Consider the following 113,186-nt stretch of genomic DNA (forward strand, 5'->3'; position numbering starts at 1 on the left):
ATCCTTATAAAATCAAGGTAAAAGGAAGGAAATACCTTTCAGAGGCCTAAATAGGCATTTTACGGCAAATAACCATTATATTACCTGTGGGAATATTATAAAATTATAGTGGAATAATGGATGAGCACCGTGATTCATGCTTGCATTCAAGTTTTAAAGTATTTATAATAAACGTAACAAACGATAACTTTACTGAAATGTCAATCTATTACAATTGTATGGCCGTTGCCGGGGAGCAAAAAAGCCGGTTTATAACTTTTGGAGATTTATGAATCTTAAAAGCTATAAAGTTGCTTTTTTTATTTGTTTTAATTTGATAAGGTTTCCGATGAATTATCAGACTATTAAAACATTACCTACAGGACATACAAATGTAACAGCGTAGAAGGACAAGGGTTATCTGTTTGCCGACAATTACCATAAGGGGGTAAGACCGTGAAGAAAAGATTTTCAATCTTTTTTAGCATGCTTATTGTAATGAGCATGTTCCTTGCAGCTTGCAGCGGCGGCAATAATGCCAACGGTGACAAGAAGGACGACAAGAAAAAAGACGTACCGCAGGAAATGAAAGTAAATATCAACTCTGAACCATTCTCCCTGCACCCTGGGTTGGCTAACGACGCTACATCAGGCGGCGTGTTGCTTCAGACATTCGAAGGCTTGACCCGTATCGACAAGGACGGAAAGCCGCAGCCTGCGATGGCCGAGGATATCGAGGTTTCAGACGACCTGACACAGTACACTTTTAAGATTAGAGATGCAAAGTGGACAAATGGCGATCCTGTAACAGCCAATGATTTCGTTTATGCCTGGAGATGGGCAGTTGACCCAGCAAACCAGTCACAGTATGCATACCAGCTTTATTATGTTAAAGGCGGCCAAGCAATCAACGAAGGCAAAGCTAAGCCTGAAACTCTTGGCGTTGAAGCCAAGGATGATAAGACCCTAGTTGTTACACTTGAGAACGCGACTCCATATTTCCTGGAGCTGACTGCGTTCTACACATATTTCCCTGTTAATGAAAAAGTAGCTTCAGCAAATCCTGAGTGGTATACAGATGCAGGCGATAACTATGTATCCAATGGTCCTTTCAAAATGACTTCATGGGACCACCAGAACGAAATCGTTATTGAAAAGAACGATGACTACTGGGATGCAGATGCTGTAAGCCTGAAAAAAGTTGAAATGTACATGATTAACGATCCTGGTACTGAGTTGTCAATGTTTGAAAACGGAGAGCTTGACTGGGCTGGATCTCCTTTCGGTACACTTCCAACTGATGCACTTAAGAATCTGAAAGACCAGGGCATCCTAAATATTAAGCCGATTGCGGGTACTTACTGGTACAAGTTCCAGACTGAACAACCACCTTTGAACAATAAGAATATCCGTAAGGCGCTTGCATATGCCATCGACCGCAAGGCAGTGGTAGAAAATATTACACAGGGCGGCCAGGTACCTGCAATGGCAATCGTACCGCCTTCCATGATTAAAGAAAATGATAAAGGCTATTTCAAAGACCATGATGTCGATAAAGCAAAGGAATTCCTTGCTGAAGGACTGAAAGAACTTGGGTTGAAGGATGCTTCCGAGCTTCCAAAAATCACACTTTCCTATAACACTTCCGAAGCACACCAAAAGATTGCCCAGGCAATCCAGGATATGTGGAAGAAGGACCTTGGAATTGAAGTTACCCTTGACAATTCCGAGTGGGCAGTTTACATCGACAAGATGCATAAGGGAGACTACATGGTCGGCCGTATGGGCTGGCTAGGCGACTTTAACGACCCGATCAACTTCCTTGAAATTTACCGTGACAAACTTGGCGGCAACAACGATACTTTCTGGGAAAATGCAGAATATAAGCAGCTTCTAATCGATTCTCAAAAAGAAGGCGATGCCAACAAGCGCCTTGAAATGCTGAAACAAGCAGAATCAATCTTCATGGATGAAATGCCGGCTGCTCCAATCTACTTCTATACAAACGTTTGGGTTAAGAAAGACAACCTGAAGGGTGTAGTTGTATCGGGACTTGGCGATGTCCAGCTGAAGTGGGCAAAATTTGAATAAGCAAAGCTAAATAAAGTTTTACAACTGAGGCAGGTATATGGGTGTATGGATCCCATATACCTTCCTTTCTGAATACGGCCATATTGGATAAATATTCTGAAGTATAGAAAAATTAGGCATTCCATGAGACTTGGCGTATGCATGCCAAGTTTTTCTAAGCTTTCAGACTCTTTTTTGAAAATATTTCCGGTTCAGGTATACTCTTTGGCTTTTCTGCAAAAGATCTTGGCTTTGGCCAAGTTTTTTATAGAGAAGCTAAAGGGCAAACATTGGAGGTGGGTACTTTGGTTAGATACATCTTTAGAAGATTGCTTTTTATGCTGGTTTCCCTATTCCTGATTATTACGGCCACTTTTTTCCTGATGAGGCTGGCTCCGGGTAACCCGTTCACATCCGAAAAACAATTGCCTGCGGAAATCGAAAAGGCGCTGAACGAGCATTATGGATTGGACCAGCCGTGGTATGTCCAATATGGGGAATATTTGGGCAGGATTGCACAGTGGGATTTTGGTCCATCGTTTAAATACAAAGCAAGAACTGTAAATGACCTTATTGAAACAGGGTTCCCAGTATCGCTCGCATTGGGGCTCGAAGCCATTTTCATTGCAGTCTCTCTTGGAGTGCTATTGGGCATTATCGCAGCATTAAGGCATAACAAATGGCAGGATTATGGTGCGATGATTTTTGCGATTTTAGGAATTTCTGTCCCATCCTTTATAATGGCATCAGTCCTTCAATACATTTTTGCAATCAAGCTTCAAATCCTTCCAGTTGCTCGTTGGGACTCTTTTGCACATACAATCCTGCCTGCACTTGCACTGGCATCAACACCAATGGCCTTTATCGCCCGTTTGACCCGTTCAAGCATGCTGGAGGTATTATCGAATGATTATATCCGAACAGCTAAGGCGAAGGGACTGAGCGAAAGGGCAATTACCGTGAAACATGCGATCAGGAACGCGCTATTGCCTGTCGTTACGTATTTGGGACCTCTTTCCGCAAGTGTCATTACGGGAAGCTTCGTCATTGAAAAGATTTTTGGAGTCCCAGGCCTTGGTTCACATTTTGTAACATCAATCACCAACCGCGATTACACAGTAATAATGGGTGTTACAGTATTTTTCAGTATCATCTTGCTAATGGCCATTCTCCTCGTCGACATCGCGTATGGCTTGATTGATCCGCGGATTAAACTGGCTGGCGGAAAGAAAGGAGAATAAACAATGCAGATATCAAAAGAAAAATTCCAAATTGTAGGTTCAAGGGCATCCGAAGCGGAAAGGATTTCGAAGCCAAGCCTTTCTTTCTGGAAAGACGTTACCATCCGTTTCCGAAAAAACAAGCTTGCCATGTTTGGTATTGTTCTCCTGATCATGTTGATTTTCATGGCAATCGCTGGACCGCATATGACTGACCATGACTATCGGACGAATAACCTGATGAATACGAATAAAGCGCCAAGCAGCGAGCATTGGTTCGGTACTGATGATCTTGGGCGCGATGTGTTCGCGCGTACATGGGAAGGCGCAAGGATTTCCTTGTTCATTGGGGTTGCCGCCGCACTTGTTGACTTCTTTATCGGGGTCTTTTATGGTGGGTTGGCAGGCTACAAGGGGGGACGCATCGATGACATGATGATGCGGATAGCGGATATCCTCTGGGGGATACCATACCTGTTACTTGTAATCCTTTTAATGGTTGTTCTTGGACAAAGTGTCGGAACGATGATCCTCGCTATGACGATAACAGGCTGGATCAATATGTCGCGGATTGTCCGTGGGCAGGTCCTTTCCCTAAAGAACCAGGAATTCGTACTGGCCTCAAGGACCCTCGGTGCGGATTTGCCGCGTATCATGGGCAAGCATCTCATTCCCAATACGATGGGGCCGATTCTTGTTACGATGACTTTATCAATTCCTTCTGCTATTTTTACAGAATCATTTTTAAGTTATCTCGGGCTTGGATTGACGCCTCCGTTTGCAAGTTGGGGAACAATGGCTTCAGATGGCTTGCCGGCTCTTAAATATTATCCTTGGCGCCTATTCTTCCCGGCTACGTTTATCTGTTTGACCATCTTTGCCTTCAACGTAATCGGTGACGGGTTGCGCGACGCATTGGATCCAAGACTAAGGAAATAAGGGGGAATGAGAAATGACTAAATTACTTGAAGTTAAGAATCTGGAAGTCTCATTCCAGACTTATGGTGGAGAAGTACGGGCTGTCAGGGGTGTCAGCTTCGACTTGAATAAAGGGGAAACTCTAGCAATTGTAGGCGAATCGGGATCTGGGAAAAGTGTAACCGCCCAGACCATAATGAAACTTATCCCAATGCCTCCTGGCAAAATTAAAGGCGGCCAGATTATCTTCAATGGCGAAGATATCGTTACGAAAAAAGAGCGGCAAATGGAGAAGATCCGCGGGAAAGAAATTAGTATGATTTTCCAGGATCCGATGACCTCCTTGAATCCGACCATGAAGATTGGGCGCCAAATCATGGAAGGCCTGATTAAGCACCAAAATATGAGTACTGCGGCCGCAAAGGAACGTGCGGTGGAAATGCTTCGTCTTGTCGGTATCCCAATGCCTGAACGGCGGGTCAACCAGTACCCGCATGAATTTTCAGGCGGTATGAGGCAGCGTGCGATGATTGCGATTGCCCTCGCAGCCAATCCGCAGCTCTTGATTGCAGATGAGCCGACTACAGCGCTTGATGTTACTATCCAGGCTCAAATCCTTGATTTAATGAATGACCTTCAAAGCAAGATGGATACATCGATTATCTTCATCACCCATGATTTAGGGGTTGTTGCGAATGTTGCAGACAGGGTTGTCGTTATGTATGCAGGCCAGATTGTTGAAATGGGCACCGTGGACGAAATTTTCTATGATCCGCGCCATCCATATACATGGGGGCTGCTCGCTTCGATGCCAAGCCTCGACAGCGATGACAAATCCGATCTTGCCGCCATTCCGGGAACTCCGCCTGACCTGACAGACCCGCCAAAAGGCGATGCGTTTGCGGCAAGGAACCCGTACGCAATGGCTATTGATTTTGAGCAAGAGCCGCCATTGTTCCAAATTTCGGAGACCCATTTCGCTAAAACATGGCTCCTTCATCCGGATGCACCAAAAGTCGAGCCGCCTGATGCAGTGAAGAAACGGATGAGGAAGCTGGCCTCTGCGTTCGATGAGCCAAGGCTTGTCAAGGAGGGGAAATAGATGGCTGAAAAATTGGTTGAAATAAAAAACCTGAAACAGTACTTCAATGTGGGACGGCCAAATATGGTCAAAGCTGTTGACGGTGTATCATTCGATATTTACAAAGGTGAGACACTTGGTCTGGTAGGGGAGTCCGGATGCGGGAAGTCGACAACCGGCAGGACAATTATCCGCCTCTATGACGCTACTGATGGCCAGGTACTCTTTAATGGAGAAGATGTCCACGGACATAAGTCCACTAAGAAATTAAAAGAATTTAATCGGAAAATGCAGATGATTTTCCAGGATCCATATGCTTCCCTGAACCCTAGGATGACGGTGGCTGATATCATTGCCGAAGGTATCGACATCCATGGCCTTGCCAAGAATAGGAAGGCGAGAATGGAAAGGGTATATGAACTGCTTGAGACAGTCGGCTTGAACAAGGAACACGCTAACAGGTACCCGCACGAATTTTCCGGTGGACAAAGACAGCGTATCGGCATTGCCCGGGCACTTGCGGTTGAGCCGGATTTCATCATTGCGGACGAGCCTATTTCCGCGCTTGATGTATCCATCCAGGCACAGGTAGTCAACTTGTTGAAGAAATTGCAGAGAGAAAAGGGCCTGACGTACTTGTTCATCGCTCACGATCTCTCCATGGTCAAGTACATCAGTGATAGGATTGGCGTCATGTACTACGGAAAGCTGGTTGAATTGGCTCCAGCGGAAGAATTGTATAAAAATCCGTTACATCCTTATACGCAATCCCTGCTATCAGCGATTCCGCTTCCGGACCCAGATAGTGAACGGACAAGGAAAAGAGTGCCTTATAATCCAAGCACCCATAATTATAGCGAGAATGAAGAAGTTGAATTGAGGGAAATAGTTACTGGCCACTTCGTGTATTGCTCCAAGAAAGAATTTGAGCAGTACAAGGCCCAGTACAAATAAGAACTTGAGCCGGCAACAATGCCGGCTCATCTTTTTTTTCGCATATACTTTGGTGGAATGGGTAAACGAAATCCAACAAGGATGCTGAGCTGTATGGAAATAAATATGGCTGCAGAACCATTCCAGGTTCGCAGCCATAACAATCCAAATTATTTTTTCCCACCGACTGCGTTCCAGCCGGTTATAAACTTTGAAGCCTGATCAGTGAATTCGGTTCGGTTTTTTCTTCCAAAAATATTTTCCCCAATACCGTTGGTAATGACTCCCATCAAAGCGGTGATCCCAACAATCAAAACAGTGACGATAGCAAAATCCGTAATATAACCTGCCATGTATGCTTCCCCTGCCCTTCTCTTCAGAAACACTCTTTATTGTTCTATACTCTATTCTAAAAGAAAAAGGACAATATGAAAAGGAAAAGAATCGACAATTTTGTAAAGATTAGAAAACGGTTACTTTTTTTTCATTTATAGAAATTTAAATGAGAATCCACAAAAATTTAAAAGATTGTGGTTTAAACTCCTAAAAGAGGGGTATAAAATTATATATTTTATTTTTCAAATTAACGTACATAAATGGCCGCCGCCTGACGAAATTTATAGTAATTTTAGGAGGATGAGTGCATAAAATAAATTATTTTTATTAAATTCATGAAACTTTTCCCTTCCTTATACGTCTTATTATACGTAACGTAATATGGGCGCCTGTACCATGGAAAAACATTATTTTTAAAAAGTGATACCGCTTTTAGGTCAACTGCTGTATAATTAATAATAGACATTCCTTAATTATAGTTATTTTAATTTGTTACCTTATAATAGTAATTTCCTAGTTACATCCATTATAGATGGCCTTATTTTAGAAGGAGTGTGAAAACTTATGGTAACGCTATACACTTCACCAAGTTGTACATCATGCAGGAAAGCTAAATCATGGTTGGAAGAGCATGAAATTCCATACACAGAACGGAATATCTTTTCAGAGCCGCTATCCATCGATGAAATTAAGGAAATCTTGCGAATGACAGAGGATGGGACGGATGAAATCATATCCACCCGTTCAAAAACGTTCCAGAAACTTGATGTAAATCTGGAGGCAATGCCGCTGCAAAACCTGTTTGAATTAATTAAAGATAACCCAGGCTTGCTGCGCCGGCCAATCATCCTCGATGAAAAGAGGCTGCAGGTCGGCTACAACGAAGATGAAATCCGCCGCTTCCTGCCTAGGAAAGTCAGGACGTTCCAACTTCGCGAGGCTCAACGCCTTGTCAACTAATTGAACATCAAGAACCTCCAGGCACTGGGGGTTCTTTTCATTCTATAAGCTAGTAGAACACATTGGCGGTAAGTTGAAGTTCCTAATAATTTTTGATTGTTAATTGGCCAAGCATTTGTTAAACTATAAGGAAACCTTCATTCAGGAACTCTTTATCCGGTTCCAGCTTTTAGCTGAAATAGGCTGAAGTAGAAGGGCAAATTGTTACTAAGGCATTTGCTCATTTTTCGGAAAAAGGCATATTTTGTTTCCCTAATTTCATGGTTTATCATAAAATAAAGGTACAAGGCGCCTGCCGGAATAAACAAACTGAATCAGGGTAATAGATATATAATATCATCTGTATGGGGGTAATCAGTCCCTTCACTCTTGCTGCCGGAAGGGAGAGTTTAAAATGGAGATAGAACGGATTAATGAAAATACTGTAAAGTTTTACATCTCGTATATTGATATAGAAGAAAGAGGCTTTGACAGGGAAGAAATCTGGTATAACCGTGAACGGAGCGAAGAGCTCTTCTGGGAAATGATGGACGAAATCCACAATGAGGAGGAGTTCACGGTTGAAGGGCCGCTCTGGATTCAGGTGCAGGCTTTGGACAAAGGGCTAGAAGTTCTCGTCACAAAAGCGCAGCTGTCCAAGGATGGCCAGAAATTTGAACTGTCTGTCCCGAATGACAAACTGAAGGACCTGCCAATAGATGAGCATATTGAGGATATGCTTGATCAGCACTTCTCACCGGGAGTGGAGGAAGGCGCGGATGAAGACGAAATTCTTGATTTCCTTTTGTCGTTCCGGGATTTCGAAGACTTGATCCAGCTTTCAAAACGTGGAGGGCTTGATGAAGTTGCCACAAAGCTTTTCCATTATGAAAATAAATATTATCTATATACCGAATTTCCTGAGGAACAATTCAATGAGGACAAAATCGATGATCTGCTTAGCATCCTCCTTGAATACGGAAACGAAAGCCAGCTTACTATCCATCGTCTGGAGGAATACGGAAAGGAAATCATATCCCAGGACGTCTTTTCCGAATTACGAAAATACTTTTAAACATAAGCCGATTTCAAAATCATCAAATGATTCTGAAGTCGGCTTTTTTTTTATGAGTTTTACTTTACCGGAATACAAGGGAAACGCGATTATCTGGGAAACATCTAGTTTTTATGGCATGATGGGAGAGGAGGGATTGTTAAATCAACCTTTTGTAAGCAGAAGGTGATTGCTGATTAATCTTTCTATGTAGTGGACGTTAACGGCAGGTGAATGTAATGAAAAACACGGTTAGGGTATTAATCTTTGTAATCATTTTGGCAGGTGCTATTTTTCTGTTCCGGGAAAACCTCGAGTTAGGCTTGTTTAGGATATTCAGCTTACTGATCACCTTTTCTGTTTTCTTTATTGGCTTGGTCATCTTCTTGGAGAACCGGCATCCAACCCAGACGATTACCTGGCTTGTTGTCCTTGGAAGTTTTCCGCTGCTCGGCTTTATTTTTTATATATTATTCGGCAGAAATTATAAGAAAGAACGGATTTTTCGGAAAAAATACTTTCTTGATAAGCAAACTTTTCTACATATTGAGGGTGACAACAGCAGCCTGCCTCGAAAGTATGAAGGTCAGCAAAAGCTTGTCACACTTGCTCAGCGGCTGGGGAACAGTCCAATTTCTTTTTCAACGGAAACAAAAACGTTAACGAATGGTTCAGAAACATTTGAGCACATTCTCCTTGAATTGAAAAAGGCTAAGCACCATATTCATTTGGAATATTATATTGTCCGGGATGATAAGATTGGCAGGGAAATAAAAACAATCCTAGCCAATAAGGCCCGGGAAGGGGTTCAAGTCAGGTTCCTGTACGATGCAGTCGGTTCATGGCAGCTTTCCAAGAAGTATATTTCCGATCTTAAGAAGGCAGGGGTGGAGGCCGTGCCATTTGGGCCGGTCAAACTGCCTTTCCTGAACAATAAATTCAATTTCCGAAACCATAGGAAAATCATTGTCATCGATGGGACTACAGGGTTTGTCGGGGGCTTGAATATTGGGGATGAGTACCTTGGCAGGGTGAAGAGGATCGGCTTTTGGAGGGATACCCACCTGATGCTGAAAGGAGAGGCGGTCCGCTCTCTTCAGCTTATTTTCCTGCAGGATTGGTATTACATGACGAATACCAGCCTTCTGACCGACGAATACCTGAAGCAGCCAAACCAGGGAAGATACCATGGCGGAGTACAGCTTATTGCCGGAGGGCCGGACAATGAATGGACAGCCATTAAAAATATCTTTTTCTCAATGATAACGTCAGCTGAAAAATCGGTCTGGATTGCATCGCCTTATTTTATTCCGGATGAAGACATTTTTTCGGCAATTAAGGTAGCGGCGCTGAGCGGGATTGATGTCCGGCTCCTTGTTCCGGATAAGCCGGATAAACGGATTGTCTTCCATGCATCACGTTCTTACTTCCCCGACCTCCTTGAGGCAGGGGTGAAAATATATGAGTACCAGCAAGGCTTCATGCATAGCAAAATCGTTATCGTTGACGGCGAGCTTGCCTCAATCGGCACTTCGAATATGGACATGAGAAGCTTCCATCTAAATTTTGAGGTAAATGCCTTCCTCTATCGTACGGAAAGTACACGCAAACTTGTAAAAGAATATATGAATGATTTAAAGCATGCGAATAAGCTTGAACTCGAGAGCTTTCAGAAACGCCACATTGGATACAGGCTTCTTGAATCGACCTCACGCCTTATGTCACCACTTCTTTAATCAAACGCCGGCTTGGATGCAGGCCGGTTGTTTTTTATGGGTGAAAATTTAGCGGTGGTATAAATCCAGCTTCTTATCACCTGTGGATCAGGTGGAAATTATTAAATAAAATGGAGTATTTATCCCGACAATCAGAGAAGGTATACTATAAAAGAGAGGACCTGTTTGAAATTGGCTGAGATAAAGGTACGTGAAAGGCACAATACGGGACAGGCAAATGGCTGCCTTCCGTGTGATGGTTTACCAAAGAAGATTCCCTCCCGCAGCGGAAAACTACAGCCAACTTTAACAAATCCTTTAAAAAGTAAGGAGGAGATTGCATGTGTTAACGGCAAAGACAAAAGATGGGGGCGGAATTTGCCTTGCAGACGGATATAGCCGCAAAACCCTTGAAAACTGGCGGGGCCATGAAGAATTTTATTGTCCGGTTTGCGGAGGGAAGCTGCTGCTGAAGCTTGGCGAGCAGAGGATTTACCACTTTTCCCATCTCCGTTCAGCATGTGAGGAAAGCAACTTTGAACGTGAATCAGAATATCATCTATCCGGAAAGCTTGCCCTCTTTCATTGGCTTAAGCGCCAAGGCATCCCGGCAATCCTCGAATACTATGACCCTGTCATCAGCCAGCGCCCCGATATTGCCTTCCCTTTTCAAGGACAGCGCATTGCCCTTGAATATCAATGCAGCCCGATTCCTGACCGTCTTTTTATTAAAAGAACAACTGCCTACCTTTCAGCAGGGTACATCCCATTTTGGATCCTTGGAGGAAGCCACCTTTCCCTCAGTAAGAACAATTCAGCCAAGCTATCCGGCTTCCACTACTTATTTCTCCGCTCTTCACAAGGAATTCCAGGCTATATCCCTTACTTTTGCCCGGAAAGTGGGAGGGTTACCCTCTTGCAATCCATTATCCCCTATTCAAATTCAAAAGCATTTGCGCGGATGGAACAAGCAGATCTCGAAACGGTATCGTTTACAAACCTGTTTTCTCCCCAGCCGCCTCCAACACCCGTTCTCCCTAATTGGCAGGATAAACTCGTCCAAAGCAAACTCGCGATCGGCGCCAATCCCAAAACAAAGTACCTGCGTTTTTTAAAAGAATTATACAAGGCGGGGTTAAACATTTTCCTGCTTCCTCCTGTAATTGGCCTTCCCGGCTTGACATCCCAGGTTATCTCGACCTTTCCCGTAATATGGCAAGCCTATCTTATACTGGATGCCATTTTGGGGAAAAAGCCGGGTAGCGTAATCACTGCAAATGAAGCAGCAGCGAGCCTTGCTTTACGGGTCCAAGAGGGTGATGTAAAGGTCAGGCAGCTTCCTTTGGCGGCTGGCCTATCCCTGCATAGCGCCGTGTCTGAATACCTCCTATTGCTTGAGAGATGCGGCATTCTCACTTCCATAAACTTTGGAACATTTATGGTTAAAAAGGAACTTTATTTTCCTAAAACCGTGGCAGAACAGACCACTGGGGCGGAAGCGTTTTTTAAAACTTTTCCTAAATCGGACAAATCGCTAGTTTAGCGGAATTACTTTCGGGAAAAGAGTGATTTTGGAACGTTAAAGGGAAGGATAAGTGAAAAGGTTTTTACAAAAAATGAAGGAATTTTCAATCAGAAAGAAGAATACTAATAATGGTATTGCTTCGTAAAACGAAATGTCGAATGGAGGATAAATATGACGAATGAAACCGCAGTGAAAAAATTACCTGCAAGAAGCGAGGTGCCGGTTGATGAAACATGGCGCCTGGAAGATATTTTTGCGTCGGATGATGACTGGGAGAAGGAATTTCAGGAAGTGAAAGAGCTTATTCCAGGAGTAAGCGCCTACCGTGGAAAACTCGGCGAAGGTTCCGATAGCCTTTACAAAGCTTTGCAGGAACAGGACCAGCTCCTTGAGCGGATTGGCAGATTGTATACATATTCCCATATGAGGTACGACCAGGATACCGGCAACTCCTTTTATCAAGGGCTGGATGGCAGAATGAAGGCGCTTTATTCCCAGGCGGCGAGCCAGCTTGCTTTTATCGTCCCGGAAATTCTTTTAATTGATGAACAAAAAGTCAAAGGATTTTTAGAGGAAAAGCCTGAGCTCAAGCTGTACGAGCATGCCCTCGAAGAAATCAATCTTCAGCGGCCGCATATTTTATCCGCTGAACAGGAGGCTCTCCTGGCCGAAGCCGGCGAAGTGATGGCTGCGTCATCAAACACGTTTGGTATGTTGAATAACGCGGACCTGGAGTTCCCAACGATTAAGGATGAAAACGGGGAAGAGGTCGAAGTGACCCATGGCCGCTATTCTCGATTCCTTGAGAGCACGGATGCAAGGGTGCGCCATGATGCGTTCAAGTCAGTTTATGATACGTATGGAAAGTTCAGGAACACGTTTGCGAGCACACTTAGCGGCCAGGTGAAAAAGGACAACTTTAATGCCCGGGTCCGCAATTATGATTCAGCCCGCCAAGCTGCGCTGGCCGCAAACAATATCCCGGAAAGCGTCTATGATAATCTTGTTAATTCGATCAATGACAATTTACATTTGCTGCACCGTTATGTAAAACTGCGCAAAAAAGTACTTGGCGTTAACGAGCTTCATATGTATGATTTGTATACTCCGCTTGTGAAGGATGTCAAGATGGAGGTTTCGTACGATGAAGCCCGCGACCATGTGTTGAAGGGTCTAGCGCCTCTAGGTGAGGAGTATCAGAACATCCTGAAGGAGGGCTTTGATAACCGCTGGGTCGATGTCCATGAAAACAAAGGGAAGCGGAGCGGAGCGTATTCTTCAGGTGCTTACGGCACAAATCCGTATATCTTGATGAACTGGCAAAACAATGTGAACAACCTGTTCACGCTGGCTCATGAATTCGGCCATTCTGTCCATAGCTATTATACAAGGAAAACCCAGCCATATCCGTACGGCAATTACAGCATTTTCGTTGCCGAAGTCGCGTCGACCTGCAATGAAGCACTTCTGAACGATTACCTTTTAAAAACAATTGATGACGAGCAGAAGCGTCTATACTTGCTCAATCACTTCCTTGAAGGCTTCAGGGGAACTGTATTCCGCCAGACGATGTTCGCGGAGTTCGAGCATCAGATCCACAAGAAGTCCCAGGGCAACGAAACACTTACGGCAGATTCATTGACCAAGGATTATTACGAGCTGAACAAAAAATATTTCGGCGGCCAGGATATTACCATTGATGAAGAAATCGGCCTCGAGTGGTCTAGGATCCCGCATTTCTATTACAACTACTATGTTTACCAATACGCGACCGGCTACAGCGCGGCAACCGCATTAAGCAGGCAAATCCTTGAAGAAGGGCAGCCGGCAGTCAACCGCTACCTCGACTTCCTGAAAGCCGGCAGCTCCGACTACCCAATCGAGGTACTCAAAAAAGCCGGCGTCGACATGACCAGTCCGGAACCAGTCGATAATGCCTGCAAAGCATTCGAAAAAGCACTAAACGAAATCGAACAAATCCTAAGCTAATGATTAAGGGGCCAAGCGTCTCCTCCTATAGGAGGGTGCCTGGCCCCCTTTTTAATCGTTAACGTAAATCCTTGACCTGTAAGGTGTTGTTATCAGGGAGTTGATTCACAACGTGCGTTCTCCTGGACGTGTTGATGATTGCATCAATCTGTTGGGTTCTATTGACTGATTCATCATGAGAACCTTCTCCAATCGGTCATTACAACCCCGAAACCTGTCAAAAGCACCCCAATACATAGGCGTTAGGGACTTTTGTTCTAAGGAATTAGAATCCCCTGAACCGGTTTCGCTGGTTAAGCGAGGAAAACAGCAGGAATATAGAGATGAACAAAAGAGGTGCGCTGAATAGGAGAGGGAAAATTTTCATCAGACCCAATAAATTCAGAAAGAATGAGAAGATGAGTAACAGAGCCAGGATAGGAAGTTGCGTGCTTTTCATTTTCAGGCCTCCAAGTCCAAGTAGTCTTTAAACTATTTTATTTTGGGACATGGTTTTTAATGTGTGTTGATCGTATTTTTCAAATTAACCTTTCTAAATATGTAATTAGTCGGGTTAGAATAATATATGACAATATTGTGAAATAAAGCACATACTAGTTGAAATACATGTGGAAGCCGTGTTATATTCTATATGTGAAGTTGATCACAACAAACATATACCCCTTTGTTTGAAACCGTGAAAAATTTCTCCCATCCCCTTTGTTCGTAATTATAGGAAAATGCCCCGCTGATGCGGGGCATTTTTCATTGCTGTGAAGAATTCCTTTTCTCTGTACATAAAATCAAGATCGCAATCAAAGCCAAAATCATAAAGTAGAACCAATAAAACAAAATGATATCCTTAAATAATTTTGACAGGGAAAAGCGTAGCACATTTGTCGAATTTTTTTACTTGAGCAAAGAGTAAAATATACATAGAATTAAGATGTATATAGAATAACGATGAAGACAGTCAAAGGGAGAGGAAACCATTTGAAAAGCAAAGTGAGAAAAAATGTCAAACCTATTGTTGGAACCGTTATTATATTGTTTCTTCTTTCATTATTCAGCCCCTATAACCTCCTTTATAAGCTTACAGAAGATAACATTGCGAATGACCAGGGGATTGCCGCTTTGCTAAACACCCAGGAAATCGAGGACATAAACTACGTAGGAAGCCACACCTACATTATAACGACCTTTGATAATCAATATGTGGCGGTTAAGAAATATTATTCGGTCATGAATTATAGGTGGTCTATTTACGAAAAAACGGATGAATGGGGATAATGGATCCTCCGAAAAATCAAAAAAGCCGCTCCGGCATGCGCAAGAGTGGCTTTCAGTTTAATTGATATATCTCCAAAAAGTCCCGTATTTGGCCGGTATCTGCTCGACTTTCTGCTTTAGGAGCAGCTTTTTCATCTCCCGGTTCACCTGGGGGATGGAGAGATCGTAAACAACGGCGATTTCCTTGGAAGCGACGAGCTGGAAAAACTTCAGGAAAGCCTCAAGCGAAGGAGGCGAGGATTGCTTCGGTTCCATCGGCAGCATTTCCTGAAGGACCTGCACATACACTTCATAAGGATAATAGCCAGCAATTTTAATCCCTTCTTCCTCCGCATTCTCATTGAAAAAAACGAGTGTCGGAATTTCATCCACTTCCATCTCAGTCGTAATTTTCAAATCCTGCTGGAATGCTTTCGCGGCAGTTTCAGAATGGATATCCGTAATAAATTCCTCTACATCGAGGCCGACCGACCTGGCACAATCCTTAAGGACATCAAAATTTGAGATGTTCTGCTTCTCCAAAAAGAGCATCTCCTGAAGGCGGCGAAGAAAACGAGTTCCCCGTTTCCTGCCCTGCAATTCCGCAGCTTTTACCGCAATTGATGCGATATAGGGCGAAATAACCGGGTTATCCTCCCAAAGGGTCGCGTCACAGGACATACCTGAGCGGCTGGCGGTCTTTTCCCACATCTCTGCTATGCTTTCAAATCGTTTCTTTCTTCCCATATTCAACATTGTCAGCTTGCCGCTCAAGACCGGCTTCATAGAAAAATAACGTCCGTACTCTATCATCAGTTTTTTCATGATCGGCTCTAGTGCCCAACATTCAGGGCAAAGCGGGTCAATGAAAATATAGATCTCAATTGGCTTTTTCTCAGGGCCGTGGCAATGGTGAGCGAACAGCCTCTTTTCCTGCTCCATCATTCCTCTTCACCCAATGTTTCGCCTTCATCGGGGGTATTAATCATATGCTGCGCAGTCAGGTGGAGCCTTGCAAAAAACTCATCGCGGAGCGGTCCTTCCAGGCCAACGATATCCATCGCCTGGTGCATGCAGGAAAGCCATGCCTTTGCCCGGGACGGAGTAATCGGAAAAGGCATATGCCTTGCGCGCATCATCGGATGGCCATGCTCCTCCGTATAAAGAGAAGGGCCGCCAAGATATTGAGTAAGAAATTGCTTTTGCTTTCTGGCAATTTCGGAAAAATCATTTGGAAATAAGGGAGAAAGTTCAGGATGCTGTCCAACCAATCCATAAAAAGCATCAACGAGCTGATGCAATGTTTCTTTCCCGAGGGCCTCATAAGGCGTAGGCAATTTCCCGGTCATGTTGACAACCCCTTTGAGTGTGTTTGTTTTATTTTAGCAATGCACTATTTATATCTCAAATAAATCGCCTTGTAAAAGGAAATGACTTCAGGATGCGTTCCCACCATACATAGCTAGCCCACCCTCATGGGTTATTCTGTGCAAAAAAGCACTCGCCATACTTATGCAAAAAGCCATTGTCTTTTTACTCAACATGCTCAGCCCCACCCTTTTTGAAGCCGCCGGTTGTAAAAACGCTGAATCTTGCTCGGAGTTTCCCTCAACGGGATCCCCAGCCTGTAAAGCAATGAACGAAATACTTCCTTTCCCTCATGAAAGTCCCTTGCTTCAAACTCTAATTCGTAATCCTCGGTATCCAGGTAGCTGCTGTGATCAAGCACAAGCAGCCCTTTTTGAAAATCGGCCTCCGCCCTCGAGGTGGAAAGGGTCCCAAAATAAACTAGCTCATCAAAAGGGATTCCCATTTTCTCAACCTCGCCTGCAACCCCACCCAAAGGCAAAGTCCCATTGCCAATCGCGGTTCCTGTTTCTTTTTCCGAAACAAATTGATCCGTTTCGAGCAAGCCAATTACTTGGGGCTGTTTCAATGTAAGGATGAACTTTCCCCCTTTTTCCCGGATACGAAGGGCGGCGCCTTTCTCTTTTAGGGAAAATGTGGGGGTATCAAAGTAATGGTTCACCTGGTACCGGAAGTGTTCCGGCCCAAGGTTGAATTCAGTTGCGATTTGCTCAAACTCTTCCTTTAGCAGCAGATTTTTAAATTCAATTTCAAGATTTTGTTCCAAAGGTGCACCAACTTCCAGTTTACTGTTGAATCCATTATCTATTGTTTCGTTTCGCGTTGCAATTTTTGGGGGAAATGCCTCGAATATGCTAAAATAGGGAAGTGAATGCTGGAGGGTGATATTATGAAAAAGAGAATAATTGTAACAGGGTCTGAAATACAAGGGAGCCAGCTAATTTTAACAACAGGCCACCCTGTCGCCGGATTAACGCCCAAGGGCCAGATGCTTGTCGACTCTGATAATCTTTCATTCGTGTACTTGATGGAAGAGGAAGAGGAATATACATATGTACTTATGCCCGAACTTGTCTGGGCAGATTTGAAAAAAGGGCTTGATCAAAGTGTGGCAGTGTTTTTAGAGTCGGAAGGAAGCAAAGTTGAACTTGCTGGCTTCCGGGAAGAACTTGGGTACCTTGCCGAGAACATTAAAGGCAATGGCAACTATGGTGATGCCATGGTTTCAAAGGTCGAAAGCATTTTTTAAAAAGCTGCATGAATGCATGAGCAAGTGTTTTGCTAAAGCGCCAAGCCCTGGCCGTGATTACGGCCTGAATCACGGGCCTGCATCAGGTACCCATTTCAGGAATACGGACAGCTCCTTGGGGCCGGCAATGCGCAGACGCTTTTCCAATTGGCCGGGGGTGTACAAATACGATGAAGAATTGGGATCAATTTCTCGCGCCATATAAGCAGGCGGTCGAAGAATTGAAAGTGAAATTAAAAGGGATGAGGGGCCAGTTTGAACTGGATTCAAGCCCATCCCCGATTGAATTTGTAACAGGAAGGGTAAAGCCGATTCCAAGTATTTTGGACAAAGCCCAGCAAAAAGGAATTCCGCTTGACAGGCTTGAAGAAGAAATGCAGGATATCGCCGGGCTAAGGCTGATGTGCCAGTTTGTTGATGATATCAGAAAGGTTGTCAAACTGCTGCGGAACCGGAATGATTTTGAAATAGTGGAAGAGCGAGATTACATTTCGCATAAGAAAACAAGCGGGTACCGTTCGTATCACGTCGTCATCCGTTACCCTGTCCAGACCATCCACGGGGAAAAGAAAATCCTTGCAGAAATCCAAATCCGGACATTGGCAATGAACTTCTGGGCAACGATTGAACACTCGCTTAATTACAAATATGAGGGCCAGTTCCCAGAAACCATTAATACCCGTCTGCAGCGCGCCGCAGAAGCCGCATTCCGCCTCGATGAGGAGATGTCAACAATCAGGGGGGAAATCCAGGAAGCGCAGGCCTTTTTTACAAGAAAGAAGGAAACGAAACAGGACCGCGGCTCTTCACATTGAATGGCAGGAAGAATGCGGAGAAGGAGCGTGACCGATGAAATTTTCGATAACGACAAAGGGTGACCAGAAGTCGAATACGTTAATGCATAAGATGAGAACCTATCTGCTCGATTTCGATCTTGTTTATGATGAAGACCAGCCTGACATTGTCATTTCGATTGGCGGAGACGGAACGCTTCTTTATGCGTTTCACCGATACAGCAGCAGGCTGGACAAGACAGCGTTTGTCGGAGTCCATACCGGGCATCTCGGCTTTTATGCGGACTGGGTGCCGGAGGAAATCGAGAAGCTGGTCATTGCGATTGCAAAAACGCCATACCAGGTGATTGAATATCCGCTGCTTGAAGTCATTATCAGATATCAGCATGGGGGAAAGGAATCCCGCTACCTGGCGATGAATGAATCGACTGTTAAGGGGCTGGAGGGAACACTTGTGATGGATGTCGATATCCGCGGCCAGCACTTTGAACGGTTTCGCGGCGACGGGCTGTGCGTGTCAACGCCATCTGGCAGCACGGCGTACAATAAGGCACTTGGAGGCGCGATTATCCATCCGTCCATAGAAGCGATCCAGCTTGCGGAAATGGCATCAATCAACAACCGGGTTTTTAGGACAGTCGGCTCGCCGCTAATCCTGCCAGCCCATCACACCTGCATGCTTAGGCCGGTAAACCGTACCGACTTCCAGGTGACAATCGACCATTTGACAATGCTGCATAAGGAAGTGAAGTCCATCCAGTTCCGGGTGCCGGAAGAGAAAGTTAGATTCGCAAGGTTCAGGCCATTCCCGTTCTGGAAGCGGGTGCACGATTCCTTTATCTCCGATTCTGATTGAAAACTGGCGATTAAATAGGACAGCTTTACTTTACGGCAGGATTAAATGAAACAGAGGTATAGCACATGGCATCTAGCCGCTTTACATTGCAGTGGAAAATCGGCCATGCCGATTCAGGTAAAATGATGAGGGAGTTTCTGAAGGAAAAGGAAATCAGTTCCACAGCGCTTACTGATATAAAATTCAAGGGCGGCAGCATCCTGGCAAATGGCCGGGAGGTGACCGTCCGTTATTTACTTTCAGAAGGGGACGTGGCCACGGTTTCCTTCCCTGTTGAAGAGCCCTCGCCTGGAGTCAGGGGGGAAAACATCCCGCTTGAAATCGTCTACGAAGATGAATATATACTCGTAATCAACAAGCCGCCTGCGATGAACACAATCCCATCGCGCGAACATCCATTTGGCAGCCTAGCCAATGGCCTAGTCGGCTATTATGAAACAATTGGTTTAGCGGCGACCTCGCATATTGTGACAAGGCTTGACCGGGACACGTCGGGGCTAGTGCTGGTAGCCAAGCACCGGCACGTCCATCATCTGTTAAGCAAGCAACAGAAAGCTGGCGGGGTCAGGCGGGAGTATGAAGCGTTTGCCGAGGGGGAATTTTTAGAGCGGTCTGGGAAAATCGAACAGCCAATCGGGAGAAAGGCGGACAGCATCATTGAGCGGGAGGTCCGCTCCGACGGCCAGTATGCCTGCACGCATTACTTAGTTACCGGAATTCACGAAGGCCGGTTCACGCGGGTAAGGCTCAGGCTGGAAACGGGAAGGACCCACCAAATCCGGGTCCATCTCGCTTTCATCGGCCATCCCCTTCTTGGCGATGATTTGTATGGGGGCAGTATAACCCAGATTACTCGCCAGGCGCTCCATTGCCGTGAAATCAGCTTTTATCACCCAATGCGGGACAGTCAGTTGACGTTCAAAGCTCCGTTGCCCTCAGATATGGCTGCTTTACTGGCGGAGCAGTGAACATAGGTACTGTCCATACGAATTGGACAGCCTGCCTACGTTTTGTTTTACGGGAACTGGCGGAACTTTTCCTCCACAAGCGGCATTGAAGAGGGGACGGATACTAGCTCCATTTCCGGATAGCGGAGTGCTGTCAGTTTTCCGCCAAAGACTGCTCCTGTATCGATGTTGTAGGTCCCATTGACAATTCTCGGTTCCCTGACAGGCGTGTGGCCATAAACAACAATTGGCTTGCCTGGGTAATTTAACGCCCAATCCCTCCTAACTGGGGTTCCATCATGATTCGTTTCTCCCGTTATGTCCCCATAAAGGACAAAGGTTCTTACTTTGGCAGTATGTTTGCCAATATAGTCTTTGCGGATTCCGGCATGGGCAATGACCAGTGACCCATTATCAAGTACCTGGTAAAGAGGGGCTTGCTCATAGAGCTGGATGAACCGTCCTTTTACCTGGTTCTGTTCCTCTCGATTCAAGGCCTCGAATTCCGAAACGGTAGTTTCAAGGCCATGCGAAATTTGCACTTTATTGCTGAGGAAATATCTGTAAAGCTTGTTACAGTGGTTTCCTGGCGAATAATAGGCAATTTTTCTTTTTACGGCGAGCTCCCAAACGAGATGGACTGTTTTCAACGAGGCAGGGCCCCGATCAGTCAAATCGCCGAGAAAAGCGAGGTTGCGGCCAGCAGGATGGAGAGGGATGCCCTGCCCCCACTGGTAGCCTAGCTCGAGCGTCAATTTTTCAAACTCACTAAAGCATCCGTGTATATCGCCGATTATATCGATTTTCATCCTAATCCTCCGGAAAAACATTCTTTGCCCCTAACCTAGATAAAAAGTACGTAAATAAGCGGTGGCCGGCAGCAAAACATTTTGCGCCTGCTATCATTCTACCCTCACTTTAGTTTCTCTATTTTTTCCTTATTTCGGTTCAACACTTCCTTATATGGGCACACTTTGAACATAGAACATTTCCACTATCAAGATGGTAAATATGACATATGTCATGTAGAATGCTTTTCATTTTAACTAAATTAGTGTACAATTAGTACCAACTACTAATAACTTGTATTAACAGGGGGATTATTATAATGGGTTTATCATTAAAAGGAAAAACATATGTGGTAATGGGAGTTGCAAATAAGCGAAGCATTGCATGGGGAATTGCCAGGTCGCTGCACACAGCAGGAGCTCGCCTCATTTTTACATACGCTGGTGAGCGTTTTGGAGATTCAGTCCGTGAACTGGCCGAATCACTGGAAGCAGAAGATACGCTCGTTCTGCCATGCGATATTACATCAGATGAAGAAATCAGGGAGTGCTTCTCCAAAATCAAAGAAGAAGTTGGCTCTATCAATGGCATTGCGCATTGCATTGCTTTTGCCAATAAAGAAGAGCTAACGGGTGAATACTTGAATACGACTCGTGACGGCTTCCTGCTTGCGCATAATATTTCAGCCTATTCATTGACGGCGGTTGTGAAGGAAGCGCGCGGCATGATGCCTGAAGGCGGGAGCATTGTGACAATGACATACCTTGGCGGCGAACGCGCTATCACAAACTATAATGTAATGGGAGTCGCAAAAGCTTCTCTTGATGCCAGCGTCCGCTATCTTGCTGCAGACCTGGGCAAGGATAATATTCGTGTCAATTCCATTTCCGCTGGGCCAATTCGGACATTGTCAGCAAAAGGGGTCAGCGATTTCAACCTCATCCTGAAGGAAATTGAAGAAAAAGCTCCGCTCCGCCGCGCGACAACAACTGAGGAAGTAGGCGACACAGCTGTATTCCTATTCAGTGACATGTCCCGCGGGATTACCGGCGAAAACATTCATGTTGACTCCGGCTACCACATTCTTTAAGTAAAACATATTGTTATCTTCCCGCCTTCATACTGGAGGCGGGATTTTTTTGCATTTGGCAAAGCCAGGATGGGCTCCTTTGTTAAGCCCCGTGCTTAACCACTTATCCACCCAATGCATACTTATAATAAGTGGAGTTCCTAATAAGTGAAATGAGGGATGAGGATGGATAAACAAAAAAGTGCCCCAAAGCCAATGCTTTATATCGTTCAGCCGGATTTGCCCGGGGGGCGGCAGCAAATGCAAGATTATTTCATTTGGAGGAAGAGGAAGGAAGAGCAGGTTCACCCCGTAAAGGAGATTGGAGAATCGTTCATTGAAGAGGCAGAAGGGACAGTGCCTGCTAGCCAGGCGGAGAACATGCCAATGGCTGAAACGGAATTAGCTCCTGAAGCCAAGCAACAGACATGGGTTTTTCCTCCGAAAGTGGAATTTGGACTGGAAGATGATAACGTGGCAGCCGATCAGGTCCAAATGGAACACACGAAAGAGGAAGCCACAGTGTCGGGTGATGCGGAAATTTCTAATCCAGAAAAGATTAAGGATTCGACAAAGCAGACGGCACTTGTTCAATACTTTCTCCAGCTTATGAAAGAAAAGGAAGTCCAGCCTGTTGAAACGCACGTATCCACTCCCGCAAAGCTAACCGATTCAAAGCCGGCCATTAATGAACTAAAGGAAATAGATGAGAACAAAAAGAAAATTTGGCGCCTGGCCACGACTCTGGCCCGATATCCCATTTTCCTCGAACGCCCATATGTTCAAGCCGTTGTGAATGGAGAACCAATTATTTTTCAGATTGAAAGCAAACGTGGAAACAAGCTCCGAATCAAGACCGGCAATCAAATGAAAATTATCAAAATTGACGATATAACTGAACTACAATTAAAAAAATAAACCGAAAGAGGAAGCTGTCTGGAAAAGGCCGCTTCTTTTTTTTAAGTAATCTTCTCAGGGAAAGAACGAATTTTTTAGGAAAAAACGATTCCGTGGTGGCATATGTATGGAAAGATATAGCACTCTTTTTTTCAAAAAATACTCCATAAAAAAAAGACTGTTTCATTCCAAGTGAAACAGTCTGCCAATGATTAAAGCAGGTTTTGCGGGAATATGCAGGAAACGCCGCAGAAGCAGTTGAGGTCAACGGTTATGCAGACGCCGGAGCGTACGAGGGCTCTTGCATTATTAAGATTTTCTACACAGCCAAAGCCGCTATTCTGATTTTCTGCTTCACATAAGGTAAAGTCGGCATTTGCCCCTTCGCCTCTTTGGATGCCCAAAATTTCAAGGGTTGCGCAGCAAGTTTCTGGATCTACATCGATGACCCGGAAAACGCAGCCGCAAACGACTTCAAAAGGTGTTTGCGGAGATTGGGTATCTCTCCTAACTCCGGTGGCCTGGAACGGTGCACAAGTGCTTTTGCAGATTAGGATGACCGGAATGGAATCAGCACCTGAGGTGTTGACGCCGCCCACTAGTTCTTTAATTGCCCTGCTGCAGCCAAACGTGCATTCGTCCATTACTGGGCTAATTTTATCTTGGGCTTCCACGATTGCGAGCAATGTATCACATACACAATTGCTCGTGAAGAAATCTGAACCACAACTCATGGATTCTCCTCCTTTTAGATGAAAAGTATTTGCATTATCAGACTATGTTGGGATTGGAAAGGTGGGATGGGCAAACCGCCTATTTTTAGTTATTTTCATCAGGAATACGAGCCTGCTTTTAAAAGGGATAAAGGGAGAGATGCAAATGGAAAACTTCTCACTTGAATTGCTGGCGTTGATCGGCCTTGCTTCATTTAGGCTGACAAGGGTGATTGTGTACGATAAAATTGCCGAATTTATCAGGGCTCCCTTCTTGGATGAGGTTACGGAAGATGGAGATGTGTATATCGTCCCGAAACCTGGCGAAATCCGGAAATGGATTGGCGAATTGATCAGTTGTTACTGGTGCACTGGCATGTGGGTAAGCGCCGGCCTCCTTGGTGTCTACTTCTTTATACCGAAATTCGGGGTCCCTTTTATCCTTATTCTTGCTGTTGCGGCAGTGGGAAGCATAATCGAAACGATAATCGGGCGGCTTCTAGGCGACTGAAGTGAACATGCTCCTCCCTGGCACATAGAATATAGTGCAGGGAAATATTTCAAAGGAGCTGAAGGAATGGATAGGAGCAGGAAACGGCCCGTCCCAAAAGCCAGACCAGAAACGATGGCAGCAAGCCAGCTCGAACCAAAGCAGGCCACTGGCAAAAAGAAAAAGGGATGCGGCTGCGGCGGGCACAAAAAGCGAAATAGATAACTAAAAGGCTGCCTTACGGGGACAGCTTTTTTATTTTTGTAAAATAGGCCAGTATAATTTTTTTTCGATGCTCAACCATTCATCAAACCGTAAAGCGTTTTTTTAAACAGTAAGGATAAATTCACGCCTCCTGCAAAAAATAAAAACAAATGGAAATAGGCAGGGAGGGTTGGACTATGAAGAAAACAACGTTAATCATTGCAGTAACGGTGGCCGTGTTGGCGGGGACTGCTTGCCAGGGCAGGGATGATACGAATAAAACAAGGCTTGCCCTCATGAAAACGACCAATCCTGTGCCTATACATACCCAGAGCAGCAAATCCCAGGTATCTGAACAGGACGTCAAAAAAGAAGTCGCTTCGATGCCTGAGCTGTATGACGTTGCTGTTGTAAAGGGAAAGAAGGATATCCTGGTCGCCTACAAGGTGAAGCATCTTCAGCGCTTCAGGATGAAGGCCATAGAAAAGGAGTTGACCAAAAAGCTTGAAAAGGAATACCCGGATGCGAATTTCACCGTTTCGAGCGACTATAAAATTTTTCTTGAAGCAACAAGGCTGCAGGAAGGCATGAAAAACCGCAAATTATCCGGTAAAGAGGCTGAGGGCCGCCTCCAGCAAATCATTAAATTGCAGCAAGAGAAAACGTGAGGAGGCATAAGGATGGGTGGCACACAGCAAAAGACGGCCGAGCAGGAAAAGTATGAAAAAATTCAAAAAAAGCATGAACTGAAGCGGCCTGTGGCCAAGAACTGCCTAAAGGCTTTTTGGGTTGGCGGGGTAATCTGCGGCGTCGGGCAGGCTATCAGCTACTTTTATATATATTTTTTTAATTTTACCGAACAAACTGCCGGGAATCCGACGGTTGCTACGTTGGTGTTCATCTCCATGCTGCTCACGGGGTTTGGCGTTTATGACCATCTTGGCCAATATGCCGGTGCGGGAAGTGCCGTACCTGTAACAGGATTTGGGAACGCGGTCATTTCAGCGGCGATTGAGCATAGGACGGAAGGCTTTGTCCTGGGGGTTGGAGGCAATATGTTCAAGCTTGCCGGCTCAGTTATCCTCTTTGGGGTGTTTTCGGCATTTGTCGTAGCCCTTATTAAAACTTTGCTGACAATGTGGGGGGTCATTTAATGCTTAAGGGCAGCCAAACTTGGATCTTTGACAACAAGCCGGAAATTTTGGCGACGGGTGTAACCGGCGGGCCATTCGAGGCGGCCGGCAATCTTGCGGATGATTTTGACATCCTTCACGATGATTTGTGGATGGGAGAGGACAGCTACGAAAAAGCACACCGGCTCCTGATTGATAAATCGGTCGATACAGCCCTTAAAAAAGGGGGCGTTACCGGTAAGGACGTACAATTCTTTTTGGCTGGGGACTTAATAAACCAAATCACTCCGACAAGCTTTGCGGCAAGAAAAGTACAGATACCCTATTTCGGCCTATTCGGCGCCTGTTCAACATCAATGGAAGGCCTTGCGCTAGGAGCCTTCATCCTCAATTACGGTGGAGCGGAGTACATCCTTACTGGTGCATCCAGCCACAATGCGGCGGTTGAGAAACAATTTAGGTATCCAACGGAATACGGTGGACAGAAACCGCCGACTGCTCAGTGGACGGCGAGCGGAGCGGGCATGGCCCTTTTACAAAAAAATAATGGTTCGGGGACACTTCCCTACATAACAGCAGCAACGGTTGGCAAGGTGGTTGACATGGGCCTGACCGATCCGTTCAATATGGGAGGCGCGATGGCACCAGCTGCCGCCGATACGATTTCAGCTCATTTTACCGATACCGGCCGCGATCCGTCCTACTACGATTTAATTGTAACGGGTGATCTTGCAAAGGTCGGCAGCAATGCGGCCTATGAGCTCCTAACGGATAAGGGCCTTTCGATTAAAAAGGACAAGTTCAGAGACTGTGGAATCATGATTTACAAAGACGATCAACCTGTCCAGGCAGGGGCAAGCGGTGCCGGCTGTTCGGCGATCGTTGTATATGGCCATTTATTGAACGAAATGAAAAAAGGGACATACAGGCGCATTCTTGTTGTTGCAACCGGGGCTCTGCTGTCCCCGCTTACTTTCCAGCAAGGCGAAAGTATACCTTGTATCGCGCACGCGGTTTCAATTGAAATGGACGGGAGGTAATACAATGCTGGCAATGTTTTTTTGGGCGTTTGTTATCGGCGGGCTGATTTGCGTGGGCGGACAGCTGATGCTTGATATTGGCAAACTGACCCCGGGGCATATGCTGAGCCTGATGGTCGTCATCGGGGCTGTGCTGGATGGCTTTGGCCTCTATGAACCATTTATGGATTTCGCCGGGGCCGGTGCTACCGTCCCTATCACCAGCTTTGGCAACTCGCTCGTCCACGGAGCGCTTCAGGAGGCTGAACAGCATGGAATCATCGGTGTGTTGACCGGCATGTTCGAAGTAACCAGCTCAGGGATTTCAGCCGCAATCATCTTCGGCTTTATCGGCGCGCTCTTATTCAAGCCCAAGGGTTAAAGTGAGGACGCTGAAACACAGAGCAGTAAGTTTCACTGTATCTTACCAATTGAACCTTTTAGGGATAAATTTTTTTAATAGGATAAAAAAGCGGATGGGATGAGGCCTATACACTTTGTCTGCACTTCACATATTGTAGTAGTGAAAGTAGAAAAGTGAGGTGACTATCTATGTGCTTCGGATTTGGTGGCTGCGGATATGGCTATGGCGGAGGCTATGGCTATGGCGGAGGCTATGGTTTCGGGTCAAGTTTTGTCTTAATTGTTGTACTGTTCATTCTATTGATCATTGTAGGCGCTAGCTTCTACTAAGATAGAAGGATAGGCCCGGCTGGCAGTCCAACCGGGCTTTTTCTTTTGTTCCCAGGTAATGATCAACTTTCCTTTCACACTCTTGATGCTCCTTCATACTATAAAGTAGCCTATGAAGGAGCGTGATGACATAATGGATAACGGCTTTTTTAAAAACATTGAAAAAAAGACCGGCGTAAACATGAAGGACATCTTTGACCTTGCCGCGTCCCTGCAAAACGCGAATTTTAAAGACGAAAAGACAGTCCGAAGCGTCATTCAGCGTGTGTCCCAGATTGCCCGCAAGCCAGTAAATAAGGAAACCGAGGATGCAATTGTCCAGTCCATCATCAAGGATGGCAAATCACTCGATTTTAATACCATCACGAATATGCTGAACAAAAAATAACAGAAGTCCGGCCGCTCCATGATTTGGCCGGACTTCTGTTTTTGTTTTACATCTGTCCGTGCATCGTTAAGCCTGGAGAGTGTCGGTATCTTCCTTTTCATAAGCAATGACAACAAGATTTTTATTTGCCTGTCCGCTTATCGTTTTTTCAAAGGATTTAATGTCATTTACAAGTTGCTCAGAAAGTTCAGCTGCGGTATATGTTTTATCTTCCATCATTTTCACCTCTCCTTTATCATTGACAGTAGGACGAACGTATATTCAAACAAGGGGATAGGTAAATGGATATTGAAATGAAAAGGCCGGTAAGCAGTGATAATGAGGAACTGCTTCGTTTTTTTCGGACAGTCATTACGGATACATACGAGAAGGAAGGAATAAGTGGAAAAGTTGATGACTTGGAGGAGGAAATAAAAACAAAGGAAGCTTACCTGAAAAAAGACTTAGAGACAGGTGGCAAGGAACGGTATTTTCTTATCGCAAAAATAGGGGGGAATATAATAGGTTCAATTGAATTTGGGCCGGCGAGCAGCATTATTCAAGAGTGTACGCTAAGTGAGTTAAAGGGGTTTATGGAAGTTGGAACCGTTTTTGTCCATCCAGATTTCCAGCGAAGGGGGATTGGGAATTCGCTTCTGGAAGCCATTTTTTTCGCCATGAAAAGCAGGGGGATTGAAACGTGTTGCCTCGACAGCGGCTATAAAAATGCCCAGCAAATTTGGAAAAAGAAATTTGGCGAGCCGGACTATTTATTGAAGGACTATTGGGGCGAAGGGTTTGATCATATGATTTGGAGAATCCGCATCTAGGGCTTGTCCGTTAGAGGGTCAGAAAATAAAGAGGAGCTGTGCCATCTTTGGCAGAAGCTCCTCTTTTAATAAATGATTAACGTTTCATATCCTTCCGCACCGGGGTCAGGAACCTGGTCGGGTTGGCAGCGCGGTTGCGGCGCATGGAAGGTACGGAAATATACAGCCGCTCCATCGCCCGGGTAATTGCGACATAGAAGAGCCGCCTTTCCTCTTCAAGAGGAGCGTTGTCGCCGTTCCGCAGGCTTTCAAGAGCATAATCATGCGGGAGGCTGCCGTCGACTGCGCCTAGAATATAAACAGTCTTATACTCCAGCCCCTTCGCGCGGTGGATGGTGCTCAATGAAATCGTATTTGTAAAATGCTTGCCCAAATTCTTGATTTCTTTGTTCATAGCCGCCATATGGGAGGCATGCTCAAGGAGCTCGGGTATGGAGTCGAAATTCTTAGCGGCGACTTTTAGATCCTTTACATCATCCGAGCCCTTCTCCAGCTTGTTTCCTTCACTGCCTCGTTTTTTTAGATAATCAAGGAATCCCAGTTCCTTTTCAATTTTCTCAATTGCGGCAAATGGTGCCAGGGATTTCATCGTTTTAATGGCCACGGCGGCTGCCTTCAGTTTTTTCACCTGGAAGGCGTGTGCGGTTTTTACTCTAGCGAGCGCGTCTAGGGCCGTGCAGTCATCAAGAATCGTTGAAGCCTTTATATCCGAGAGAATCTCCTGTTTTAAAAAAAGTGCCGGTAGTACGGATGACACGGCCTGGATGTCGTCTTCATCGACAGCAAGTCTCAAGAAACCAAGGACGGTCTTCACTGTCCGGCGCTCATAGAACGATTCCGCATCCAGGTCGAGGCGGAATGGCAGGTTCGAGGAGGCAAGCCGTTCAAATACCGCGCGCGAGCCGGCATGTGTCCGGTAAAGAATGGCAAAATCGTCCGGGTTTGCGCCGGCCGCGATTTTTTCCTGTATATCGGTAATAATCATCGTTGCTTCTTCTTCCTCGTCATACGGGAAGAAGAGAACGGGAGGAAGCCCCGCGGATGAGTGCGCGGCCATTTCCTTCTTGCGCCTTTTTTTATTATGGGAGATAATCCTGTTCGCTGCTGAAACAATCTCAATCGACGACCGATAATTCTGGCTGAGCAACACAAGCCTGGCACCTGGGAAGTCATGTTCGAAATTCAGCAGGAACTCAGGGGAGCTCCCGCGGAACGAATAAATCGTCTGATCGTCATCGCCGACAGCACAGACATTCTTGGTCCGTTCAGACAGCATCCTAATCAATTCGTATTGGACCTTGTTGATATCCTGGAACTCGTCAATCAAAAAATAACTGAACCGGTCCTGGTACATTTCAAGGGTTTCCGGCGAAGTACGGAACAAATCATAACAGCCGGTAAGCATGTCGTCAAAATCAAACAGGCCTTGCCGCTGCTTGTATTTTTCATAGCGCTCGTAAAGGAGGAGGGCTGTTTCCTCCCACTCCGAACCGGGCTTTACTTCCGAAGGCGCGTGAAGCGAATTTTTCCAAAAACCGATTTGCTGGAGAGCGAGGTCATAGGCAAAATCCTTTTCCGAAAGGCCAAGCTCCCGGCCGGCATCTTTGATTATTTTCTCACGCTGCCACTCCTTTTTTAAAAGCCTTTCCCCATTCCACCTTGAACCGTCCGCATGCATCAATATCCTGTAGAAAATGCTATGGAATGTTCCAGAAACAAGTTTAGAGAGCAAGGAGCTTTTCATGTTCGGGTAGCGGAGCAGCCTGGACTTCATCTCCTGGGCGGCCTTCGTCGTAAAGGTTACCAGCATGATTTCTGAAGGGTCGATACCTCTTACGTCAAGCATATAAGCGGTCCTCGCCGTGAGTACTCGTGTTTTGCCGCTCCCCGCACCCGCGAGTACAAGAATCGGCCCATCCGTTCCAGTTACAGCTGCTGCCTGATTCCCGTCGAGCGTAAAGCCCTCGGCCTCGAGCAATTTCAAATAATCATGTGGGTTTTCAATGGAAGGCAGTGCCGCAGTAGCTGGTCCCGCTCCAACTGCGAGCAGCTGGGCACCCTGGAAACCCTCACCCACCGGTTTGGCCTTTGGGACCCTGAAGCCTTCAATCTCCCGGGTTTCCGGGGCTATATCCTCTGTAACCCGGCATTCCTTATCGGGATGATAAAGATGGAAGAAATGCGGCTCTTGTTCTATCCCTAAATAAAAGCGTACAGGCTCAAGACAGGATGGGCATGACAGCTCCCCATTCCTGCCGGCGATATATATTTTTTGATAACGATCCCGGCTCATTGTATGTAAATTTACGGTACTGTTCTTAAAAATTGCTGATTTCATTCTACTATCCCCATATCTAACAGTCATAACACGAACTCTATGATAACAGACATTCAGCCTTCCTCATAGTTTCGATTGTCCTGTTTTTGCGGGAGGGCAATTTAGTTAGGTTTAAATTGGTTTTGGCCAGGGTAAGGAAAAGATACTGTATATCACGAAGAAACGAGGCGGGGCAATGAAAAAGTCCGTCGTATACAGCCTTGTGCTGCTGATGGGGACTGCAATCCTATGTATTTTGCTGGAATATTACAGGGCGGGGGCAATGGTTGGCTTCCTCTTTATAGCGGCTTCGGTTTGGTCCGGCCTACAGTACTCGGCAATGAACCAGGAATTTGGTACCGACGACATCCAAGGTGAATTTTATTTATAACCATAAAAAAAGCTCTTGCCGATAACTGGCGAGAGCTTTTCTCCCTAAATAGTTTTGAGCATTGTTTTATGAGGGATGCCCGCATCGAGGAATTCATCGGATGCTACCTCGTAACCAAGGCCGGCATAGAATGAAATTGCGTGGACCTGGGCGTTTAGCTTTAGCTTTGTGACGCCCTGTTCTTTCGCATATTCCTCTATTTTCCGCATGATAGCCTTGCCTGCGCCAGTACCCCGTGTTTCGGCTAAAACACATATCCGTTCCACCTTGCCATAACCATCCACAATCCGAAAACGGCCGGCGCCCTGGGGCTCGGTTACGTTGTAAAGGACAAAGTGGGCGCAGTCATCTTCATATTGATCAATTTCTTCTTCCTCCGGTACTTGCTGTTCATCAACAAATACCTTTCTTCTGACGGAAAAGGCGTCCTGCTTTTCCTTCTCGCTGCTGATTAATACGACGTTCATATTTTTATTCAGTTTCCTTTCCAAGCCGGAATGTCTCATATACCGTCCACTGCCCGTTTTCAAGTTGATAGAGGAAGTGGAAACGGTCAATTTCTTCTTCATGTTCAATTCCCTGCATCTTCAGCGTTCCATACACATCGAAATGTTCATCGTCTGAAAGCTTCTGGCCAACTGTGATGTGAGGAACGAATTTGAAATCCTGGCCTGGGCTGTTTAGAGTTTCATTTAGGTCTTTGTGTAGGGCGGTGATATTCTCATCCGGTTCGACCTTAAGATAAATAACGTTGTTGACTGGATGGAAGGAGCTAATCTTGGATGTCCTGAATTTAAAAGGTTCATGGTTTTCTGCTGCCTCACGAAGTTTTTTAGCAATTGTTTCGGCTTCCTCTTCAGTTGCATCGAACGCATTGACTAGCGTTAGGTGCGGCGCAATAAGCGCATAATGCGGGTCATAACGTTTGCGATAAGAATTTACCCAGTCCTGAAGCTGTTTAGATGGAAAAAGTGCAACTCCGAATCTCATACGACCTACCTCCAAGAGTCCAATTTACTGTACTAAAGTACAGCTTATGGTATTTGTCCTTCAGAATATTATAACAAATTTTTCTTGGAAAATATATTCTGGACAATGCCAAATGAAAAAATAGATAAAAAGTCTGTCGAATAAAGGGATTTAAGTACTGTATTAAACTTGGCAAACAGGAAAAAAGCTTTAGGACAAAAAGGTTTTTCTCCGTGTTCTCTTCCTAAAACAGTGCCTTCAAACCATCCCTTAAGTCCGGCTGCCAATAGGTCCATGCATGGCCGCCCTCGAATTCCCCATACTGATAGCCGAAGGGCTTTTTAGAAAGAAGATTGGAAAGTTCCCGGTTTGGGGTTAAGAAATCGGCGATTTTTCCGTTTGTAAGCTCCGCGGCATCTTCTTTCTTGCCAACAGAATGGTAGATATCGAGTGGTGGAGTTCCCTCGCTTTCTCTAACCGCCTTTAAGACATCCTCATTTACAAAAGGGGACTGGGCAAGCACTTTCCCAAATGTGTGCGGGTAAGCGAGAGCTGCCAGAAGCGAAACGGTTCCGGCAAGTGAATCACCGGCAAGAGCACGGGTCGATCCCATTTGATATGTCGGGTATTCCCTGTCCAGATAAGGGACCAGTTCGTGTGCGAGGAAGCGGAGATAGGCTCCATGTTTTTCCCCGCGTGGATGATATTTGCTGCGCCTGTCGGCTGGGTCCTTATATGGAATTCCAATTATAATGATGTTTTCAATTTCTTTTTTTGCTAAAAGTTCATCCGTAAGCGTTCCAATTCTGCCGAGCCTTAAGTAATCATTGCCATCCTGGGTAATTAGGAGAGAATACTTGTAAAGAGTTGAGAAAGTTGCAGGCAAGTGAATCAGAAGCTGGACAGACTCGCCCAAAGCCTCACTTTCAAAAAGAACTTCCTGGACAGTTCCGCGCGGATATTCCATAGCAATTCCTCCGGTTTAATGATGATTTTCAAATGCATTTTACCATAACCCTGTATGAAAAGCTTTTCGGAAAGTATTCACAATATGGAAGGTTATCCAAATTATGATAGTGTTAGTATAATAGCGGAGCATGGAAGGGGAATGGAAATGGTGAGAGTGAACAGCAGGGTGGTTACGGCTGCTGCAAAAAGTAGATTAATTGAACGCGGTGTCGCAATAGAGGCGATTGCCGCTATCGTTTACGAAATGCAAATTCCATACCACGACGGGTTAACGGTTGAGGAATGCATCGACAGTGTTGAAAAAGTATTGTTGAAAAGAGAAATTCAGCATGCCATCCTCGTTGGTGTCGAGCTCGACCAGCTTGCCGAACAGAAAAAACTGTCCGAGCCGCTCCAATCGATTGTGGAAAATGACGAAGGGCTATTCGGCATAGATGAAACCATCGCTTTCGGGGCCGCGCTTGGTTATGGAAGCATTGCGGTGACCACATTCGGGCACCTAGATAAAAACAAAATCGGCATCATCAGGGACCTTGACACAAAAAGCGGGGAAAGCGTCCATACATTCCTGGATGACATCGTCGCCGCGATCGTGGCAACAGCTTCGTCCAGGCTCGCCCACCGCAAACGCGATTTTGAGGAAGCGGCGGAGGAATTGAACGAAGTGGAATTGATTGGGTGAATATAGTAGAGCTTGGAATCTAATTGGTTTCGGGCTTTTTTTTATTGGAGGTCTTTTCAAAAAAGTTGGTTGAAATTTGCGGATAAAACAAGTAAACTGCCGGATAAAAAGGAGAAACTGCCGGATAAGTGGGTGAAACTGCCGGATAAACATGAAAAAGTAGCGGGAATCGATAGCAAAGTGCTAGCAGAAATGAGAAAAAGTGGTGGCTGAATGTTTCAGCCGCCACTTTCTATTCTGCGAGTAGGTCTCGATACTCTTCTTTCCGTTCCAGCACTTTTTTCGCAAACGAACAGGCTGGGATAATCTGCTTCTGTTCTTCCTTTGCAAAATCTCCGATCCGGTATACAAGTTTTTTCCCTAGTCCGCGTCCATTTTGATCCTCGTCGACAATTGTGTGGGTGACGGTAATAATTTCTTTGCCATCCTTCCCGGTGCCGCTTGGGATATATTGAATCCGGCCAATTACCTTGCCATCTTCCTCAATATAAAACTCATTGTTGCCGTGCTTGATTTCTGTCATGTGACCAACTCCCATCCAATTCAATCTTCCTTAACTATCATTTTCCCCAAACACACGCAAATAATCAATAAGATAAAATTATAAATCATTTATGTTAAATAGGGAGGTATAGTTAAAAAGTGGTTAAGTGCAAATGAAATCCGATCCATCACATTTTTAAGTTAGCCAGGGGAGGGCAGAACATGAGACTCAGAAGACTGAATAGGGACGAGCGGCTGCCGATTGAATTATTGCTGCTGGCCGATCCGGCAAAAGAGCTTGTAAAAGAATACACAAGCGAAAAGGTGGAATGCTTTGTTGCAAAAGTTGAAGATGAAAGAAAAGAACCATTTACGTGAAATGGTTCTATTTCCATATATATTAGCTTACACGCTTTGGCTTGTATGGCCTTGCCGAGAGGATGTTTTCCAGCTTAAACGTGCGCAATTTGTTCCGAAGCAGGCAAAACGCATAGACATCATTTCCCTTTACGCCGCGAATAATCATTTTGCGCTGGGAAAGCTCATTTTTTTTGGACAAATAAATCACTTCAAGAGGCATGTTTTCTTCCATTGAACGGAGCAGCATTCCATTCATCTCAACACCTTCTTTCTGTTCCTATTATACGCGAACATTTGTTCTTTATTCATTGTTTTTGTCTGGAAATTAGGATTTTTTATATATAATAGGTTTTTGTAATTTTAAAGTGAATAAACCATGCATACTTTTTCTTCTTTTGGTATTGCCCGCTGTTCGTGTGGGCGGTATTTTTTAATAAATGGATTACAAACCCATTGGTCTATAGGCGTAAAATTAGTCTTTTCATCCTATTGTGCAAGGTGACCCCCGTAATTAGAATGAGATTATCTGTATATTTATACAGATTATTTGTTTTGCATACATATGTGGGAGGGATGTTTGAGTGAAAAAGAAAAAAGTTGTTTCAGGATTGCTTGCTGTGAGCATGCTTGCGGCGGTGCCTTGGTCTGCGGCAATGGCAAGCCCGGTGAAGTGGCAGAATGTAAATGTGAACGAGGAGCAGGATGGTAGCCTGTTCAACAGTGAAAACTATGACTTTATGAAGTTTTCGCAAATTGGCAAAAAGCTTGAGGAAATCAGCAAACAATCAAACCGTGTGAAGGTTGAAGTAAAAGGGACTTCATCAAAAGGGTATCCACTTTACGTTGTAACCATCGCCGATCCGGAAGCGCAGGGGAAATTCGGCAAGTTCCAGGCTTTAAGGAAGCAGATGTTCAAGAATCCTCAAAAAGCGCAGGATTTTATAACGGAAAATCCTGATTTCAAGGTGCCAGTGATGATCAACGGGTCGATTCACGGGACCGAGTTTATCGGCAGTGACGCTGTCATGCAGCTGATTGAGCGGTTTGCGACGAAAAATGATGCAACGACGAAAGAAATTTTGAATAATAATATACTTATCTTCAACGTGGTCCAGAACCCGGATGGGCGTGTTGATGCAACGCGTTTCAACGGGGAAGGAATCGACCTGAACCGGGATTTCATCACCCAGTCCCAGCCGGAAACGAGGGAAACGGTCGCACTTTTAAAAGAGTGGAACCCGATGGTGTTCCTTGATACGCACGGCTATGTGAAAAATTACGGGCCGAACCTGCAAGGGCTGATTGAGCCGTGTACGCCTCCGCATAACCCGAATTATGAATATGATCTGTACCAGAAGTGGGCTTTTGCGCAGGCGGAAGCAATGGAAGCTGAAATCATGGGCAATAAGGCTGCCTATGAAGGAAAGCTTTATCAGGATATGAAGGGGACATACATCCCGCAGCGCGATGATGCGGCCGGCTGGGATGATTATCCGCCAATCTTTACGCCGATGTACGCAATGTACCATGGTGCTTACGGGCATACACTTGAAGCGCCGACAAACAATGAGGACGGCGTCCGCTGGATGTACGATGCGATTCTCGGCGCTTTGAAGTTCGCTACTGATAATAAGGAAGCGATGATCAAAGACCAAATTGAGATGTTCAAGCGCGGCATCAAGTTTAATCACCCTAATCATAAGGAAGGGCATTTCCCTGAAGCCTATATTTTGCCTGTGGATGATAAGGACCCAACCGTCGTAGAAAAAGCCGTCAACCATCTGATCAACAATGACATCGTGGTTGTTCAGGCATCGAAACCGTTTACTGCAGGCGGTAAATCCTACGCAAAAGGAACGTACATTGTGAAAATGGACCAAGCAAAGGCTGGGCTTGCCAACACGATGCTTTGGGATGGGGAAGATATTTCAAATGATACCGCGGCAATGTATGATATTTCGGCATGGAGCCTTCCTGAACTGTGGGGCTTTGAGGCCAACACGGTTCATGAAAAGGTCGATGTCGTCTCGTCTAAGGTGAATACTGTCAGCGGCCAGGGATCTGTTTCCGGAAAAGGGCCGTTCCTCATTCCGAATAGCTCCGTAAAAGCGGTGAAGCTGGTCAATGACCTGTTGGCAAAAGGAGTTTCCGTAAAGCGTGACGCTTCGGGGAATTTCTACGCTGAAGCGGCAGCAAATGAAATTTTCGCGGCTGTTAAGGAGAGCGGACTGCAAATTGGCACAGCAAAAGCCCCGGCAAATGCTGAAACGGTTAAAAGCCTTAATGTTGCGATTTTGAAGGATGGAGGAATGGGAAAAGTTCAATCCCATGCGGGAACGAAGCTAGCTTTGAAACGCCTAGGATTTAGCGTTGCAGAAGTAACCCCGGCTGACGTGGCTGATAATGGCCTTGGCGGGTTTGATGTGTTCGTCTACAGCGGGACTGAAAGCCTCATCTCGACAAACTTGAGCGCGGCGAATAAGGAGTTTGGCTTCCAGAATGCAGGCCAGTTGGAAACATTCAAGGCCAATTTAAACAGTTTCCTTAGCAATGGTGGCAAATACATCGCGGTCGGTGCTGGAGCTTCTCGTGCAACAAAAACACTTGGGCTGACGGATAATACTGTCAACACGGGCGGCGGCAACAGCAACGGCATCGTCAAGGTTGATTACAGCGGAACCGGACTTGGTGCGGGATATGGACAGGATGACATCGGCTTCGTCTACCACCCGGCATGGTATACAGTCGTTGGCAACGACACGGTTGCAGCAACGTTTGACAACAACCAGGATTATTTCCTTGCCGGCCATTGGAGAGGACGCCCGAACGTGGAGTCCCAGCCGGTGATTGTAAAAGAAGACAGCAAGGATGTAACATTGATCGGACTTGAGGCCGGTTTCCGCGACCATACGGATTACCTGTTCAGGCTCCTGTCCAATGCGATTTTTACAAAATAAGCGAATAATAGTTTGAGAGAGGAAAACGCATTGAATTCATAGATGAATTCCAATGCGTTTTTTTTGTTTCTCTTCTAGGAAATCGAGTCTTGTTACGGGGATTTTCCTTTGTTTATACTTTTGTCAAGTATGCTGATTACCTAAATGGAGGGATAAAAAAATTATGAACAGGGACTAAAGGAGGAGTATGGTATGAGAGTATTTTTACCTATTATATTTAATATCTTTTTTACATTTCATTTTTTTAGCATAATTTTTATCTAAAAGGCCTCTTTTTATTTTTGCCGACTATTCTAAACCTCTCGGATATCTTCCTTTTCTTCACTTTTTGCATAGTCCATTTTCCCCGCACTTCTTCCTTAATTTTAATAATAAAGGCTGTATTTCCCCGGTGTGTAAAGAAAGTAATACAAACTTAATGATAACCACCGACTTTCTCCCTGTTTATGAAAGTTCGTGAACTTCTCCATAGTAGGAAATAATCCCTTCTTCACTTTTAACTGATAAAAAACTAGGTTTCAATAAGAGGGTGAACAAAAATCGTCACATTTCAGCATTTTTTTTAAATTACAAAATATCTGATTAAGTGGAGGAATTATGGAAGAAACAATCAGCTTGAAGCAATTGATACAGACGTTAAAAAAACATCTCATCCTCATTTTAACAATTGTCATAATGGCAGTTGTAATAACCGGGGTTGTTAGTTACTCCTTTTTGACACCCATGTATCAATCATCTACACAAATCCTTGTAAACCAGGCAAAAGATGAGAAGGCAATTTACAGCACCACAGATGTTCAAACCAATCTGCAACTTATCAATACATATAATGTCATTATTAAAAGTCCTGCAATTCTGGATCTGGTCATTAGGGAGCTGGACTTGGACGTATCCTTTTCGCAGTTGAATGAAAACATCAAAGTGGCCAGCGAAAAAGATTCACAGGTTGTAACAATTTCTGTTCAGGATGAGAATCCTGAAATGGCAGCCCAAATCGCCAATACGACTGCTCAAGTTTTTCAACAGGAAATCGCAGCTATTATGAATGTCGATAATGTCAGCATTTTGGCGAGGGCCGAAGTGTCAGAAGGACAAGCACCAGTTAAACCACAGCCCATCCTAAATATGATGGTCGCACTTGTTGCCGGCTTGATGGCAGGTGTTGGTTTGGCATTTCTCATTGAGTATTTCGACAACACCATTAAGACTGAAAAAGATGTGGAAAGGGTCCTTGGACTGCCTGTCCTTGGCATCATACCTGTGATAGAGGATTCAAAACTTGAAATGAAGAAAGCGCCACGTTCAGTAAAAACGTTGGAAACGAGGGGTGAAACAGTTGGTTCTTAAGAAAAAAAAGAATACAAGTTTTTCTAATAGAAGGAAACTTGTCGCATCACTTGATCCCAAATCCGTAATTTCCGAGCAATATCGGACAATCAGGACAAATATACAGTTTTCATCAGTAGACAAAAGCATTCAGACGATAATGGTGACTTCTGCCGGGCCCGGGGAAGGAAAATCTACAACGGCGGCAAATTTGGCAGTTGTCATGGCCCAACAGGAAAAGAAGGTGCTTCTGGTCGACGCGGACTTGCGTAAACCGACGGCACACTACACGTTTAATTTAGTAAATCAGAATGGACTTACTAGTGTACTTGCAAAAACGAAAACCTTGGATCAGGCAATAAGTTCTACAGACAGCGCATTTTTATCGGTTTTACCCAGCGGGCCAATCCCTCCGAATCCAGCTGAACTTTTAGGATCAAAATCAATGGAAGAAATGCTTGCGGAAGCAAAAAAACAGTTTGATGTAATCATTTTTGATACGCCGCCAACGCTTGCTGTGACAGATGCCCAGATACTGGCAAATCTTTGTGACGGTGTTCTTCTCATTCTTTTCAGTGGAAAATCCGAGATTGAACAAGTATCAAAAGCAAAGGAGCTGTTATTAGCAGCAAACGGGAAGATTCTAGGCGTAGTTCTTAACCATAAGAAAATAAAGAAAGATGATTATTCTTATTATTATGGGACTTAGTCCGTAAGTTGGCATTTGAAGGAAGGGGATTTAGCGATGATCGATATTCACTGTCATATTCTTCCCGGCCTTGATGATGGGGCAAAAACGATGGAGGAAAGTATGGAAATGGCACGGGAAGCTGTAAAGGAAGGCATCCGAGCAATCATCGCAACGCCCCATCATAATCGTTCTTACGAAAATCCAAAAGAGGCAGTCATTCAGAAGGCCGCTGAATTGAATAGCAGGCTTAAGGAGGAGAATGTTCCAATTTCCATCTTCCCAGGGCAGGAGCCGGCTATTAGCGGGGACATTCTCGAAGATTATCAAAAAGGAAACATCCTGGCATTGAATAATACCCATTATGTATTTATTGAACTTCCATCCGGCCATGTGCCGAGATATACTTCACAGATTGTGTATGACCTGCAAAATTTTGGGGCCGTTCCAATTATTGTACATCCCGAGAGAAATCAGGGGATCATTGAACAGCCGGACATCCTTTACCAGCTAATTAAAAAAGGGGCTTTGTCCCAGCTAACTGCCTCGAGCATTTGTGGGGTGTTCGGGAAGAATATAAAAAAATTTTCCCGGCAGCTTATTGAGGCAAATCTTGTCCATTTTATTGCTTCGGATGCACATAATACCCATAACCGTACTTTTCATATGCAGAAGGCTTTTGGAGAAATTGAATCCAGCTACGGTAGCGATTTTGCCTTCTTTTTTAAGGAGAATGCAGAACTGTTGATTGAAGGAAATAACGTCAATAAAGTCGAGCCGCAAAAGGTTAAAAGGAAAAAGCTCCTTGGGATATTCTGAAGAGGAGCCCTGGCAAATGGCTATTTTTAATTCTAATTCTTAGTTAATCAATCAGTTTAATAGAATTAATAATTCCGAAGAAATTCTCCTTAACGTTTGGCCATACCCGTTCAATTTTTTGAGCAATGATGAGTTCTTAATATTTTTAAAAAAGGAGGATTTTGATGAGTTACCCTAAACGGTTGCTGTTGTTGGCAAGTTTGGACTCGGTACTAGTGCTGGCCGCCGCAGTTATCAGTTATATACAATTTCACCCATTACTGAGATCTGTTCCTTATGAGGAGCTCTTGTTAAATTCTCTAATCTTACTCATTAGTTATTATATTTTCGCAACCATTTTCCTCTTGTACAACAAATCATGGGAATATGCGAGTGTAATGGAACTGAAAAGCATTTTTAAAGCAGTAACACTAACAATCATTACCACTGGAGCTTTTCAACTGGTAACATTTTCGGATTTTTATCCAAGGACCCTGCTTTCTGTATGGATGATGACGATGTTTCTTGTAGGGGGTTCGCGTTTCTCCTGGCGCGTGTATTTGGATCATTGCCTTAAGCCGAAACAGGACATGAAAAAGGTGCTGATCATAGGTGCCGGCCAGGCAGGAACCTTGGTCGCAAGGCAACTCATTAACAATCCTGATTTGCGCCTTGTCCCGGCTGCGTTTATTGATGATGATCCAGGAAAACTGAAATTACATATACTTGGCATACCTGTTGCCGGAACAACGGCTGATATTGTTGAGACCGTAAAAAAATACGAAATAAATAAAATTGTCATCGCTATCCCATCATTAAAGAAATTGGATATGAACAAGATTTACATTGAATGTTCTAAGACAAAAGTTAAAACACAAGTGATGCCGAAGATTGAAGATGTCATGCTTGGGAAAGTCGCTGTCAACCAGTTTCGAGATGTGGGAGTCGAGGATTTACTGGGCCGCGAGCCGGTTGAGCTTGACATTGAAGGTATATCTGAATATATATCCTGCAAAACAGTCCTAGTTACAGGGGCAGGAGGTTCAATTGGATCAGAAATCTGCAGGCAAATTTGCAGATTCTCACCCGAAAAAGTTGTGTTGGTTGGCCATGGAGAAAACAGTATATATCAGGTTGACATGGAGCTTCGTAATAAGTATGGGGATACGATTGAAATTGTACCGGCAATTGGAGATATTCAGGATCGTGAACGGATGATGGAGATCATGGCAGAGCATCAACCGGATGTCGTCTACCATGCAGCTGCCCATAAGCATGTTCCACTAATGGAATACAATCCTAGGGAAGCTGTGAAAAACAATGTCTTGGGCACAAAGAATGTCGCTGAAGCAGCGGATCAATATAATGTTGGCACGTTTGTTCTCATTTCCTCTGATAAAGCAGTAAACCCAACAAATGTAATGGGGGCGACGAAAAGGATTGCGGAAATGGTCATTCAGCATTTGAATCAGCAAAGCGAGACAAAGTTTGTTGCCGTCCGATTCGGGAATGTGCTTGGCAGCAGGGGCAGTGTTATCCCACTTTTTAAAAAGCAAATCAAGGCTGGCGGGCCTGTGACAGTGACCCATCCTGAAATGACCCGCTACTTCATGACCATTCCAGAGGCATCCCGTCTTGTCATCCAGGCCGGCTCCCTCGCAAAGGGCGGGGAAGTATTTGTCCTTGACATGGGTGAGCCGGTAAAGATTGTCGATCTGGCCAAAAACCTTATCGAATTATCCGGTTTCTCGCTTGAAGAAATAAAAATCAACTACTCCGGAATCAGGCCAGGCGAAAAAATGTTCGAAGAGCTTCTTAATGAAAACGAAGTGAATGATGTCCCGATTTATCCGAAGATTCTTGTCGGCAAAGCATCACTCAGCAATTATAAGCTGATATCGAATCTTATCCATAACTACTATTCATTAAATGAAAGTGACCTGAAAGACTATGTTTTGAATCTTGTAAACAAAAAAGAAAAACAATTGTCTGCGATCAGTAAGTAAAGGCAGGAAACTCCAACTAAGATAGCATACGCGGCTAAAGGAGGCATTTCGATTTATGAATTTTGCAATAATAGGCTGCGGATTCATCGCAAAGAAACATGCAGCGGCAATCGAACGGATTCCAGAGGCAAACTTGGCCGCCGTCTGCGACAAAGACGAATCAGCCATGGAGCCGTATGTGAAAGAGTACGGGGCGAAGGCTTATACAGATTTTAATATGATGCTTGCAGATGGTGGGATTGATGCAATTTGTATCTGTACACCAACCAGTTATCACGCATTCATAGCGGAGCGGGCTGCTGCAGCAAAAAAACATATCGTCATGGAACAGCCGATGGCGATGACACTGGATGAAACAGAACGGATCGTTGAGGTTTGCAGTAAGAATCAGGTGAAGCTAACGGTTGTCCATCCAAACAGATTCCGCCCAGTCGTCATGGAGCTTAGAAAAATCATCGAAGCAGGAATGCTCGGAAAAATCAGCCATGCGAGCGCCAGGGTCAACTGGAACAGAAACCAGAAATTCTGCGGAGAGACCCAGTTGCGTGAAGAAGGCAGAGGGATAATGAATCAGGCAATCGATCATATTGATTTACTTCTCTGGTTCATGGGACAGCCGGAGCAAGTGTTCAGCATGGAATCAGAAGGAGCTGCAACAGGGCTAATCCGGTTTGAAACGGGGGCGCTTGGAATGATTGAAACATCGACAGTCGTTTATTATCGTAATTTCGAAGAATCAATCACCATCTTTGGAGAAAAGGGAACGGTTAAAATTGGCGGTCCAAATGCCGTTTCGTTTGAACATTTTGATGTTCAAAATTTATCTGAAACGGAAACAGAAGAGATTATGGAAAAAGTAAAGTCTGACCCATGGGGAATTTCAGGCCATGAGCAAACCATTTCAGATTTAATTCAAGCCGTTAAAGAAAATCGGGAACCCCTTGTAACAGGTGAGGATGGCAAAAGAGCGCTCGAGCTAGTCCTGGCATTTCACGAAGCAGCAAGAAATAACTCACCAATCGGAATGAGAAGAGGAGTCTTAATATGAGTACCCAAGTAAAAGAAAGCAAATTGGCCGAAGAACTGATTGAAAAGCTTCAAACAAAAACAGCAACTATCGGGGTTGTGGGGCTTGGCTATGTCGGTTTGCCCCTTGCGGTCGAAAAAGCAAAAGCGGGCTTTAATGTCATTGGTTTTGATGTCCAGGAGGAAAAAGTCCGGGCTGTCAACAAAGGACAAAATTATATCGGGGATGTCATTCCTGCTGACCTGGAGGCACTCGTTGCCGAAGGGAAGCTGATGGCAACATCCGATTACAATTTTATAGGCGAGGTAGATGCGGTTGCGATTTGCGTACCAACACCATTGGACATTTATAAGCAGCCAAATATGAAGTATGTTGAAAGCTCTGCCAAGGCAATTTCCGAGCATATAAAAAAAGGTACGCTCGTTGTTCTGGAAAGTACAACTTATCCTGGTACGACCGAGGAATTGATCAAGCCAATCCTTGAACAATCCGGCCTTGTTTGTGGCGAAGGATTTTTCCTTGCCTATTCACCTGAAAGGGTGGATCCGGGAAACAAAAGTTTTAATACAAAAAATACTCCAAAAGTAGTCGGAGGCATGACCCCTGCTTGTACAAAGGTAGCAGCAGCCATGTACCGCTCTGTATTGGATGGGGAAGTCCATGAGGTTTCCAGCCCGGCTGTAGCTGAAATGGAAAAAATCCTTGAAAACACGTTCCGTAATATCAATATCGCCCTTGCAAACGAAATGGCGATCCTTTGCAACAAAATGGGCATTGATGTCTGGGAAGTCATCGATGCGGCTGCAACGAAACCGTACGGATTCATGCCTTTCTATCCAGGCCCGGGCCTTGGGGGGCACTGCATTCCAATCGATCCATGGTATCTGACATGGAAAGCGCGTGAGTATAACTACCATACGCGTTTGATCGAAACGGCTGGCGAAATCAATGACAGTATGCCTGATTTTGTGATTCAGCGCTGCGCTGAACTGCTGAATGTACAAGGAAAAGCAATCAATGGTTCCAAAATCGTTGTCTTGGGTGTTGCCTACAAAAAAGACATTGAAGACTATCGCGAATCACCGGTATTGCCAATATTGGAAAGGCTGTCCAAGGCGGGAGCAAACTGGGTAGCAGTCGATCCTCACGTGAAGAAGTTTAAGCTGAATGGGGAGCAAGTTCTTTGTGAGGAGTTGCACAAGGACCTGTTAATCGAAGCGGATCTTGTAATGATTACGACAAATCACAGCTGCTTTGACCTGGAAATGCTGAAAAACAATGCAAAGATTATCCTGGATACACGAAATACATTTGAACCACAGGAAGAATTCACGGGAATCTACCAAAAAATCTAATACGAAACAGTGATGGAGTGCCAAGCTTGTCAACTAAAAAACAATCATTTAACCGGTCGGTGTTCATTGTACTAGGTGGGAACGTTCTGTCACAGGGGCTGATTTTCGCATCATCCCCTCTTCTTACAAGGCTGTATTCTCCAGAGGTCTTTGGCCAGCTGGCTGTTTTCATCTCAGTCGTGGCGATGATCAATGTTTTTACAAGTATGAAATATGAACTTGCCTTGCCTGTTGAACGGGACCAACAGAAATTTATAAACCTGGTTGTGCTGTGCCTGAGTATTCTGGCCATTACAACCATCATCAGTACGGCAGCGGTTTTAATACTGGGTTTCTTTTTCTTTGAAAAACAGTTTACCGAGTTTCTTTTCTGGCTGCTGCCGCTTGCTTTTTTAGGAGAAGGAATTACAGCAATAACGAATTATTACGGGATTCATAAAAGTAAGTACAAAGACCTGGCATTTCTGAAAGTCAATAAGGCGCTCTTTATGGTTGGAGGGCAGGCTGGATTGTATCAGCTTCAGTCAGTGGGTATGGTTGTCGGTGATGTGATGGGCCGTATCCTCGGCGGCTTTAAGTTGATGTTAAAAATGGTCATGGAACTTCGGAAGTCCGCCCATTTGATCAGTTGGAATGAAATAAAGGATGTTGCCAGGAAATATAGGAAATTCCCGCTCATTTCGAGCTATTCATCATTCATAAACAGCGCTGGCCTTCAGTTGGCCCCAATTTTGCTCAGTGCAATGTACAGCCAAGCGGAGGTTGGACTGTTCGCGCTTGCCCAGCGGGTCATTGTTTCACCCCTGTCCATTATTGGTCGGGCGGTGGCTGATGTATTCTACGGGATGGCCGCGAAAATCGAAGCGCCGGGCGAATTAAAACGGATGTTTATAAAGACATCCTTCAAGCTACTCTTGGTCGGGATCATTCCAATAGGGATTCTTTATTTTGCCGGAGAGAGCCTGTTCGGGCTGATTTTCGGCGATGCCTGGAAGGGAACGGGTACAATCATTCAGATCTTATCCCTGATGTATCTTGCCCAGTTTATCGTCAGCCCTCTGTCCCAGACATTAAATATCTTAAACAGGCAAGACTTGCAGCTTGTCTGGGATATTTTAAGGCTCATCCTTACAGTCTTGCCATTTCTGGCCGGTTTCTTATTCCAATACGACTTCCATCAGTTAATAAAGCTGTATGGAATATGCTCAGTCATAAGCTATGTCCTATTGTATGTGATGACCTTTAGGGTACTGAAAAAACGAATTTAGGAGTAGTAAAACAGCATGGGCAATAAAAAAAATTATTTTATTATTCTTTTTTTAGCTTTTCTCTATAAGTTGATCCTTGATTACGCGTACACGACCTTCCTGGTGGGGAACTTTGCCTATTCGGGCTTTGTTATCAGGGAAAATTACGTTAAATATGCTGAGTCCTGGCTCTTATTATTCCTGCTGATTACGGGTGTCATTATTTACACAAAAGGACTGGAGAAGCCGAGCAAAGTGATTCTTTACATTATTTTGCTGAACCTTTTGGTTCCTTTACTAACGTTTTATTCCATGCAGGATGGAGCAAGGATTTATTTATACAGTATCCTGTTCGGATTCATGCTTACTGTTTGGATAGTTAAAAGATTGAAGGATTTTCGAGTCCTCATGATTGAAGACAGTGTCAAGCCGGTCTTTTTCCTCCTGACTGTGATCACCCTCTATGTATACGGCTATTTAATCGCGACAGGCGGGCTATCACGACTAAGCTTCAACCTGCTTGCTGTTTATGATGTTAGGAGTGTTTACCAGCAAAATAATTCCGGACTGATGAATTATCTGGTCACCTGGCAGGCCTATGCCATTAATATGTCGATGCTCATTTATACGCTTGAGGGCAGGAAGAAGCCCTTGTTTTACCTGTTCCTGTTCCTGCAGCTCCTGCTATTTGGAATGACAGGGTTGAAAAGCTTCCTGTTTGCGCCAGTTGTCGTTATTGGTTTGTATTATGTCTTAAAGAACGTCAAATTAAAAAACCTTGTTCTTGAAATGATGACAGTCGGCGTGCTCTTTATCGTTTCGTTGTCGGTGCTGATGTACAACGTCTTTGACAACATCAATGCCGCATCGATTTTTGTCAGGCGGCTGCTGCTGGTTCCCGCCCAGCTTCATTTTGTCTATTTCGACTTCTTTTCCACACATGAAACGATGAAACTGTCACATTCCTTTTTATCCTTTATGTTTGAAAATCCTTATAATAGCACAAGCCCAGTAGATGTTATTGCCAGTGTGGTTTTTAACAATGAAGATTTCAGCCCCAATGTAGGCTATTTGGGTGATGCCTTTTCCAACTTCGGAATCATGGGGATTATCGTCTACTCGATTACCCTCGGGGTGGTTTTGAAAATGCTGGACAGTGTGGCAAGGAATGTACCGATTTATTTTTCAGCGCCATTAATTGTCATCCCGTCAATGGCGCTTATCAATTCGGCTCTGCCAACAAGCTTGGTGACGCACGGCATCTTGTTCGAGATAACGGCCATTTGGCTGTTTTCACAAATTTTTATGAAAAATAAACGAGAAGGAGTACCGTCGTGAAAATATGCCATTTAACGTCTGTGCACCCTTACACCGATATAAGAATCAATTTAAAGCAATGTGTATCCCTTGCCCAAGCTGGCCACGAGGTTTATTTATTCGCGCCAAATACCCCGGAGAAAACGATAAACGGGGTCCATCTCCGCACTCTAAGGGTTCGTAATAAAAACAGGTTTGAACGGATTTTTAAAAATAAACCATTTATTCTGGACCAGCTAAAAGTAATCGATGCGGATGTGTACCATTTCCATGATCCTGAATTGATCTTTGTCGGCCGGGAGCTAAAAAAGCTTGGTAAGAAAGTGGTCTACGATGTCCATGAGGATTTGCCGATGCAGATTTACCGAAAACCATATATCCCGAATTACCTCAAGAAGCCAATGTCCATAGCAATCCAAATTGTGGAGAAGAATGCTTCCAGGAACTTTGATTTGATATGTGCGGCGACTCCGCATATAAGTGAAAAATTTAAAAAATACAATCCACGAAGGATTGATGTGAAGAACTATCCGAAACTTGGAAAACAGCCCGCAGTCTTGGAAAGCACGCCCTTGGAAAAAAAGTTTGTTTGCTATATTGGCGGTTTAGCCGGGGACAGGGGCTTATATAAGATGGAAGAAGCCATACGCTTGTCCAGCTGCAGCCTGTATCTTGCAGGCAATTTCCACAATCCGGCGGACAAAGCAAGGTTTGAAAAGCTGAAACATGACAAAGTGAACTATCTCGGGCTTTTGGATAAGGAGGGAGTTACCGCTTTACTTGGAAATTCACTGGCGGGCCTAGTTGTCCTCGAAGAAAATGAACCTTTTAAATATTCACTTCCTGTCAAAATGTTTGAATATATGTCTGCTGGTATTCCAGTTATCTGCTCCGATTTTCCCTTATGGCGCGAAATCGTGGAGAAACATAACTGCGGCATTTGTGTTAACCCGGCCGATCCAAAAGAAATAAGTGCTGCGATTAATTTCCTTCAGGATAATCCCACATTAGCAAAGAGAATGGGTGAGAACGGGCGCAAAGCCGTGGAAAACGAGTATAACTGGGAAGCGGAAAGCAAAAAACTCATTAAAGCCTACGAACAGTTCGTAAACCAAAATTATACAAAAGAGGTATATATCCATGAAAATCCAAATGCTCGATCTATCTGAACAATATCTTTCCATGAAAGAAGAAATTCTTAGCAAAATTGATGAAGTAATGTCTTCCTCCCATTTTATTTTAGGGGAAAATGTTAAAAAACTGGAAGCGGATGTAGCTAGGTACAGCTCTGCTGACCACGGGATAGGAGTCGGGAATGGCAGCGATGCAATCCATATTGCGCTCCAAGCTGCTGGAGTCAAAGAAGGGGATGAGGTCATCACAACTGCGTTTACGTTCTTTGCGACAGGCGGTGCCATTGTCCGTGCCGGTGCAACGCCAGTTTATGTCGATATTGACCCGGTTACCTTTAATATCGACCCTTCTAAAATTGAGCTAGCGATTAGCGACAAAACAAAAGCAATCATACCGGTCCACTTATATGGGCAAATGGCCGATATGGACAAAATCAAGGAAATAGCAGACAAGCATCAATTGGCAGTAATTGAAGATGCAGCACAGGCAATCGGCGCCAAGTATAAAGGCCAAAACGTTGGCGAACTAGGAACAGCTGCAACCTATAGCTTTTTCCCGACAAAAAATCTTGGGGCCTATGGAGACGGCGGCATGATTATTACCAGCAATGAAGACCTCGCTGAAAAAGCGCGTGTTATCCGTGTCCATGGAAGCAAGCCGAAATATTACCACCATGTACTTGGCTACAACAGCAGGCTTGATGAAATGCAGGCGGCGATTCTGAACGTGAAGTTCCCGCATCTAGATAAGTGGTCCGATGCCCGCCGTACAAGGGCTGCCTATTATACAGAAAAGCTGAATGAACAATTGGCTGACGTCATCCAGACACCGATTGAAAAAGAAGGGAATTACCACGTGTTCCATCAATACACGCTAAGGGTTCCGCAAAGAGATGAACTGCAGAACTACTTGAAAGAAGCGGGTATTGCAACCATGGTGTATTACCCTCTGCCATTGCATGTCCAACCGATATTTAAAGACCTTGGCTACAAGGACGGCGATCTGCCGGAAACGGAAAGAGCGGCAAAAGAAGCTTTATCGCTTCCAATGTATCCTGAATTGGAACGGGAAGCACAAGATTATGTGATTAAAAAAATCGTAGAATTCTATTCTAATTACCAGAACGATAACCGGAAAGAAACCAGTGTGCACGCGGAACTTAATGCTATTGGTTTGTAGATTGATAAGAAGAAATGAGGTGCCTGAGTGAATATCTGGATATTTAACCACTATGCAACCGCCCCTACACATGTAGGCGGAACAAGGCACTACGATTTAGCCAAGCATCTCTCTGATAAAGGATACAACGTCACAATCTTTGCATCTTCTTTTAATCATTTTTCAAAGAAAGAGATGGTTTTTCAAGGAGAGAAGAGCGAATACAAATCAGAAATGATTGATGGAGTAAAGTATGTTTGGATCCATACTCCTCCATATGAAAGTATGGCGGGAAGAGTGAAAAACATCCTAAGCTACACGTGGAAAAGCCATAAAATTGGAAAAGCGGCTTGCAGAAGGGAAAAGCCTGATATTGTCATTGGCTCAAGCGTCCATCCACTCGCAGCGATTGTAGGCTATCTGATTGCCAAAAAAGCCGGATGTAAGTTCTATTTTGAGGAACGGGATTTATGGCCTCAAACCTTCGTGGACTTTGGGAAACTGTCTCCAGGGAATCCAGTGGCAATCGCACTGTACCGGCTCGAAAGCTTTTTATATAAAAAGGCGGACCGCATTATCGTCCTCTTTGATAAAGCAAAGTATTACATACAAGCGAGAGGGATTAACCCCAATAAGGTCATCTACTTGCCAAATGGCGTGAACCTCTCAACATACGATCAGTTGGAAAAATCAGTGGAGATAGACAGGCTGTTCAGTAAGCTGAAAAACAAATTTGTCATTGTCTATGCGGGCTCGCATGGTATAGCTAATGACCTTGAACCAATAATTGATCTATTTGCCCTATTAAAAAACAATCCGGATTTTCATTTGCTGCTTGTCGGAAATGGCGCGGAAAAAGGCAAGCTTATGGATAAAGCAGAACAGGAAGGGATTCGAAATATCACGTTTCACGATCCTGTTCCTAAAACAGAAATTCCATACTTGTTAAGCAAGGCGCAGATGGGGATTCTCTCCATCATGGACTCGCCTCTTTATTATTGGGGCTTCAGCATGAACAAGATGTATGACTATATGGCAGCGGGCCTTCCAATTATCATGATCACTGAACCGGATTTAATCGGTTCATTAAGCGGACAAACGGGTATCTATGTGAACAATGATATAGGGGAAACGGCACGCTGGCTCGAGGGGCATTACCGGAACACAAAGGTATTGGAGCGGGAAGGAAACCAGCTCAAAAAATACGCGGAGCAGAATTATTGTTGGGGAAAGCTTGCTGACAGCCTTGAAACCTTTATCGTAAATGATGTAAGTGGTGTGAAATAGATGAAACGATTAGTTGATTTTACTTGCGCAATCATTGGATTAGCCTTTCTTTGGCCGGTAATTTTACTTACAGCCTTCCTGGTCAGGATAAGGCTCGGATCTCCGGTCCTCTTTAAGCAGCAGCGTCCCGGCCTGCATGGCAATCCTTTTTATGTCTACAAATTCCGGACGATGACGGATGAGCGGGGGGGAAATGGGGCGCTGCTGCCGGATGATGTCCGGCTAACCGGGTTTGGAAAGATGCTGCGAAAGTGGAGCCTCGATGAATTGCCGCAGCTTCTAAATGTATTGAAGGGGGATCTAAGCCTTGTAGGTCCCCGTCCACTATTGATGGAATACCTCGAACTCTATACCGAGGATCAGGCGCGCCGGCATGAGGTTCGCCCGGGAATTACAGGCTGGGCCCAGGTAAATGGGCGGAATGATATTTCCTGGGAGGAAAAGTTTGCGCTTGATGTCTGGTATGTTGACAACCAATCCTTTTGGCTCGATATGAAAATCTTGTTTATGACGTTTTACAAGGTTGTTAAATCCGAAGGGATTAACCAGAAGGGGATTGCTACCGTTGAAAAATTTGCTGGATCATCGGAACGGAGGTAAAACATTGAAAAAACTATGCATCATTGGGCAGGGCGGGCACAGCAAAGTAGTGGAAGATATTGTTCTCTCATTGGATGACTATACAATCACAGCGCGCCTAGATGACAACTATAAATATGTAGAGAAAAAAGATGGGGTACTTTATGGTCCGATTTTCCTCGCGAACGAACTTGCGCTAAGTGAAGAAAGCATGATGTTTATCATTGCGGTAGGCGACAATGAAGCACGGAAAAAGATTTCCGTGGAGCTATCATTGCCACTGGAACGCTATGCCGTGCTTGCGCATCCAGCGGCGGTGATCAGCTTGTCGGCGAGGATTGGAAATGGGACGGTCATCATGCCTAATTGCATCGTAAACGCATCTGCTTCAGTTGGTAATCATGCAATCTTAAATACTGGTTCTGTGATTGAACATGACACTATTCTTCGAGATTATACTCATGTATCCCCGAATGCCGCTTTAACAGGAGGGGTTTGCGTTGGGGAAGGAACTCAGATCGGGGTTGGAGCAACTGTGATTCCAGGCATCCGAATTGGGGACTGGTGCATGGTTGGTGCAGGAGCCACTGTCATTAATCCTGTAAACCACTTTGAAACCGTAGCAGGAACACCGGCAAAGCCAATAAATAAAGTTAGGGTGTGAATCTGGATGATCGTAAAACAAAAACAAAACAGAATCTATCTATCTTCACCACACATGAGCGGCCGGGAGCAATCTTATATCCAGGAAGCTTTTGAAACAAACTGGATTGCCCCTTTGGGCCCAAATGTAAATGCCTTTGAAGAGGATATTGCCGCTTATGCCGGCGTGAATGGAGCGGCAGCGGTCAGTTCGGGTACAGCGGCAATCCATCTGGCGCTGGAACTTTTGGAGATTGGCAGAGGTGACCGAGTATTTTGTTCCTCGCTGACCTTTATGGCCAGTGCAAACCCGATTCTTTACCAAGGAGCCGAGCCTGTTTTTATTGACTCTGAGCCCGATACATGGAATATGTCACCACAAGCATTGAAGAGAGCCTTTAAAGATGCTGCTAAAACAAATCGCCTACCAAAAGCGGTAATCGTTGTAAACCTTTATGGGCAAAGCGCTAAAATAGATGAAATTTCGGCAATCTGCGATGAATACGGAGTGCCGTTCATTGAAGATGCAGCTGAATCTCTTGGATCCTTATATAAAGGGAAAAAAAGCGGAAGCTTTGGGAAATTTGGCATCTATTCGTTTAATGGGAATAAAATCATCACCACTTCAGGTGGAGGCATGCTTATTTCCGACGATGTAGAGGCATTGGAGAAAGCCCGCTTTTTGGCAACGCAGGCGCGTGACCCTGCTCCTCATTACCAGCACAGCCAGGTAGGTTTTAACTATCGGATGAGCAATATCCTTGCCGGGGTTGGACGTGCCCAGCTCGAGGTTCTTGATGACCGGGTTGAAGCAAGAAGGGCTGTTTTCAACAGATATGCTGAAGCCCTTGGAGGAATCCCAGGACTAGAGTTTATGCCAGAACTGGAAATGACCAGGTCAAATCGGTGGCTGACGACATTTACACTTGATCGGAATGTCTCGGGCATTTCACCTATGAATCTCATCAACAGACTTGCCGAAGAGAATATAGAAGCACGACCAGTATGGAAACCGCTCCATATGCAGCCAATATTCGATGGAGTCAACTATTACCCGCATGAACGAGGGAATTGCGTCTCATCCAGTTTATTTGCGAACGGTGTTTGCCTGCCATCCGGCTCAAATATGACAACGGATGAACAGGACCGGGTCATAGAGGAAGTAAAAGAGGCGTTTAAATAACCAGATTTAATAAGGAGGCCGGTGGGTCCTCCTCTTTTAATTAAGTTTTTATCAAAATTCCAAGATTATTTTAATGGACCTGCTGTTTGGTGGATTCAATGAAAAAGCCATGCACCTTAGAGTCCAAGGGCATGGCTGTTTTTTTCATCACTTGCGCTTTTCGTGCTCGGTTCAATTTTCAAATGTTCATTAAGCATCTGTGACAGCTTTTTCCGTTCTTCATTAGGTACATTAAAATAATAGACTCCATTTTTTTTCATATCGTTTCCGCTTATCTGGATTCTCTCAATGTTATTTCTAGCATTTGAATAGTTTGCTTGGATATTCTTAATTTCATTGAATGTTAAATTGGTTTTTACGTTCTTTCCGATAACCTCTAAAATACTTCGATAGTTTGTTAGTGTTTTTACGTGTGAAGCTTCCTTAATCAATGCCTGAATGACTTTCTGTTGCCGTTCCTGACGGCCAAAATCGCTATTTGGATCTAAATGGCGCATTTGCGTGAATTTGAGGGCCTCTTCTCCATTCAAATGCAGTTGGCCAACTGGAAAGTGAAACTTGCCGTATGAAAAATCGAGTTTGTTATTCACTGTTACGCCACCAACAGTATCGACAAGTTCCTGGAAACCATTCGTATTTACCGCGATGAAATAATCGACTGGGACATTGAGGAAATTTTCAATCGTTTTAACGCTCATATCCACTCCGCCGTATGTATAGGCATGATTGATTTTATCCTCTACTCCTTTTCCACTGATTTTGGCATATGTATCACGAGGAATGCTGACCATTTTAATCGACTCGTCATCGGAGTTTAACGTTAACAGCATGAGTGAATCTGGGCGTCCACGGTCGCCATCTCGCTGGTCTACTCCTAATAATAAGATCGAGATGGGCTCACCCTTATCCAAATCAATTTTCCGATGAACTGTTTTTGATCTATCCAGGGGTTCATGTGTGCTTTTTAGTGTAGTGGCGATCGATTGATAAACTGAATATCCGTACACAGCCGCGCCTGCAAATAAAAGCAAGATGATGGCGAGTGTAACTCGAAAACCCTTTTTTCTTTTGTTAATTCGTGGAGCTTTGTTTTCCTTTTCCATTCATACACTTCCTTTGTGGCACTCTGGGTTCATTGTATCACTTGAAAAAACTTAATGTTATTCGACAAAATGACTAGTTGAACCGAAATATTGCGGAATAATGGTCATTGCTAGTGAAAAATTCCTGGGAGATAGGTCCTTTTTATCGTTAAAAATTTTTCTGCCATATTAATAGTTTGTTAACCAAATGTTAAGAAGAGATGATTTTATTTGAAAAAGAGATTTTCAGAAGTTTTAAAACGTTATTTCCATGTAACTAAAGGCTTGATGGATCAGGAGAATTCATGGGTTGTGTTACAAAAGTACCAAGGGGAATTACGTGGATTAAAAAAAGCTGATCATCTTTAGGTCCTTTTGCATAGCTAGAATTCCCTGTTTAGTAAAAATGAATAAATCAGCATATATCAATGATTTAAATTTCAATGGTACGGTTGATACGGTTACATTGAAAAGACAGTCCAACTAAGCCGCTGAAACGCACAGCGGCAAGTTTCACTGTAATCGGACCTTTAGGGACAAAATGATTTTGAGGCAGGTTAATAAAATGAGGAAAAGATTTCATCTCAAATGGAATAAAAATAGAAACATGGATTTAAATAGTGATTTCAAGAATAAAGATTTCATTTTTGAAAGCGAATCAAGTAAACGCTGGAATGTAATGGTCTTTTTGGGTGCTTTAGTTGCCGCCCTGTTCGCGCTTGCAGTCTTTTTTTCCGGCCTGGGGCTTTATTTTAATCCAGTGATACCGAAGCTGGAAACTAAGGTAACCGATGAATTTAAGGATATTACACCATCGGTAACAATGACGGCTCACCAGCCCGCATCGCCCGATAACAATGAAAGTTTTCTTAGTCAGGGAGTCAGGTATAACAAAGAAGTATACGCCTTCTATGTGAATTGGGACAGCAACAGTGAACAATCGTTAAGGGATAATATTGATGAAATCGATGTATTGATCCCTCAATGGCTGAGCATCAACGAAGACCTTGAGATAGAGAGCGATATCGATCCTGAAATCGTTAAGCTTGCGAAGGAGAAGGATATAAAAATTACCCCATTGATACATAACATACAGGATGGCAAGTGGAACCAGGAGACGATAAATACCCTGTTAAATTCACCTGGGGAACGGATGAAACTGATAAAAAATCTACATAATCAAATTAAAAAAAATCATTTTGACGGCATCAATATTGACTTTGAGAATCTGGACAAGAGCACACGTGATGAACTTACCCAGTTTATGAAGGAACTGTACGAAGTATTTCATGCAGACGGGCTCACCGTTTCAATGGATGTCCCCGCTGCGAATGAAGCGTATGATTATCAGCAGCTAGAAAACCATTTGGACCAGATGATTGTGATGGCCTACGATGAGAATGTAAACAGACCAGGCCCGGTTGCTTCCACATCCTGGTTTGAAAGCATCCTCGCTAAATTGCCAAAGGACAAGCTCATCGTCGCTCTGGGCAATTACGGGTATGACTGGGATTGGGAAAGCCAGGACCCGGGGGAAGTGGTTTCCTTTGATGATGTCATAAGGCTCGCCGAGAAAGCGGGTTTGGACATCCAGTGGGATGATATGAGCCAGAACCCATATATGAAATATACGAAGGAAGGTAAAGTTCATGAAGTATGGTTTCTTGACAGCGCAACCTTCTACAATCAGCTGAAAATTACCGAAGAGGCAGGCGCAAAAGGGATTGCCCTTTGGAGGCTCGGAGCAGAGGATCCTTCGATGTGGGATATCCTTAAAGGGAATAACCTTGAAGAAATACAAACGGTTAAAAATGGCGGAAATATTTATAGCAAAGGGGAAGGGAACGTCTTCAGGTCCTCAGAGAACAGGGAGGATGGCGAGCGCAGCTTTTTGTTTAATGAAGCTGGCTTCATAACGAATGAAACCTATACCTCCATTCCGAAAGCATACGAGTTTGAGCGTTTAAGCAAAATGAAGGAAAAGGAAATCGTCTTGACGTTTGATGATGGGCCGACCCCTGAATATACGGAAAAAATCCTGAAAATCCTGAAAGAACAAAGAGTCCCGGCAACGTTCTTTCTGATTGGTAAAAATGCTGCCCTCCATCAGGACATCGTGAAACAGATGGCTAAGGATGGCCATGAGATTGGAAGCCATACGTTTACACATCCAAATACAAAGGATATGTCTGAGGAAAAGCTGAAATTCGAATTAAATAGCACCCAGCGAGTGATCCAGGGGATTACTGGCCATACTACCGTGCTATACCGTTCTCCTTTGGGAGATGAAGAGGCAAAGTATTTTCCTAAGCATTTTGAACAAATGAAGAATGTGACGGAAATGGGCTATATAACTGTAAATTATGATGTTGATTCAAGGGACTGGGAGCTCCGTGACAGGGATGCGATTGTGGAGACCGTACTGAAACAGGCTTCCGAAGGCGATATTATTTTGCTCCATGACGGAGGCGGGGACAGGCAGGCAACAGTTGAAGCCCTGCCAATCATCATTGAACAATTGAAGAGCAAGGGATATACTTTTACAACAGTCAGTGAGCTGATGAATCAAAGTAAAGACAAGGTCATGCCCCTGGTCGCGGATGTGGAAAAACCGATAGTCCATAGCTCAAAACAAGTGCTTTTGGGCATCGCCAATTTCAAAGCAATGACCGTGATGTTGCTGATTAGTGTAATGATGGTTCTGGCTCTTCGGCTTTTAATTTTAGGCTTTTTAGCTTTAAAACATAAAAGACAAGTACGGCAAGCACGCCATGGAGAAAACTTCACTCCTATGGTGAGTGTCTTAATTCCAGCATTTAATGAAGAAAAAGTAATAAAGAAGACGATTCAGTCCATCATGAAAAGCGATTATCCAAATCTTGAAATCATCGTCATCGATGACGGATCAAAGGATGAGACATCTCTTACAGTAATAGAGAATTTTTCTGAACATGAAAATGTTCATTTAGTACATAAAAAAAATGGCGGAAAAGCATTAGCCCTCAATGAAGGAGCGAGGAGGGCAAAGGGGGATATCCTGATTGTTGTGGATGCCGATACAAGTGTGGCCCCTGAAGCAATTTCGCTTCTCGTACGCCACTTTGAGGAAGGGCAGATAGCGGCGGTATCAGGAAATGTACGGGTTGGAAACAGGCGGAATTTGCTAACCAACTGGCAGCACATCGAGTATGTCACCGGATTCAATATTGAAAAACGTGCATTTGCCACGCAAAATTGTCTTACAGTTGTTCCAGGAGCAATCGGTGCCTGGAGAAAACAGGTGGTTGAAAAGCTGGGCTATTTTTCAGATGATACTCTGGCTGAAGATACGGATATGACCTTAAAAATTCTTCGTAACGGCTATAAAGTAGCGATTGAAGAAAAGGCTTTAGCCTATACCGAAGCACCTAAAACCATCCGTGATTTCCTCAAACAGCGTTTCAGGTGGACATTCGGTACATTGCAATGCTTCTGGAAGCATAAGAAAGCTTTTGCGGGAAGGAAACATAAAACACTCGGATTCCTTGCTATGCCGAATATGCTGCTGGTCCAGTTGATTATCCCGTTCTTAGCGCCCACTATAGACGTGCTGTTTATCGTAAAACTTGCAACCGGCGATGTGAGGTCCTCCTTGCTTATTTTCGGTACGTATTTCTTCATTGATCTGCTAGTCAGTATAGTTGCCTTCAGGCTTGAGAAAATAAGCACGAAACCGTTAGTGACCATGATTCTGCAAAGAATTGTTTATCGTTACTTATTGCTCTGGGTTACATGGAAATCCCTGATTGTCGCGCTTAAGGGAACCCGGGTTGGCTGGGGGAAATTAAAGCGGAATGGAGATTTGGCACCGGAGCGAGGTTTTTTTGGATAGGTAGGGCAACAGACTGACGAAATGCCAGAAGACAAGTGAATGCCAAAAGATCAAGACCGTTTCGCTTGGAGAAAATAAGTGAAACGGTCTTGATGGGTTTGATGAAGTGCGGCGCAATAATAAATTTCCGGGAATCATTAAGAATTTACGGATAAAGCTGGTGAAATACCGGATAAATGGGTGAAATTGCAGGGTAAACAAATGAAATTGGAGGGTAAACAAATGAAATTGCAGGGTAAACGGGTGAAATTGCAGGGAATCGATAGCAGTCTGCTAGGGAAGTGCTAGCAGAAACCGGAGAAAAAAAACTCCCATGAAAGCAGGGGACGGATCAGAATTTATTCCTAATGCTAAAGACCGATAGCCTAAAGATTTGCTACTAAATCTGTCAATAGACCTTCTCTAAAGCCCGATGGCTAGGAGAATTGCAGCCGAACCGGTCAAAAGATCATCCCTAAAGACCGGTCCTCCTGGAAATGAAGGGAGGTACGGTCTTTAAAATTCATCACGTACTATTTCGTTTTAAACGGGTGGTTGTATTTCATGAGCGGCTTAGCGAATAATTCCTTTTCGCCGTCCGACCACGTTGCCAGGTTTTCCGGTTTATTGGCGGGGGAATCGCTCATTTCTTTGCCGGAAAGCTTGCCGAATGGTTCAATTCAAGCATGCCTTTCTTCGTCGGAGAGGCGTTTGTGATGCTGTCGGTTGTTTTTTTGTACTGAACCATAAACATGTCAAGCACATCGATGATGCGTATGTGGGCCATTGATGTTGGCCAAGGGTCTGCGGAGCGCATGCCCTTTTTAAAAATGGTCAAGTTCGTATTACAAAAAAGTTCCCAGTTTAATTTGTGTTTTGGGGAATAGATGTGCCAAAATAATAGGGAAGCAAGATTGACGATTTAGGAGCTGAACAAATGGACAAACACACGGCGGAATACTGGGTTTCCCGGTTGGAACTTGAACCACATGCAGAGGGTGGATATTTTAAACAGACGTACAGGTCGGATGAGGAAGTGCCTGGCAAGGATCGGGCGCTTTATACGAGCATTTACTTTTTGCTCCGATCGGGTGAGGTTTCGCATTTCCACCGGCTGAAATCGGATGAGCTATGGTATTTCCATGCGGGAGATTCGCTATCGGTACATATGATCCACGAAAATGGCGAGTATGAGGAAGTTTTGTTGGGGCTCGATTTGGAGAAGGGAGAAGTTCCCCAGCTATTGGTGCCGAAAAATACGATTTTTGGTTCCTCTGTTTTGGGTGATGGAAAGTATGCGCTTGTAGGCTGCATGGTTTCTCCTGGATTTGAATACAAGGACTTTGAGCTTTTCACGCAGGAAGAACTGCTGAAGGACTATCCTCAGCACCTAGAGATTATTGGGAAAATGGCGTATGAAACGCTTCCTGAATAAGGACTGCGCAGTAATTTATAACTTGAATTATCCCCCAAGATGTGCCATAGAATTTAAAAAAGGCTGCCAAATTACATGTGGAGAGGATGAAAAGAATGGAGAATAATAGAGAAGAGATTCTTGGATGGATAAAAGCAATCTTTATTGCCATACTTATAGCTTTTTTGACTCGGACATTTCTCCTGACCCCGATTGAGGTTGATGGGGCGTCCATGAATCCCACCCTTCAAGATCACGATCGGATGATTGTCACAAAAATTGGTGAACTTAAGAGATTTGACATCGTCGTTTTCCACGCAAACGACCGCGAGGATTATATAAAGCGGATCATAGGTTTGCCTGGGGACCACATCGAGTATAAGGATGATATGCTATTCGTAAATGGCAAGCCGTATGAAGAGCCATACCTGGAGCAGTTTAAAAAGGAAAATCCTATTGGCCCGCTTACGGATTCGTTCAAGCTTGAGGATACGGCTGTCGGTACTATGGTTGTTCCGAAGGGTCATTTGTTCGTTATGGGCGATAACAGAAGGAACAGCAAGGACAGCAGGCATATCGGCGCAATTCCAATCGAGAATGTGGTCGGGACGACAAAGGTTGTCTATTGGCCGTTAAAGGAAATGAAAATCATCAAGGAATAGCTGAATAGCTTCAACTTGTAAAGGCTGCCGAAATGGCGGCTTTTTATTTTGTGTATGCAGTCGAGAAAATGAAGCAAAGGATACGTCCCCTGCTTCACTCTGATTTTCATGTTGGGAAAATTTCGGGCGGGGTGGCTGTACTCGGTTAGCTTGAAGCGAAAGCTCCTTTTTTAAATTTTTCAAAAATGGTATTATGGAAAAAATGGAAGGAAAAGGGTGAGCCAATGAGTTCTTGGAAAAATCCGATTCTGTTGCTAACTGGAATTGGGGTATCGTATTTGGGCAGTTGGATCTATTTAATTGCCCTGAATATCTCAGTTCTGGATTTAACGGGATCGGCTGCAGCGGTTGCTGGCCTATACATTATTAGGCCAATCGCGGTGTTGATCACGAATACATGGTCAGGCAGTGTCATCGACCGAGTTAACAAGAGAAAGCTAATGATTGCAACCGATATCATTCGGGGGTTATTGGTCTTTATTATCCCTTTTATAGATTCACTTTGGTTTATTTACTTTACGATGCTTTTGATTAATATCGCTGGGGCGTTTTTCGGGCCAAGCTCAACCGTCTACATAACAAAACTGGTGCCTCAGGAAAATCGGAAACGCTTCAATTCCATTATGAGCATGACAGCATCTGGCGCGTTCCTGCTCGGGCCAGCAATTGCTGGGGCCCTCATTATGGTTGCTGGAACTGACATTTGTATCATAATCAACGCGGTATCCTTTATCATTTGCGCGTTTTTTATTTACTTGCTTCCTAATGTGGACGAAGCGAAAACAGGTGCGAGGGAACCAATCAGCCTAAAGACATTGATTGAGGACTGGAAGGCAGTTCGCAATTTTGTTGTAGGGGCCAAATTTTTCATTGTGGTTTATTTACTGTACCAGGGAGCAACGCTAATCGGGTTCGCTTTGGATCCGCAAGAGGTGACGTTTATTAAAAAAACGCTCGGCCTGTCGACCCGGGATTATGGTTTGATCGTAAGTATAACAGGTATCGGGGCCTTGGCAGGATCGTCCGTTGCAGCCATGGTTACGAAAAAGATTCCCCTTAAATTCTATCTTGGCGGGGGAATGCTATTAAGTTCGGTGGGTTATCTTGCTTTTTACTCATCCTTCAATTTCCTGACAGCAACCGCCGCCTTTGTCTTCTTAGGATTTTTCATGGCTTTTGCAACAACTGGCTATGCAACCTTCTTCCAGAATAAAGTGCCTGTCGAACTCATGGGAAGATTTGCAAGCGTTGCCGATATGGCGCAAGGGGTAATCCAGATTGGGTTGACCTTAATGGTTGGTTTCTTTGCGGAATGGTTTACCATCCAATTTGTTTGCATCGCATTCTCCATTGTTGGTGGAATCCTATCGGCCACCCTTTTCGCGACCATCATCACGCCGTCGAGAGCAAACTATTTCCAGGAAAAAACCCAGGGCATTACTGGGTAGAGCAGCTCTTTTTATAAAAAGCAAAAAAGTAGTGCGCTGTCATATAAGACAGGCACTACTTTTTATTTACATGGATGCGTTTCGGTCCCTGTTCAATAGGTGCGTGACATCGGCAGCTTTTACATTTTGGAATACGTTGATGACAAAGAGCAGGACGGAAAGAACGAGGATGTTAGGGAAAATTTGCAGCAGGATAAGGAGCGATTCATTTCCCAAAAGCAAGAATGACAAGCCAAGCATGAATAAGGGTAATGAGATATTATAAAGCCAAAAATGAAGTTTTGCCAGCAGCGAATCACCTGCTTTCGGGAAAAGAACGTAAATGACTCCAAAAAGAGCCATTGAAGCCCAGCCGACAAGGTTAATATGGGCATGCGCCCCCATCAGACTATGATCGCCGATGATTTCCATTGTAAGCCCCATGCCGACTCCCACTAAAAAATAGAGTGCTGCTAATTTAAGAAAGAGAGTCCCATATTTCATAACAAACACCTCCTTTTTATTAATTTTTACATTTAAATTATACAACATGGTTATAGTAATTATGTATAGTTATTTAACTATTTTAAATATTCAAATAGTGACAAAATAAACCCGCACAAGGCGGGCATTAATCTTATCGTTTCAAATAATCGAGCAACTTGGTTCCTGGACTTTCGCGGCGAGGCTGGTTTTTCGTGTCTCTCGCCTGTTGGAGGGCCCGGTTTACATCAATCATTCCGTTCCCGAATTGTGCGTCCCGGCCGCGAATGCCTAGGTCCGACGCTGACCTTTTGATGATCCGGGCGACCTGCTTGTTGGTGAGTTTTGGATTCTCGGAGCGAATCAGACCGGCAAGCCCCGCGACATGAGGGGAAGCCATCGAGGTACCGGAAAGCGCCGCATACTGTTTGCGGAAATAGGTGCTCGGGATGTAGACTCCTGGCGCGGCCACATCGACATAGGTCCCATGATTTGAAAATTCCGCCTTTCTTCCCTCGTGATCGACAGCGGAAACGGCAAGCACCTGTGGATAGGAAGCCGGATAGGTCGGCTGCCCGGAGTTGTCATTGCCAGCGGCGGCTACAAGGACGACATCGCGCTGATACGCATAATCGATGGCTTCCTTCAGGGCTCGCGACGACTGGTAATTCCCGAGGCTTAAATTAATTACCTTTGCTCCATTGTCAACGGCCCAGTAAATTCCCTTGGCAATATCAAACGTAGTTCCGTACCCTTTGCTGCCCATTGCTTTTACCGGCATGATTTTGTTGTACCATGTAATCCCGGCTACGCCCCTCCCGTTGTTTGTTTCAGAGGCGATAATGCCTGCAACATGGGTCCCATGCCCATTGTCATCATCGGGATTATCGTTATCCTCCAGCACATTGTAGCCCTGGACAAGCCGGTTTTTTAAATCGGGATGGTCCAAATCTACCCCGGTATCAACGATGGCGATAGTAATTTTTTTCGAACCCCGCGAAATCGCCCAGCCATTCTCCGTGCCAATCACCGGCAGGTTCCATTGGTATTGTTCACGGTAAAATACATCATTAGGAACAGGAACGGCATTTTGCATTAGGATGTAATGATGCTCGGCAAACTCGACATCGTCCCTTTTACGAAAATAGTCAATCAGCTTCTCGGCATTCATTGTTCTTGATTTAAAAATATAGGTGGAGTTAAATTGCTTCATTAGTTCTCCGTCAATGTCGGCCGCTATACGGGCTATCTCCTGTGTTGAAGGGTGGCCGGCGAAATCGACGACAGCCTCATTGTCCACATAATGGCTTGTGTCTTTTTCATTGTGATAAATCTTTTGAATAGAAGGATTAGTATCAAGGAACCGTTTTGTCTCACCGCCGTTCCAGACGTTGTCATACTCGGTAACCCTAAGCATATGCCCATCGCGCTGATGAATCTGCTGCAAGCCTTGGCTAATCTGGCTTCGGGCAGGACCTTGCCGGTTCGTCTCGCCGTTATCGAGAAAGAGTACCCCCCCAGCAAGCACTGCGACAGCAACGATTCCGCCCGCCAGTAGATATTTATTGATCATGGCAAAATCACCCCAAATTTTCTTGTATAGGTATAGGGTGCAGACAACCACGAAAATTAACGGAGGGAATTAATGGAATGTTGAAGATTTCGTGTGGTAATGTTTAATCAAATGGTTATCTGCTCGACTTATCAGGGTGCAAGAGTAAAGAAAAAAAGATTATTCGAAGGGAAAAAGAGAGGGGCTGGGACTATGTTTCCCGTATTGGAGACGGAGAGACTTATTTTAAGGGAAATTGTAAAAGAGGACGCTGCTGGCATTTTTGCCTGCTTTTCAAATGAACATGTTATCCGTTTTTACGGGCAAGAGCGCTTGAAAACGATTGATCAGGCTGAAAGTTTCGTTGATTTTTTTAATAAAAATTATCATGAGAAAAGAGGCATCCGCTGGGGAATCGAGCGAAAAGAGACAGTGGGAATCATTGGAACTATAGGCTTTAATGCCTGGAGCCCGAAGCATAAGCGCGCGGAAATCGGCTATGAACTCCATCCCGGCCATTGGAGGAAGGGGTATGTTTCAGAGGCATTGGAGAAAGTCATTTCCCATGGGTTTAAGAAGATGGATCTTAACCGGATCGGAGCTGTAGTTTTCCTCGAAAATGAAGCTTCCAATAATCTGCTGATCAAAGCAGGCTTTCAAAGGGAAGGGATTTTGCGGGATTATATGGTCCAGGGAGAAGCCGCGCATGATACATATATGTATTCATTGATAAAAGGGGAGTACAATTCATCTATAAAATGAAAGTGGGAACTAATTGACAGAATGTTGAGTTAACAGTAAGATAAGTGAAAGTTTTCCATATCCATAACGCAATGATGAGGAAAAGTAGGGAATCCCTTATTGTCAGAGAGCTGCTGGCCGGTGAAAAGCAGTCAATACAATTCCCGAACTCGCCTTTGAGCGGTCAGGCTGACATTAAAGCCTGGACGGTTAACTCCCGTAATCGAGTCTTGAGAAGGTTTGTTTCAATTTGCTGCAAACCAAGAAGAGTGGAAACACGGAAGCGGAAGCTTGTCGTCTCTTTACGAGCGGCAGGTTTTTTTATTTTTAAAAAGAATGAAGGGGGAAGTTTCATGTCTGGGGATTGCTTTATTTGTAAAAAGCATAAAGGCTTGATTCAAACTGTTGGGGAAATGATTTATGAAGATGACTTTGTCTACGTTGGGCATATCGACAGCAATGGGAAACCAAATTACCTTGGCCACATTATGATTGATTTAAAAAGGCATGTGCCAACGCTGGCTGAAATGGAGCCGGAAGAAGCGAAGGCATTCGGGTTTATTATGTCCAGGGTGAGCAAGGCGTTGAAGGAAACTGAAGGGGCCGAGCATATTTATGCTGTGGTTTCCGGAAATGCCGTTCCGCATCTTCATATGCACCTGGTCGCAAGGTACCCTGGCACACCGGAAGAGTATTGGGGACCTTTTGCGGTGTACGATTCACCAACAGCCCGGATGGGTGATGACATTGATGTTAATGAAGTTTGCCGGCGTATTGGAACGTTTTTGGAGAAAAGAGATGAAGGCTGAATATACCTGGGTTGGCTGCCATAAGAATTTTGTGGATGAAATCAGCACCAAGACAGTCGGGCCAATTGTATTGGGGCGATTTGGCGGCAATTCAACCGCTGGCCAGCTTAAGAATGAAGACGGATGCGTCATTTGGACTGACGGGGAAAAAGGCTATGAGTTTGCAGTCCTTCTTGATGCACACAGTACAGCCGATAGTGCGGAATTGGTTGCGAGTGAATTCGAAAAACAAAAGGAAGAGATAAAGAATATTTTGCGGCTTCCGGTAAAAAAGTCCTTTGAGGAATTGGAAAAGCGGATCCTTTCCCTCTTTACAGATGAGGATTTTAGAAAAAGATGCAGGGAGCTTCGGGGTGAGACAGCATGCCTGATTGCGGTCCGTAAAGAAAATTTTCTCTGGTGGTTTTCAATAGGAGACTGTCTTCTCCATTTGTATCATCCCGAGTTAGCTGCCTTGAAGGAGTATCAGCAAAACCATCGAAGCTTTTTTGAATGGGTTGGTAAAGTCAACACTTTCGAGTTGCAGGTTCCCTGTTACAGTATCGGCCGCAAAGAGCTTAGGAGCGGAAGAAATCATATCCTTTTGACGACGGATGGCCTTGTCGAATGCCCGGATGGCGGTTTCAATAAACCTGAAACTATTTTTGAGTCTTTTCAGCAATTAACGAATGAAGAAGGTACAAGAAAGCTGTTAACCGCCATTAAGGAGAAAAATGTCAGGGACAGCACTACGATCCTCTCTTGGATAATCGAAAACGGTTCTGCGGCAAGTGAACCAAGCAAGTGAATTTGCTGAGAAGGATAAGGAGGCTGTTTTTTAATAGTAGTTATGGATTTGTTGTTGTGACCGGCCTCGGAGAAAAATACCCCGGGTGGAGCAGTTACTCTGTAAGTATAACTCGAAAGGTTCCTAGTAACTAAAAAGGATCCCCCAATTATGGAGGATCCTTTACTACTTATCGGGGATGATGGTATCCCGCATTATTGTTGAAGTTGATGTTCTTTCTTCGTTGCAGCCTTACGGATGAAAGGAAGCACGTAACGGTCAAGACCGTATTTGCCTGCGTTGGCGCCAGCGACCAAGATGATGAAGCCCATTACGATGTCAGTTGGGTTATGGCTAACAGTTCCAGCAAGCATGAAGCTCAAGTTCATCACAAGTCCGAAGAACATCGCCGCAGAAGTGAGGCAGCCAAGGATTAGGCCAAGACCGACTAGGAATTCACCCCAAGGAATGAGGACGTTGAACAGTTCGACGTTTGGAATGGCGAAAGAGTTCAGGAAGTCAACATACCAGCCATAGACGATTCCGTCCGGGCCTTTGACCGGGTTGGCAGCGGCTCCTTTTAGGAAACCGGCAGCGTCGAATCCGCCACTGATTTTGCCCCATCCGGCAGTCAGCCAGGCGTAACCAAGATAGATACGAAGAACAGCTAGAAGAGCGGCAGCGATTTTGTTTTCCCTTAAGAATGAGTTAAACATGGATAATTCCCCTTTTCGATTTAAAATTTAATTATGTTGTTTACAGTTTTATCATAATCCGATTTCCAACATATCGATAGGGGTTTTCCAGTATATTCAAGAATTAGACAAAGCTTCTTGACGAAGGTGTGACAAAGGTCACGGACAGTCGTGATTTTACGACTTGAGGAAGTTGAGGGATCCAGGTGTGGGAAGAAACACATCCGTTTTTTTTTATGAAACCAACCGGCTGGACAGAATGCCATCTTGGTTTGTAGGAAGTGAAATTACCACTTAATTCGGGAGGAATAAGCATTACTTTTGGCGGTATACTTCGTTAGAAATAGTTGAATTCTCCAAACCCATTCATTGAAACCCCGGAAGTGAGCGAGCCCAACTTTTCCGACATATTGGACGGGAGACAGATCTTCTTATTTTGTAGGGTCTTTTGGTAAGGAACTAATCCGTAAACAAGCTAACAAATGAAACTTGCTAGTTTAGAAAAATATAAAAGGCCCTTCCGATTGGAAGAGCCTTCGATTAGTTTACCTAATGCCTATTCTTGAAGCCGGGCTTCTTTTTTGAAAACAGTCTTGTTGATGAAAGGAAGCACGTAACGGTCAAGACCGTATTTGCCTGCGTTAGCGCCAGCGACTAGGATGATGAAGCCCATCAGGATGTCAGTTGGGTTGTGGCTAACAGTTCCAGCAAGCATGAAGCTGAGGTTCATCACAAGTCCGAAGAACATCGCCGCAGAAGTGAGGCAGCCAAGGATTAGGCCAAGACCGACTAGGAATTCACCCCAAGGAATGAGGACGTTGAACAGTTCGACGTTTGGAATGGCGAAAGAGTTCAGGAAGTCAACATACCAGCCATAGACGATTCCGTCCGGGCCTTTGACCGGGTTGGCAGCGGCTCCTTTTAGGAAACCGGCAGCGTCGAATCCGCCACTGATTTTGCCCCATCCGGCAGTCAGCCAGGCGTAACCAAGATAGATACGAAGAACAGCTAGAAGAGCGGCAGCGATTTTGTTTTCCCTTAAGAATGAGTTAAACATGGATAATTCCCCTTTTCGATTTAAAATTTAATTATGTTGTTTACAGTTTTATCATAATCCGATTTCCAACATATCGATAGGGGTTTTCCAGTATATTCAAGAATTAGACAAAGCTTCTTGACGAAGGTGTGACAAAGGTCACTGAGGGTTATGAAATGCTGGTTTTAGCGCTGGATAACTTTGTTGAACGGACTCGCCACACGAATGAAACCTCGATAAGGAAAATGACTTTTGGCGAAATAAAAATCGTATTTGGCGGATAGAACCAGTTTTCGGCGAAATTGCCTGGGGGAAGTATTCCTTGGGTTCGGCATAAATAATTACGAGATAGGCAGAATTATTGCCGCAATCGGCATAATTATTCCCTGGTTTGGCAGAATTATTGCAGTGAACGGCATTAATATATTGGATTTCGGCATTATTGTATTTGAGCAATGGAAAAACGGGGAAGTTTCGGTTAAAGAAAGACCAATCTTAGCGGAATCTCCTCTATTTTTTAAAAAATAGGTCTTTTTCAACAAAAGAATGGTTCTGAGCATTAAAGAAGAAACCAAAGTAGATCTACTCTAAAAAAGGAAACAAGCCAACCTGCTTTACAGGTTGGCTGGCAGCCAGGCTATTTAAAGAAAAGCGGAACATCTACTGTGAAAATTTCTCAAACTCTAAGCTTCAACAGCAACCCTCTTTATTTTATAAATTACAGAGATGACAGAGGCGGCCCAAAGTAATGCCAATACAACATACGTAAACTGCGCGAATGAAGGAGAAACATGTAAAGCCCCGAACAATGTCCTGATGTTCGTTAAAATGATGATGCCGCCAACTAGGGTGCCGAGGAGATTTGTAGGGATGATTTTTACGAGCCAGGCCGCAATTGGCGCTGCAATGATACCGCCAATCATTAATGCCAAAACCCATTGAACATTGATCGTTGACCAGCCCAAAGTTAAAAGGAACCCAATTGTAGAAGACACAGCGATTGCAAATTCACTTGTATCGACTGAACCAATGACTTTCCTCGGTTCCATCCGATTGCTTGTTAGCAGGACTGGAGTGGCAATCGGGCCCCAGCCGCCACCGCCAGTTGCATCAAAGAAGCCGGCAACAAAGCCGAGTGGGACAAAGAATTTTTTTCCGAACTTACCTTTGACAGGTTTTTTAGAAGGATTGAACTTAAATAAGAAACGGTAAATTACAAATACGCCTAGCATAAGCAAAAAAACCGATATATAGGGCTTTATTATATGGCCGGGGATGCTTCCGAGGAAACATGCTCCTAAAAAGGCTCCGATGGATCCAGGGATGATTAGCCGATAGACAACCTGTTTGTCTACATTGCCGAATCGTATGTGGGCAACTCCAGATGCAGCGGTCGTAACCACTTCCGCCATATGGACAGATGCGGATGCAACAGCAGGGGCAATCCCGAACATCAGCAGCAAGGAGGTTGACGTCACCCCATACGCCATCCCAAGCGAACCATCAACCAGCTGGGCGACCAATCCAATAAGCGCAAGAACAATTAGCCTCCTCAAAAAAATCTCTCCTTTTTAGAAATGTCCTGAATAGACTTATGAAAAAGGGCATTTTTCTAATTGTCGACTAATCTAATCAGGTTTGTAACCTACTGTATGTTTGGACAAAATGGCGTGGTTCCAGTCCATTTCAAAAATGGGTGAACGCCTAGATGAAGAGGAGTTGGTAGGCATGAAGCTGTCGAGCCGGGGGGAGTATGCATTGCGGGCACTCATCTGCCTGGGGGGGAGTGGTGACAATGTGGTTCCAATTGGGGAAATATCCGAAAAAACACTGGTTCCAATTAATTATTTGGAGCAATTGCTTTTGCAGTTGAAACGGAATGGGTATGTGCAGAGCAAAAGAGGGGTGAATGGCGGCTACAAACTAAGCAGGAGCCCAGAGGAAATTGTCATTGGTCAGGTCATCCGCAACCTGGAAGGGCCATTGGCGCCAATGGGCTGTGTAAGTATCACCTCCTATGAGAGTTGTCCTCTTGAGGGGAGTTGCCTTCTCAAACCTCTTTGGGCTTTGGTCAGGGATACTGTCGCGGAATTGCTGGACAGCACCACATTAAAGGATTTACTGGATGGGAAAGTATAGTGTTGGATAATCACATTAAGTGAAAGTATTCGAAAAAATAAATGGCCCTTCCAGTTTAGGTTAACGGGTTCTCTTCTGGGGGATAAAAGGCAATAAAAACACTTAAAATAGCACAAGTTTGACAATCAAATTGCAAACAAAAAGCCGCGTTTTTAACTATAAAAACGTGGCTTTTTTAACATTATATTTGAACGAAATGTGTATTACTTAATATAATTTATTTCGGCAATAATCTGGTCATTTCCAGCAAAGCCTTCATCATCGTGGTCCTCCTTTAAGAATTTTTATATAGGTACGTTATCGATAAATACTGTTTTATCTTCCCAATCACGAGTTATTTTCAACCCATCATCGTTTGAAACAGTTAACTGTCCATTTTTTTCAACCACTTCACTCGATTTTCCATCAGACACTTTTAGTTTTAGTGTGTATTTATAGTTTACCGTACCATCTTCATTTTCTTTTTCTTTGTTAAGGATTACATCCTCTAATTCAATGGTTTTGTTAGTTTCCTCGACAAATTGGGGTGCAATTTGATAAACCCGATTTGCAGTTTGCACTTTAAATGCATTTTCGGACAAGTATTTTTTTACTTTATCTCCAATTTCCACCCCAGATGGAATATTATTAGGGTCTTTGATGTTATATTGCTCAACCTTGTATTCCTTTAAGAACCCTTTGACATCCTCGGTATTAATTGTTTCTTTACTACAAGCTACTGCAATCACTCCGACAAATAAAACGAATAATAAGACAAGTATTCTCTTCATAATGTTCCCCCCAATTTTAAAGTTAGAAGCAACCCTTTAATACTATTATACAAAAAAAGGGAAAAACTTTCTAAAAAATCACCGAAAATACAAAATATCCTCAATTTTAAACCTTTTATCAGTTATCCCCAATTCTTTTCCTTTGGCATCATTAATCGCATTATAAAGCCTCCATATCAAGGGGTTTTTAGCACTGCTTTTAGTTAGCATTCTAGCCATTAAAATCACTATATATATAATGTACAATGGCTATTGTACAGAGTCATTATCATACCGATTTTTGTGCTTTTTTTTTAATATTTTCTAAGAAAAAGGCTCTACATCAATAATAAAAGACCTACCATAATATGCTGGTAGGTCTGCGATTTTGTATGCTATTTTACCTTTTTGTCCCCATAAAGAGAACCCGTTAAGTTTAGGTGGGAGGGCCTTTGAACTATTTTGCTATGACTTTATTGTTGAAGTCGGACATCTTTTTTTAGTACAGTCTTGTTGATGAAAGGAAGCACGTAACGGTCAAGACCGTATTTTCCTGCGTTAGCGCCAGCGACAAGGATGATGAAGCCCATTACGATGTCAGTTGGGTTGTGGCTAACTGTACCTGCAAGCATGAAGCTGAGGTTCATCACAAGTCCGAAGAACATTGCCGCAGAAGTGAGGCAGCCAAGGATTAGGCCAAGACCGACTAGGAATTCACCCCAAGGAATCAGGACGTTGAACAGTTCAACGTTTGGAATCGCGAAAGAGTTCAGGAAGTCAACATACCAGCCATAGACGATTCCGTCCGGGCCTTTGACCGGGTTGGCAGCGGCGCCTTTCAGGAATCCTGCAGCGTCGAATCCTCCAGTGATTTTGCCCCAGCCGGCAGTCAGCCAGGCGTAACCAAGATAGATACGAAGAACAGCTAGAAGAGCGGCAGCGACTTTGTTTTCCCTTAAGAATGAGTTAAACATGAATAATTCCCCTTTTCGTTTTAAAATTTAATTATGTTGTTTACAGTGTTATCATAATTCGATTTCCAACATAGCGGTAGGGGTTTACCAGTATATTCAAGAATTAGACAAAGCTTCTTGGCGAAAGTGTGACAATGGTCACAGTGGAGTAGTTAGTTTACTGGTATCGGCTGGGATAACTTTTTTTGGTGAAGATAGATCCGAAGCGTCAGGACTTCTGTAAATAATGAAAAAGGCCCTTCCAGTTGGAAGAGCCTTTGAACTATTTTGCTATTACTTTATTGTTGAAGCCGGGCTTCTTTTTTTAAAACAGTCTTGTTGATGAAAGGAAGCACGTAGCGGTCAAGGCCGTATTTGCCTGCGTTCGCACCAGCAACCAAGATGATGAAGCCCATTACGATGTCAGTTGGGTTATGGCTAACAGTTCCAGCAAGCATGAAGCTCAAGTTCATCACAAGTCCGAAAAACATTGCCGCAGAAGTGAGGCAGCCAAGAATCAAACCAAGACCGACAAGGAATTCACCCCAAGGAATCAGGACGTTGAACAGTTCGACGTTTGGAATCGCGAAAGAGTTCAGGAAGTCAACATACCAGCCGTAGACGATTCCGTCCGGACCTTTGACCGGGTTGGCAGCGGCGCCTTTCAAAAATCCGGCAGCGTCGAATCCGCCACTGATTTTGCCCCAGCCGGCAGTCAGCCAGGCGTAACCAAGATAGATACGAAGAACAGCGAGAAGAGCAGCAGCGATTTTGTTTTCCCTTAAGAATGAGTTAAACATGAATAATTCCCCTTTTCGTTTTAAAATTTAATTATGTTGTTTACAGTGTTATCATAATCCGATATCTACCATATCGATAGGGGTTTTCCAGTATATTCAAAAATTAGACAAAGCTTCTTGGCGAAAGTGTGACAAAGGTCACAAAACGGGTGGGGAAGGTCCAAAACCAAGCGAAAAGGCTGAACACAAAAAGGCCGCAATCCGTGATTGCAGCACCATCCTTTTTAATATGAAAAAAGCCTCTACCGGCTTGGTACAGGCTTTCTTCATTCCCCTAAAGGGAATTTGAGGAGTGAGACTTGCCCTATTCAGCAGTCAAACCCTGCCCCAATTTAGCAGCCACTGCTAAATATACCGTTGGCGAATCCGTTACCTTCGCCTGAGAAAGCAAATCTTTCTCCAAAGTAGGCGTACACAACAACAGCATGATAACCGATCTACATTAACTCTCGTCAACGTACTGCTACCATTAACCGTTACATTCCTGGTTATCTCCGTTTTGTGCCGCTACATTACCCTTCTACCCGCAATCAAACTTTTTCAAACCCTCTTTTATAAAAAAATAAAAAATCATCATTTCCAATAAGAATGATTCAATTTTACAGTTTGTCCCAGGCATATGTCAGTAGATTTGCTTTTCTGCCAGCTACCTCAATTAAATTTTCATCAATACGTCTTGCACCAAGTGCTTCGTAGAACCTGCATGCCGCATTGTCCTCTAACACTTTCACAATGGCGTTCGTAAATCCATCTTTCCTGAATTCTTCAAACAGCAGGTTCAGCAGCTGTTTTCCAAATCCTTTACCTTGATATTCTTCATAGAAGTAAATTGATGTGACATCCCTGTCGTAGCCGGGATACTCGCCTTCTTTTACACGCGACCCATCCGCGAAGCCAACGATTTCACCATTCAATACAGCAACCAAGACGATATTCCCTACTCGTTGAAGGTTGTTCCTCCACAATTCCTTCCGCTTTTCCACACTCAGCCTGCTTAAAAAGCCTTCATCCATAATGCCTTTATAGGTTGTTTGCCAGCTCGCAACGTGAACCTTGGCGATTGCTTCGGCATCCCCGATAGTGGCCTTTCGAATAATAATATCCATATATACCCCCGTTGGATTTTCTATTCATTAATAGTAACATGGCAGTTATATGCAATTAAAGAAAATTTAGACTATTAGGGTGCGAGCACTATATAATAGGCAAAAAGCAAACATGGCTTTAAAGATATTATGGTGCCAGGCACCAGCAAGAAACAAAAAGGCGGTGAGCGTTTTGCAGGATAGAACTGTGAAAAGAATTCGCATCATAGGCTCAGTCGGGAGCGGGAAGACGACTTTGGCGCGGAAGCTTTCCGAGGAGTTGAATATCCATTGTTATGAACTGGATAATGTTGTTTGGGAGAGGAACCTAGCTGGGGACAGGAGAAGGACTGAAGAGGAGCGGACTGAATGCATGGATACCATCTTAAAGTCAGAGGACTGGATTATAGAAGGAGTCCATAATGAGGAATGGACAGTGGGGAGCTTCCGAGAGGCGGACATCATTCTTTTTCTCGATCCTGCCTACTCTATTAGGATATACCGGATTATCAAGAGATTCATATTGCAAAAACTGGGGCGTGAAAAGGCACATTATAAAGTTACATACGGAATCTTTTTAAAAATGTTCAAATGGAACAAGTATTTTGAGCAGAACGGGAAGCCGAATTTCTTTAAAAACTACTCTCTTTACACGGATAAAATCGTAGTGTTGAAGAATAAAAAACAGCTGAAAGAATTTCAGAAAGGATGAAGACAGTTTTGTGCTGGAACCCTTTGTGAAACTGTCTTCAATTTTTAAAAAGCTGCTGCAAATACTACTCCAAGTTTTTAAGAAGCAGGTCTTTATGGACAATCGACAATTTTAGCAATGGAAATTCACCTTTGCTAAGTAATAGATTGAGATTCTCCGTTTCCTGCCACGCCAGGTCGTATTGAGTTTGATTAATAATCCCTTTAGCCAGGGCTTCATCAAGCTCATCGGCATCTTTTAAAATTACCTCGCCAGATGGAAAAATGATGAGATCCAAATAGAGGTCATCGTAGAAGGGCACTCCGTTTTCGGATGCATTTTGGAGGCAGATGTCTATGTACCACTGGACTACTTCACCGGAGCAATCGAACATCGTGGTAACGGAATGGTTCTTCCCCTCTGGAAACTGCTGAAGCCAGAAATAGCCTCTGTCCACGATGCATACCCGCCTTGTTTCATAGTCGACAACTAGAGGGGCGGCCGCCTCTACGATATGAAGTAGAGTGATATAGCCTTTGAACTCTTGTGTATCCAAATAAGATTGGGCATATCTTCTTTTAGTAATCCGTTTCCATCCCGGCCGGTTACCAAACACTCGCTTGTGCATCTAATCCCCCTGAAAAGTTTTTCCTAATTATAGCATTGCAATGGTAATATAATAGATATATTTCCCATTTTATAAGAGCTTACTTCAAATAGGGGGAGTTATCGATGGTGATCCGAAAAACGAATGCGGAAGATACAAAGCAGGTCCAGCATGTTGCTAAAACGAGCTGGAATGCGACCTACGAAGGGATTATTCCTCACGAGGTACAAGAGCACTTTTTAAATTCAGCCTACAATGACGATATGATGAAACAGCGAATGGAGCGTTCCTTGATGCTGGTTGCTGAAGAGGATGGCAGAGTATCCGGCTTTGCGAATTTCTCGCCTGTAAGGGACGGCGGAAAGGTCGAGCTTTATGCGATATACCTTCTGCCGGAGGATCAGGGAAAGGGAATAGGGACCGCGCTTTTAAACGAAGGAATTGCAAAGTCGAACGGGGTTAAGGAAATTTACATAAATGTCGAACGGGACAACGCTATCGGCAGGGCTTTTTATGAGGCGAAGGGGTTTAAGGTGGTACAAGAATTGGAAGAAGATTTCGAAGGCCATATTCTGAAAACAATCAGGATGGTGTTGGAAGTTTAGTAGGAGGAAGCCATGTTTTTAAAAAATGTAGAACTTAAGAATGAAACGTTACGCTAATGGCTAGAAAATAATTTTCCGAAAAACGACCTGTTTTTCTTCACGAAGGAGTATGAATCTATTATCGAAGAGTTAGGCCCGAACGTGATGGCCATCCCGGTAAAGGAGTTTTTCCCGGACCCATTCTTTAACGATTTTAATACATTGAATAGTCAGCAATTGTGGCAAATTAATAGGCAGGAGGCTACGTTTGCGTGCATCGCTCATCCTGATGCAATCGCCTCGGTCGACGGCCTTCTTCGGAAAAGAATATTTCAGATTCAGAAAAAGCTGAACAGGGGGCTGCTATTTGAGTGGGAGATGATTGAGCCATTCGCAGCCGAACACGGAAGGGAACCGTTGCTTGAAATCATAGCGCCATATGTTTTCGAAGCTGATTCAAAACAATACCTCGCCTTGCAGGCAGGATTATGGGCACAGTTAAGCACGGAATTTAAGCAGGCTTTTCTTTTAAAAATGGCCGGCCAATTCATCGATGATGTTGACATAAGCGAAGCTCAGTTAAATGAATTTCGAACGGAATACCCTCATATTTCCCCGTTCTTGAATACATTTTCGGCAACCAACGGGGCAAACTGTCTTGCCGCGGTCCTGGCCGCTGTTGCGGGCAGTTCAGCCAATACGGAATGGCTGATTTCGATGTGGGCCGGCGGGCATGTTTTTGAGTATGGCCTAAAAACGAATCACTATTTTTATGAAAAGAACGGTAGTGAAAATCTGCTGCCGGGTGACGTCCTTGTCTGGAAAAATTCAAACGGCATCCAGCATGCGGTCTATCATTTAAGGGATGGGTTTTTCTTTAACAAACACGGCCAGATGTTCATAAATCCGTGGCAAATTATCACGAAAGAAAAATTGGTTGACGCCTGGGGTGAGGATGTTGATGTGTACAGGCGGGGCAGTATTTAGGTTGAAAAAAGGAATGAAGACGACATGAAGCAAAACAACTAGAAAAGCAAGTTTGCGATGCTGTTCAAGAAGTATGAACTTGCCGTAAAAAAGATTTTGGAGATGTTTTTTACAAGGCGATAGGGGGGAAACGATATTGAAACGAAATCCGATTGAAGATGCTTTGAAAATCATAAACGCCAAGTTCCCGAATTGCCAGGCTGCACTACTTGCCGGCAGTGTGGTGCGCGGAGAGGCAACCGAAACGTCTGACCTTGATATGGTCATATTTGATGGCAATCTTTTCGCTCCCTACAGGGAATCTTTAATAGACAACGGCTGGCCGATCGAAGCGTTTGTCCATAACCTCACCTCATATAGGGATTTCTTCAAGTCGGACATAGAGCAGGGAGTGCCTTCACTAGTAAGAATGGTTTCCGATGGCATCGTCCTAAAGGGCGCGGACATTATCGACCCCATAAAAAAAGAAGCGAACCAGCTTATGGAAATAGGGCCGGAAGAATGGCCAGATGAATTGATCGTAACAAAACGTTACTTTTTAACCGATGCATTGGATGATTTCATAGGCAGTACAAACAGGGCCGAATCCATTTTCATCGCAGTGACCCTGGCAAATTTGGCGAGTGAATTTGTTTTACGGGTAAACCGAAAATGGATAGGCAAATCAAAATGGATTGTCCGTTCTCTTAAGGAATTCGATGAAGAATTTGCGGAACGTTTCACCGAGGCCTTTGACCGTTTTTATAAAACGGACCAGAAAGATAAGATTATCGAACTTGTTGAGGACATTCTGGAACCGTATGGCGGGCGGTTATTTGAAGGTTTTAGCCTGGGGAAAATTCCAGGCTTAATATAAAGGGAGCGTTGTGGTTTGGGAAAGATTGCGTTGATTCGAAAGGCAGAGAAGGTCTATCACGACTTTTGTTATGAAAACTATAAACTTTTCGAGCAAGGCTCCTGGCTGCATAAGCCGGTCCAGACGGTAATGGATCTGATGCCATTTTTTGAAATGCAAAATTGCAGAGTTCTAGATCTTGGATGCGGTGTGGGGAGGAACAGTATCCCGATAGCCGAGCAAATTAAAAACAACAATGGCAAGGTCATCTGTGTTGATCTTTTACCCTCTGCAATAGCCAAATTAGATCAGTATCGGAGAGAATTCAAAGTCGAAGATGTTATTGAACTGGAGCAGGCGGATATTGCCGATTATAAAATAAAAGCTGCCAGCTTTGACTTGATCCTGGCTGTCTCAAGCCTGGAGCATGTTTCATCCGAGGGGAAGCTTGATCAAGTATTAAAAAACATGGCCAATGGAACAAAAAGCGGCGGCATCAACTGTATTATCATAAACTCCCAAGTCCGGGAAATCGATTTGAAGACCGGTGAGGAACTGGAAGCTATGATGGAGGTAAACCTCTGTACCGAGGAAATGGAGAGAAAACTGGAATGGAATTATAAGGGCTGGGATGTTTTAAGGCAGCTTGTAAAACCGCTCGAGTACACCATCGTTCGCGGTGATAGGGAAGTGCTACTAACCACGAATGCGGTGACGTTTGTTGTGAAGAAAAAATAAATTGTTCTTTATTTTTTCAAAAGAAAAGGAGGCATTCGATTGAATGTCTCCTTGCTTATTGATTTTTAAATTAAATATCCGTTTTCCTGGACCGCCTTGCCGAAAGTCTGCGCTCCCTGCGGTCCTTTGACTGTTTATACAGTTCCTTCTCCTCATCCGTTTCAGGGGTGACTCCGGGAACTGGTGTTGGCTTGCCGGAATTGTCCAGCGCGACCATTGTCAGGAATGAGTCAGTTGTCAGCCTGCGCTGGCCGGTATCGAGATGCTCGCACACGACTTTAACATACACTTCCATCGAAGTCCTTCCCGTTGAAATCACGAATCCTTCAAACGTTAGGATGTCGCCCAATTTTACCGTAGACAGGAAATTGACTTTATCGATGGAGGCTGTCACAACTTCTGTCTTGCTGTGCTTCATGGCGGCAATTGCCGCGATTTCATCAATCAGGGCGAGGATCTTCCCTCCGAAAATCGTTCCCATATGATTCGTATCCGGGGGCAGGACAAGCTTGGTTTGAATTGTCCTGGACACATTAGTAGAAAGGTCCTGTTCCATTGTATCGTCCTTCTTTCTATTTTTAATATGCAAAAAACCATCACTGTGAAATAATAGCCCGGGTAATCCCTATATTAATTATTAGAATAGTAAAAACCCAAATCGATGTATATATTTAATGTAGTATACAATTTCTAGCATGCCAACCTTATAATTTTTTTACCACAAATGGGCAAGTCAACCTAATTGAGGATTTGCATTCAAGATATTTCGGGGGAGAGATGGGCGTGTTAAAAGACTGGACGCTGTTTGAGAAAGTATGGCTGGTTGTTTTTACTGCGGTAAATATCTTTTTGTTCTTTGCCTGGGACGATACGCTAATTGGGCTAATCAGTTCGATATCAGGCATGCTTTGTGTCGTGCTTGTTGCGAAAGGAAAGATTAACAACTATTATTTCGGCATCATCCAGACTGCTACATATGCGTATATTTCCTATGGCTACGGCCTGTACGGCGAGGCTATGCTGAACGCGGCGTTCTATTTTCCGCTCCAGTTTATCGGGATTTATTTCTGGAAAAAGAACCAGATTGGCGAGGGGACGATTGGAGAAGATGTCGCCGTCAAGCGCCTGAACAAAAAACAGTGGGTCTGGCTCAGCATCATCACAGTCGCATCGTCCGCGCTGTATGCCGAACTCCTCCATTTGATTGGCGGCCAGCAAGTCCGACTCGATTCCGTTGCGGTTGTCGTCTCTATCATCGCGCAAATCCTGATGGTCAAGCGCTTTGCTGAACAGTGGGCGCTGTGGATTCTTGTCAACGTCCTGTCAATCGCGCTCTGGGCGATTACCCTTTTAAAAACCGGTGGCAATGATTACAACATGCTCGTCATGTGGACCGCGTTCCTCATTAACAGCATTTATGGCTACATCAACTGGATTAGGATGTCCAAAATGCAGGGAGCTGCAAAGGCGTGACAATTGGTAAGGTCGGAATGTACGGGGGAAAGTTCTATCCGGTCCACATGGCTGAAACTGTCTTCATCGAGGATATCAAGACCATTAAGCTTTGGTATTTTAGTTGAAACAGTCTTGACGGCGGTTCTCAAGACAGTTTAGCTTTGCTATTTTAGTTGAAACGGTCTTGCTGATAATTCTCAACTTAACGTGGCACCTGCAATTTTTAAAAACGGTCTGGAAAATAATTAGAACCGCAACTATATTTGAGAGGTAAAAAGGTACTTCTACATGACTACAGAAATCATTCGTATTTTTGATGCTGAAATGAATCACATTGGCGAAAAGGCAAGGGAAGAAGTCCACAGGACAGGGGACTGGCATGAGACCTTCCATTGCTGGTTTACGCTGGGGGAGGATGTTCTCGTTCAGAAAAGGTCCGAGACGAAAAAGGATTATCCCGGCCTTTTTGATATTACTTCAGCTGGCCATTTAATGGCGGATGAAACAATCGAGGATGGAATTCGAGAGATTGAGGAAGAACTCGGTGTCCGACTTGGATTCAATGACCTGATTTCCCTGGGCATTTTAAAAGAAGAAATTAAGCTCGAGACAATATACGACCGGGAATTTTGCCATGTCTTCCTCTATGAGTGCACCGAAATGCCGAAATTCGTACTCCAAGAGGAAGAAGTGGAAAGCATTCATAAAATTAGGCTTGAAGATGCGCTGAATCTTTTCATAGGTGTATCTCAAAAGATTGAAGTGACCGCGATTGACGGGGAAACGAGTCAAATCGTTTCAAAAGACAGCTTTGTCGGCCACGATGCCTATTATGTTGAGGTTTTTAGGAGGATAAGAGAACTTAAGAACAAACCGATTTAACATAAGCGAAAGGACCGGAAAACTCCGGTCCTTATTAGTTAAACCTCACTATAATCAACTGAGCAGCATCCGTGGCACTCATTTTCGTGTTATTTAATCATAGAACCTATAACTTTTCCTGTTCCAGCAATCCGTGCACCTTCCATAATTTCAAATTCTGCACCATTAATTAATTTTTCGTATGAAATCTCAGGATAATAGCTCAACCATACTTTTGCATTTACCTTTTCATTTGGTTTAATAAGTCCTTGTGGTCCATTTATAAACATAATCCCTAAATATTCTGTTTCTCCTTTGATACGAAAATGAGGTCTATATCCATTCACAAACCTATCCCCATATAGATAATCACCAAGACAAATTAAATTGTTACCACCTTCTTCTGGAGAAAAAAATTCAACTACAACATCTAACCAAGGTTTCTTAAAAATATCTTCAATCATCAAAAAACCTCTCTATTTTTCGGAAGCAGCTGCATAATCCGCGCTCTCCCAAATTTGGGCGTTCTCAAAAACCCCATGTTTTTCAAAATCGCTGACAATGCCCGAGGTAAGCAGCGATTTAACTTCATCCTTGTTCCCCCAGGAGAAATCGGCATGTTCCTCGGAAATCACGACTGCATCAGTTTCAGGCCGGCACAGATAGGTAAGGATGGCGACCTGCCTGACCGGACTCGTAAGAATGGTTGTGGCAAAAAGTAGTTTACCAACCGCAACTTCAAGTCCTGTTTCTTCCGCAATTTCCCGTGCCAGCGCGGTTTCGAGAGTCTCACCGAAATCGAGCTTCCCGCCTGGGCACTCCCATGTACCGCCGCCTGTTTCGTCATCCGCGGAACGCTTCAAAATCAGCATCCTGCCATCTTTAACAACAACACCTTTTACCGCTAAAATGATGGTTTTTTCCATCCCGATACACCTTCTAAAAAAATATTAATAAATCGCAGTGATTTTCCTAAAACCTATTCCTTAATAAATCTTAGAGCTTTTAATAAATCCTCATCAATTTGATTCCGGACTCCTTCATACGTCCTTGTTACAGGAACATCGGGCACAATACCGGTATGATAAGTCGGATGTCCATCCAATCCAAGAGTATTGGTGCCGGCCATTGTTCCGCGGATATACGGGACAACCTGATAAGTCTGCGTTTTCCCGTATCTTCCTCCGCTCAGACAGCCGACAATCGTCCCAAGGCCATGATCCTTTACATAACGAAGGAAATATTCTGGCGGGCCAACCGTTCCGGCATTCGCCAAAAAGACAATTTTCCCTTTGAATTTAGGCTGGACGGGGTTTATCGCATCCTGCTTTTCGGCAAAAGTGGCCTTTTCCTTGTGGGGGTAAATTACCTGCATCACTTGCTCGACCGGGCCTGACACTGTCCGTTCGCTTAAATGGGCGATTATTTCCCTATACAATAGTTCGTCGGATTTCATTGTGCGCATATCAAAAATAATGCCTTTTGCCTTATCAAGAATGTCTAGATACAATTTCCACGTTTCTTTAATATCCATGGAAAGGTTGAAATAATAGATGCCCTCTTCAATTTCCCAGAAATGGTCCATTCGGTTGAACTCGTCAACATTGGCGTTTTCCCAGCTTGAAAGAGTTGCTGTTTTCTCCTCTCCATCCCGGGTATAGACGATTTCTGCTCCATCCAAATCGAGGATTGAATCAATTGCCATCCACGTTCTAAATTGCGGAGAACCTGGCAGGCCTTGGGACAGCCGTTCCACATACCCGCGGGCCTCAACGCCATTAATCGATTCAATAATATCCCCAGTCTTGAAATTTGCAGTGTCATGGGAACCGGTCACAACGACTTTTTCCTCAACGATATCCATCATGATCGGAAGGCGTCGATTATTCTTTTTAGCTTCACGGAAAGTTAAAATCGCCTGCCCATTATCCGTTTTTTTCATTAAAGAGGTCAGTGTCATGAAATAATCGTCCGGGTTTTTATCATCAGCCGTATCTTCAAGTGCGACCCGCAGCTCCTGGTTTGGATTCATGGAAAATTGAAGCGCGCCAGGATGAAAGTGGACAAGGAGATTCCAGGCTGAAATGATACCCGTATAACGGTAATTCTCATTTCCAGCATTCATATCTTCGTCCAATTGTTCAAGATCGGATTTCAGTTTCTCATAGTTCTCCCAGCTTTTTTTCGTGGTGCCGAGTGTTTTGCCGTTGTCTACAAAGAGAGGTAAAGGAAAATTAAAGTGAATTGAATCCCCAAGCTCTCCCTCGTACGATTCCACAATCTTGGGATAGCTGGGAAACAGGTGCCCTTCTTCAAATGTCAGGGTGCCGTCCATAACAGATGCCTCAACACGCTTGCTTTCATAAAGGGAGCTTTGAAGACCGGACGGACCATAGTGCTGCAAGAAGACAACCTTTCCAGTAGGTGTCATTTTTTTCTGCTTTGGCGGTTTTTCTTCTTTTAAAAATAATGAAAGGGTAGGGGCAATCGGCAGGAACAGTTCTTCAAGCGAAGTCTTCAATTCCTCGTCATTCTTTGCATTCTTTACTTTGCCGGCCCCATAAATCCCGAACCGGTTCCAATTGAGCTCGGCGGCTTCATCGCTCGGGTGAAAATAACGGATATATCCATATAGCCTTCCAAACGCCTCCAAATTGGTATAAAGGCGATCCGAAGTTTTCTTTTTCACCTTGACAGAAGCCTGTTCCTCGGGAAAGAAATTTAACCCCACAATCGCAATACAGACAATGAAAATCAAACCATAGATTCGCAGTTTTGACCTCTCCATCGGCAGCTCACCAATTGTAAAATTTCACTCCGGCTTCTCTTCAATCACTTCGATCGCCTTTTGTATATACTCGTCAACGCCGTTCAAGATGCCGTCCATTGTCCGGAATACGTATATATCGGGATCAATGCCAGACTTAAAGGTGGATTTCCCAGCGGTATTAACGGTCTCTGTGCCTGTCATTACGCCTCTTAAGGTCCCGTTGATTGGGTACATTTGCAAATATCCGTGTGCGCCCGCGGTATTTTGCCCGACAATTGTTCCAAGCTTGTTATCATTTACATACCCAAGAAGGGTTTCTGACACTGCTTTTGTACCGCTGTACGCAAGGAATACAGCTTTCCCTTTGAATGCCGGCTCTTCTGGTGTGAGTTCATTTTGAATTTCGTTGTATGTTGCTTTCCATTTATACGGGTAGATCGTTTGGGTTATTCTTAAAATTGGTCCTTTTACCGGCTTATCCAGCAGTTGCGCGATAATTTTTTCTGTGAACTCCGCATCGTATTGGGGATTCCGAAGATCAAAAACAATCCCTTTCGCCTTGCTGAGTGCTTCCTCATTTCTTACAAAGGCGCCCCGGGCATCAACCGTCATATTCAGATAGTAGACTCCTTCTCCTAGTTCTTTAAAAGTGTCGGTCCGGTTGAATTCATCCATATATCCATATCGGCTCTTATCTACCTTGACATCACGCAAAAGGCCTTCCCGCATAATCCCGAGCTTTACTTCATCTGAATAGATAAGCGAATCTATTGCTCGCCACCCCTTATACTGAGGGGAACCCGGAATCTTACCCGCCTGCTTGTCCAAGTATTCAATCCAGCCAACACCGTTTATTTTTTCAACGATGTCACCCACTTTTACATTAGCCATTTGGTCAGCAGCTGTTACGACCAGCTTGCCTTCCACAAAATCGAGCGCGAACGGAAGGCGATCCCAAATTGAGTCATCCTTGATGAATGTATTTTCTGCCATGCCGTCGCCTGTTTTTTCTAAAAGAAGTGCGATTGTTTCAATATATTCTTCCCGTGTGCGGTCGTTGGCGGCATCTTCCAGGGCGGCGGCGAGGCTCCCTCTTATTTTACGCGCAGTATTCAGGTCAGAAGGTTGGAAGTGGGCAAGGAGGTTCCAGGTGGTAATCACCCCCGCAAACCGGACATCTTCATCTTCGCTCGTCAGATTCGGATCCATGTTCGCCAGTTCCTCTTTAAGCTTTTCAAGGCTTTTCCAACTTTTCTCCGTACTGCCAAGTGTTTTGCCATTCTCGACATAAAGGATGAGCGGCATGGAAATGCGAAGGGTCTCACTTAAAGTCCCATTGTATTTTTCTTCAAGCTTTGGATAGTTTGGAAATAACATTCCATCATCGAATGAATACGCACCATCAATAAGGTAGGCGTGGACTCGGCTGCTTTTAAAAAAGTGAGTGTCCGTCCCAGGCGGCCCATAGTGCTGCCAGGCGACCACTTCGGCGCTCTTTTGCGGTTCCTGTGGTTTTGCGGCCTTTTTTCCTTTTTCCGTAATCACCAGTGAAGGTGCGATAGGCAAAAATAGTTCTTCGAGCACCTTCTTCAATTCTCTGTCATCCGCGGCATCCTTTACACGTCCTGCTCCGTACACCGCAAACCGGTCCCAGTTAAGTCCGGCCGATTCATCGCTCGGGTGAAAATAACGTACATATCCGTACAGCCTTCCGAACGCTTCAAGATTTACAGCACGGCGCTCTATGTTTTGTTTCTTCACATTCACATCAGCCTGATCATCAGGCACAAAATTAAGGCCAACGATGGCCAAACACGCGATCAAAATAAACCCAACGAGGCGCATATTCTTTTTGCTCATTCTAGATCCCCCTGGTTATCCATTTCCTTAACTTCCATTATAGACCAATTGGGAGATTGCGAGATAGATTTTGTAGAGTTAATAGGAAATAATTGTATGAGCGTGCATATGATTAAAAGGCTAAACTCTTAAACTTTTATCTATTTTACTTTTTTAAAAAATGGCCAACAACCTTGTATCGATAGAAAAGCAGTGTTAAAATCAACATTCTGAGAGAGGAGAATTCACTTGAATAATAAAGACATCAGCACCGTACGCAAGCAATTTAAAATAGACAATGAACGCCTGAATATCACGGAAATTTTCAATGTATATGTAAAAAAGGAAACATCGGAAATCTATCATATGGAAAGCCACCCATTTGGGATGCTGGAACAGTTCCAGCAAGAGCTGTTTATGGATAACTTTAAGAAGGTTGTGGCAGGGCAGCTGGATTCCAAGCTGTTTAATTTGAAATTCAGACGCGGGGAGGAAGGCGGCACCCAGACCATTCTTTACGACAGCTTGCATGCTTCTGAATCAGAAGGCTGGCAGGAGGCGATGCTTGCCGTTGTCGCCAAATTGTTCGACGGCCTGTTTTACGAAATGGATACGGTTGTCACATTCATCCGCGGTGAATTCAGGGTTCCAACGAGAATGAGGAGTGCGGATTCCGAAGAGGGCGGCGATGATGAAGTATTTTCCCATAAGTTCATTCTTTGCAGCCTGAACCGGACCGACCAGCCGAAGTCCGCGCTCATATTTGATTACATTGAGAAGGCGTTCAAGGCAAGCAGTGCGGTTGATCCAATCATAAACCTGTCATCGCCAATGTTTGGCTTCCTTTTCCCGACATTCACCCAGGGGACGGCTGATGTGAATCATATCCTCTATTCTGCAGGAAAGCCGAATCAGCCTTCGCCGCATTTTGTTGAACATGTGCTATCGTGCGAACCAATCAATACAGCCAAAGAAGAGAAAGACAATTTTGAACAAGTCCTACAGAGTTTGATTGGTGAAAAGGTGGAAACGGATGTACTCGGAAACATTTATACTGAAATCAACAAAGTCGTTGAAGAATCAGAGGAAATGGAAGCGCCGATGCTGGATTACCACGATGTCGAACGGATCCTAGCTGATAGCGGCGTGAAGGACGTTACATCGGAAAAAGTTGAATTCGCCTTCAAAAATGTCCTCGACAATGAAAAAAAAGAAATTAAGGCAACTAGCCTTGTTCCGAAAACGATAAAAATCAATACGAAGGTTGCAACCGTGACAATCAGCCCTGAAGACTTGAAAAACGTTCGGTACGTGACCATCAACGGAAAACGCTGCCTGCTGCTAGAAGTGGAAGAAGATGCAGTTGTGGAAGGATTCCAGTTGGAGAATGTATCACTATAAATGCGAACACAACCGAAAAAGCATGCCTATCCTTCGGCGGAATGGGCATGCTTTTTCAATGTAGAAGTGTTGAGGATTCAGAGGGAGGAGCTTAAATTTAAAGCACTTTCTATTAACATAATGGACATTCGTCATATCATGATTAAGATGAATGGATCAAGCTCAGTTTTTAAGCCGACTATTTCTAAGCGCTGATCTTACAAACGCAGTTTTGTCATCGGCATATTGATGCTTATCATGCTTATTTTTACCAGAAAGCCAGATCTTCAAATTTTCATAATCAATACGGGCATCTTCATGACTTCGCAAGTAGTCCCTGAATTGGAGCTGTTCGATTAAATACTTGTTTCCCTTTTCGTACATATGAATTTGGTGGGTTCGTGGCTCGCCTTTGTTGAAATAATGCCGGTCCGGCAGCACATTTGTACCTCTATACCGATAACCCAATGCCTCCAGTGCGGAAACACAATGTAAGCCATCATCGAAATGCTCGAGTTCAATCGCAATATCGATGATTGGTTTTGCGCTTAACTGCGGTACCGCCGTGCTCCCGATATGATGGACCGCTATGATGTATTGTCCAATATTTTCTTCGATCAGAACTTTCTCTTTTAAAAACTCTTCTCCCCAATCATGCGTCCAGGGAACGAGGAAAACCTCTCCGCGCGGTAAACCTAGCATTGTTCCATCTCCTTTTCCAAAATTCAATTTGTGACTTATACATTGTAGACATTCTTCATTACAGTAGAGGAGTGTTTCTAAGTACCAATACCTAAAATGCTTATTTTTGTATGTCTTTTTTAGTAAAAATAAAAAAGGAAGGTGAATCTTAGAAATCTTAGGTTTGCGGTTTTATGAGACACATTAGAATAATTTAAGGCAAGTTTAGTTGCCACGAAACTCCGAATCGGTCATTTAACCAACCAAACTTTTTACTAAAACCATAATTGTTTAATGGCATAAGTTCTTGTCCACCTTCACGTAGTTTCCCATAAAGATTGTCAAGTTCTTCTTCAGTATCACAAGTGACAAAGATTGAAAAAGAAGGTGTAAAAGTGAATTGATGTTTTATATAACTGTCAATACACATAAATTCTTGCCCTTTTAATCTAAAAGCAGCCTGTTTTACGGTGCCTTCTGGTCCAGCTTCATTAGCACCATATCTAACAATGCTTGTAATTTGAGAGTCCTCAACGATGGATGTATAGAAATCCATCGCTTCTTCTGCGTTTCCTTCTTGAAACATTAAAAAAGTTGATACCCTTTCCATTCTTAAATACCTCCTGATTATATGTACTAAATTTATTATAGTTGATTTTGGTTTGTACTAAACCCCCTGATTAATGTAATAACGCTCTTGTCTTTCTAACATTCACTTCAATGAGAAGAAAATCAAAAATCCATTAACAAATCTTTTCCCTCAACGAATGGCGGATAAATGTCGGGATGAAGGATGTGTGCGATTTGCGCCAAGCCGTTCAGCAATAGGGGAGAGGGCCTGCAATACAGTGGTTCATCGAGTACGTACAGATGTTTGTTTTTAATTGCCTCAATTTTTTCCCAGCCCGGCCGTTTCAGGATGACCGTTGGATTGACCTTCTGTTTGTGGACGCCGACCCATACCACACAAATCACGTCCGGATTCCGTTCCTTTACTTCATCCCAATCCGTTTGCACGCTTGCTTCAGGCCTGTCTTCAAAAACATTCCGCCCGCCAGCGAGCCTGCTGATTTCTGTCAGCCAGTTCGCGGCGCCTGGTGTGAAAACCGGCTTTGCCCACCACTCCCAGTACAGGGTTTTCGGCGTCTCTACCTTCCGGCTAAAAGTTTCATAGAGAGCGAGAATCCGGTTGAATTTTTCAAAAAGCTGTTCAGCCTTTTCGGTTGTATTCGTAACCTGGCCGACAAACAGAATACAGTCGCCGACCTCCTTCAAAGTTTTTGGATTCGGAACAATCACATAAGGAATATTCCGCTTATCTAATTCCTCGATGTTGCGTTCCATTCCCGGGACGGATAGGGAGGCTAAAACCAAATCAGGCTGGAGTGCTTCAACCTTATCCATGTCGATGTTCAAATCAGGTCCAAGACGGGGCAAACCATTGATTTCTTCGGGCCAATCGGAAAAATCATCCACACCTATGAGTGATGGCGTCAACCCCAAGTAAGCCGCCAGCTCGGTATTGCTCGGACAAATGGAAATTAGTTTCATGGCAATCGCCCCCTCAAAGATTCTGGTCTATGACCATTATAGTAAAATCGCTTCCTGTTAGCGAAAGGTTAGTCATTTTAAAGGAAAAGCAAGCGGATTAGTCGAAAATAAACCATTAGGCAAAAACCAACATTATCACCTGATTCAAATGAGCACGGAAGAACAGGAAAGCCTGGTTCACAGTTGATAGACTGTGTTTAAGAGGAGGGGGTTGCGCATGGAGGGCCTTCAAAGGATGCTGGACAGCATCGACTATATGGAACAGAATTTAGACAACAATCTATTGATTGAAGACATTGCGGCAGTGGCCTGTATGTCTAAGTTTCACTTTCAACGGATGTTCAGTATGTTGACTGGTTATACCGTAAGTGAATATATCCGAAACCGGCGTCTTACGTTAGCCGCACAGGAGGTGGTTAACTCGAAGACCAAGGTGATTGATGTTGCCATGAAGTACGGATACGAAAGCCCGGAATCTTTTACAAAAGCATTTCGGAGAATTCATGGAATCAGCCCATCGGATGCCAAGAAAAACAGCCAAACCTTGAAGGCGTACCCAAGGCTCTCTTTTCAAATTCAGTTGAAGGGTGATGTGGAAATGGATTATAGGATTGTGGAAAAAGAAGCGTTTAACGTAGTTGGGAAAAGTATTCGGACATCCACCATTGGTGGGGAAAACAGCCGGAATATACCTGCTTTCTGGGTTGAATCGAACCAGAATGGCTTGTCCAAGGAACTCGTGAAAAACTGCGGGCCGCTTGGATTAATCGGGGTCTGCATGGACTTTGATAAGGAGCAAGAGAACTTAACCTACTTGATCTGCGCAGAAAAAAATATCAGCCAACTTCCGGAAGATTGGGAGGAAAGGCAGATTCCATCTGCATCGTGGGCGGTCTTTCCGGTGCAAGGCGCAATGCCTGCCGCAATACAAAAGGTATGGGGCAGAATTTATTCCGAATGGTTCCCGGCAACCGGATATGAGCATGCCGGAGGGCCGGAAATGGAGGTTTACTGCAGCCCAACAGACCCTTACTCGGATGATTATTACAGTGAAATTTGGATCCCGATTAAAAAATAATAGTTACAGTGGCAACGAGGTGGTTTAATGGATGTCAAAGATATCATAGCTGATATTACCAATCGTTTAAAACGTATTTCAGGTATCTCGGCCATCGTCCTTGGGGGGTCCCGAGCTAAAGGCACGCATACACCAAATTCAGATATTGATATTGGCATTTATTATGAATCTGCGAATGACCTTGATATTGACGCATTGCAAAAGTTGGCAACGGAAATTGACGATCACCACCGTGAAAATATCATGACGGGGATGGCTTAAAGTTCATAACGTTTCGCTGGACCTACTTTATCGAGACCTAAACCTTGTTTCCAAAACGATGGATGCGTGTCTTAACGGAAACATAACCATCGATTATTATCCTGGACACCCCCACGGTTTTGTGAATAGCATTTATGTAGGTGAAATAGCTACCTGTAAAATTATATGGGATTCTAAAAATATCGTTTCCGGGTTAAAAGAAAGAACAAGACCCTTCTCTGAAAATTTTAAAAAGGGAACGGTATATAAATTTTTATGGGAGGCTTCCTTTTCCCTTGAAGCAGCAAAGAAAGCTGTCTATAGGGAAGACGTTGCGTACATTGCCGGTTGTTTCTTTCGGAGTGTTTCTTGCCTGAACCAAGTAATATTTGCGGTTAACGAACACTACTGTACAAATGAAAAAGGGGCTGTCGATTTAATTAGTTCATTTAGGTTTGCTCCGCCTCATTATAAGGAAAGGGTCAGTGAAGTTTTTGAAATGATTGCACCCGAACAAGTCCGATTTGCAGAGGCTATTCATAAGCTTTATAAAATAATTAAAGAAACTGAAGAACTTTCTATCAATGTAACTGGCTAGTTAGAGAAAATAAAAACCCTTTAAGGCAAAAGAACCTTAAAGGGTTTTTGATGTAGCAAAAAGGTTAAAACCAAGGACTAATTTCCGATATATTTCTTGATTCTATTTTATAGTTTCACTGTGGCATACCACTCTTCCTTGGCTGCCTTCTCATTTTCCAGCATTTCCACAAGAGACTCAACCGTTTTCATGATTGATTCATGCGTCACGTCGCGGCCTAGAATAGCACTGGCTCTGTTAATTAATTCTTCTTTATTTGTTTTCATAGTTTCTACCTTTCCATTCATATTGAATCGTAATATGCCATGGCTGCCAACTCAATATTCACTTAACAATTACATCTGCCAACAACTCTGAATGCAGAAAGTATCCTGCATTCAAATGAAAATTAATTCCCTGTCAGTATTATTGATGATTATTTAAAATAAATCAAGGTAAATTTCGACTATTTTCGACTGTTTCCTTTAATTATTTGTGGACAAAACCTCTTCAAGGTCAGTAATTAACTGCCGCAGTTCATCCTGGGTTAACCAAATAGGCATTTGGTCATTAAGGGTAATAATTTGCCCTTCGGCTTCGTGCTCATGCGATTTTAAATAGCGGTAGATGCTCGTTAACTGGTTTTCATTTAGAACCGATTGGGTGTTCAAATTTTTCACCTTTTGCAAGGAAAATTCATTCATTGATGGATCGAATTCACCAGAAATGATGGAACCCTCTATAATCATCGTTTCGCCCCTTTTTCAATTTGGGTTAGTTTTACCCTATGGGAAAGGAACAATGCTAAGTATATGGAAAATAAAAGCCTTCCATCTTGGTCCGTACTAAGCATTTTTGGTGTAAAATCCACGCCTAGCCCCTATACTATTAAGAAAGATTGGAGGGATTAGTATGCAAATTGAAATGTGGACAGATTTTGCCTGACCATTCTGCTATATTGGCAAAAGGCGTCTGGAGGACGCCATTCAGAAGATTGGTCAACCAATAGAAGTAACGTACCGGTGCTTCGAGCTCGATCCGAATGCGGACCGGGATATTAAAGAGAATATGTATGAAATGTTGGCGAGAAAATACGGGATGAGCATTGCCCAGGCAAAAGCAAATTCTGACAACGTGGTAAGGATGGCGAAGGAAGTCGGACTTGAGTACAATATGGATACAATGATATTGACCAACACTTTTGACGCCCACCGTTTGACGATGTTTGCCAAGACAAAGGGTTTAATGAAAGAAATGACTGAAAGAATTCTTCACGCCTATTTTACTGAGTCGAAACATATTGGCGACCATGAAACATTGACGGAATTGGCAGTGGAAGTGGGACTCGACCGGGAAGAAGTGGCAAAGATGCTTGCTAGCGGTGACATGGCCAACGAGGTCCGTGCCGATGAGCAAGCGGCGCAGCAGTATCGCATTTCCGGAGTCCCATTTTTCCTTATTAATAAAAAGTACGCAATTTCCGGTGCACAGCCAACCGAAGCGTTTGTCCAGGCATTGGAAAAAGTACTTGCGGAAGATCAAATCGTCGTTTTAAACAACCTGGATGGGGACATGTGTGATGACGATGGCTGCGAAATTCCGAAAAAGTAGTCTTTTGGACAGGGTATTACACTTTTCACAGGATTAAGACGCTTCCAAAGACTGATTCCTCGTAAAAACTTGAATGAATCAGTCTTTAAAATTCAGCTAAAGACCGATTAGTCGTTAAAACTTGATTGAATTGGTCTTTATTAGTCCATTACAAATTACTGATACCAGTCTCTTTTCTAGACGAATCAACGTTTTTCCTATATAGTAATGGTGACAATTGAAGCTTGGAAATGTAGGGGAGCCGGTGTTGCCGGCTGAGATAGTATCCACAGATGCTGACCCTTTTACCTGATCTGGTTAGTACCAGCGTAGGGAACATCTTCTAGTAGACGTTTTACGCCTATTATGGATTTTTATGCGCTCGGGATAACCCATGCGCTTTTTTATTTGGCTAAGTTTTTCAAGGCAGATTTTTACCAAAATCAGCTTGTTAGTAAAAATATAAATCCAACTAGCCTATATGTACATACATTTCTTAACCCGACCATCTTTTCCGCCTTCATTGTCAAATAATTAAGGATGAGAGGGAAAAATCATGAGAAAATTGCTTGTTGTATTGTTTTCAGTATTACTTGCCTTGGGCATTGTCGGCTGTTCGGGCGATAAAAAGGGAGAAGGCACCGCAAAATCCTTGAAGAAGGTTAAGATTGTCCTTGATTGGGCGCCGAACACGAACCATACAGGGATTTATGTGGCGAAAGAGAAGGGTTATTTTAAAAAACACGGGCTTGATGTCGACATTATCCTTCCTGGCGAGGCGGGCGCCGACCAGCTGGTTGCATCCGGTAAATCGGAATTCGGGGTTAGCTACCAGGAATCGATTACACAAGCGAGAATTCAAGGGGTACCGCTTGTATCGGTTGCGGCTGTCATCCAGCACAACACGTCCGGATTCGCTTCGCCCAAAGCGAAAAACATTACATCCCCAAAGGATTTTGCAGGCAAAACGTATGGCGGATGGGGCTCGCCAGTTGAAAAAGCAGTGCTGAGCCTGCTGATGAAGCAGGAGAATGCCGATGTGGATAAAGTGAAAATCATCAACATGGGCGACTCCGACTTCTTTACGGCTGTGAAGCGCGACATTGATTTCGCCTGGATTTACTATGCATGGACTGGGATTGAGGCGGAGCTGCGGAACGAACCGATCAACATGGTTTACCTAACCGACCATTCAGAGAAACTGGACTATTACACGCCTGTTATTGCCACAAATGAAAAAATGATTAAGAACGACCCGAAGATAGTGGAGGCATTCGTCGCCTCGGTTTCCGAGGGTTACCAATTTGCAATTAAGAATCCATCCGAGAGCGCTGATATTTTACTGAAAGCGGTTCCTGACCTTGATCCCGAGCTTGTGAAAAAAAGCCAGGAATGGCTCGCGCCAAAATATCAAGACGATGCAAAGCGGTGGGGCGAACAGAAGCTTGAAATATGGGAAAATTACAGCCAATGGATGTTCGAAAACGGCCTTCTTGAAAAGGAACTCGATGCCGAAAAAGCTTTTACCAATGAATTTCTACCAGAATAGGAGGAGTAAAAGATGGCAAACGCGCTTGTGAGCATCCAAATCATACCGAAAGCCGGTACGAGTGAGGAGACGATAAAATTAGTTGATGCCGCAATTGAGGTAATTGACCTGGCAGGAGTGAAGTACGAGGTCCACCCGCTGGAAACGACGATGGAAGGCGAACTTAGCCAGCTGCTTGGCGTCATTGAAAAAATGAATGAAAGAATGATTGAATTAGGGACGCCGAATGTCATTTCACAGGTAAAAATCCTCTACCAGCCGGACGGCATTACGATGAATCGGTTAACGGAGAAGTACCGCTGATGAAAAGATTTGGGAACAAAGGGTGGAGCCCGATTGCGGTGCTCCTCCTTTTCTTCATGGTTTGGGAAGGGCTGGCTTCCTTTTTGGAGATTCCGACCTGGCTTCTTCCCGCCCCGACCGCGATTTTAAAAGAAGCATTCGCCAATTACCAGCTATTTTTGCCTGATGTGGGTGCAACGGTAATGCTTGCTGCTTCAGGGCTTCTGCTCGGGGCATCGATCGGCTTTCTCATCGCGACGGTTCTGCACCTCGTACCGCCATTGCGGACGGCCATGTATCCCTTTTTAATCATCTCGCAAAATGTCCCAATCATCGTCCTTGCGCCGCTGTTGGTCATCTGGTTTGGCTTCGGCTACCTTCCCAAGCTGATCATCATAACGCTTGTCTGCTTCTTCCCAATAACAATCGCACTTTTGGACGGCTTCAGGAATGCGCCAAGAGAGCTCGTCCATTACATGAAAATGTCCGGTGCAACAGCTTTCCAGCTGTTTACGAAAGTCCAGTTTCCCAATGCGCTGCCTCCGTTTTTCTCAGGTCTGAAAATATCCGCAACATACAGTGTCATGGGGGCGGTTATCTCCGAGTGGCTCGGCGCAGAAAAGGGGATCGGCGTCTTTATGACCCTTTCGTCCTCAGCGTTCCGTACCGATCGTGTTTTTATTGCCATATTCATAATTGTAATCTTGAGTATGCTGTTTTACGGCCTTATTACTATGCTTGAAAAAACAGTCATCAAATGGGCAAGGGAGGGTGAGAAGTAATGGATGCGAAAATCAGGCTTGAAAATATTACCCATTCATTTAACGAATCCGGCCTTGTCCTGAACGGGATTTCCCTTCATGTAAACGATGGTGAATTTGTTTCAATCATCGGACCGTCGGGAAGTGGGAAAAGTACTATTTTTCAAACGATTGGCGGTTTGCTGGAGCCAGAAGGGGGCGACATTTTTCTGGAGGGGCGAAGGATTAACGGGGAAACCGGGAACATTGCCTATATGCCCCAGCAGTCCTCGCTGCTTCCATGGCGAACTGTTTTAAAAAATGTCCTCCTCGCCCAGGAGCTTGCTGGAAAGACGGATGAAGAAGAAGCGCGAACATGGCTTGCCAAGGTTGGCCTTTCCGGTTATGAAAATGCCTACCCGCACCAGCTCTCAGGCGGAATGAAGCAGCGCGTTGCGTTCATTCGGGCTCTCCTCTGTCCGCAGCCCGTCATGCTGCTCGATGAACCTTTTTCCGCACTAGACGAATTTACACGGTTCGATATGCAAAAATGGCTCCTGTCAATCTGGGAAGAAAAGCGGAAGTCGGTCCTGTTCATCACTCACAATATCGAAGAGGCGCTGTTTTTATCAGACAGGATTGTACTTCTGTCGCAGCGCCCGGCGAAAGGAATAAGAGAATTTGAGGTACCGTTCAAGCGGCCGAGGACGGACCAACTGCTGCTAATGGATCATTTTTTACAGCTGAAACGCGAGATTTACTCTGCCATGAAAGAAGGCGAGATGCATGAAAGTCATTGATGCACATATCCATTTGGACAAATATTCGGAGGCGGAACAAAAGCTGATCATCAATTCTTTAGGAGAAAATCAGGTTGAGGCTTTAATCTCCGTTTCGATGGACCTGCCTTCCTGTAAGGAAAACCTGCAGCTTGCCGTAGCTTGTTCAAAAATCCACCCGGCATTCGGCTACCACCCGGAGCAGCCGCTTCCTTCCGATGCAGAGCTCGATACACTTTTCAACTGGATCAGTGGAAACAAGGAAAAAATGGTTGCGATTGGCGAGGTCGGCCTGCCGTATTATATGCGTGCCGAGTCCAAGAACGCTGCGTTCCCTTATGAAGGGTATGTCGAGTTGCTCGAGCAGCTCATCCTATTGGCAAAAAAGTTCAACAAGCCAGTCATCCTGCACGCCGTTTACGATGACGCACCACTTGCATGCGGGCTGTTGGAAAAGCACAACATCGAGAAGGCGCATTTCCATTGGTTCAAGGGCGACAAGAATACAGTTGAGCGAATGATTGCGAATGGCTATCATGTTTCGTTCACTCCTGACATCCTGTATGAAAATGAGACGAGGGAGGTTGCCAGGCAGTATCCTTTGCAGCTAATTATGGCGGAAACAGACGGACCTTGGCCGTTTGAAGGAATGTTTTCTGGAAAAATGACTCATCCCGCTATGGTCAATGACGTTGTAAAAGAGCTAGCGACGATTAAAGGGGTTTCTGATAAAGAAGCCTGCTCCATCCTTTATGCGAATACGAAGCGTTTTTACCAATTTATATGAAAATAAAAAAGAGACACAGATTCAAATTTAATCTGTGTCTACAAATTCCATTTCAGTTGATTACTGTTGGTTTATTAGAGAAGGATTAACACCAAGCTGTTGGAACAAGTCTAATATATTGAAAACAACCCGATTCATTTTAATCCTTCCCTGATCTAGTTCAAATAAGGAAATACCTTGTATCTCAACATGTTTATTCGTTGGCGGCAATCCCATTAATGAAGCTGTGTTATTTCCTCTTCCTTTCCAATAAAGATAAACGACATCCTCTTCTTCTGCCAAATGCAAGGTCTCAAAGGTCAAGTCAGGAAAACCATCCTGGAAAACACTCATATAATTCCGAAATGACTCCATTCCTTCAGATGCAGGGCTGTTGTTTGAATAAAAGATAAATTGAGGTGAAACAAACTCAACGGTGTTATCGTACTTTCTTTCGTTTAACACCTCGTCATGGAAACGTTGAACAAGTTCTTTATTGGACATATTATCTCCCCCTTCAATTTTATGTTATATGTTCAAAAATGCATTTTATGAAAAAAAATTAAATAATCCGTGCTGATTTTCCACTCACTCCATTGTAATGGGAACCCTCAAAAGTAAATATTTTTAAAAATTAGGCCGCTTCGTCTAAAATAGAGGGAGATAAACAGAGAATGGAGCGCGCCGTCATGATTGTTCCAATGGACATAACGCATATACCGAAAATCCTTCAGGCCCAAAAAGAGCTTTATAGAATGAACTTCAGAAACATGGTGTTCAATAAGGAGTTCTACGACATGATTCTTTCCTGGTATCATGCAGCACTGGAAAACCCAGAGTGGAAAGCCTTCGTCCTCTTGGAAGACAATGAATTGTCCGGCTTTTACCTTGCCCAATATAAGGACGAGGCAGGCTATCTGTCACAGATGTTCGTGTCCGGAAAGCTGCGGGGGAAGGGCTACGGCAAAATACTCCTTGACCATTTCGAACAAGGCGTAAAGGAGCCGGGTTACTATGTCCTGCAGGCAAGCGGCATGAACGAAGCGGCCGTCACCTTCTATGAACGGAATGGCTACATAATTATAAGGCCTTACGAAGACGAAAACGGCGACCCAAGGTATTTAATGATTAAGTATAATTTTTAGCCCTTTTCCATCCGGAAGAGGGTGTTTTTTTTTGTGGCGGGCCTTTTCGATTTAAGGAATTAATCGATATCTGGAAGTAATTAATCGATATAATGCGAAAATTAATCGATAAACTCAAATAATTAATCGATATATTTTTACAGAAAGGTAGAACGGTCATTTGGCGAGGTTTTTTCGCGAAATGGGATTTAAAATACAATTTTTAAGAAAAAAATGAGCTTATATCCTAAGAAAATGTTCAAATACTATCGATTTATGTGCATAACATCGACAAAAACCGTGGTTTAAGTCCTCAACCCCAACCTGGTTTACAAGTAATGTTTATTCCCATTATTAACAATAAGTTTTCTTTCATTATGCATTGACACATTTGTGTACTCCTACATAAAATTAATATTATCAAAAAGTTAACCAAGGGAAACATATTGTCAATTAGTTAAAAAGGACGGGTGGGGAAAATAGTGGGCATACATCAAGAGAATTCAGTCAGAAAGTGGAACCAAAGCCTTCAAAATAGTGCTGATATGTCTCTGTCCGGAAACGCCAAGGGAATCAGGGGGCTGTTGCCGTTCCTCGGACCGGCATTCATAGCGGCGGTTGCCTATATCGACCCTGGAAACTATGCCACGAACATAGCGGCCGGCTCGCAATATGGCTATAAATTGTTATGGGTAATCCTTGCATCAAATTTAATGGCGGTGCTGATCCAGGTTATGTCTGCAAAGCTCGGTATTGCAACGGGAAAAAACCTGCCGGAAGTATGCCGGGACCAATTTTCAAAGAAAACATCGATCCTATTGTGGATTCAGGCCGAGCTGGTTGTCATGGCGACAGACTTGGCCGAATTTATCGGCGCCGCATTGGGGCTTTATCTGCTCTTCGACATCCCGATGATCATGGCTGCGCTCATTGCGGCTGCTGGATCATTTGCCATCCTGGAACTGCAAAGGCGGGGAGTCCGCCCGCTCGAAGCAATTATTACAGGGATGATATTTGTCGTCGTCATCGCATTCGGGATTCAGGTTTTTGACGCAAAGCCTGAAGCCGGACCAATGCTGGCAGGTATGTTTGTTCCAAAATTCGAAGGGGTTGACAGTGTTCTTCTGGCAGCCGGGATGCTAGGGGCGACCGTCATGCCGCATGCGATTTACCTGCACTCCGCCCTTACGCAAAAACGGATTGTCGGAAAAAATGAGCGGGAGAGGAAACGGATTTTCAAGTTTGAAACAATCGATGTCATCATCGCGATGGTAATCGCCGGAGGCATTAACGCGAGCATGCTGATCGTTGCTGCGGCACTTTTTCATAAAACAGGCCTGAAGGTTGAGGATTTGGATGTAGCCTATATCCATTTCGGCCAATTGCTTGGCCAGAATTCCGCCATTTGTTTTGGTATAGGATTGCTGCTCGCAGGGCTTTCAAGCTCTTCGGTCGGGACAATGTCGGGGGATGTCATCATGCAGGGATTTATCAGGCGGCGGATTCCGGTATACTTAAGGCGCTTCATTACGATGCTGCCTCCACTGACCATCATTGTCCTCGGCATCAATCCAACAAAAGCCCTTGTCGTTAGCCAGGTCGTCCTGTCATTCGGGATTGCGTTCGCCCTGATCCCGCTCATCATGTTCACCAGCAATAAAAGAATCATGGCCGGCCTTGTCAACAAGAAAATCACTACCATCACCGCTTGGATCATAGCGGTCATCATAATCGCCCTGAACCTGTTCCTGCTGGGAGAGACGTTCCTGGCGTAAACCCTAGAAGTCGAACCAAATAGGAAATCGCTCAAGCCAAAAACCTTGAGCGATTTGCTTTATCATTTGAGTTTCCTTCTGTTAGAGATTTAAAGGAACATTTATGTCTTTTTCCAACTGCTCTGCTTGTTTCATAAAATAATCCATGTCTTCAGATATTGTTATGCTCATCCCCAGACCCGCATTACGAAGTTTCGCCCTTAGTTCTACAAAGTTTTGTCTGTCTTCTTCGGATACCTCTGTAAATTTATATAATTCATCATGTGGGTATTGTCTTAATTTGGAATGGAGCTTCTGAAGAACTTCTTTTTCAGTTTGGGAAAGCGTTCCTGCATACCCGCCAATCGTAAGCCCAAGCTGCAGCCCCTCCAATACATCCCCCAATTCGGTTGTAACAAGATTAGGTTCCGGCCAGCCTTTATCCATTTGGTTAGCGATCAAACCTTCCAATTCTACTAGATTATTCTGCACATCTTTAATGAAAATCAAATCGTTGGCAAAATTCATTTTTATATAACTCCAAGTTAACATGGCGATAAGCACGATGTTTAATCCAATTGAAAAATGAAAAAGCAGCTTTCTTCTTTTACTCAAATTCCCACCTCCTACTAACATAATTAAACTTGAATTATATGATAAAGTGTTGGCGAAGAGCGTAAGAAGGAGCAGGAAAAATCAAAGTACAAAGAAAGTACAGAAAACGCAAATTACCGCTCCTTTTTAGGCGTATTATTTCGGAATATGACTCCGACTATAAAAAGTACAATTATTACAATCGCAGATATGACATAGAAGTTAGAGAATACATTCATTATGTGAAAAGGTGCTCTATTAACATAAACAGCCTTTACCCACTGGTTATCTTCTTTTACAGCAATTGCTGTAGAAGTTGATGTCCCTTTTATTTCATAATATTTTGTCCCTTTTGGATAAGAGTTGGAAGCATCTCCGTAATAATCGCCAGTCATATCATTTGGTTTGGTCTTTACTTCTCCTATGATTTTGCCAATTTCGCTGGCTTCGATTATTTCTTCTTGCTTAACTTCATAAACCTTTCCTTTCCAAACAACAAAAGAATAAGCCCAGGACAATGCTTGCACAGAGGAAGAAACCATAAATATAAGTAATAGCGATAAAAATGTTATTCTTTTCATAAGTACCCCCCGATGGTTAACAAGTTTAATCTTAAAACAACAATTTTTTAGAAATCAGCCTTTTAAAAAAAACAGCCCAATATGCGAAGCAAGCAGCATTATTCATCTAGGATATTAATATACAGCTCATAAATCTCATCCGTTTTCTGTGTTGTTAAATCTGTTAAAGATAACCCATTTTGAAGAAGCGTTATGATGATTTTGAGGCCGTAATAGTAGCCGGATTTCACTGGGAAATGGCCATCTTCATTGGCCATAAAATACTTTTCCATGAATGGCTGAGTTAGGGGTTGATCGAAGTCTTTCAGGATTTCGTTTTCAATTCCACTAAAATTGTTTTTTAGTAACCGATACTTTTCTTCGGAAACCATAAGTGCTTTTGCAAAATTGGCGTCGGTAAGTTCAGCATTATTTAAGATCAATGGGGTTATGGTTGCCAGCCCCTCGGCAATCACTAACTGTTTTACGGTTAGGCGTTTTGATTCCCCGGCCGAATTTAGATTGTGAAAACGGACGAGATGATTGAATTCGTGAGGAATTAATAGATCGATATCGGAGCTGGCAAGCCTCTCAAGCCCTAAAAACAAAGACGGTTTTGAAGTTTGCGGTGCAGTCCCGTCAATATGGCCGAAACCCACCAATAAAAAAATTTCAAAATCCGCTTCGAATTTAAAATACTCAACGCAACGGCATAATACCTTTTCAATTTTTGAAATAGGGTATGTGATAAATCCTTTTTCTGCCTTGGACAGGAGTGAATCAAAATCCAGGGAATTGATAACATGCCTTAAGGCTTTCAATCAGCAAAATAATTAGTTCGGAAAATGGCGTCGAAAACTTCCAGGTAGTCCTGATAATACCTGAGCCATGCCTCGTACTTATCTTCGGAACGAATGTTAATTACTTCTCTAAACCGTTCCAATCCAACGTAAATATTCAAGAGCCATCCCCCTATTTGAATTATCTTATTGTAAATATTTAACACCGCACTATGAATATCCTTTATTTAGGGAGAAATGGACAGGCGAAAATTAAGGCTTTCAGAGTGTAATTTGAATTCTAGTTAAATTCCAGAAGCACTGGAGTCTCTTTGGAAGTGACCCCTGTTTTTAGTACAAAACGCTCAATTGTGATAGTACAGTCTTATTGAAAACGGGCAGGAGTGATAGAAGGTAAAAAATTTCACTTGTCGAATAATATGGAAAGGAAGTAATGGATACTAGGGAGATTAATATGGAAATAAATGAAGAACTATTGGTGAGGACAGTTTCGAAGAGTGAACCAATAACGAAAGTGTTACAGACCTTAAAAGATTTAAACTTGCCATTTGAATACTATGTTGGTGCAGGCTGTATAACAAATACTATTTGGAATGATATCTCTGATTATCCGCTTGAATATGGCATTTCTGATATCGATATAGTTTATTATGACAAGAAAGATATGGAAGCCGATAGTGAAAAGAAATTAAAAGATAAATTGGAAAGTAAGCTTTGGGATGTTCAATTCGATTTTGACGTTAAAAATCAAGCAAGGGTACACCTTTGGTATGAAAGCAAATTTGGCTTTCCCATAAAACCTTACCCCTCTCTAGAAGCGGCAATCGATAGCTGGCCAACCACAGCAACTGCCCTGGGAATACGAATAGATCGGGATGGTCTATATAAGATTTATGCACCTTACGAGTTAGATGATTTATTTTCAATGATAGTAAGGCCAAATAAATTGTTAGTGACTAAGGAGATTTTCGAAAAAAAAGCTAACAAATGGAAGGATAGGTGGCCAAGACTTCAGATAGTCCCTTGGTAAATAAAACTCTATTATGAAATGTTCAAGAGTCTTCTCCCTAAATGAATCCTCATATTGTAACATCAATCCATAAATACCCTTTAATTAGGGAGAATGGACATACGAAAAAAAATCTTATATCCTTGATTTAACAAATTCAGAACGGGGGAAGACTGGAATGACCACTGAAGTCACAGCAAAAATGAACATACATAAGCCAGCCAGAGAAGTATATGAAGCGATTGCGGATCCTGAAAAAATGGCGAATTACTGGTTTTCATCCGGGACAGAGAGAGTAGAGCAGGGCAGGACCATCACCTGGAGATACGAAGAATACAATGCGGAAGGGAATATCCATGTGCTCGAAACCGAGGAAAACCGTAAAATCATCTTTTCCTGGGGAGGAGAAGGGGAAGAAACTCTTGTCACCATTCTCTTTAATGAGATCGACCCCTCAAATACGATTATCGAAGTAACAGAATCGGGCTATAAGGAAGACGACCCGCACCTGATCAACAAACTTCTTGGTCAGCAGCAGGGGTGGGTTTACATGCTGACCTGCTTGAAGGCCTATCTGGAAAATGGAATCAATACTCTGCGCGCCTCGTTGGTGCATTGAGCGTAACTTTTAAGGATGTGAAGGATTATGAAACAGCCAGTCAAGCTAAGAGATATTATAGATGGGCTGGACATGCAGTCTGAAGATATGCAGGTTTTGCTTAATATCAAGACTGGTGAGATTGTATCATTAACTTCGGACGAAATCCGGCTCGCTGAAGAGGAAGAACCGGACGAAGATATATACGATTGGCAAATCGAAGCCCGTGATGCAGCGATTGCAATCTTGGAAAACGAAGAAAACTACATCTCACTTCCAAGCCAATATGATATCCACGAGTACAGAATCATGGAGAGGTTTTGCTTTTCCATGGATGACGAACGAAAAAAGGACGCCTTATTACGGGCTATTAGCGGAAAGGGCGCGTTTGGGAGATTCAAGGACAAAATTTACGATTTAGGAGTTCATGACGACTGGTATGCTTACCGTGACAATGAGCTAAAGAAAATCGGCATTGAATGGTGCAGAGACCATGATATAGAATTCATTGACAATGTTGAGAGCAGCCGATAAGTGGTTGCTCTTTCTTATTGCAGCAAACCAGGGGAGCTGGAAGGAATTTGCTCTGCCAAGTTGAATATGTATAAAAAGAAAGCCAGAACCAAGTGGGAGCATGTGTAGTAGGAGGATGAGAGATGGTTAGTAAATTTGTGTCCGGATTAATGGGAATTCTTTTTTACCGTGCGCCAGTGCTTGATTTTTCGGAGGAAGAGCGCCTGGATTTTGAAAAATTGTACGAAGAAGCCGTAGCAGGCAACATTGAGATCAACTACTCCAGCCGATTCCCAAAACACCGCTTCATCAAGTACATTGCGGAAACGAAGCAGGTCATTCTGCACGGTTCAAATAACCGGGAGATAGGGGAATTTGAAGCAAGAAGGCAAACGCTGTACAACGGCCAATTCGTCAATGCGGTTTTTGGTACGAAGGATGGAATCTGGCCTTTGTTCTATGCCATCCTTGATAAAAACAAGGTCAAAGGCGGGATCCGCAACGCCTGTTTGAAAGTGGACGGAGGCCGACCCCATTACTTTTTCTCGTTGAACAAGGAAACGCTTGATGCAGGCCCATGGACAAGCGGAATGATTTACTTCCTGCCCGGTGGAACCTTCGAACGTGCTGGCAGCGGGTTCGTTTCCTTTGATGAGTGGGTAAGCAAAACTCCGGTGAAGCCGATTGCGAAAATCAGCGTCGAACCGGGCGACTTTTATTTTCGGGACAAGGTTTCCTGCCATAAAGACACAGAATCCATCCTCAAATCATGGCTGCTCTATAAATTCAGGATAAAGCGGAGAAACGGATAGGCATAGAGGTGAAATTACTGCTAAACCATCTTTGCTGCAATAAATTCCCCAAAAAAAGGCGGTGGACTTACATATGGCTTATAGTTGGGCTGAAAGTTCCCCGGAGATAAGAGAATTTGTTTTCTCGATCATAATCCATTAGTATGACTTCTAGGATTTTGAAGTGGAAGAGCTCCTAGCCATAAGAGATTATATTGCCAGCAAGGTACAAAAATTAATCAACTACCATAATACGACCAAAGAAGGGGATAAGAAAAATGATTGCATTAAAAAGATTAAGAGATAAATATGTTATTTGGCATGCGAATAGTATTAACTTCCCCGATTTCGATTCAAGCATTGTAGTAAGAAAAAAGGTTATCTTTTCTGGGAGAGTTCAAAAAGTAGGCTTTCGTTTAGAATTATTTACTCTTGCCCAAAGATTGAAATTAACAGGATGGGTAAAAAATTTAGAAGATGGAAGTGTAGAAGCAGAACTCCAGGGGGAAGAATCGAAAGTATATTTTCTAATAAACTCCATGAAGTCTTTGCAACGCGCATCCGTAAAGAAATGTGAGGTCATAACTATTCCTATTAGTAAGAAGGGGAAAGACTTTACAATAGTAAGATAAATATTTGCTATAACCCGGAGTTTAGTAGTTTTGTCGAAATCTATATGGTAAAATTACGAAAAACTTTTTTCCACCCATTTTTTTGCAAAAGCAACAAGAAAGGAGGGCTTTATTTGTATATCCCTAAACACTTTAAGGTTTCAGATGCCGAAGAAATTTGGAATTTCGTCAAAACGCAGTCTTTTGGGACGATCGTATCAACAGAAAAAGGGAAGCCAATTGCCACTCATTTGCCCTTTGGATTAAAGAAAATAGGTGATGATTACTATCTTACTGGGCATACGGCTTATGGAAACCCTCAGTGGAAAACATTTGAAACCTCTGAAGATGTTCTGGTCATATTTCAAGGGCCGCACGCTTATGTTTCTTCCTCCTGGTATTCGCATGAAAATGTTCCAACGTGGAATTACCAGGCTATCCATATGTACGGCAAAGTTAGTATTTTAGAAAAAGATGAGCTTGTAGAGGAATTAACTGCCATGCTCGTAAAATATGAAAACAACCGTGAAAATCCAGTGTTATGGGATAAGCTTACTCCTGAGCTTTTAGAAAATCAGTTAAAAGGCATTGTAGGGTTTAAGATTAAAGTGGAAGACATTCAGGCTACATATAAATTAAGCCAAAATCGAAATGAACGGGATTATGCGAACATAATTGAAAAATTAAAAAATGAAGGAAATTCAAATGCAATTCAAATTGCTGAACAGATGGAAAAAAGGATATAAGAAAGGATATCGTCCCGGACTAATATTGACTTCATTGATTCTCCAGTTAACGAAATTACTCGAACAGCAATCCGACATGAGGGCAATACCAAATTCAAGGTTTACAACTTTTGAATTAAGCAACCATAATCCATTTGTGGAAGAGCCAGTAAAATTTATAGAGTTTGATAAGTCAACGTTATAGGAAAAGATATATATAGGAGAACTAAATGAAAAAATTCCGTGGAAAAAGGCGTTATTTTCGAAACTTATGGAGCTCGGCAACAGCAGAGCATTTTGAATTGGATTTTGGTAGTGAGGGCTGGTTTGATTTATGGCATACTCATCTCGACTTTTACGGACGTGGGAATAGTAGTTTAAAGATCAGAAAAGAACATATCAGAGCACATTTAGCATTATATAAAAATCTTCTGGAAAAGCTCGATACAAATGAAAAGCCTTACCAATCATGGGTTCAATTAAATGAAGAAGATGCCGGTTTAGATGCTGTTTATATTCATACTCCCAACCCGAATGAAGATAACTTCCCTTTTAAAATAGAAAAATTAAACTGGAATTGCATGATCCCTGAATATTTGAAGGATGTAATTAATTTGGAGGAATTTAATGTCGGGTACTATACGTGGGAATCAAATGGTAGATTTATCATCCAGTCCAAACATAAGGGGACTAAATTGGAGGGTTCTTGAGCTGAATAATAAGTAACGAAGAAGTTGTCTAAGAAGGAAAATAGAACAAAAGCAGGATAGTCCGATAATACTCACAGAATACTTTTCACCGTAGAGAATATATACAGTATAGGAATCTAGATAATTACATTCTGGTGAAAGGAGAATTTCATGAGTAATTTAGTAAATGACAATCTGAATGAAGCGAGAAATAACTTAGTAAAGGAGATTACTCTATTAAGTTTTACTCAATTTAATAGTAAGCTTGGTATCAATATGTGGAGTATAGCACAGGTTTGTCATCACTTAGTTTTAGTGGAACAGGCGACAATAAAAGCAATTGCATGGGGATTAAAAAAGGTTGATAATACTCAAACAGAACGTAAAAACGTTCATCTTATAGTGGATCGAACAAAAAAGTTTAAAGCTCCCGAAATCGTTCAACCAGTTGCAGAACCATTTGAAGTCCAAACGATGATTGATTTGTTAAACGATTCGAGAGAAAAACTTCTGGCTTTCCTTAGTACAATTGAGGATAAATCGATATTGTCGGAAAAATCATTTAAGCATCCTGCTTTAGGTGAATTACCACTTGACCAATGGATTGAACAGATCTATTTGCACGAACAACGACACATGGAACAAATAAAAGAGCTAAAATTAATTTTAGATGAGAGGCACTAGACTTATTCCCTAGAAGTTGCAGATAAATTCGCCAACCCACTCATGAAATAGAAAAAAGGCATCCGAAAAGTTTAGCCATTCGGGTGCCTTTTCCTTTGGTTAGCTGCTGTAGCCATGAGCTTTGTAATGGGGATTTGGATGCAGTTTCCATGAAGCTAAATAGGGTAAATAACAAAGTGTATGAAAAATTCAGAAAATTTAAAGGAGGGCTAAGTTTGAGGAGGTTAGTTGGTGTCTTGGTAGGCATGTTGATTGTGATGGCTGGCGTGGTACATAGTGTTGAGGCACAATCAAATTTTCCAAAAGGCCAGGGTACTTCCATCAAAGTGATGACATACAACATCCATCACGGGGTAGGCATCGATAATGTCCTGGATCTTGGTCGGATTGCCAGCCTAGTCCGTGAAGAAGGGGCGGACATTGTGGCGCTTCAGGAAGTGGACAGGCACTATGGTGCTCGGAGCAATTTCGAAGACCAGGCCCAAAAGCTTGCTACACTATTGGGTTATCATTATGTTTACGCAGCAAATCTTGATCTCCATCCAACTGAAGAAGGGGCAAATCGCCGCCAATATGGTACCGCTGTATTAAGCAAATACCCGATTATCCAGTCTGAAAACTACTTTTTGCCAAGTTTTTGGCAGGAGCAGCGCGGGCTTTTGGAAACGACCATTAATGTGAAGGGCAGCCATATCCGTGTCTACAATACGCATCTCGGGCTGGATGTTCAACAGCGCCTTGCACAAGTAAAGGAAATCAACAAGATTGTCACTGCCAAAAAGACGGAGGCCATTTTAATGGGAGATTTAAATGCAGAACCGGAAAGTGAAGAAATCAAGCTTCTGCTTGAAGGAACGAACTTTTTCGATGTATTTGGAAATATTGAAGCTGTAAATACGTTTCCGGTTGAAGACCCGAGGATTCGCATCGATTACATTTTTTCAAGCGTTGGGCTGAAGGTCTCTAATCAATATGTGATCAATTCCACCTATTCTGACCATTTGCCAGTTATTGCGGAGTTTGAAGTGGAACGAACCGCTCCTTACCAAAATGGGAATTAATAAATGAAAAAGGGGATACGAAGCATGACGAATTTTAAAAGAAGGCTGGGCTTAATCCTTGCAATCTCTGCGACTCTCACACTTTCAACTGCATATGCCGCCACCGAAACACAGCCACCGCAGGCGACTGAAGAACCAATCATCGCCCCAATCAAGACCGATGAACCAACCGCGCATAGAATCAAACAGCTCGAAGAAATCGCTATGTATTATTACTGGCACGGCGGCGATCTCAAAAAAGCCGAGGAAGAGATTTTTAAAGGGATCACGCTCAAGGGGAAATACGATGTTGTGGAAGCTGCCTATAAGGAAGCAACAATTCTCGACCCGCATAGTGTGGACCTGAAACTTTCATTGGCATCCACCCAAATCATCCAGAAGAAAATTCCTGAAGCCCTCACCACATACAGACAAATTCTGAATTTGGAACCGGATCATTATTACGCTAACCTGCTATACGGGGTTTATTCAAAAATCAATGGCGATGAGGGAACCTATAAAAAATCTATCTCCAAGTTAAGGCAGATTGACAATCACAAAACAAAGGAATACCTTGAAAAATTCGATACGACCGAAGATATTCTTAAAACCAAATTCAACACATCTGTTCCGGCTAAACTGCCAGGAAAAGACCACGCCATTGTCATTCTCGGGTATGCCCTTGCCGATGACGGAACGATGAGGGAGCCATTGATCGAGAGGCTGAAAGCGGGCCTCGCGGTAGCCAAGCAGTATCCGAACTCGAAAATCATTGTTACAGGAGGAGTCCCGAAGGAAGGTATTACAGAAGCGGATGCAATGAACAAGTGGCTAAACGCCAATGGAATTGCCGCGGACCGGATCATCATGGAAAATAAATCAACCGACACCGTCGAAAATGCCCTTTTTACAACAGCAATTCTCGAAAAAGAAGGTCTGAAGGATGTCACGCTTGTCACCAGCGCCAGCCATATGAGGCGAGCCCTGACCATATTCCACGAAGCAACCCGCTTCTACGATGAAATGAATGCCAAGAACAGCAACCGTAATTTCACGAATATGGTTTATCTCGATTATCCAACAGTAGAGGAAGCGCATAAGGTAACCAAGGATGAGATACTCGTCATCTACAGGGACCTTTTCCGGGCAAGCGGCATCTGGCAGTATCCGGGGATGCAGCGGTAAAAGAACCAAGTAAATACAAAACAGCGGTGAATGAATATTCCCGCTGTTTTTCGTATTAAGAACCTTTTCAGTTAAAATCTTCACTTTGCAAAATTCCATTAATATCAAACCGATATTCCGAGGGCAACTTATCGTATTTTCGGGAAATCTCTGCCCTGAGACTGGTTCTGCTTTTCCATGTGACAAGTCGGAGGTGTAGTTCTTCGCGTTTTTGATAACTAAAACCGTATGACATAATGAATATATAAAGATACAAATCAGAAGGTGGAGATAAGTTATGTTCAAACGAATTTTGTCTTGCTCGGTGTGCGGAAGAGATATTAAAGACGGAGAAGAAATTCACGCAAAAATGGAAGCGCCCTCAAAGAAAATTATGGTTGAGATAAAAGCGTATTTAAAAGATAAAAGCGTAATAATTTGCAAAGATTGCTACAACAAATAGTGGTGTTATGCTTAGGGAGGGGAAACAAAAGGAATTCATCTACTTTCGATTTTGAATCTTATAATTGTAAATAAAAAGAGCGGGTTAAATTCCCGCTCTTTGACATTCATTCTATTATCGAATTGTTTTAAGCGCGCCGCTCCATGATACAACTTCATCAAGCATGGCGGTAACGTTTGTCAGGTGAAGCTCTTGTGGCTTGAATTCTGATCCATTTTCAAAATCAGTGAAAAGGGACAGGGTAGGATGCGTGCGGACGTCGGCAATTTTTAATTCGCCGCAAATGCCGCGCAAATGCTCGGCTGCGCGTGCTCCGCCGGTAGAACCGTAGCTCACGATCCCAGCTGCTTTGTTGTACCATACATCACGGGCAAAATCGAGTGCATTTTTTAATGCGCCGGAAATGCTGTGGTTGTATTCCTGCACGATAAATACGAATCCATCGAGGTTAGCAAGCTTTTCGTTCCAAGCCGCGATTCCTGGCTCTGTTCCATCAGTTGTTCCAAGAAACGGCAGGTTGAAATCAGCAATATCAACGATTTCATAATTCGCGTCGCCGCGTTTATCAGCGATTGATTTCACCCATTCGCCTACCTGTGGGCTTACCCTGCCTTGACGTGTACTTCCCAAAATAATACCAATGTTTAATTTTTCAGTTGCCATTGTAACTTCCTCCTTTGATGTACCAAACAATTTATTGAAAAAACCCATTTTCCGCACCGCCTTAAGATGTCTAGTTTGCAACTTTTTGTTTACTTTCCTTGCTTGTTTCCCTGCGGACAATCGGAGCGACCTGTGTTGCTAACAGCTCAATCCCCTCCGCGACCTTTTTGAACGGCAGGCCGCCAATATCAATCTGCGCCATGAAACGCGTGTGGCCAAACAATTCGTATTGGTAAAGTATTTTTTCGACAATCTGCTGCGGGCTGCCGACGAACAACGCTGTATCCGCGCCAGCCATACGATCGAAGTCTGCCCTTGAGATGGTGCCGCTCATCCCGCGCTGGCGATTTACATAAGACCAATAATTTGAGTAATAAGGATAATATTCATCCTTTGCCTGCTGGGTCGTTTTCGCAAGGTAGCCATGCCCAGTAATTCCGACCTGCAGCTTTTCGGCAGGGTGGCCGGCTTCGATTCCAGCCTTGCGGTATTGATCGACCAGCGGCTTGAATCGTTCCGGCTTCCCGCCAAGGATGGCTATAGCCATTCCAACTCCCAGTCTGCCGGCACGGGCTGCACTATCAGGCGAGCCGCCGACGCCAACCCAGATTGGCAGTTCCTCCTGAAGAGGGCGGGGGGCAATTTCAGCATTCCTCAATGGTGAACGAAATTGGCCGTTCCACGTAACACGTTCGTTCTTAACCAATTTTAAAAACAACTCAATATGTTCAGTGAACAAGGCGTCATAATCGTTCGTGTCATATCCAAACAGAGGGAAGGACTCGATAAATGCTCCACGGCCGGAAATGATTTCGGCACGGCCATCGGACACAAGATCCAAGGTTGCGAAATCCTCGAACAGACGAACCGGGTCGACCGTGCTTAAAACGGTCGTTGCGCTAGTCAGCTTGATCCGGCTGGTTACCTGGGCAATTGCAGCCAGGACAACTGGGATTGATGAAACCGCATAGTCCAGCCGATGATGCTCACCGACTCCAAATAGATCAAGCCCCGCATCCTCGGCGAGTTTTGCTGCTTCGATAATATCCTTAATCCTTTGATGGGCGCTAACGGTTTTGCCGCTAAAAGGCTCAGGGCCAATATCCCCTAATGTATAAAGTCCGATTTCCATCACTGGTTTTCCCTCCCTCCGTATAAAATTCTTCAAAATCAAGCCACCAGGATAATTCGATTCCCCGAAGGATCCTCGGTTACGAAAACGCCATCTTCTTCAGTGACATCCGCGCCAATCGCCTTCAAATTCGCCACAACGGCAGCCCTTGACTCATCGTCCGGAAGCACCAACGTAAAGGACTCAAGTCCAGCACTTTTTTTACCAGGCCGGGGAGCTCCAATGCCGTTCCACGTATTCAATCCAATATGGTGATGGTATTTCGCTGTGGAAATAAAGAGTGCCTGGCTTCCGTAACGATTCACAACTTCAAATCCTAAGCCTTTTGTATAAAACTCTTCAACTTTTCTCAGCTCTGCTACATGCAAATGGATATGGCCCATCACTGTTTCAGCAGGGAGGCCTTCCCACTTGGCGATTCCTCCGGAGAGAAGGCCGGCGAAATCCAATGGGTCAACAGCCATGTCGACTTCAGGCCCAGACCATTTCCACTCGGAAGGATCACGGTCAATATAAATCTCGATTCCATTCCCATCCGGGTCGGATAAGTAAAGAGCTTCACTGACGAGATGATCCGATGAACCAATTCGCTGGCCAATGTTCATAAAATGGCTCACGATACTGGCCAGGTCGGAGCGTTTTGGCAGCAAAAGGGCAAAGTGATAAAGCCCGGTCGTACCAGCCTGATTCGGTCCGACAGCTTCAGGCTGCTCTATTGTTAAAAGAACAGTCTTCCCATCAGCAGTAAGGTTCGCTTTTCGTTCATACTGATTCAAAACTGTAAAGCCAATGACTTCCTTATAAAAAGAAATGGACCGATTTAAATCCTGCACCTTCAAATTTACCTGCCCAACAAATGTTGCTGGCTCACGATGAAAATTCATAAACGTCACCTCCGTTGTTTGTTTTATTAGTAAGTTACTTTATGTAAGTAATTATATTTTTATAATCTCATTACGTCAAGTAGGTAAAATTATAAAAAGTAATTTAATATTTTTTAAAAATGGGTATAATGGGATGTAAGGAGCTGATCAAGTTGGATAAATCTATTTGCCCTAGATTCGAAAAAGCCATGGGTTTGCTGAGCCAGAGATGGACTGGACTGATCATTTACCAGCTCCTATCGGGTCCGCAGCGTTTCTGTGCCATTGAATCTTCCATCGGTATTAGCGGGAGGGTGCTTTCCGAGAGGTTAAAGGACTTGGAGAATGAAGGAATCTTAAAGCGCGTAGTCTATCCTGAAACTCCGGTTCGCATAGAGTACTCCCTGACCGACAAAGGCAAGGCGTTGGAACAGCTAATGAAAGACATTGAACAATGGTCACAAAACTGGCTGAAAGCATAATAACAGTTATTTCATAATGATAAAAAGGATACAAACAGGGAGTTGTTGATTGTCCCAGTTTGTATCCTATTTTGTCGTTCAGCGTGAATGTCATTACGAAAATAAGACAGAAAACGCAGCTTGATGTGTCGTTGATAATCAGGCTGAAAATTTAGTTGTCAGCAGAATCTTTTATACCGAAGAGCTGATAATCGAACTTTTTGGTTACAGATACCCGAACCAGCCCCTTAAAGACAGATTCATTATGAGACCTTCCTCCAATCGGTTAATAGAGAGGTTCTATAGACCAATTCATCATGAAAACTGCTTCCAACCGGTCTATGCCACTCCGGAACCTGTCCAGAAAGCCCCCCTAGAAATCTAATATAAGATCACTAGTAATAGGAGTTTCTTTTATTTTATCAGCAGGCTGTCTTTTTACTTTTTTTGTAAAAATAACAGGAATACCTCTATAAAGAACAGAATATAATACCTAAGTGATTTTTTTGATAATAAATCAACTATCCGATTTGGGGGAAGAAGTTTGAAGCTAACAGGAAGAGTTTCAGTATTTTTGTTTTGCATTTTCATAGGTTTGGCAGGATGCTCTGAACTGGTTAATGGGGGTAAAAAAACAGAGCCGAAGATAGAGGAATCGGCAGTCAGGCCAGCAACACCAAAAGTGGAAGAGCCTGCAAGAAAACCTTCGCCGGAGAAACCCGCGGCCGCAGTTGTTTATATAAAAGATCCAGCAATAAGCAATGCTATCTATGCGTTTATCCCAAAGGACATGGGATACGGCACCAACAACGAGCTTTACAAAAA

At 43.8% G+C, this 113,186-nt stretch carries 128 protein-coding genes, 1 pseudogene, 1 riboswitch and 1 other annotated feature (1 of these 131 running past the window's edge); of the genes and pseudogenes, 87 read left to right on the top strand and 42 right to left on the bottom strand.

Annotation, left to right across the window (positions count from 1 at the left end):
- Window positions 1-435 precede the first annotated feature (435 nt).
- The 5 genes from AR337_RS16030 to AR337_RS16050 all read left to right on the top strand — a co-directional run bounded on the left by AR337_RS16030 (window position 436) and on the right by AR337_RS16050 (window position 6,222).
- A complete protein-coding gene (locus AR337_RS16030; protein ID WP_059173020.1) occupies window positions 436-2,070 on the top strand; it encodes a peptide ABC transporter substrate-binding protein in 1,635 nt (544 codons plus the stop codon).
- 284 nt (window positions 2,071-2,354) lie between these two features.
- On the top strand, window positions 2,355-3,290 hold the full coding sequence (locus AR337_RS16035; RefSeq protein WP_059173021.1) for an ABC transporter permease: 936 nt from the start codon (window positions 2,355-2,357) through the stop codon (window positions 3,288-3,290).
- A gap of 3 nt (window positions 3,291-3,293) precedes the next feature.
- Window positions 3,294-4,208, top strand: a complete 915-nt coding sequence (locus AR337_RS16040; RefSeq protein WP_059173022.1) for an ABC transporter permease — start codon at window positions 3,294-3,296, stop codon at window positions 4,206-4,208.
- Window positions 4,209-4,221: 13 nt separating this feature from the next.
- Window positions 4,222-5,289, top strand: coding sequence for an ABC transporter ATP-binding protein (locus tag AR337_RS16045; RefSeq protein WP_059173023.1), 1,068 nt, complete (start codon window positions 4,222-4,224; stop codon window positions 5,287-5,289).
- Complete coding sequence (locus tag AR337_RS16050; RefSeq protein ID WP_059173024.1) at window positions 5,290-6,222, top strand: ABC transporter ATP-binding protein; 933 nt, start codon at window positions 5,290-5,292, stop codon at window positions 6,220-6,222.
- Window positions 6,223-6,371: 149 nt separating this feature from the next.
- Here the strand turns inward: AR337_RS16050 and AR337_RS16055 are convergent, their stop codons facing one another.
- On the bottom strand, window positions 6,372-6,554 hold the full coding sequence (locus AR337_RS16055) for a hypothetical protein (RefSeq protein ID WP_059173025.1): 183 nt from the start codon (window positions 6,552-6,554) through the stop codon (window positions 6,372-6,374).
- 547 nt (window positions 6,555-7,101) lie between these two features.
- Between AR337_RS16055 and spxA the strand changes: the two genes are divergently transcribed.
- The 6 genes from spxA (at window position 7,102) to AR337_RS16085 (ending at window position 15,028) form a co-directional block, all read left to right on the top strand.
- Entirely contained in the window at window positions 7,102-7,497 is a 396-nt protein-coding gene (gene spxA, locus AR337_RS16060; protein WP_059173026.1) for a transcriptional regulator SpxA, read from the top strand.
- 394 nt (window positions 7,498-7,891) lie between these two features.
- A complete protein-coding gene (gene mecA, locus AR337_RS16065; RefSeq protein WP_059173027.1) occupies window positions 7,892-8,551 on the top strand; it encodes an adaptor protein MecA in 660 nt (219 codons plus the stop codon).
- Between the two features lie 218 nt (window positions 8,552-8,769).
- On the top strand, window positions 8,770-10,266 hold the full coding sequence (gene cls, locus AR337_RS16070) for a cardiolipin synthase (protein ID WP_059173028.1): 1,497 nt from the start codon (window positions 8,770-8,772) through the stop codon (window positions 10,264-10,266).
- A 322-nt stretch (window positions 10,267-10,588) separates the two neighbouring features.
- Window positions 10,589-11,788, top strand: a complete 1,200-nt coding sequence (locus AR337_RS16075) for a competence protein CoiA (RefSeq protein WP_059173029.1) — start codon at window positions 10,589-10,591, stop codon at window positions 11,786-11,788.
- Window positions 11,789-11,941: 153 nt separating this feature from the next.
- Window positions 11,942-13,759, top strand: coding sequence for an oligoendopeptidase F (pepF, locus tag AR337_RS16080; RefSeq protein ID WP_059173030.1), 1,818 nt, complete (start codon window positions 11,942-11,944; stop codon window positions 13,757-13,759).
- Between the two features lie 972 nt (window positions 13,760-14,731).
- A complete protein-coding gene (locus AR337_RS16085) occupies window positions 14,732-15,028 on the top strand; it encodes a hypothetical protein (protein ID WP_059173031.1) in 297 nt (98 codons plus the stop codon).
- Window positions 15,029-15,085: 57 nt separating this feature from the next.
- Here the strand turns inward: AR337_RS16085 and AR337_RS16090 are convergent, their stop codons facing one another.
- The 3 genes from AR337_RS16090 to AR337_RS16100 all read right to left on the bottom strand — a co-directional run bounded on the left by AR337_RS16090 (window position 15,086) and on the right by AR337_RS16100 (window position 17,141).
- Window positions 15,086-15,952 carry a ClpXP adapter SpxH family protein gene (locus tag AR337_RS16090; protein ID WP_059173032.1) on the bottom strand — a complete coding sequence of 289 codons (867 nt, stop codon included), beginning with the start codon at window positions 15,950-15,952 and terminating at the stop codon, window positions 15,086-15,088.
- Window positions 15,949-16,356, bottom strand: a complete 408-nt coding sequence (locus tag AR337_RS16095; RefSeq protein WP_059173033.1) for a globin — start codon at window positions 16,354-16,356, stop codon at window positions 15,949-15,951. Before AR337_RS16095 ends, AR337_RS16090 begins: the two co-directional genes overlap by 4 nt.
- Before the next feature lie 197 nt (window positions 16,357-16,553).
- A complete protein-coding gene (locus tag AR337_RS16100) occupies window positions 16,554-17,141 on the bottom strand; it encodes a CYTH domain-containing protein (protein ID WP_059173034.1) in 588 nt (195 codons plus the stop codon).
- Between the two features lie 123 nt (window positions 17,142-17,264).
- Here AR337_RS16100 and AR337_RS16105 point away from each other — a divergent pair, with 123 nt between their 5' ends.
- From AR337_RS16105 to AR337_RS16120, 4 genes are all read left to right on the top strand, one after another.
- On the top strand, window positions 17,265-17,624 hold the full coding sequence (locus AR337_RS16105) for a hypothetical protein (protein WP_059173035.1): 360 nt from the start codon (window positions 17,265-17,267) through the stop codon (window positions 17,622-17,624).
- Window positions 17,625-17,794: 170 nt separating this feature from the next.
- Window positions 17,795-18,439 (top strand): GTP pyrophosphokinase family protein, encoded by a 645-nt coding sequence (locus tag AR337_RS16110; RefSeq protein WP_059173036.1) that lies wholly within the window; start codon window positions 17,795-17,797, stop codon window positions 18,437-18,439.
- A 34-nt stretch (window positions 18,440-18,473) separates the two neighbouring features.
- Window positions 18,474-19,274: an NAD kinase gene (locus AR337_RS16115; protein ID WP_059173037.1), complete on the top strand. Its 801-nt coding sequence runs from the start codon at window positions 18,474-18,476 to the stop codon at window positions 19,272-19,274.
- A gap of 65 nt (window positions 19,275-19,339) precedes the next feature.
- The gene (locus AR337_RS16120; RefSeq protein WP_059173038.1) at window positions 19,340-20,242 is read left to right on the top strand and encodes an RluA family pseudouridine synthase; all 903 of its coding nucleotides are present in this window, start codon (window positions 19,340-19,342) and stop codon (window positions 20,240-20,242) included.
- Window positions 20,243-20,289: 47 nt separating this feature from the next.
- Here the strand turns inward: AR337_RS16120 and prpE are convergent, their stop codons facing one another.
- On the bottom strand, window positions 20,290-21,030 hold the full coding sequence (gene prpE, locus AR337_RS16125; protein WP_059173039.1) for a bis(5'-nucleosyl)-tetraphosphatase PrpE: 741 nt from the start codon (window positions 21,028-21,030) through the stop codon (window positions 20,290-20,292).
- A 299-nt stretch (window positions 21,031-21,329) separates the two neighbouring features.
- Between prpE and fabI the strand changes: the two genes are divergently transcribed.
- Window positions 21,330-22,100, top strand: a complete 771-nt coding sequence (fabI, locus tag AR337_RS16130) for an enoyl-ACP reductase FabI (RefSeq protein ID WP_059173040.1) — start codon at window positions 21,330-21,332, stop codon at window positions 22,098-22,100.
- Window positions 22,101-22,265: 165 nt separating this feature from the next.
- Complete coding sequence (locus AR337_RS16135; RefSeq protein WP_059173041.1) at window positions 22,266-22,997, top strand: hypothetical protein; 732 nt, start codon at window positions 22,266-22,268, stop codon at window positions 22,995-22,997.
- A 191-nt stretch (window positions 22,998-23,188) separates the two neighbouring features.
- On the opposite strand, the gene AR337_RS16140 is transcribed toward AR337_RS16135, so the two are convergent.
- Entirely contained in the window at window positions 23,189-23,710 is a 522-nt protein-coding gene (locus tag AR337_RS16140) for a CotY/CotZ family spore coat protein (RefSeq protein ID WP_059173042.1), read from the bottom strand.
- Between the two features lie 145 nt (window positions 23,711-23,855).
- Here AR337_RS16140 and AR337_RS16145 point away from each other — a divergent pair, with 145 nt between their 5' ends.
- From AR337_RS16145 to AR337_RS16170, 8 genes are all read left to right on the top strand, one after another.
- Window positions 23,856-24,200, top strand: coding sequence for a DUF1360 domain-containing protein (locus AR337_RS16145; RefSeq protein WP_059173298.1), 345 nt, complete (start codon window positions 23,856-23,858; stop codon window positions 24,198-24,200).
- Window positions 24,201-24,266: 66 nt separating this feature from the next.
- Entirely contained in the window at window positions 24,267-24,404 is a 138-nt protein-coding gene (locus tag AR337_RS23250) for a hypothetical protein (protein ID WP_156424425.1), read from the top strand.
- A gap of 176 nt (window positions 24,405-24,580) precedes the next feature.
- A complete protein-coding gene (locus tag AR337_RS16150) occupies window positions 24,581-25,051 on the top strand; it encodes a YhcN/YlaJ family sporulation lipoprotein (RefSeq protein ID WP_059173043.1) in 471 nt (156 codons plus the stop codon).
- 12 nt (window positions 25,052-25,063) lie between these two features.
- Window positions 25,064-25,537, top strand: coding sequence for a stage V sporulation protein AC (spoVAC, locus tag AR337_RS16155; RefSeq protein ID WP_059173044.1), 474 nt, complete (start codon window positions 25,064-25,066; stop codon window positions 25,535-25,537).
- Window positions 25,537-26,556, top strand: a complete 1,020-nt coding sequence (spoVAD, locus tag AR337_RS16160) for a stage V sporulation protein AD (protein ID WP_059173045.1) — start codon at window positions 25,537-25,539, stop codon at window positions 26,554-26,556. Before spoVAC ends, spoVAD begins: the two co-directional genes overlap by 1 nt.
- A 4-nt stretch (window positions 26,557-26,560) precedes the next feature.
- Window positions 26,561-26,917 (top strand): stage V sporulation protein AE, encoded by a 357-nt coding sequence (spoVAE, locus tag AR337_RS16165; RefSeq protein WP_059173046.1) that lies wholly within the window; start codon window positions 26,561-26,563, stop codon window positions 26,915-26,917.
- Between the two features lie 170 nt (window positions 26,918-27,087).
- Window positions 27,088-27,228 (top strand): YjcZ family sporulation protein, encoded by a 141-nt coding sequence (locus AR337_RS22810; protein WP_082687018.1) that lies wholly within the window; start codon window positions 27,088-27,090, stop codon window positions 27,226-27,228.
- Between the two features lie 133 nt (window positions 27,229-27,361).
- Window positions 27,362-27,616 carry a stage VI sporulation protein F gene (locus tag AR337_RS16170; RefSeq protein ID WP_059173047.1) on the top strand — a complete coding sequence of 85 codons (255 nt, stop codon included), beginning with the start codon at window positions 27,362-27,364 and terminating at the stop codon, window positions 27,614-27,616.
- Window positions 27,617-27,682: 66 nt separating this feature from the next.
- Here the strand turns inward: AR337_RS16170 and AR337_RS23255 are convergent, their stop codons facing one another.
- Entirely contained in the window at window positions 27,683-27,835 is a 153-nt protein-coding gene (locus AR337_RS23255) for a hypothetical protein (protein ID WP_156424426.1), read from the bottom strand.
- A gap of 62 nt (window positions 27,836-27,897) precedes the next feature.
- On the opposite strand from AR337_RS23255, the gene AR337_RS16175 reads away from it, so the two are divergent.
- Complete coding sequence (locus tag AR337_RS16175; protein ID WP_059173048.1) at window positions 27,898-28,425, top strand: GNAT family N-acetyltransferase; 528 nt, start codon at window positions 27,898-27,900, stop codon at window positions 28,423-28,425.
- 76 nt (window positions 28,426-28,501) lie between these two features.
- Here AR337_RS16175 and AR337_RS16180 read toward each other — a convergent pair whose 3' ends face one another.
- A complete protein-coding gene (locus AR337_RS16180) occupies window positions 28,502-30,763 on the bottom strand; it encodes a UvrD-helicase domain-containing protein (RefSeq protein WP_059173049.1) in 2,262 nt (753 codons plus the stop codon).
- Between the two features lie 175 nt (window positions 30,764-30,938).
- Here AR337_RS16180 and AR337_RS16185 point away from each other — a divergent pair, with 175 nt between their 5' ends.
- The gene (locus tag AR337_RS16185) at window positions 30,939-31,133 is read left to right on the top strand and encodes a hypothetical protein (protein WP_059173050.1); all 195 of its coding nucleotides are present in this window, start codon (window positions 30,939-30,941) and stop codon (window positions 31,131-31,133) included.
- Window positions 31,134-31,177: 44 nt separating this feature from the next.
- Here the strand turns inward: AR337_RS16185 and AR337_RS16190 are convergent, their stop codons facing one another.
- From AR337_RS16190 to AR337_RS16200, 3 genes are all read right to left on the bottom strand, one after another.
- Window positions 31,178-31,600 carry a GNAT family N-acetyltransferase gene (locus tag AR337_RS16190; protein ID WP_059173299.1) on the bottom strand — a complete coding sequence of 141 codons (423 nt, stop codon included), beginning with the start codon at window positions 31,598-31,600 and terminating at the stop codon, window positions 31,178-31,180.
- A gap of 4 nt (window positions 31,601-31,604) precedes the next feature.
- Complete coding sequence (locus AR337_RS16195) at window positions 31,605-32,123, bottom strand: 2'-5' RNA ligase family protein (RefSeq protein ID WP_059173051.1); 519 nt, start codon at window positions 32,121-32,123, stop codon at window positions 31,605-31,607.
- A 223-nt stretch (window positions 32,124-32,346) separates the two neighbouring features.
- The gene (locus AR337_RS16200; RefSeq protein ID WP_059173052.1) at window positions 32,347-33,069 is read right to left on the bottom strand and encodes an esterase family protein; all 723 of its coding nucleotides are present in this window, start codon (window positions 33,067-33,069) and stop codon (window positions 32,347-32,349) included.
- Window positions 33,070-33,216: 147 nt separating this feature from the next.
- Here AR337_RS16200 and AR337_RS16205 point away from each other — a divergent pair, with 147 nt between their 5' ends.
- Window positions 33,217-33,753, top strand: coding sequence for a phosphatidylglycerophosphatase A (locus tag AR337_RS16205; protein WP_059173053.1), 537 nt, complete (start codon window positions 33,217-33,219; stop codon window positions 33,751-33,753).
- Between the two features lie 12 nt (window positions 33,754-33,765).
- Complete coding sequence (locus AR337_RS23260; RefSeq protein WP_156424427.1) at window positions 33,766-33,966, top strand: hypothetical protein; 201 nt, start codon at window positions 33,766-33,768, stop codon at window positions 33,964-33,966.
- A 19-nt stretch (window positions 33,967-33,985) separates the two neighbouring features.
- On the opposite strand, the gene AR337_RS16210 is transcribed toward AR337_RS23260, so the two are convergent.
- Window positions 33,986-34,276: a GNAT family N-acetyltransferase gene (locus AR337_RS16210; RefSeq protein WP_059173054.1), complete on the bottom strand. Its 291-nt coding sequence runs from the start codon at window positions 34,274-34,276 to the stop codon at window positions 33,986-33,988.
- A gap of 182 nt (window positions 34,277-34,458) precedes the next feature.
- Here AR337_RS16210 and AR337_RS23265 point away from each other — a divergent pair, with 182 nt between their 5' ends.
- The gene (locus AR337_RS23265; protein ID WP_156424428.1) at window positions 34,459-34,614 is read left to right on the top strand and encodes a hypothetical protein; all 156 of its coding nucleotides are present in this window, start codon (window positions 34,459-34,461) and stop codon (window positions 34,612-34,614) included.
- Between the two features lie 22 nt (window positions 34,615-34,636).
- Here AR337_RS23265 and AR337_RS16215 read toward each other — a convergent pair whose 3' ends face one another.
- Window positions 34,637-34,852: a hypothetical protein gene (locus AR337_RS16215; RefSeq protein ID WP_059173055.1), complete on the bottom strand. Its 216-nt coding sequence runs from the start codon at window positions 34,850-34,852 to the stop codon at window positions 34,637-34,639.
- Between the two features lie 325 nt (window positions 34,853-35,177).
- On the opposite strand from AR337_RS16215, the gene AR337_RS16220 reads away from it, so the two are divergent.
- The 15 genes from AR337_RS16220 to AR337_RS16290 all read left to right on the top strand — a co-directional run bounded on the left by AR337_RS16220 (window position 35,178) and on the right by AR337_RS16290 (window position 53,300).
- Window positions 35,178-37,553: a M14 family zinc carboxypeptidase gene (locus tag AR337_RS16220; RefSeq protein ID WP_059173056.1), complete on the top strand. Its 2,376-nt coding sequence runs from the start codon at window positions 35,178-35,180 to the stop codon at window positions 37,551-37,553.
- A gap of 597 nt (window positions 37,554-38,150) precedes the next feature.
- Window positions 38,151-38,900: a YveK family protein gene (locus AR337_RS16225; RefSeq protein WP_059173057.1), complete on the top strand. Its 750-nt coding sequence runs from the start codon at window positions 38,151-38,153 to the stop codon at window positions 38,898-38,900.
- A complete protein-coding gene (locus tag AR337_RS16230) occupies window positions 38,890-39,588 on the top strand; it encodes a CpsD/CapB family tyrosine-protein kinase (RefSeq protein ID WP_059173058.1) in 699 nt (232 codons plus the stop codon). Before AR337_RS16225 ends, AR337_RS16230 begins: the two co-directional genes overlap by 11 nt.
- Window positions 39,589-39,624: 36 nt before the next feature.
- Window positions 39,625-40,386 carry a tyrosine-protein phosphatase gene (locus AR337_RS16235; RefSeq protein WP_059173059.1) on the top strand — a complete coding sequence of 254 codons (762 nt, stop codon included), beginning with the start codon at window positions 39,625-39,627 and terminating at the stop codon, window positions 40,384-40,386.
- 164 nt (window positions 40,387-40,550) lie between these two features.
- Window positions 40,551-42,371 (top strand): nucleoside-diphosphate sugar epimerase/dehydratase, encoded by a 1,821-nt coding sequence (locus AR337_RS16240; protein WP_059173060.1) that lies wholly within the window; start codon window positions 40,551-40,553, stop codon window positions 42,369-42,371.
- Window positions 42,372-42,426: 55 nt separating this feature from the next.
- Window positions 42,427-43,419 carry a Gfo/Idh/MocA family protein gene (locus AR337_RS16245; RefSeq protein ID WP_059173061.1) on the top strand — a complete coding sequence of 331 codons (993 nt, stop codon included), beginning with the start codon at window positions 42,427-42,429 and terminating at the stop codon, window positions 43,417-43,419.
- Entirely contained in the window at window positions 43,416-44,753 is a 1,338-nt protein-coding gene (locus AR337_RS16250) for a nucleotide sugar dehydrogenase (protein WP_059173062.1), read from the top strand. The genes AR337_RS16245 and AR337_RS16250 overlap by 4 nt, the downstream gene beginning before the upstream one ends.
- A 26-nt stretch (window positions 44,754-44,779) precedes the next feature.
- The gene (locus AR337_RS16255; RefSeq protein WP_059173063.1) at window positions 44,780-46,021 is read left to right on the top strand and encodes a lipopolysaccharide biosynthesis protein; all 1,242 of its coding nucleotides are present in this window, start codon (window positions 44,780-44,782) and stop codon (window positions 46,019-46,021) included.
- A gap of 15 nt (window positions 46,022-46,036) precedes the next feature.
- Window positions 46,037-47,338: an oligosaccharide repeat unit polymerase gene (locus tag AR337_RS16260; protein ID WP_059173064.1), complete on the top strand. Its 1,302-nt coding sequence runs from the start codon at window positions 46,037-46,039 to the stop codon at window positions 47,336-47,338.
- Window positions 47,335-48,486, top strand: a complete 1,152-nt coding sequence (locus AR337_RS16265) for a glycosyltransferase family 4 protein (protein WP_059173065.1) — start codon at window positions 47,335-47,337, stop codon at window positions 48,484-48,486. The genes AR337_RS16260 and AR337_RS16265 overlap by 4 nt, the downstream gene beginning before the upstream one ends.
- Window positions 48,458-49,630, top strand: a complete 1,173-nt coding sequence (locus AR337_RS16270; RefSeq protein WP_059173066.1) for a DegT/DnrJ/EryC1/StrS aminotransferase family protein — start codon at window positions 48,458-48,460, stop codon at window positions 49,628-49,630. Before AR337_RS16265 ends, AR337_RS16270 begins: the two co-directional genes overlap by 29 nt.
- 27 nt (window positions 49,631-49,657) lie before the next feature.
- A complete protein-coding gene (locus tag AR337_RS16275) occupies window positions 49,658-50,896 on the top strand; it encodes a glycosyltransferase family 4 protein (RefSeq protein WP_059173067.1) in 1,239 nt (412 codons plus the stop codon).
- Window positions 50,897-51,496 carry a sugar transferase gene (locus AR337_RS16280; RefSeq protein ID WP_059173068.1) on the top strand — a complete coding sequence of 200 codons (600 nt, stop codon included), beginning with the start codon at window positions 50,897-50,899 and terminating at the stop codon, window positions 51,494-51,496. It begins immediately after the preceding gene.
- Window positions 51,462-52,139, top strand: a complete 678-nt coding sequence (locus AR337_RS16285; protein WP_253701819.1) for an acetyltransferase — start codon at window positions 51,462-51,464, stop codon at window positions 52,137-52,139. Before AR337_RS16280 ends, AR337_RS16285 begins: the two co-directional genes overlap by 35 nt.
- Window positions 52,140-52,145: 6 nt before the next feature.
- Window positions 52,146-53,300: a DegT/DnrJ/EryC1/StrS aminotransferase family protein gene (locus AR337_RS16290; protein ID WP_059173069.1), complete on the top strand. Its 1,155-nt coding sequence runs from the start codon at window positions 52,146-52,148 to the stop codon at window positions 53,298-53,300.
- Window positions 53,301-53,416: 116 nt separating this feature from the next.
- On the opposite strand, the gene AR337_RS16295 is transcribed toward AR337_RS16290, so the two are convergent.
- Window positions 53,417-54,403, bottom strand: a complete 987-nt coding sequence (locus AR337_RS16295; protein ID WP_059173070.1) for an LCP family protein — start codon at window positions 54,401-54,403, stop codon at window positions 53,417-53,419.
- Between the two features lie 544 nt (window positions 54,404-54,947).
- Between AR337_RS16295 and AR337_RS16300 the strand changes: the two genes are divergently transcribed.
- The 5 genes from AR337_RS16300 to AR337_RS16320 all read left to right on the top strand — a co-directional run bounded on the left by AR337_RS16300 (window position 54,948) and on the right by AR337_RS16320 (window position 61,756).
- Complete coding sequence (locus tag AR337_RS16300) at window positions 54,948-58,253, top strand: glycosyltransferase (protein ID WP_172797561.1); 3,306 nt, start codon at window positions 54,948-54,950, stop codon at window positions 58,251-58,253.
- 543 nt (window positions 58,254-58,796) lie between these two features.
- Window positions 58,797-58,949 carry a hypothetical protein gene (locus AR337_RS23270; protein ID WP_156424429.1) on the top strand — a complete coding sequence of 51 codons (153 nt, stop codon included), beginning with the start codon at window positions 58,797-58,799 and terminating at the stop codon, window positions 58,947-58,949.
- Between the two features lie 220 nt (window positions 58,950-59,169).
- Window positions 59,170-59,667 (top strand): cupin domain-containing protein, encoded by a 498-nt coding sequence (locus AR337_RS16310; RefSeq protein ID WP_059173073.1) that lies wholly within the window; start codon window positions 59,170-59,172, stop codon window positions 59,665-59,667.
- A 95-nt stretch (window positions 59,668-59,762) separates the two neighbouring features.
- Window positions 59,763-60,308, top strand: coding sequence for a signal peptidase I (lepB, locus tag AR337_RS16315; RefSeq protein WP_059173074.1), 546 nt, complete (start codon window positions 59,763-59,765; stop codon window positions 60,306-60,308).
- A 224-nt stretch (window positions 60,309-60,532) separates the two neighbouring features.
- On the top strand, window positions 60,533-61,756 hold the full coding sequence (locus AR337_RS16320; RefSeq protein ID WP_059173075.1) for an MFS transporter: 1,224 nt from the start codon (window positions 60,533-60,535) through the stop codon (window positions 61,754-61,756).
- 66 nt (window positions 61,757-61,822) lie between these two features.
- On the opposite strand, the gene AR337_RS16325 is transcribed toward AR337_RS16320, so the two are convergent.
- Both AR337_RS16325 and AR337_RS16330 read right to left on the bottom strand, forming a co-directional pair.
- On the bottom strand, window positions 61,823-62,239 hold the full coding sequence (locus AR337_RS16325; RefSeq protein WP_059173076.1) for a hypothetical protein: 417 nt from the start codon (window positions 62,237-62,239) through the stop codon (window positions 61,823-61,825).
- A gap of 133 nt (window positions 62,240-62,372) precedes the next feature.
- Window positions 62,373-63,791, bottom strand: coding sequence for a S8 family peptidase (locus tag AR337_RS16330; RefSeq protein ID WP_082687021.1), 1,419 nt, complete (start codon window positions 63,789-63,791; stop codon window positions 62,373-62,375).
- Window positions 63,792-63,983: 192 nt separating this feature from the next.
- On the opposite strand from AR337_RS16330, the gene AR337_RS16335 reads away from it, so the two are divergent.
- From AR337_RS16335 to AR337_RS16345, 3 genes are all read left to right on the top strand, one after another.
- Window positions 63,984-64,532, top strand: a complete 549-nt coding sequence (locus tag AR337_RS16335; protein ID WP_059173077.1) for a GNAT family N-acetyltransferase — start codon at window positions 63,984-63,986, stop codon at window positions 64,530-64,532.
- Between the two features lie 62 nt (window positions 64,533-64,594).
- Window positions 64,595-64,816: a binding site (T-box leader), on the top strand.
- Window positions 64,817-64,864: 48 nt separating this feature from the next.
- Entirely contained in the window at window positions 64,865-65,320 is a 456-nt protein-coding gene (locus AR337_RS16340; protein ID WP_059173078.1) for an HIT family protein, read from the top strand.
- A complete protein-coding gene (locus AR337_RS16345; RefSeq protein ID WP_253701825.1) occupies window positions 65,262-66,107 on the top strand; it encodes a protein phosphatase 2C domain-containing protein in 846 nt (281 codons plus the stop codon). Before AR337_RS16340 ends, AR337_RS16345 begins: the two co-directional genes overlap by 59 nt.
- A gap of 194 nt (window positions 66,108-66,301) precedes the next feature.
- On the opposite strand, the gene AR337_RS16350 is transcribed toward AR337_RS16345, so the two are convergent.
- The 3 genes from AR337_RS16350 to AR337_RS16365 all read right to left on the bottom strand — a co-directional run bounded on the left by AR337_RS16350 (window position 66,302) and on the right by AR337_RS16365 (window position 69,373).
- Entirely contained in the window at window positions 66,302-66,802 is a 501-nt protein-coding gene (locus AR337_RS16350) for a DoxX family protein (RefSeq protein ID WP_059173080.1), read from the bottom strand.
- 535 nt (window positions 66,803-67,337) lie between these two features.
- Window positions 67,338-67,838: a DoxX family protein gene (locus tag AR337_RS16355; RefSeq protein WP_059173081.1), complete on the bottom strand. Its 501-nt coding sequence runs from the start codon at window positions 67,836-67,838 to the stop codon at window positions 67,338-67,340.
- Window positions 67,839-68,500: 662 nt separating this feature from the next.
- Window positions 68,501-69,373 (bottom strand): sulfite exporter TauE/SafE family protein, encoded by an 873-nt coding sequence (locus AR337_RS16365; protein ID WP_059173083.1) that lies wholly within the window; start codon window positions 69,371-69,373, stop codon window positions 68,501-68,503.
- Between the two features lie 172 nt (window positions 69,374-69,545).
- On the opposite strand from AR337_RS16365, the gene AR337_RS16370 reads away from it, so the two are divergent.
- The gene (locus tag AR337_RS16370) at window positions 69,546-69,956 is read left to right on the top strand and encodes an Rrf2 family transcriptional regulator (protein ID WP_059173084.1); all 411 of its coding nucleotides are present in this window, start codon (window positions 69,546-69,548) and stop codon (window positions 69,954-69,956) included.
- 284 nt (window positions 69,957-70,240) lie between these two features.
- On the opposite strand, the gene AR337_RS16375 is transcribed toward AR337_RS16370, so the two are convergent.
- The 4 genes from AR337_RS16375 to AR337_RS16390 form a co-directional block, all read right to left on the bottom strand.
- Window positions 70,241-70,726, bottom strand: a complete 486-nt coding sequence (locus AR337_RS16375; protein ID WP_059173085.1) for a hypothetical protein — start codon at window positions 70,724-70,726, stop codon at window positions 70,241-70,243.
- A 452-nt stretch (window positions 70,727-71,178) separates the two neighbouring features.
- A complete protein-coding gene (locus tag AR337_RS16380) occupies window positions 71,179-71,679 on the bottom strand; it encodes a DoxX family protein (protein WP_059173086.1) in 501 nt (166 codons plus the stop codon).
- 278 nt (window positions 71,680-71,957) lie between these two features.
- On the bottom strand, window positions 71,958-72,458 hold the full coding sequence (locus AR337_RS16385) for a DoxX family protein (protein WP_059173087.1): 501 nt from the start codon (window positions 72,456-72,458) through the stop codon (window positions 71,958-71,960).
- Window positions 72,459-73,057: 599 nt separating this feature from the next.
- The gene (locus tag AR337_RS16390; protein ID WP_253701830.1) at window positions 73,058-73,564 is read right to left on the bottom strand and encodes a GNAT family N-acetyltransferase; all 507 of its coding nucleotides are present in this window, start codon (window positions 73,562-73,564) and stop codon (window positions 73,058-73,060) included.
- A 187-nt stretch (window positions 73,565-73,751) separates the two neighbouring features.
- On the opposite strand from AR337_RS16390, the gene AR337_RS16395 reads away from it, so the two are divergent.
- Window positions 73,752-74,255: an AAA family ATPase gene (locus AR337_RS16395; protein ID WP_253701835.1), complete on the top strand. Its 504-nt coding sequence runs from the start codon at window positions 73,752-73,754 to the stop codon at window positions 74,253-74,255.
- A gap of 64 nt (window positions 74,256-74,319) precedes the next feature.
- On the opposite strand, the gene AR337_RS16400 is transcribed toward AR337_RS16395, so the two are convergent.
- Window positions 74,320-74,862: a DUF402 domain-containing protein gene (locus AR337_RS16400; RefSeq protein ID WP_059173089.1), complete on the bottom strand. Its 543-nt coding sequence runs from the start codon at window positions 74,860-74,862 to the stop codon at window positions 74,320-74,322.
- 104 nt (window positions 74,863-74,966) lie between these two features.
- On the opposite strand from AR337_RS16400, the gene AR337_RS16405 reads away from it, so the two are divergent.
- The 4 genes from AR337_RS16405 to AR337_RS16420 all read left to right on the top strand — a co-directional run bounded on the left by AR337_RS16405 (window position 74,967) and on the right by AR337_RS16420 (window position 77,985).
- Complete coding sequence (locus tag AR337_RS16405) at window positions 74,967-75,446, top strand: GNAT family N-acetyltransferase (RefSeq protein WP_059173090.1); 480 nt, start codon at window positions 74,967-74,969, stop codon at window positions 75,444-75,446.
- A 144-nt stretch (window positions 75,447-75,590) separates the two neighbouring features.
- A complete protein-coding gene (locus AR337_RS16410) occupies window positions 75,591-76,412 on the top strand; it encodes a hypothetical protein (RefSeq protein WP_172797562.1) in 822 nt (273 codons plus the stop codon).
- Window positions 76,413-76,548: 136 nt separating this feature from the next.
- Window positions 76,549-77,268 carry a nucleotidyltransferase domain-containing protein gene (locus AR337_RS16415; RefSeq protein WP_059173092.1) on the top strand — a complete coding sequence of 240 codons (720 nt, stop codon included), beginning with the start codon at window positions 76,549-76,551 and terminating at the stop codon, window positions 77,266-77,268.
- 15 nt (window positions 77,269-77,283) lie between these two features.
- Window positions 77,284-77,985, top strand: coding sequence for a class I SAM-dependent methyltransferase (locus AR337_RS16420; protein WP_059173093.1), 702 nt, complete (start codon window positions 77,284-77,286; stop codon window positions 77,983-77,985).
- Between the two features lie 70 nt (window positions 77,986-78,055).
- On the opposite strand, the gene AR337_RS16425 is transcribed toward AR337_RS16420, so the two are convergent.
- The gene (locus tag AR337_RS16425; protein ID WP_059173094.1) at window positions 78,056-78,541 is read right to left on the bottom strand and encodes an acyl-CoA thioesterase; all 486 of its coding nucleotides are present in this window, start codon (window positions 78,539-78,541) and stop codon (window positions 78,056-78,058) included.
- A 221-nt stretch (window positions 78,542-78,762) separates the two neighbouring features.
- On the opposite strand from AR337_RS16425, the gene pnuC reads away from it, so the two are divergent.
- Window positions 78,763-79,458 carry a nicotinamide riboside transporter PnuC gene (pnuC, locus tag AR337_RS16430; protein ID WP_059173095.1) on the top strand — a complete coding sequence of 232 codons (696 nt, stop codon included), beginning with the start codon at window positions 78,763-78,765 and terminating at the stop codon, window positions 79,456-79,458.
- A 270-nt stretch (window positions 79,459-79,728) separates the two neighbouring features.
- A complete protein-coding gene (locus AR337_RS16435; RefSeq protein ID WP_059173096.1) occupies window positions 79,729-80,322 on the top strand; it encodes an NUDIX domain-containing protein in 594 nt (197 codons plus the stop codon).
- Between the two features lie 89 nt (window positions 80,323-80,411).
- Here AR337_RS16435 and AR337_RS16440 read toward each other — a convergent pair whose 3' ends face one another.
- The 4 genes from AR337_RS16440 to AR337_RS16455 are packed head-to-tail and all read right to left on the bottom strand — an operon-like array spanning window position 80,412 to window position 84,931.
- Window positions 80,412-80,765: a hypothetical protein gene (locus AR337_RS16440; protein ID WP_059173097.1), complete on the bottom strand. Its 354-nt coding sequence runs from the start codon at window positions 80,763-80,765 to the stop codon at window positions 80,412-80,414.
- A gap of 12 nt (window positions 80,766-80,777) precedes the next feature.
- A complete protein-coding gene (locus tag AR337_RS16445; RefSeq protein WP_059173098.1) occupies window positions 80,778-81,227 on the bottom strand; it encodes an NUDIX domain-containing protein in 450 nt (149 codons plus the stop codon).
- Between the two features lie 53 nt (window positions 81,228-81,280).
- Entirely contained in the window at window positions 81,281-83,089 is a 1,809-nt protein-coding gene (locus AR337_RS16450; RefSeq protein WP_059173099.1) for a S41 family peptidase, read from the bottom strand.
- 24 nt (window positions 83,090-83,113) lie between these two features.
- Window positions 83,114-84,931 (bottom strand): S41 family peptidase, encoded by a 1,818-nt coding sequence (locus tag AR337_RS16455; protein WP_059173100.1) that lies wholly within the window; start codon window positions 84,929-84,931, stop codon window positions 83,114-83,116.
- A gap of 228 nt (window positions 84,932-85,159) precedes the next feature.
- Between AR337_RS16455 and AR337_RS16460 the strand changes: the two genes are divergently transcribed.
- Window positions 85,160-86,311 carry a DUF4317 domain-containing protein gene (locus tag AR337_RS16460; RefSeq protein WP_059173101.1) on the top strand — a complete coding sequence of 384 codons (1,152 nt, stop codon included), beginning with the start codon at window positions 85,160-85,162 and terminating at the stop codon, window positions 86,309-86,311.
- Window positions 86,312-86,473: 162 nt separating this feature from the next.
- Here the strand turns inward: AR337_RS16460 and AR337_RS16465 are convergent, their stop codons facing one another.
- From AR337_RS16465 to AR337_RS16475, 3 genes are all read right to left on the bottom strand, one after another.
- Window positions 86,474-86,992, bottom strand: a complete 519-nt coding sequence (locus AR337_RS16465) for a GrpB family protein (RefSeq protein WP_059173102.1) — start codon at window positions 86,990-86,992, stop codon at window positions 86,474-86,476.
- Between the two features lie 193 nt (window positions 86,993-87,185).
- Window positions 87,186-87,581, bottom strand: coding sequence for a VOC family protein (locus AR337_RS16470; RefSeq protein WP_059173103.1), 396 nt, complete (start codon window positions 87,579-87,581; stop codon window positions 87,186-87,188).
- A 122-nt stretch (window positions 87,582-87,703) separates the two neighbouring features.
- Window positions 87,704-88,522 (bottom strand): cobalamin-binding protein, encoded by an 819-nt coding sequence (locus tag AR337_RS16475; RefSeq protein ID WP_059173104.1) that lies wholly within the window; start codon window positions 88,520-88,522, stop codon window positions 87,704-87,706.
- 217 nt (window positions 88,523-88,739) lie between these two features.
- Here AR337_RS16475 and AR337_RS16480 point away from each other — a divergent pair, with 217 nt between their 5' ends.
- Genes AR337_RS16480 through AR337_RS23805 form a run of 3 tightly spaced genes read left to right on the top strand, consistent with a single transcriptional unit; the run spans window position 88,740 to window position 90,438 of the window.
- Window positions 88,740-89,600, top strand: coding sequence for an AraC family transcriptional regulator (locus tag AR337_RS16480; RefSeq protein ID WP_082687022.1), 861 nt, complete (start codon window positions 88,740-88,742; stop codon window positions 89,598-89,600).
- 27 nt (window positions 89,601-89,627) lie between these two features.
- Entirely contained in the window at window positions 89,628-89,861 is a 234-nt protein-coding gene (locus tag AR337_RS23800) for a nucleotidyltransferase domain-containing protein (RefSeq protein ID WP_059173106.1), read from the top strand.
- Window positions 89,862-89,919: 58 nt separating this feature from the next.
- On the top strand, window positions 89,920-90,438 hold the full coding sequence (locus AR337_RS23805; RefSeq protein WP_059173107.1) for a hypothetical protein: 519 nt from the start codon (window positions 89,920-89,922) through the stop codon (window positions 90,436-90,438).
- A gap of 107 nt (window positions 90,439-90,545) precedes the next feature.
- Here AR337_RS23805 and AR337_RS23275 read toward each other — a convergent pair whose 3' ends face one another.
- Window positions 90,546-90,704, bottom strand: a complete 159-nt coding sequence (locus AR337_RS23275) for a hypothetical protein (RefSeq protein WP_156424430.1) — start codon at window positions 90,702-90,704, stop codon at window positions 90,546-90,548.
- Between the two features lie 198 nt (window positions 90,705-90,902).
- Window positions 90,903-91,166, bottom strand: a complete 264-nt coding sequence (locus tag AR337_RS16495) for a hypothetical protein (RefSeq protein ID WP_059173108.1) — start codon at window positions 91,164-91,166, stop codon at window positions 90,903-90,905.
- Between the two features lie 208 nt (window positions 91,167-91,374).
- On the opposite strand from AR337_RS16495, the gene AR337_RS16500 reads away from it, so the two are divergent.
- The 6 genes from AR337_RS16500 (at window position 91,375) to AR337_RS16525 (ending at window position 96,144) form a co-directional block, all read left to right on the top strand.
- Entirely contained in the window at window positions 91,375-92,028 is a 654-nt protein-coding gene (locus AR337_RS16500) for a DsbA family oxidoreductase (RefSeq protein WP_301335731.1), read from the top strand.
- 224 nt (window positions 92,029-92,252) lie between these two features.
- A riboswitch (TPP riboswitch) is annotated at window positions 92,253-92,360 on the top strand.
- Between the two features lie 203 nt (window positions 92,361-92,563).
- On the top strand, window positions 92,564-93,556 hold the full coding sequence (locus tag AR337_RS16505; protein WP_059173110.1) for an ABC transporter substrate-binding protein: 993 nt from the start codon (window positions 92,564-92,566) through the stop codon (window positions 93,554-93,556).
- Window positions 93,557-93,568: 12 nt separating this feature from the next.
- On the top strand, window positions 93,569-93,859 hold the full coding sequence (locus AR337_RS16510) for a thiamine-binding protein (RefSeq protein WP_059173111.1): 291 nt from the start codon (window positions 93,569-93,571) through the stop codon (window positions 93,857-93,859).
- Complete coding sequence (locus AR337_RS16515) at window positions 93,859-94,620, top strand: ABC transporter permease (protein WP_059173112.1); 762 nt, start codon at window positions 93,859-93,861, stop codon at window positions 94,618-94,620. Before AR337_RS16510 ends, AR337_RS16515 begins: the two co-directional genes overlap by 1 nt.
- Window positions 94,620-95,378: an ABC transporter ATP-binding protein gene (locus AR337_RS16520; RefSeq protein ID WP_059173113.1), complete on the top strand. Its 759-nt coding sequence runs from the start codon at window positions 94,620-94,622 to the stop codon at window positions 95,376-95,378. Before AR337_RS16515 ends, AR337_RS16520 begins: the two co-directional genes overlap by 1 nt.
- On the top strand, window positions 95,365-96,144 hold the full coding sequence (locus tag AR337_RS16525; RefSeq protein ID WP_059173114.1) for a TatD family hydrolase: 780 nt from the start codon (window positions 95,365-95,367) through the stop codon (window positions 96,142-96,144). Before AR337_RS16520 ends, AR337_RS16525 begins: the two co-directional genes overlap by 14 nt.
- A 60-nt stretch (window positions 96,145-96,204) precedes the next feature.
- Here the strand turns inward: AR337_RS16525 and AR337_RS16530 are convergent, their stop codons facing one another.
- Window positions 96,205-96,627 carry an ester cyclase gene (locus AR337_RS16530; protein ID WP_059173115.1) on the bottom strand — a complete coding sequence of 141 codons (423 nt, stop codon included), beginning with the start codon at window positions 96,625-96,627 and terminating at the stop codon, window positions 96,205-96,207.
- Between the two features lie 170 nt (window positions 96,628-96,797).
- Here AR337_RS16530 and AR337_RS16535 point away from each other — a divergent pair, with 170 nt between their 5' ends.
- Together AR337_RS16535 and AR337_RS16540 are read left to right on the top strand one after the other, a co-directional pair.
- On the top strand, window positions 96,798-97,268 hold the full coding sequence (locus tag AR337_RS16535) for a GNAT family N-acetyltransferase (protein WP_059173116.1): 471 nt from the start codon (window positions 96,798-96,800) through the stop codon (window positions 97,266-97,268).
- Window positions 97,269-97,729: 461 nt separating this feature from the next.
- Complete coding sequence (locus tag AR337_RS16540) at window positions 97,730-99,022, top strand: Nramp family divalent metal transporter (protein WP_301335727.1); 1,293 nt, start codon at window positions 97,730-97,732, stop codon at window positions 99,020-99,022.
- 81 nt (window positions 99,023-99,103) lie between these two features.
- Here AR337_RS16540 and AR337_RS16545 read toward each other — a convergent pair whose 3' ends face one another.
- The 4 genes from AR337_RS16545 to AR337_RS23280 form a co-directional block, all read right to left on the bottom strand.
- Entirely contained in the window at window positions 99,104-99,616 is a 513-nt protein-coding gene (locus AR337_RS16545) for a hypothetical protein (RefSeq protein ID WP_059173117.1), read from the bottom strand.
- A 113-nt stretch (window positions 99,617-99,729) separates the two neighbouring features.
- Window positions 99,730-100,176, bottom strand: coding sequence for a hypothetical protein (locus tag AR337_RS16550; RefSeq protein ID WP_059173118.1), 447 nt, complete (start codon window positions 100,174-100,176; stop codon window positions 99,730-99,732).
- A gap of 98 nt (window positions 100,177-100,274) precedes the next feature.
- Window positions 100,275-100,976 carry a DUF2268 domain-containing putative Zn-dependent protease gene (locus tag AR337_RS16555; protein ID WP_059173119.1) on the bottom strand — a complete coding sequence of 234 codons (702 nt, stop codon included), beginning with the start codon at window positions 100,974-100,976 and terminating at the stop codon, window positions 100,275-100,277.
- A complete protein-coding gene (locus tag AR337_RS23280) occupies window positions 100,973-101,116 on the bottom strand; it encodes a hypothetical protein (RefSeq protein WP_156424431.1) in 144 nt (47 codons plus the stop codon). The genes AR337_RS16555 and AR337_RS23280 overlap by 4 nt, the downstream gene beginning before the upstream one ends.
- A gap of 293 nt (window positions 101,117-101,409) precedes the next feature.
- Between AR337_RS23280 and AR337_RS16560 the strand changes: the two genes are divergently transcribed.
- From AR337_RS16560 to AR337_RS23285, 12 genes and pseudogenes are all read left to right on the top strand, one after another.
- Window positions 101,410-101,985, top strand: a complete 576-nt coding sequence (locus tag AR337_RS16560; RefSeq protein WP_059173120.1) for a nucleotidyltransferase family protein — start codon at window positions 101,410-101,412, stop codon at window positions 101,983-101,985.
- Window positions 101,986-102,142: 157 nt separating this feature from the next.
- The gene (locus tag AR337_RS16565; RefSeq protein ID WP_059173121.1) at window positions 102,143-102,583 is read left to right on the top strand and encodes an SRPBCC family protein; all 441 of its coding nucleotides are present in this window, start codon (window positions 102,143-102,145) and stop codon (window positions 102,581-102,583) included.
- A 27-nt stretch (window positions 102,584-102,610) separates the two neighbouring features.
- Window positions 102,611-103,096: a UPF0158 family protein gene (locus AR337_RS16570; protein WP_059173122.1), complete on the top strand. Its 486-nt coding sequence runs from the start codon at window positions 102,611-102,613 to the stop codon at window positions 103,094-103,096.
- Window positions 103,097-103,218: 122 nt separating this feature from the next.
- A complete protein-coding gene (locus AR337_RS16575; protein ID WP_059173123.1) occupies window positions 103,219-103,887 on the top strand; it encodes a hypothetical protein in 669 nt (222 codons plus the stop codon).
- Between the two features lie 257 nt (window positions 103,888-104,144).
- A complete protein-coding gene (locus AR337_RS16580) occupies window positions 104,145-104,498 on the top strand; it encodes an acylphosphatase (protein WP_059173124.1) in 354 nt (117 codons plus the stop codon).
- A 113-nt stretch (window positions 104,499-104,611) separates the two neighbouring features.
- Window positions 104,612-105,223, top strand: coding sequence for an FMN-binding negative transcriptional regulator (locus AR337_RS16585; protein ID WP_059173125.1), 612 nt, complete (start codon window positions 104,612-104,614; stop codon window positions 105,221-105,223).
- An 85-nt stretch (window positions 105,224-105,308) separates the two neighbouring features.
- Window positions 105,309-105,407: pseudogene (locus AR337_RS23810) on the top strand (alpha/beta hydrolase); the annotation flags it as partial.
- Window positions 105,408-105,432: 25 nt separating this feature from the next.
- A complete protein-coding gene (locus tag AR337_RS16590; RefSeq protein WP_059173126.1) occupies window positions 105,433-105,912 on the top strand; it encodes a hypothetical protein in 480 nt (159 codons plus the stop codon).
- A 150-nt stretch (window positions 105,913-106,062) separates the two neighbouring features.
- A complete protein-coding gene (locus tag AR337_RS16595) occupies window positions 106,063-106,575 on the top strand; it encodes a DinB family protein (protein ID WP_059173127.1) in 513 nt (170 codons plus the stop codon).
- A 215-nt stretch (window positions 106,576-106,790) separates the two neighbouring features.
- Complete coding sequence (locus AR337_RS16600) at window positions 106,791-107,636, top strand: endonuclease/exonuclease/phosphatase family protein (RefSeq protein WP_059173303.1); 846 nt, start codon at window positions 106,791-106,793, stop codon at window positions 107,634-107,636.
- A gap of 24 nt (window positions 107,637-107,660) precedes the next feature.
- Window positions 107,661-108,800, top strand: coding sequence for an ElyC/SanA/YdcF family protein (locus tag AR337_RS16605; RefSeq protein ID WP_059173128.1), 1,140 nt, complete (start codon window positions 107,661-107,663; stop codon window positions 108,798-108,800).
- Window positions 108,801-109,077: 277 nt separating this feature from the next.
- Window positions 109,078-109,242 carry a Fe3+ hydroxamate ABC transporter substrate-binding protein gene (locus tag AR337_RS23285; protein ID WP_156424433.1) on the top strand — a complete coding sequence of 55 codons (165 nt, stop codon included), beginning with the start codon at window positions 109,078-109,080 and terminating at the stop codon, window positions 109,240-109,242.
- 114 nt (window positions 109,243-109,356) lie between these two features.
- Here AR337_RS23285 and AR337_RS16610 read toward each other — a convergent pair whose 3' ends face one another.
- From AR337_RS16610 to AR337_RS16620, 3 genes are read right to left on the bottom strand one after another with little or no spacing between them, the layout of a single operon-like run.
- Entirely contained in the window at window positions 109,357-109,953 is a 597-nt protein-coding gene (locus AR337_RS16610; RefSeq protein WP_059173129.1) for an NADPH-dependent FMN reductase, read from the bottom strand.
- A gap of 22 nt (window positions 109,954-109,975) precedes the next feature.
- Complete coding sequence (locus tag AR337_RS16615) at window positions 109,976-111,061, bottom strand: LLM class flavin-dependent oxidoreductase (protein ID WP_059173304.1); 1,086 nt, start codon at window positions 111,059-111,061, stop codon at window positions 109,976-109,978.
- A 14-nt stretch (window positions 111,062-111,075) separates the two neighbouring features.
- Entirely contained in the window at window positions 111,076-111,921 is an 846-nt protein-coding gene (locus AR337_RS16620) for a VOC family protein (protein WP_059173130.1), read from the bottom strand.
- A gap of 152 nt (window positions 111,922-112,073) precedes the next feature.
- On the opposite strand from AR337_RS16620, the gene AR337_RS16625 reads away from it, so the two are divergent.
- Window positions 112,074-112,382, top strand: a complete 309-nt coding sequence (locus AR337_RS16625) for a helix-turn-helix domain-containing protein (protein WP_059173131.1) — start codon at window positions 112,074-112,076, stop codon at window positions 112,380-112,382.
- Window positions 112,383-112,905: 523 nt separating this feature from the next.
- Window positions 112,906-113,186 carry the start of a VanW family protein gene (locus AR337_RS16630; protein WP_059173132.1) on the top strand. 727 nt of this gene lie beyond the right edge of the window, so the window shows 281 of its 1,008 coding nt (coding positions 1-281); its start codon is at window positions 112,906-112,908; its stop codon lies beyond the right edge, outside the window.

Source organism: Bacillus sp. FJAT-27445, assembly GCF_001510665.1.
Classification (GTDB): Bacteria; Bacillota; Bacilli; order Bacillales; family Cytobacillaceae; genus Bacillus_D.

Excerpts from the sequence above, each read along its gene's own strand:
- AR337_RS16040 (WP_059173022.1), top strand. The coding sequence starts at position 3,294 with ATGCAGATATCAAAAGAAAAATTCCAAATTGTAGGTTCAAGGGCATCC.
- AR337_RS16045 (WP_059173023.1), top strand. The coding sequence starts at position 4,222 with ATGACTAAATTACTTGAAGTTAAGAATCTGGAAGTCTCATTCCAGACT.
- AR337_RS16050 (WP_059173024.1), top strand. The coding sequence starts at position 5,290 with ATGGCTGAAAAATTGGTTGAAATAAAAAACCTGAAACAGTACTTCAAT.
- AR337_RS16055 (WP_059173025.1), bottom strand. The coding sequence starts at position 6,554 with ATGGCAGGTTATATTACGGATTTTGCTATCGTCACTGTTTTGATTGTT.
- spxA (WP_059173026.1), top strand. The coding sequence starts at position 7,102 with ATGGTAACGCTATACACTTCACCAAGTTGTACATCATGCAGGAAAGCT.
- mecA (WP_059173027.1), top strand. The coding sequence starts at position 7,892 with ATGGAGATAGAACGGATTAATGAAAATACTGTAAAGTTTTACATCTCG.
- cls (WP_059173028.1), top strand. The coding sequence starts at position 8,770 with ATGAAAAACACGGTTAGGGTATTAATCTTTGTAATCATTTTGGCAGGT.
- pepF (WP_059173030.1), top strand. The coding sequence starts at position 11,942 with ATGACGAATGAAACCGCAGTGAAAAAATTACCTGCAAGAAGCGAGGTG.
- AR337_RS16090 (WP_059173032.1), bottom strand. The coding sequence starts at position 15,952 with ATGATGGAGCAGGAAAAGAGGCTGTTCGCTCACCATTGCCACGGCCCT.
- AR337_RS16095 (WP_059173033.1), bottom strand. The coding sequence starts at position 16,356 with ATGACCGGGAAATTGCCTACGCCTTATGAGGCCCTCGGGAAAGAAACA.
- AR337_RS16105 (WP_059173035.1), top strand. The coding sequence starts at position 17,265 with ATGAAAAAGAGAATAATTGTAACAGGGTCTGAAATACAAGGGAGCCAG.
- AR337_RS16110 (WP_059173036.1), top strand. The coding sequence starts at position 17,795 with ATGAAGAATTGGGATCAATTTCTCGCGCCATATAAGCAGGCGGTCGAA.
- AR337_RS16115 (WP_059173037.1), top strand. The coding sequence starts at position 18,474 with ATGAAATTTTCGATAACGACAAAGGGTGACCAGAAGTCGAATACGTTA.
- AR337_RS16120 (WP_059173038.1), top strand. The coding sequence starts at position 19,340 with ATGGCATCTAGCCGCTTTACATTGCAGTGGAAAATCGGCCATGCCGAT.
- prpE (WP_059173039.1), bottom strand. The coding sequence starts at position 21,030 with ATGAAAATCGATATAATCGGCGATATACACGGATGCTTTAGTGAGTTT.
- fabI (WP_059173040.1), top strand. The coding sequence starts at position 21,330 with ATGGGTTTATCATTAAAAGGAAAAACATATGTGGTAATGGGAGTTGCA.
- AR337_RS16135 (WP_059173041.1), top strand. The coding sequence starts at position 22,266 with ATGGATAAACAAAAAAGTGCCCCAAAGCCAATGCTTTATATCGTTCAG.
- AR337_RS16140 (WP_059173042.1), bottom strand. The coding sequence starts at position 23,710 with ATGAGTTGTGGTTCAGATTTCTTCACGAGCAATTGTGTATGTGATACA.
- AR337_RS16145 (WP_059173298.1), top strand. The coding sequence starts at position 23,856 with ATGGAAAACTTCTCACTTGAATTGCTGGCGTTGATCGGCCTTGCTTCA.
- AR337_RS23250 (WP_156424425.1), top strand. The coding sequence starts at position 24,267 with ATGGATAGGAGCAGGAAACGGCCCGTCCCAAAAGCCAGACCAGAAACG.
- AR337_RS16150 (WP_059173043.1), top strand. The coding sequence starts at position 24,581 with ATGAAGAAAACAACGTTAATCATTGCAGTAACGGTGGCCGTGTTGGCG.
- spoVAC (WP_059173044.1), top strand. The coding sequence starts at position 25,064 with ATGGGTGGCACACAGCAAAAGACGGCCGAGCAGGAAAAGTATGAAAAA.
- spoVAD (WP_059173045.1), top strand. The coding sequence starts at position 25,537 with ATGCTTAAGGGCAGCCAAACTTGGATCTTTGACAACAAGCCGGAAATT.
- spoVAE (WP_059173046.1), top strand. The coding sequence starts at position 26,561 with ATGCTGGCAATGTTTTTTTGGGCGTTTGTTATCGGCGGGCTGATTTGC.
- AR337_RS22810 (WP_082687018.1), top strand. The coding sequence starts at position 27,088 with ATGTGCTTCGGATTTGGTGGCTGCGGATATGGCTATGGCGGAGGCTAT.
- AR337_RS16170 (WP_059173047.1), top strand. The coding sequence starts at position 27,362 with ATGGATAACGGCTTTTTTAAAAACATTGAAAAAAAGACCGGCGTAAAC.
- AR337_RS23255 (WP_156424426.1), bottom strand. The coding sequence starts at position 27,835 with ATGATGGAAGATAAAACATATACCGCAGCTGAACTTTCTGAGCAACTT.
- AR337_RS16175 (WP_059173048.1), top strand. The coding sequence starts at position 27,898 with ATGGATATTGAAATGAAAAGGCCGGTAAGCAGTGATAATGAGGAACTG.
- AR337_RS16180 (WP_059173049.1), bottom strand. The coding sequence starts at position 30,763 with ATGAAATCAGCAATTTTTAAGAACAGTACCGTAAATTTACATACAATG.
- AR337_RS16185 (WP_059173050.1), top strand. The coding sequence starts at position 30,939 with ATGAAAAAGTCCGTCGTATACAGCCTTGTGCTGCTGATGGGGACTGCA.
- AR337_RS16190 (WP_059173299.1), bottom strand. The coding sequence starts at position 31,600 with ATGAACGTCGTATTAATCAGCAGCGAGAAGGAAAAGCAGGACGCCTTT.
- AR337_RS16195 (WP_059173051.1), bottom strand. The coding sequence starts at position 32,123 with ATGAGATTCGGAGTTGCACTTTTTCCATCTAAACAGCTTCAGGACTGG.
- AR337_RS16200 (WP_059173052.1), bottom strand. The coding sequence starts at position 33,069 with ATGGAATATCCGCGCGGAACTGTCCAGGAAGTTCTTTTTGAAAGTGAG.
- AR337_RS16205 (WP_059173053.1), top strand. The coding sequence starts at position 33,217 with ATGGTGAGAGTGAACAGCAGGGTGGTTACGGCTGCTGCAAAAAGTAGA.
- AR337_RS16210 (WP_059173054.1), bottom strand. The coding sequence starts at position 34,276 with ATGACAGAAATCAAGCACGGCAACAATGAGTTTTATATTGAGGAAGAT.
- AR337_RS23265 (WP_156424428.1), top strand. The coding sequence starts at position 34,459 with ATGAGACTCAGAAGACTGAATAGGGACGAGCGGCTGCCGATTGAATTA.
- AR337_RS16215 (WP_059173055.1), bottom strand. The coding sequence starts at position 34,852 with ATGAATGGAATGCTGCTCCGTTCAATGGAAGAAAACATGCCTCTTGAA.
- AR337_RS16225 (WP_059173057.1), top strand. The coding sequence starts at position 38,151 with ATGGAAGAAACAATCAGCTTGAAGCAATTGATACAGACGTTAAAAAAA.
- AR337_RS16235 (WP_059173059.1), top strand. The coding sequence starts at position 39,625 with ATGATCGATATTCACTGTCATATTCTTCCCGGCCTTGATGATGGGGCA.
- AR337_RS16240 (WP_059173060.1), top strand. The coding sequence starts at position 40,551 with ATGAGTTACCCTAAACGGTTGCTGTTGTTGGCAAGTTTGGACTCGGTA.
- AR337_RS16245 (WP_059173061.1), top strand. The coding sequence starts at position 42,427 with ATGAATTTTGCAATAATAGGCTGCGGATTCATCGCAAAGAAACATGCA.
- AR337_RS16250 (WP_059173062.1), top strand. The coding sequence starts at position 43,416 with ATGAGTACCCAAGTAAAAGAAAGCAAATTGGCCGAAGAACTGATTGAA.
- AR337_RS16260 (WP_059173064.1), top strand. The coding sequence starts at position 46,037 with ATGGGCAATAAAAAAAATTATTTTATTATTCTTTTTTTAGCTTTTCTC.
- AR337_RS16270 (WP_059173066.1), top strand. The coding sequence starts at position 48,458 with ATGAAAATCCAAATGCTCGATCTATCTGAACAATATCTTTCCATGAAA.
- AR337_RS16280 (WP_059173068.1), top strand. The coding sequence starts at position 50,897 with ATGAAACGATTAGTTGATTTTACTTGCGCAATCATTGGATTAGCCTTT.
- AR337_RS16290 (WP_059173069.1), top strand. The coding sequence starts at position 52,146 with ATGATCGTAAAACAAAAACAAAACAGAATCTATCTATCTTCACCACAC.
- AR337_RS16295 (WP_059173070.1), bottom strand. The coding sequence starts at position 54,403 with ATGGAAAAGGAAAACAAAGCTCCACGAATTAACAAAAGAAAAAAGGGT.
- AR337_RS16300 (WP_172797561.1), top strand. The coding sequence starts at position 54,948 with ATGAGGAAAAGATTTCATCTCAAATGGAATAAAAATAGAAACATGGAT.
- AR337_RS23270 (WP_156424429.1), top strand. The coding sequence starts at position 58,797 with ATGAGCGGCTTAGCGAATAATTCCTTTTCGCCGTCCGACCACGTTGCC.
- AR337_RS16310 (WP_059173073.1), top strand. The coding sequence starts at position 59,170 with ATGGACAAACACACGGCGGAATACTGGGTTTCCCGGTTGGAACTTGAA.
- lepB (WP_059173074.1), top strand. The coding sequence starts at position 59,763 with ATGGAGAATAATAGAGAAGAGATTCTTGGATGGATAAAAGCAATCTTT.
- AR337_RS16320 (WP_059173075.1), top strand. The coding sequence starts at position 60,533 with ATGAGTTCTTGGAAAAATCCGATTCTGTTGCTAACTGGAATTGGGGTA.
- AR337_RS16325 (WP_059173076.1), bottom strand. The coding sequence starts at position 62,239 with ATGAAATATGGGACTCTCTTTCTTAAATTAGCAGCACTCTATTTTTTA.
- AR337_RS16330 (WP_082687021.1), bottom strand. The coding sequence starts at position 63,791 with ATGATCAATAAATATCTACTGGCGGGCGGAATCGTTGCTGTCGCAGTG.
- AR337_RS16335 (WP_059173077.1), top strand. The coding sequence starts at position 63,984 with ATGTTTCCCGTATTGGAGACGGAGAGACTTATTTTAAGGGAAATTGTA.
- AR337_RS16340 (WP_059173078.1), top strand. The coding sequence starts at position 64,865 with ATGTCTGGGGATTGCTTTATTTGTAAAAAGCATAAAGGCTTGATTCAA.
- AR337_RS16345 (WP_253701825.1), top strand. The coding sequence starts at position 65,262 with ATGTTAATGAAGTTTGCCGGCGTATTGGAACGTTTTTGGAGAAAAGAG.
- AR337_RS16350 (WP_059173080.1), bottom strand. The coding sequence starts at position 66,802 with ATGTTTAACTCATTCTTAAGGGAAAACAAAATCGCTGCCGCTCTTCTA.
- AR337_RS16355 (WP_059173081.1), bottom strand. The coding sequence starts at position 67,838 with ATGTTTAACTCATTCTTAAGGGAAAACAAAATCGCTGCCGCTCTTCTA.
- AR337_RS16370 (WP_059173084.1), top strand. The coding sequence starts at position 69,546 with ATGAAGCTGTCGAGCCGGGGGGAGTATGCATTGCGGGCACTCATCTGC.
- AR337_RS16375 (WP_059173085.1), bottom strand. The coding sequence starts at position 70,726 with ATGAAGAGAATACTTGTCTTATTATTCGTTTTATTTGTCGGAGTGATT.
- AR337_RS16380 (WP_059173086.1), bottom strand. The coding sequence starts at position 71,679 with ATGTTTAACTCATTCTTAAGGGAAAACAAAGTCGCTGCCGCTCTTCTA.
- AR337_RS16385 (WP_059173087.1), bottom strand. The coding sequence starts at position 72,458 with ATGTTTAACTCATTCTTAAGGGAAAACAAAATCGCTGCTGCTCTTCTC.
- AR337_RS16390 (WP_253701830.1), bottom strand. The coding sequence starts at position 73,564 with ATGGATATTATTATTCGAAAGGCCACTATCGGGGATGCCGAAGCAATC.
- AR337_RS16400 (WP_059173089.1), bottom strand. The coding sequence starts at position 74,862 with ATGCACAAGCGAGTGTTTGGTAACCGGCCGGGATGGAAACGGATTACT.
- AR337_RS16405 (WP_059173090.1), top strand. The coding sequence starts at position 74,967 with ATGGTGATCCGAAAAACGAATGCGGAAGATACAAAGCAGGTCCAGCAT.
- AR337_RS16410 (WP_172797562.1), top strand. The coding sequence starts at position 75,591 with ATGGCCATCCCGGTAAAGGAGTTTTTCCCGGACCCATTCTTTAACGAT.
- AR337_RS16425 (WP_059173094.1), bottom strand. The coding sequence starts at position 78,541 with ATGGAACAGGACCTTTCTACTAATGTGTCCAGGACAATTCAAACCAAG.
- pnuC (WP_059173095.1), top strand. The coding sequence starts at position 78,763 with ATGGGCGTGTTAAAAGACTGGACGCTGTTTGAGAAAGTATGGCTGGTT.
- AR337_RS16435 (WP_059173096.1), top strand. The coding sequence starts at position 79,729 with ATGACTACAGAAATCATTCGTATTTTTGATGCTGAAATGAATCACATT.
- AR337_RS16440 (WP_059173097.1), bottom strand. The coding sequence starts at position 80,765 with ATGATTGAAGATATTTTTAAGAAACCTTGGTTAGATGTTGTAGTTGAA.
- AR337_RS16445 (WP_059173098.1), bottom strand. The coding sequence starts at position 81,227 with ATGGAAAAAACCATCATTTTAGCGGTAAAAGGTGTTGTTGTTAAAGAT.
- AR337_RS16450 (WP_059173099.1), bottom strand. The coding sequence starts at position 83,089 with ATGGAGAGGTCAAAACTGCGAATCTATGGTTTGATTTTCATTGTCTGT.
- AR337_RS16455 (WP_059173100.1), bottom strand. The coding sequence starts at position 84,931 with ATGAGCAAAAAGAATATGCGCCTCGTTGGGTTTATTTTGATCGCGTGT.
- AR337_RS16465 (WP_059173102.1), bottom strand. The coding sequence starts at position 86,992 with ATGCTAGGTTTACCGCGCGGAGAGGTTTTCCTCGTTCCCTGGACGCAT.
- AR337_RS16470 (WP_059173103.1), bottom strand. The coding sequence starts at position 87,581 with ATGGAAAGGGTATCAACTTTTTTAATGTTTCAAGAAGGAAACGCAGAA.
- AR337_RS16475 (WP_059173104.1), bottom strand. The coding sequence starts at position 88,522 with ATGAAACTAATTTCCATTTGTCCGAGCAATACCGAGCTGGCGGCTTAC.
- AR337_RS16480 (WP_082687022.1), top strand. The coding sequence starts at position 88,740 with ATGGAGGGCCTTCAAAGGATGCTGGACAGCATCGACTATATGGAACAG.
- AR337_RS23800 (WP_059173106.1), top strand. The coding sequence starts at position 89,628 with ATGGATGTCAAAGATATCATAGCTGATATTACCAATCGTTTAAAACGT.
- AR337_RS23805 (WP_059173107.1), top strand. The coding sequence starts at position 89,920 with ATGGATGCGTGTCTTAACGGAAACATAACCATCGATTATTATCCTGGA.
- AR337_RS23275 (WP_156424430.1), bottom strand. The coding sequence starts at position 90,704 with ATGAAAACAAATAAAGAAGAATTAATTAACAGAGCCAGTGCTATTCTA.
- AR337_RS16495 (WP_059173108.1), bottom strand. The coding sequence starts at position 91,166 with ATGATTATAGAGGGTTCCATCATTTCTGGTGAATTCGATCCATCAATG.
- AR337_RS16505 (WP_059173110.1), top strand. The coding sequence starts at position 92,564 with ATGAGAAAATTGCTTGTTGTATTGTTTTCAGTATTACTTGCCTTGGGC.
- AR337_RS16510 (WP_059173111.1), top strand. The coding sequence starts at position 93,569 with ATGGCAAACGCGCTTGTGAGCATCCAAATCATACCGAAAGCCGGTACG.
- AR337_RS16515 (WP_059173112.1), top strand. The coding sequence starts at position 93,859 with ATGAAAAGATTTGGGAACAAAGGGTGGAGCCCGATTGCGGTGCTCCTC.
- AR337_RS16520 (WP_059173113.1), top strand. The coding sequence starts at position 94,620 with ATGGATGCGAAAATCAGGCTTGAAAATATTACCCATTCATTTAACGAA.
- AR337_RS16525 (WP_059173114.1), top strand. The coding sequence starts at position 95,365 with ATGAAAGTCATTGATGCACATATCCATTTGGACAAATATTCGGAGGCG.
- AR337_RS16530 (WP_059173115.1), bottom strand. The coding sequence starts at position 96,627 with ATGTCCAATAAAGAACTTGTTCAACGTTTCCATGACGAGGTGTTAAAC.
- AR337_RS16535 (WP_059173116.1), top strand. The coding sequence starts at position 96,798 with ATGGAGCGCGCCGTCATGATTGTTCCAATGGACATAACGCATATACCG.
- AR337_RS16550 (WP_059173118.1), bottom strand. The coding sequence starts at position 100,176 with ATGAAAAGAATAACATTTTTATCGCTATTACTTATATTTATGGTTTCT.
- AR337_RS16560 (WP_059173120.1), top strand. The coding sequence starts at position 101,410 with ATGGAAATAAATGAAGAACTATTGGTGAGGACAGTTTCGAAGAGTGAA.
- AR337_RS16565 (WP_059173121.1), top strand. The coding sequence starts at position 102,143 with ATGACCACTGAAGTCACAGCAAAAATGAACATACATAAGCCAGCCAGA.
- AR337_RS16570 (WP_059173122.1), top strand. The coding sequence starts at position 102,611 with ATGAAACAGCCAGTCAAGCTAAGAGATATTATAGATGGGCTGGACATG.
- AR337_RS16575 (WP_059173123.1), top strand. The coding sequence starts at position 103,219 with ATGGTTAGTAAATTTGTGTCCGGATTAATGGGAATTCTTTTTTACCGT.
- AR337_RS16580 (WP_059173124.1), top strand. The coding sequence starts at position 104,145 with ATGATTGCATTAAAAAGATTAAGAGATAAATATGTTATTTGGCATGCG.
- AR337_RS16590 (WP_059173126.1), top strand. The coding sequence starts at position 105,433 with ATGAAAAAATTCCGTGGAAAAAGGCGTTATTTTCGAAACTTATGGAGC.
- AR337_RS16595 (WP_059173127.1), top strand. The coding sequence starts at position 106,063 with ATGAGTAATTTAGTAAATGACAATCTGAATGAAGCGAGAAATAACTTA.
- AR337_RS16605 (WP_059173128.1), top strand. The coding sequence starts at position 107,661 with ATGACGAATTTTAAAAGAAGGCTGGGCTTAATCCTTGCAATCTCTGCG.
- AR337_RS23285 (WP_156424433.1), top strand. The coding sequence starts at position 109,078 with ATGTTCAAACGAATTTTGTCTTGCTCGGTGTGCGGAAGAGATATTAAA.
- AR337_RS16610 (WP_059173129.1), bottom strand. The coding sequence starts at position 109,953 with ATGGGTTTTTTCAATAAATTGTTTGGTACATCAAAGGAGGAAGTTACA.
- AR337_RS16620 (WP_059173130.1), bottom strand. The coding sequence starts at position 111,921 with ATGAATTTTCATCGTGAGCCAGCAACATTTGTTGGGCAGGTAAATTTG.